Origin of the sequence: Rhizobium sp. 2MFCol3.1, assembly GCF_000377565.1 — a bacterium.
In the GTDB taxonomy this organism is placed as follows: Bacteria; Pseudomonadota; Alphaproteobacteria; order Rhizobiales; family Rhizobiaceae; genus Rhizobium.
On record NZ_KB898362.1, the window covers coordinates 1 to 111,806 of the forward strand.

A 111,806-nucleotide genomic window follows, 5' to 3' on the forward strand; every position below is an offset into this window, starting at 1 on the left:
AAAAACTGACCCCGCTGGGTCGAATTACCGGCTTGTGCGTCCTCGCATTCGCCGCAGCGTCCATGGTTGCCATGGCGTCGGACGTGAAGCTGGACCTGTCCATGCGGATCGCGCGCCACGGAGACCACGCCGAGGTTGCACTTGCGGCCTAGGTGCCTGTCGTCGCGGCTCTGCCGTGCGCAGTGGATGGGTGCCAGTCAACGGTCGGGACAGTATGTAAGGGGACCCGAGCGGAGAACGAATGAACACGCTAATTCGGGAAGTACGGTCCGAACAGAACATTTTTTCGGCTTGGCGTCATGTCAAGCGGAGCGCTCTCTCGTCTCAAAACGACGAGATCCGTGGGGCTGCATCCGAATTTGAGCATGCTCACCAACGACACCTACGCCGTATTATCGATCAGCTTCGACAGGATCGCTTTAGCTTTGATCCAGTTACCGGCGTCCTGAAAGATGCTCGCAAGCGCATAGCATTAGGAAAAGATCCCCGCCCAATTGCAATTGCGACATTGAAGAATCGAGTGGTGCAAAGAGCAATTCTACAGATCTTGCAGCCGCGCGTGGCAATCGATCCACAGAGCCAAGATACGCGATATGAGATGCGGCGAGATGAACGCCTTGGCAGAATAAATGACGTTAACCGATCTCGTTTTGGCGTTGGTGGACTAATCTACCCTTATGGTGGGGTCGAACCGGCAGTCAAACTTATCCGCAACGCCATCGATTCTGGTGGGAAGTATTATTATCAGTCCGACATAAAGGCGTTCTTTACGAAGATACCGACAAGGCAGGTTGTCGACTTCGTTCGCCTTGAAACGAAGGATGATCAGTTAGCCGACCTTTTTGCGATGGGGCTTGCAATCAATCTATCAAACGGAGACGAACTAAAAAAATATGCCGATCTATTCCCAAAGAATGGAATTGGAGTCGCGCAGGGTTCGTCTCTCTCGGCATTCTCTGGTAACGTCCTCCTGTACGAGATGGACCACGAGTTAAACCGAATGGGGGTTACCGCGACCCGTTACATCGACGACATCCTGATCGTGGCAAAAAATGAGGCAGAGCTTGATGCCGCAATTGACTACGCCGAAAGGACTTTAAGATCCTTTGGATTTGGTCTTTACGCCCCTGATAAAGGCAGCGACAAAGCAGCTAGAGGCGAGAGCAGCAACGCTATTAATTTTCTTGGATGCACAATTCAACCTAAACGGTGTGTTCCAAGTGCAGGGTCTATCGCTCGGCTCAAAGAGACAATAACCACATCACTTTCAGATTCGAAATCCGCGATAAGAGCAACGCTTAAATCCGGAAAGCCTTTGAATTCAAAGAATTCGCGAACTAGCACGTTAGATTCGATTGGCAAAAGAATATATGGCTGGCAGAAGGCATTTTCTTTCTGCACTAACGACCAGCCGTTCAAGCAGCTTGACGAGTTCGTCAGCAAACAAATTTTGGACTACGAAGCCTCAATAGCTCGAATGCTTAACGCGGGCGATCAAGGCACTCGAATGAAGGCTCTCGGCATTCCGTCCACCCACGCGATGTTTGTGGCAGGACAGCGAACCGGCAGGTCCAAGCAAGATGCGTCTAAATAACCACAGAGTTTGAAGGTCGCTTCTGCAACCTGGCTTCGTTTAACGCTAGGCATACGACAAATATAAAAATTTTCCCCACCCTCCCCACCCATGCCATCATCGCCTCACCCCACCACGGATACACCGGCAGGCGTGCCGGCGAGGTGGGGTCGGCGCTGGGTGTTTGAGGAGGACGCAAGCTCTCTCATCCGGGGTTCGCAGAAAATGGTCTCCCTCCGGTGACGGCGGGTTCCGTCGCTAGACGGCCCCGAGTTGAGCCCGGACGTGCCTGTGAGGCACACATGGTCTCGTCGCGAAGTTGGGCGAGAAGGCAGAGAGACCGGAGTTGCGTTCATAAACCGCCGAACGGGGTGCTGGAAGGCACCATATTTTTTACTCTATCGAGGTGATTTCCAGCGCCCCGTCCGAGTGAAGCCTGAACCAGCAAACCACGGGTGAAACCAGCCGCGTGACGGCATCGCCGCGCGCCGGAGCCGAAGAGGACCGCAATGCCGCAGCACCCTCATGATAATTCCGGCAAGGACCTTAAGGACCGCCTCGGTCTCGAGTTGATCGTTGCGCTGGCGGCGAGGACATCGGAGATGCTGTCCATGCCGGTCTTAACCTGCCCGATCAACCGCTGCCGCCGCGCTCGCGCCTGCCAGCGCATCGCCGTCAAGGGAAGCAAGCTCGCCTGCGTCCATACGCTGCCCTCGGAATACACACCCTGCTTCACCGACTATCTCGGCTGGGCCGGGATGGCCTGCGCCGATGCTCGCGATGGAGAGCACGGCGCGATGTTCCGGCTCCTTGACCTCCTGCCGCCGGACCTGCGCGGCCATACGGTGTCGGTCGTCCGTGATTGCCTTGCCGGCGACGCCCGGGCGCTCGCCTGCCTTGATGAGACACTTACCCTTATCGCCGAGAAAGCGCCACCGGTCTTCGAGCACCCGCAGGAGGAAGCGCAGGCCACACCCTGATGCGATCGCGATCGCCACCGCCCCCCGGCGCCCCCAGCGCCCCCAGCGCCCCGCCCTGCCCGCCGACATCGCGTTAAACTTGCGTCAACGCCCGCGTGGCATATCTCTCCAGGCGGCAGGTAGGAGACTTTTATGGCATTCGTCGGCTTCAAGAACACCCACAATCACACGATCTACGTCAATCCGGCCCAGGTGCTCTATGTCTCGACCTATGAGGAAGACGTGACGATCATCGCCTACGCCGCCGCCGATGCCGCCGGCAAGCCTGCCCTCTCCTATGTCCGTGGCAGTGCCGACATGGTGCAGCACAAGCTCAGCGCCGGCGCGGCCCGCTGATCGCACTCGCGCCTACCGGGAATTATGCTCGCGTTTAGCGGGCAGTCGCCCAACGGTTGGGCATTCGCACGGATTGGGGATGTGAACGTGCCGTTTCGGTACGCATTCCCGGAATGGGTCAGCGATACCGGCTCAGCGTTACCAATCGTCAAGTGTTTGAATCTTTGGCCATTCCCGCTTTGGAGCGGCTGGTGTCAGAATAATGTCGCTTGCATTTTGCTCCGTTTACTGGCACCAATTGTGTACTCGGGCATTTGCATGCCGGTGACTGGACTGATGTGGCTGAGCCCTTCTTTGAGGGGCGGCGTGGGGGGACCTTCACGCGCGTAGACGTTCTTTCCCCGTTCGTGAACTACTCGACTGACCCTTCGCGTTCTGAGTTAAGATGAGGGAGCGCGAAAGTGAAAGCCGTCCATTTCCTCTCGGGGGGATGGATACCAGACAGACTACAGGGAAAAGGACCTATCCCAATGGCCACCAAAGGCGTCGTAAAATTCTTCAACCAGGACAAGGGTTTTGGTTTCATCACTCCTGATGGCGGTGCGAAGGACGTATTCGTTCACATCTCCGCTCTCCAGGCTTCCGGCATCCAGTCGCTCCGCGAAGGCCAGCAGGTTACCTTCGACACCGAGCCGGATCGCATGGGCAAAGGCCCGAAGGCCGTCAACATCTCGGCCAACTAATACTGGTTTCTGCCTCGGCAGGACTGCGAACGGCGCTCCGCAAGGGCGCCGTTTTCGTTTTCCGGCTTGCTGGCGCCGGGTGGCTCGATCGAGTGCCGATGAGATGGCAGCGTGCGATAGGGGAGTGATAGCTTAAATGCGCCTCCCCCATTGATCGCAATGGACGAACCCGGCATAGCTGCATTATGAATGACGACAATTTCCGCTAAGGCCCCCGCAATGGTAAACTACATCGAAGCCTCCTCCGCGCCATCCAAGAATACCGGCGCCATCAGGCTCTACGGCGCCGATGCCTTTGCTGGCATGCGCAAGGCGTGCCAGGTCACCGCCCGGTGTCTTGATGCGCTTGATGATATCGTCAAGCCGGGTGTGACGACCGATGCGATCGATCGCTTCGTCTTCGATTTCGGGCTTGAGAATGGTGCCGTTCCGGCGACGCTCAATTACCGCGGCTATACGAAATCCACCTGCACCTCGATCAACCATGTCGTGTGCCACGGCATCCCGGATGCCAAGCCGCTGCGCGAGGGCGATATCGTCAATATCGACGTCACCTATGTGGTCGATGGCTGGCATGGCGATTCCAGCCGCATGTATACGGTCGGCACGGTCAAGCGCGCCGCCGAGCGGCTGCTCGAGGTGACCTATGAATCGCTGATGCGCGGGATCGCCGCCGTGCGCCCCGGTGCCCGCACCGGCGCCATCGGCGAGGCGATCCAGACCTATGCCGAGGCCGAGCGCTGCTCCGTCGTGCGCGACTTCTGCGGCCATGGGGTCGGCGCGCTGTTTCACGACAGCCCGAATATCCTGCATTACGGCCGCGCCAGCGAAGGGCCGGAGCTGCGCGAGGGCATGATCTTCACGATCGAGCCGATGATCAATCTCGGCCGCCCGCATGTGAAGGTGCTCGCCGATGGCTGGACGGCCGTCACCCGCGACCGGTCGCTGTCGGCGCAATACGAGCACACGGTCGGCGTCACCGCCGATGGCTGCGAGATCTTCACGCTGTCGCCCGGCGGGCTCGACCGCCCGGGCCTGCCACCCCTCACAAAATGAGCCGCTGATGGCAAAAGGACCGGTTCCCCATTCCGAAGACCTGGAGCTGCCTTTCGCGGCGGATGAGGACGATGGCATGGACGAGCGGTCCTTCTTCGCCGAACAGGCCGGCAAGCCCGCCGCGCTCCGGCCCTCGCCTGCCAAGGAAGAACACTACCACGGCCACCGCGAGCGGCTGCGCCAGCGCTTCCGCGATCATGGCGATACCGCGCTTGCCGATTACGAGATGCTGGAGCTGATGCTGTTCCGGCTGATCCCGCGGCGCGATACGAAGCCGATCGCCAAGGCGCTGCTGGAGCGCTTCGGCTCGCTCGCCGCCGTCTTCGGCGCACCGATCGCGCTGCTGCAGGAGGTGAAGGGTGTCGGCGAAGCGGTGGCGCTGGACCTGAAGCTGATCTCGACCATCGCCCACCGGACGCTGAAGAGCGAGCTGCGCGGCAAGCAGGTGCTGTCGTCGTGGTCCTCGGTGATCGAATACTGCCACGCCGCCATGGCGCATGAGACCCGCGAGCAGTTCCGGATACTCTTCCTCGACAAGCGCAACGCGCTGATCGCCGACGAAGTCCAGGGGCATGGCACGGTCGATCACACACCGGTCTATCCGCGCGAGGTTGTGCGCCGGGCGCTGGAGCTTTCGGCGACCGCGATCATTCTGGTCCACAACCACCCGTCCGGCGACCCCACACCGTCGCGCGCCGATATCGACATGACCAAGATGATCATCGATACGGCCAAGCCGCTCGGGATCACGGTGCATGACCACATCATCATCGGTAAGGATGGCCATGCCAGCCTCAAGGGGCTGCGGCTGATCTGAAATCGCCGCCGCCGCGATTTTCCCCGCGCAGGACGGATCCGCTATTCTGGAGCGACCTGTTCTTTCTCATCGTCGATGGCCGTCTTTATGACGAACCATCCTGCAGCACCGGCACCGCCGCCCTTATTTCGTCTCGCTCATTCCTAATATTCGGGCGTAAATCAATCTGCAACATTGACCGGATACCTGTGAACGCGCCATTTTGCGTCGCAATATGATTCCAGCTTTTCAACCGGGGCCCGCTTCCATGTTTCAATACGATCTCGTTGTTGTGGGGAGCGGCCCGGCCGGTCGCCGTGGTGCTATTCAGGCTGCCAAGCTCGGCAAGAAGGTGCTCGTCATCGAGCAGGGCAAGCGCGTCGGCGGCGTCTCCGTCCATACCGGCACCATCCCCTCGAAGACGCTGCGCGAGACCGCGCTCAACCTTTCCGGCTGGCGCGAGCGCGGCTTTTACGGCAAGGCCTACCGGGTCAAGCAGGAGATCAGCGCCGAGGACCTGCGCCGCCGCCTGCTGATCACGCTCGATCATGAAGTCGAGGTGCTAGAGCACCAGTTCGCGCGCAACCGCGTGCAGCACCTGCGCGGCAAGGCGAGCTTCATCGACGCCTCGACGCTCGAGATCGTCAAGGACGACGGCGAAGTCATGCGCGTCTCGGCTGCCAGCATCCTGCTTGCCGTCGGCACCAAGCCGTTCCGTCCAGACTATATCCCCTTCGACAACAGAACGGTTCTCGACAGCGACGAGCTTCTCGATATCGAGGAACTGCCGCGCTCCATGGTCGTCATCGGCGCCGGCGTTATCGGCATCGAATATGCCACCATCTTCAGCGCGCTCGATACCGCTGTCACGCTGATCGACCCGAAGTCGACGATGCTCGACTTCATCGACAAGGAAATCGTCGAGGATTTCACCTACCAGCTGCGCGACCGCAACATGAAGATCATGCTCGGCACCAAGGCGGAGAAGGTCACCAAGCTCGATGACGGCAAGGTCGAGCTCATTCTCGACAATGGTCGCCGGCTGGTGACAGACATGGTTCTCTTCGCGGCCGGCCGCATGGGCGCCACCGATGCGCTGAACCTGAAGGCGGCGGGCCTCGAGGCCGACAACCGTGGCCGCCTGAAGGTCAATCCCGAGACGTTCGAGACCTCAGTGCCCGGCATTTACGCGGCGGGCGACGTCGTAGGCTTCCCGAGCCTGGCGTCGACCTCGATGGAACAGGGCCGCATCGCGGCGCGCGTCGCCGTCGGCGCCGTCGCCAAGGAGCCGCCGAAATACTTCCCCTACGGGATCTACGCCGTACCGGAGATTTCGACCTGCGGCCTGACGGAAGAAGAGATGAAGGAACGCGGCATTCCCTATGAATGCGGCATCGCCCGTTTCCGCGAGACCTCGCGCGGCCATATCATGGGCCTCGATACCGGTCTCCTGAAGCTGATCTTCTCGCTCAAGACGCGCCGCCTGCTCGGCGTCCACATCGTCGGCGAAGGCGCGACGGAGCTGGTGCATATCGGCCAGGCCGTGCTCAACCTCAAGGGAACGGTCGAGTATTTCGTCGAGAACACGTTTAACTACCCGACTCTCGCCGAAGCCTACAAGATCGCCGGCCTCGATGCCTGGAACCGGATGGGCGATATCAAGTCGGAATTGTGATCGCGCGGACAAAGCGTCCGACGCTGCAATCACGACACTGATATGACAGCCGAAACAATAGCTTAGACACATAGGATGCGCCCGATCTTGGGCGTGTCGACGTCGCAAAAGCGTCCCTTGTATAATCCGCAGTCTCTGGTAGCGTCGCTGGTGGGGGTTCTCTCTTACCAGTGAGTGAACGTGCGCGAACAATCCGAGACGTCTGACCGGAATTTTCAACTCATCCTCATCAAGCCGTCGCACTATGACGACGATGGCTATGTCATTCGCTGGTGGCGGGCGATGATCCCGTCCAATTCGCTGGCGGCGCTCTATGGAATTGCCGCCGATTGCGCCGAGCGGCGGGTGCTCGGACCCGGTGTCGGCATCGACATCACTGTCATCGACGAGACCAATACGCGGGTGAACACCTCAGCATTGCTGCGGCAGCTGAAAGCCAACGGCAATTTCGGCATGGTCGCGCTGGTCGGCGTGCAATCGAACCAGTATCCGCGCGCGCTCGACATCGCCCGGCCCTTCCGCGATGCCGGAATTCCGGTGGCGATGGGCGGTTTTCATGTGTCGGGATGTCTCTCGATGCTCGACGGCCATGCCGTGGGGCTCGACGAATGCCGCGAGATGGGCATCTCGATGTTCGCGGGCGAAGTCGAGGGGCGGCTGGACAAGGTGCTGCAGGACGCCGCATCGGGTACGCTGGCGCCGCTCTACAATTTCATGAACGACCTGCCGAGCATCGAGGGTGCTGCGGTTCCGTTCCTGCCGAAGGTCAATGTCGCGCAGACGCTGGGCTTGAGCACCAGTTTCGACGCCGGGCGCGGCTGTCCCTACCAGTGTTCCTTCTGCACCATCATCAACGTGCAGGGTCGCAAGTCGCGTTTCCGCACAGCCGATGATGTCGAGAAGCTGGTGCGGATGAACTGGGCGCAGGGCATCCACAAGTTCTTCATCACCGACGACAACTTCGCCCGCAACAAGGATTGGGAAGCGATCTTCGATCGGCTGATTGAGCTGCGTGAAAAGGATGGCATTCCGCTCGGCCTGATGATCCAGGTCGATACGCTCTGCCACAAGATCCCGAATTTCATCGAGAAATCGAAGCGCGCCGGCGTCACCCGCGTGTTCATCGGGCTGGAGAACGTCAACCCCGACAATCTGACGGCGGCGAAGAAGAACCAGAACAAGATCACCGAATACCGCAAGATGCTGCTCGCCTGGAAGGCGCAGGGCATCATGACATTAGCCGGCTACATTCTCGGCTTCCCGGCCGATACGCCAGAGTCGATCCGCCGCGATATCGCGATCATCCAGCACGAGTTGCCGCTCGACGTGATCGAGTTCTTCGTGTTGACCCCGCTGCCCGGCTCGGAAGATCACCAGACGCTGTTCCGCAAGGGCGTGGCGATGGATCCGGATCTCAACATCTACGATGTCGAGCATGTCTGCACCGAGCATCCGAAGATGAGCAAGCAGGAATGGGAGAGCATCTATCAGGAGGCGTGGTCGCTCTACTATTCGCCTGAGCATATGAGGACGCTGCTGCGCCGGGCGGTGGCGACGGGCGTGCCTCTGGCGCGGCTGGTCAAAGTGCTGGTGTCGTTCGCGACTACCGTGCCGCTTGAAAACGTGCATCCGCTGCAGAGCGGGCTATTGCGGTTGAAGCATCCCTCGGAGCGCCGGCCCGACCTGCCGCGCGAGAGCGCGCTGGTCTTCTGGCCGCGCTTCATCGGCGAGACGATCAGCAAGCATCTGAAACTCGGCGGCACGATCGCGCGGCTGGCGGTCACCGCCTTCATGATTTCACGCGACAACAATGCCAGGACCTATATGGACCAGGCATTGACACCTGTTGGTGACCACGAGGACGAGACGCTCGAGCTCTTCACCAAGACGGCGGGCGGACAGGCGGCGGTCTCGCATATCAAGAAGGTCAACGAGCTCACGCATGCGCATCGGGCGGGCTGAGCGCGGGCCTTTTTTCTGAAAGCGCATGCACCCTCACCCGCCCTCATTCCTGTGCTTGTCACAGGAATGAGGGAGGATGCGGCGCCCTGCCCGCGTAAAGCTTGCCCTGAAACATCGCCCAAAATGAAAAACCCCGCACGAGGCGGGGTTCATCAAAATCCAGATTGGCCGGAGATTACTCGGCGCCTTCCTCGGAAGCCTTCTTCTTCGGAGCGGCCTTCTTCTTCGGAGCAGCTTCTTCGCCCTCAGCGGCTTCAGCCTTGGCAGCAGCCTTCTTCTTCGGAGCGGCCTTCTTGGCTTCCTTCTCGGAGCCTTCGCCTTCTTCGTCGGCGAGCAGCTCTTCCTTGGTAACCTTCTTGTCGGTGACGTCGAGTTCGGTCAGCAGATGGTCGATGACCTTCTCTTCGAAGATCGGCGCGCGGATCGAAGCGGCCGCACCCGGCTGGCTGCGGAAGAATTCGAGGATCTGCTTTTCCTGGCCCGGATACTGACGCAGCTGCTCGTAGATGGCGCGCTGCATTTCGTCTTCGCTCACTTCGACGCCGGCCTTTTCGCCGATTTCGGAGAGAACGAGGCCGAGGCGGACGCGGCGCTCAGCGAGCTTCTTGTACTCTTCGCGAGCCTGCTCTTCCGTCGTGTCTTCGTCTTCGAAGGTCTTGCCGGACTGTGCGAGGTCGTTGGCGACCTGGTTCCAGATGCCGTTGTACTCGGCGTCGACGAGCGAAGCCGGGGTCTCGAACTTGTACATTTCGTCGAGCTGGTCGAGGATCTGACGCTTGACCTTCTGGCGGGTCATCGAGCCGTACTGCGATTCGATCTGGCCGCGAACGATTTCCTTCAGGCGGTCAGCCGATTCCAGGCCGAGCTTCTGAGCCAGTTCGTCGTTGATTTCAACGTCGGCCGGAGCAGCAACGTCCTTGACGGTGACGTCGAAGGTGGCTTCAGCGCCAGCGAGGTTCTTGGCCGGGTAGTCAGCCGGGAACGTGACGTTGATGGTCTTTTCGTCGCCAGCCTTGGTGCCGACGAGCTGTTCTTCGAAGCCGGGGATGAAACGGCCCGAGCCGAGAACCAGTTCGGCGCCCTGGTCGGTGCCGCCTTCGAAGGCAACGCCGTCGACCTTGCCGACGTAGTCCATGGTGATGCGGTCGCCGTCTGCGGCCTTGCCCTTCTTGGTCTCGTAGGAACGGGCGCTTTCAGCGACCTTGAGAACCTGCTCGTTGACTTCCTCGTCGGAGATATCAACGACTTCGCGGGTGATCTTGACGCCCTTGACGGACTTCAGTTCGATCGGAGGCAGAACTTCGTAGGAGAGCGTGAACTCGAAATCCTTCTGAGCCGACAGGATCAGTTCTGCTTCGTCCTTGTCTTCCGTCATCGCGATTTCAGGCTGCGTGGCGGACTTTTCGCCGCGCTCGGCGAGAATGGAGGTCGGCTGTTCGCGGACGATCTCGTTGACGAGGTCGGCCATGATGGACTTGCCGTAAACCTTCTTGAGGTGAGCGGCCGGAACCTTGCCCGGACGGAAGCCGTTGATCCGGACCTTGTCCTTCACGTCGGCAAGACGCTCGTTCATCTTGGTTTCCATGTCCTTGGCCGGGATTACGACCTTGATTTCGCGCTTCAGCCCTTCAGCGAGCGTTTCGATAACCTGCATGTCTTCCTACCTTCAATTCGTGGCGGCCGTGCCCAGACGCCGTTCGTTTCGATGAGCACGACGCCGGAAAGTGCCGGGCGTGGCTTGTTCTCAATTCTTCTTCGTTCTGCGTGAGCGGAACGGCGCTTGGCTCCGGGCAATCGAGGGGCACCGTTTTCGGTCCCTCGCCTGCAAGCCAGCTTTGGTGCGGGTAGAGAGACTTGAACTCCCACGCCTTGCGGCACCAGAACCTAAATCTGGCGTGTCTACCAATTTCACCATACCCGCGTTCTCAAAAACCGCATGCATATGCCTGCACATGAGGCCTTCCGGAGCGCGGCGTCTCTATATCACCCGATTTGGAGGAGGCAAAGGAAAAATGAAGGTCAAATGACAGCGATTTTTCCCGCCGCCGCGCGGACTTGCGCCCGCAACCGGCCAAACTCAGTAAAGCGGCTCCTCATAGGCCGGCTTGCCGTCCACCAGCAGGCTTTTGATCTGCGCCATGCCATTGGCGCCAACGCTTGCAGCGATCGACACCTGCCCATCGCGGCGCGCCTCTTCCAGCGCATGTCCGGCACCTTCCGGAACGTAATAGCGCTCTATCCCGTATTCGACGCGGATGGTTTCGGCCTGAGACGTCTCGCCGTAGCTATAGAAGGGCTGGGTGTGGAGCACGGCGGAACCTTCCGCCTGCGGGAGCTTGTCGAAGGATGATTCGGCGATCTGCCAGAAACCACCCTCGCCCGGCTTGATGCGCACCCAGAGGCTGCGCTCGGCGGCCTCCTTCGGCATGGCGCCTGATATCGAGGAGACGGGCACGGAGGAGATGTCGTAGTTCAGTACCACGTAATCGCCGCGCAGGAAGTCGCGCGGATCGACGGGCGCCGTCTTCAACAGAACCTGCGTTCCATTGCGCAAGACGGACGCGCGGCTCTGGACGATATAGCCGAGCACGGCCGTCTGCAGCAACGCTACGGTGACGGCAGCGGTGACGCAGCGGCGCTTCGAATAGCCCTTGAAGGAGAATATGCTCATTGGACCGCCTCCCTGGCCTTGCCGGCAAATCGTCGTTCGAGACGGATGACAATCCAGGCCACGGCGGCGACGAAGAGGCCGGAGCAGAGGAAGAGCCCCGAGGTGCCGAGGATCGAACCAACCGTCACCGAGCCGAGATAGAGAATTTCGACCGCGAAGACGGTGTAGGCCAGATAGCGGACTGCGCCGTTGTCGCGACCCTGCAACGCGATCGCCAGCACGGAGGCGGCGAGTGTCACGATGCCGAGCGGGAGAACCCATTTGCTGGCATCGAGCTCGACATGCAACAGGAACAGGCCGATGACGGCAAGCAGGAAGGAATAGAAGGCAGGTGCGGCACCGGCACCCCTGATCAGCGAGGACAGGCGCGCCACCGGCAGGCTGACCAGCACGAAGACCGCCATGCCGCCGATGACATAGATCAGCGCCAGCCACAGGTCGGAATTCAGCGTGTAGAGCCAGGCGAGCCAGCCAAGCAGCAACAGGTAGGCGAGATGGCGCACGCGGCCGGCGCCAGTGTAGCGCACCAAGGCCACGACGATTGCCGCCATGACGGGTGCTGCCCATGAATCGAGCGTCATCAGGCGCATGTCGGAGCCGCTGAGATAAAGGCCGAAGCTGCCCCAGGAAAGAAAGCCCGCCACGCCCGACACCACGCCCGAGCGGAACAGCACGGCCGACACCACCGCCATGGCGAACCAGAGATACATGACCGTCTGCTCATCGCCCGACAGATGATACATCTGCCCGACCAGCGAGATGGCGCCGCCGAAGGTGAGCGTGCCGATGACGAGCAGCGCGTTGGCGGCGGCGATCTGGCCACGGACGAGAGCTGCGCCGGCGCCGAGATGGACGGACCAGATCAGTGCGAGGATGAAGAACATCCTGACCAGACGCGGTATCGCCTCCCAATTGGACGCGACCACCAGAAGAATGGCGGCGCCGAGCAGGATGGCGGCGAGGATCATCAGCACATTGCCGAGGCTGAAGCTTGCCGGACGCCCATCATATTCCTTGAGCAGGGCCTCGGCGGTCTGCTCGGTGAGCAACCCCTTGCCGACCCACAGCGACAAATCCCTCTCCAGACGTCCGCGATACATGCCCTACCCCGCAAATCGCGCGCAAACAGCCCTCCGGCGCGCCTCATTTTCAACCTTATAGACGCGGTTTGGCGATTGAGGAAACGGCTCCTTGTTATTTCCTTCACAGACCCTTTCGGCACGGACCTTTCGGAGGAGCTGTTAATCGCCCGGCAAGACTTTGCTCTTACGCTACGTCATGCCATGCATATTGCGCATGGAGACGGCTAAGATACTGCATCGCACTCTTACTCAAAACCATTGAGCATGCGCGCAGCCGGGATGTACCCGGACCGGATTACCGGACGCCTTCGGATATGATTTCCGCCGACATGATCGGGATTTGGATCTATCCTCCCCTCCAAACAACCCGATCGACCTGCAACATCCTCCTCCCAGTTGCCGGTCATACGTATGGACGCCCATCGGATTGCGCATCGGGTGGGCGTCTTCGTTTTTATCCTCCGCAGGGCGGCTCATGCGCGCCGACGCCGCTGGATTGCTCATTTTGCCTATTGATTGACCAGAACGTGGCCAAATCGTGCGGTTTACAGCTTGAGAAATGCAGCGCGCGCATATGTGCGTTGAATTCTTGTCTCTGTTAGCTCTTCGCAGTGCAATATATATTCAGCTCATCAAATAGAGGTCAGCGCCGATAGGCGGCAGCTGGCAGACGCAAGCCCTCGGAAAGGGGATCGACATGAACATTTCTCGCTCTTTCAACAACTGGCGCAAGTATCGTCAGACGGTTACCGAACTCGGCCGCATGACCAACCGCGAATTGCACGACCTCGGCATCGACCGCGCCGACATCCAGCGCGTTGCTCGCGACGCCGTTCGCTAATATCTTCGCTGATCTCAGGGCGGTTCGCTTCCTCCCAAGCCGATCGCCTCACCAAGACGCCCGCTGCCACCAGGCAACGGGCGTTTTCTTTTGTCTTAACGTCTCATTAACGCCTGGGTTGCGCCACAGCCCGATACTCCGCCTGCTCAAAAAGTGACAGTTGCGCTTTATCTGTGCATCGTACTGCACAATTGCATGGCAGGAGCCTAATAAATGCACTGCACAATATGACCGGGATCACCTATATCAGCGTCAACCACTGAGACGGCAATCGCGCCGCTCACTGAACTGATCTTGAGGAATTACCCCATGAACCCGATCCGCATTGCAAAGAGCTGGATTAGCTATCGCCGTACCCTGAGCGAACTCGGCAGCCTCTCCAACCAGGCTCTGGCTGACATCGGCGTAAGCCGCTACCAGATCCACAACATCGCTTCGCGCGCTTTCCGCTAATAGCGGAACGCCTGAAGTACCCAAAACGGCGCCTTCACGGCGCCGTTTTCGCGTTTTAAGTTATTGATTTTATTTCCTATTAGTTATTTTTACATAAGCCGTGTCATAATTTTCTTGACCTAATATGGTCGATTTGGTCGCAGTTTGAGACTGATAAGCGGTTTGCTTCCAACTCTCTGGAACCATCTTGGCTCCTACCAGTTATCTCGATGCAAGGTTTGAAATCCACCTTGCCACGGATGCATCGCCCTATGCGATCCGTCAGAAGCCCGGCGTCGGATTAGTCCGCACCGGGCTTTTCCTTTGTCGGCGGCCCGGTCGTACCGCCTCAATATCACGATTGCCTAATACACAACTGCCGAATAAAGTATGCCGCGCACCCGGCCAAAATGCGGGCCGGCGCGCGCAATAGCTCATTACAGCATTCACGGGCATGGCTCGCCCATAGCCGAACTGCATCCCCGATCCCCCAGTGCATCCAAGTGCTTCCGATCAACTTTCCTAAGGACAACGTGATGGCTGACCCCAATGCTAAAACTCGTGCCTGCCCGATCTGCAAGGAAGAGATCAAAGTCGCCGCTACTCGCTGCATTCATTGCCATTCCGAAATCCCTCCAGGCGCCGATGGACGCGCCAGGCCGCCAATGATCATGGGCCGGCGCATTCGTGCGAAGGCGCATACGGCGCCAAAGGCAACTTTCAATGCGGGCCCATCTTCAGCCTGCAACGATCTCGAGATCGATGACGCCGGCGTCTGGGAGTACATCGGTGAGGATGAGGACTACTGCTATTACTGGGGCCCTTCCTGAGACCTAGCGGCGATTGGATCATCGCAGTTCATTGTTCACCTACATCGCCAACGCCCGCAATTTCCCCACCGCGAAGTCCACGAATGCCCTTGTCTTGGCCGAGACGTGGCGGCCCTCGGCATGGACCACGTGGATCGGCAGCGGCGGTTCCTCGTAATCTTCGAGCGTCAGACGCAGCTGGCCCGCGGCGACGTACCGGCTGACTTGATAGGAGAGCGGGCGGGATAGTCCCCAGCCGGTGATCGAGGCGGCGATCGCGGCGTCGACCGTGTTGCAATAGAGGCGCGGATGGAGCGTTGCGGCGGCGCCGTCGGGGGCGAAGTGCCAGTCGAGCGGTGCGGACGAGCCGGTGTTGACGATCGTGGCGTGGTTGGCGAGATCGGCGGGTGTCTTCGGTTCGCCGTGGTGTTCGAAATAGGAGGGCGCGCCGCAGACGACGCGGCGGACGCTGCCTACCTTGATCGCGGTCTGGTCGGAATCCTGCAGGCGGCCGATGCGGATCGCGACGTCGATCCCCTCCTCCACCAGGCTGACGATCCTGTCGAACAGGAGCACACGGCCGGTCACGCCCTTATGGATATCGAGAAACTCGGTCATGACAGGCATGATATGCAGCTGCCCGAACTGCACCGGCGCGGTGATCGTCAGCATGCCTGATGGCGTCGCGTGCGAGCCGCCGGCGGAGGCCTCGGCTTCGTCGATCTCCGCCAGAATGCGTTTGCAATCATCGGCATAGCGTCGGCCGGCTTCGGTCAGGTTGACCGATCGCGTCGACCGCACGAAGAGGCGCGCGCCGGTGGCGTCCTCCAGAAAGGCCACCGCACGGGTGACGGCTGGCGGGCTCATGTGCAGTTGGCGCGCCGCTTCCGCAAAGCTTGCCGTCTCGGAAACCCGCACCAGGACTTTCATGCATTGAAGCCGATCCATATCGCCGCTTTTATTCCATCCAAAGAAACAGTCCCTTTCTCATAATCGAAATTCCATACGAAATCAGGAACAATTATTCTTCCGGGCAATATCAACGGAGACCAGTTCCATGAAGCTCTACTCGCACCCACTTTCGGGTCACGCCCACCGCGCCTTTCTGTTCATCTCGCTTGCCGGGATCGACGCCGAGATTGTCGACATCGATCTTGCAGGTGGCGAGCACAAGAAGCCTGCCTTCCTGGCGCTCAACCCGTTCGGGCAGATCCCTGTGCTCGATGATAACGGGCTGGTGCTTGCGGATTCGAATGCGATCCTGGTCTATCTTGCCAAGAAACATGCACCGGACTGGCTGCCTGAGGATGCCGTGGGCGCAGCTGCCGTGCAGCGCTGGCTTTCGGTGGCTGCGGGCGAAATCGCCTATGGCCCGGCCGCCGCGCGGCTGGTGACGGTGTTCGGCGCAAGCTTCGACACCGAAGAGGTGATCGGACGCGCGCACCGCATTCTGGCGCTGATCGATGCGGAGCTGGCCGGCAAGGCATGGATCGCCGTGGATCGGCCGACGATCGCCGACGTTGCACTCTACAGTTACATCGCCCGCGCGCCGGAGGGGAACGTCGATCGCTTCCGCTACGGCAATGTCAGCGCCTGGCTGAAGCGCATGGAAGCGCTGCCCGGCTTCCGGCCATTCCAGAAGACGGCGATCGGCATTCCCGACGCGGCCTGAGACAGGCCACGCGGCGGCGCCGATCCTCACAAACCCACGAAGGAGAATGTCATGCTTGCATTGAAGCAGACGGAAAAGCCTTCCCCGTGGCATGACGGGGAGATTGCCCTGCAGGAAAAGGCCGGCGTCGCGGCGCGCATGAAGGATGTGGGCGCGCGCGTGCTGCGCGACCACCTGATCGACCAGCACCGCCAGTTCTACCCGCAGCTGCCCTTCATCGTGCTCGGCACGGTGGACGCCGATGGCGACGCCTGGGCGACGCTGCGGGCGAACTATCCTGGTTTCCTCGACAGCCCGGATGTGCACACGCTGAGCGTCAAGCTTGCCCGCGAGCCCGGCGATCCGGCCGATCGGGGGATGGAGGATGGCGACGCGATTGGCATGCTCGGGATCGAGCTGCAGACGCGCCGGCGCAACCGGCTGAACGGCACGATCGCACGCAACGCGGCGGATCGCTTCGATGTCACCGTCGGCCAGTCCTACGGCAACTGCCCGCAATACATCCAGCTGCGCGATTTCGGCTTCAGCCGCGAGCCTGAACTCTCCTCGGCCGTGCCGCCCGTCGTTTCGGAGGAGCTGGATGCGCGGGCGATGGCGCTGATCTCGAAGTCGGACACGTTCTTCGTCGCTTCCTATGCCGATCGTGACGATGGCGAGCGGCAGGTGGATGTTTCGCACCGGGGCGGCAAGCCGGGCTTCGTGCGGATCGGCGAGGATGGGGTTCTGACGATCCCCGACTTCGCCGGCAATCTGTTCTTCAATACGCTCGGCAATATTCTCATCAATGGCCGCGCCGGGCTTGTCTTCGTCGATTTCGACAGCGGAGACCTGCTGCAATTGTCGGGTGATGCCGAAGTCGTTCTGGATTCGCCGGAGATCGCCGCCTTCCAGGGTGCGGAGCGTCTGTGGCGCTTCCGCCCGCGTCGTGTCGTCTACCGGGCGGATGCGCTGCCGCTTCGGTGGAATTCGCGCGCCGACGGGCAATCGCCGAACGCGCTGATGACCGGCGATTGGAAGTCGGCGGCCGGGCGCATCAGCGCCGCCGAGATGGCGAGCCGCTGGCGGCCGTTGCGGGTGGCACGGATCGTCGATGAGAGTGCCGGCATCCGCTCGTTCCACCTGGAGCCTGTCGATGGTGGCGGGCTGATCGCGCATGCGGCCGGGCAATATCTGCCGATACGCGTGACTGTCCCCGGCGAGGATCGGCCGCTGATTAGGACCTATACGCTGTCTGTCGCGCCGTCCGACAACAAGTACCGCATCAGCGTCAAGCGGGAGGGTGTCGTCTCGCGTCACCTACACGACCACATCAGTGTCGGCGATATCATCGAGGCGCGTGCGCCTGGCGGTACGTTCGGCATCGATGCGGCGGAGCCGAGGCCGGCGGTGATGCTGGCGGCAGGCATCGGCATCACACCGCTGCTCGCCATGCTCAGGCATGTCGTCTACGAAGGATTTCGCAAGCGCGGGATGCGGCCGGTGTGGCTGTTCTATTCCGCGCACAGCAAGGGCGAGCGTGCCTTCGACGATGAGATCGGGGCGCTTGTCGCGGCATCCGGCGGGGCGGTCAGGCTGGTCCGGCTGCTTGGTGATGTCTCCGGCGCGGTCGAGGGGCGAGACTATGAGGCGCAGGGGCGGATCGACATGGCGCTGTTGCGCGCCGTGCTGCCGTTCAACGATTACGACTTCTACCTCTGCGGTCCGCCTAGCTTCATGCAGTCAGTCTATGACGGGCTGCGTGGTCTCAACGTCGCGGATAGCAGGATCCATGCCGAAGCGTTCGGCGTTGCATCGGTTGCGCGATCGGGTGAAGTGTCGGCCGAGGCTGCCCCGGTGCAGGCTCGGGCGGCGGCGGATGTGCCGGTGCCTGTCTATTTCACGCAATCGGCCAAGGAAGCGCGGTGGGAGCCTGAGGGCGGCACGCTGCTGGAGCTTGCCGAGGCGCGCGGGTTGCAGCCAGAGTTCAGCTGCCGGCTCGGCAATTGCGGCAGCTGCCGGACCAAGGTGCTGGCGGGCGCGGTTGCCTATACCAGGGAGCCGACGGCCGAGGTTGGCGAGGACGAGGCTTTGATCTGTTGCGCGGTTCCGGCCAAGGGCGAGGCGCGGCTGGAGCTTGATCTCTAGAGAATGGCGGGCGACCGGGGTGCAGCAGGTGCTGCTCAAATATCCGGTTTCCTGCCAATATCCAGTTTGCTGACAATATCCAGTTTGCTGTGATGGCGCGGCGTGATAATCAGCCGCGCATGACCCAGACCTCTTCTTATTCTCCTATCCACGTCGTCGGCGGCGGGCTCGCGGGCTCCGAAGCCGCGTGGCAGATCGCAAACGCCGGCGTCCCCGTCATCCTGCACGAGATGCGCGGCGTGCGCGGCACCGATGCTCACAAAACTGACCATCTGGCTGAGCTCGTCTGTTCCAACTCGTTCCGCTCGGACGATGCGACCGCCAATGCCGTCGGCGTCATCCATGCGGAAATGCGCATGGCGGGATCGCTGATCATGGCCTGCGCCGACAAGCACCAGGTGCCGGCCGGCGGCGCGCTGGCTGTCGATCGCGACGGGTTCTCGGAAGCCGTCACCCGCGCGGTGCACGATCATCCGCTGATTTCAGTGGTGCGCGAGGAGATCACCGGTCTTCCGCCGAAGGAGTGGGATCTGGCGATCGTCGCCACCGGCCCGCTGACGGCGCCGTCGCTTGCGAGCGCCATTCAGGCCGAGACCGGCGCCGATGCGCTCGCCTTCTTCGACGCCATCGCGCCGATCGTCTATCGCGAGAGCATCGACATGGATATCTGCTGGTATCAGTCACGCTACGACAAGGTCGGCCCCGGCGGCACGGGCAAGGACTACATCAACTGCCCGATGGACGAGGCGCAGTACAATGCCTTCGTCGACGCGCTGATCGCCGGCGACACGGTCGGTTTCAAAGAATGGGAAGGCACGCCCTATTTCGACGGCTGCCTGCCGATCGAGATCATGGCCGAACGCGGCCGCGAGACGCTGCGCCATGGGCCGATGAAGCCGATGGGGCTGACGAATGCGCATAACCCGACCGTCAAGGCTTATGCCGTCGTGCAGCTGCGCCAGGACAATGCGCTCGGCACGCTCTACAACATGGTCGGCTTCCAGACGAAGCTGAAATACGGCGCGCAAACCGAGATCCTCAAGATGATCCCGGGCTTGCAGAATGCCGAGTTCGCGCGTCTCGGCGGCCTGCACCGCAACACCTATATCAACTCGCCGACGCTGCTCGACGGTTCGCTGACGCTGAAGTCGCGGCCGGGCCTGCGCTTCGCCGGCCAGATCACCGGCTGCGAAGGTTATGTCGAAAGCGCCAGCGTCGGCCTGCTCGCTGGCCGCTTCGCGGCTGCCGAACGCAAGGGCGAAGCGGTGTCGCTGCCGCCGGCAACGACCGCGCTCGGCTCGCTGCTCGGCCATATCACCGGCGGGCATATCAGCAACGACGAGGAACCGGGCAAGCGCTCGTTCCAGCCGATGAACATCAACTTCGGGCTGTTCCCGGAACTCGAGCCGGGCTCGATCGTCAAGCCGGAGGGCGTGAAGCGTTTCCGCGGCAAGGACAAGACGATCATGAAGCGGCAGCTGATCGCCAAGCGGGCGCTTGCCGATTGCGCGACGTGGCTCGGCGGGACAGTACCGGTGGCAAAGACGGCCTGATCAGGCCGCTCTGTTCACAAGCCAAGACAGGTCAGTGGGTGACCGGCCCATTGGCCTTCTTCCAGGCGTCGATGCCGCCTTCGATGTGGCATGCGGATGCGATGCCGGCGTCGTGCGCGGCCTGGACGGCCATGGCGGAGCGTTCGCCAAAGGCGCAGTAGAAGACCAGGCGCTTGGTGGTGGATACGCCGAGTTCATGCAGAACGCCGCCGGCGCTGATGCTTTCAGCGAGCGCCGGATAGGGAAAGTGCAGCGATGACGGGATGACGCCGTGGCGCTGGCGTTCGCTATCCTCGCGCAGGTCGATCAGCGCGACGTCGGGCCGCCCCATCAGATCGAAGACCTGCCGGACGCTCAATGACCATCCGTGGCTGTCGACGTCGTGATGATCCATGCCGATCTTCATGTTGGCGGGCACCGCCACGTCCATCATCTTGGGGTTGGCGAGCTTCAGATTGTTCATCAGATCGGCATACTCATCGGCCGAGCGCACCTGCAGGCGCGGGTTGAAGGCCTTCTCCTCGCCGATCGTCGAGACGGTGTCGCCCTTGTAGTCGTGGGCGGGGTAGACCAGCGTCGTATCGGGCAGCTTCAGCAGGCGGCCGAAGATGGATTCGAACTGGGCGCGCGGATCGCCGTTCTGGAAATCGGTGCGGCCGGTGCCGCGGATCAGAAGCGTGTCGCCGGTGAAGACACGGTCTGGAAGAACGAAGCTGTAGCTATCGTCGGTATGACCGGGCGTATAGATGACATCAAGCGACAGGCCCTCGATGGTCAGCCTGTCATTGTCGGATAGGCGCATCGAGACGACATCGGCCTTGGTCTGCTCGCCCATGACGGTCGTGCAGTGGGTCTTGTCGCGCAAGGCGCCAAGACCGGTGATGTGATCGGCGTGCAGATGCGTGTCCACGGCCTTGACCAGCTTCAGGTCGAGTTCATGGATAAGCTGCAGGTAGCGATCGACCTTTTCAAGCACAGGATCGATGATCAGCGCCTCCCCGCCCCGCCTGCTTGCCATCAGGTAGGAGTAGGTGCTGGATGCGGGGTCGAAAAGCTGACGGAAGATCATCTTCGCCTCCTGCGTTCTGTCCGATATCGATGTTCCGCGGCCGTACTTAGCCCTTCGGCTGCGGCACGATGCGGATGTAGGACTTGGGCGAGACCCAACCGTCAGGATACTGCTTCTTGGCGTCTTCGTCGGAGACCGAGCCGGCGATGATGACGTCGCCGCCGTTCTGCCAGTTGGCCGGCGTCGCGACCTTGTGCTTGGCGGTCAGCTGCAGAGAATCGATGACACGGATGACTTCGTCGAAGTTGCGGCCGGTCGTCATCGGGTAGACGAGGATGAGCTTGATCTTCTTGTCGGGGCCGATGACGAAGACATTGCGAACCGTCTGGTTGTCGGCCGCAGTGCGGACGGTCGGATCACCCGACACGGCTGCCGGCAGCATGTGGTAAAGCTTGGAGACGTTGAAATCGACGTCGGCGATCATCGGGTAGTTGGGACGCGTGCCTTGCGTTTCCTCGATGTCGTTCATCCAACCGTCGTGGCGATCCAGCGGATCGACGGAGAGGCCGATGATCTTGACGCCGCGGCGGTCGAACTCCGGCTTGATCTTCGCCATGTAGCCGAGCTCGGTGGTGCAGACGGGCGTGAAATCCTTGGGATGCGAAAATAGGACCGCCCAGGAGCTGCCGATCCAATCGTGAAAATTGATCGTGCCTTCGGTAGTCTGCGCTTCGAAATCGGGAGCAATGTCGTTGATCGCAAGCATACTTACCTCCAATAAGTTGTAGGGAAATTCATAGGGCCTCGCGGTGTGCGCGAAAGATGCTCCACTTTGAGGACTAAGGCAATATGACACGAAAGAGGTAGCGCGGTCGGAAAAACGTCAAAAGCCCGGCGCATGGCCGGGCATTGCTCGACTGAAAATTGGAGGCAGTTTACCGGTGGTTCGCGGCGGTCGGATCGGCCAGCGGCAGTTCCCGATCGGGTTCGGCGACGTAGTTGCCGAGAAGCCAGAGGGCCACTTCGGAAGCTTCCTTCGGCGAGGCGAATTCGAAGGTGCCGTTCTGGTGCGGCGTATCGAGGAAGTCGACTGTCAGGCCCTTGCCGCTGTCGGAGCTTTGAACGCGCACCCTGCCCGGCTGGATGACCTGGCAGGAGTAATGGCGCTGCATGCTGCGCATGAAGCCGGCCTTGTTGTCGTGCAGGCGGACGAAGACCACCTGGCCGTTGGCCGTTGCCTGCAGCGAGCGGATCGCTTCTGTCGGGAAGGCGCGGTTGAACTCGATGATGGCAAGGCCGGTATCGTGCAGGCCCTGCTCCTCATGCTTCGCCGACATGCGCACGGCGATGAAGGCCACGATGACGAGCATCACGAAAAGAGTGGCCCAGATCATTATGCTCACGTCACACTCCATTCAAAGCAAGCGATGATGACAGCTATAACGCGCGAGGCTTGCGCGAGTTTGAACGAGCCTCAGATTTTCTTGCGCATCAGCGCCATGGTCATGCCGATCTGGCGGCGCCATTGCGGTTGCTGCGCGGAGCGATCGAACAGCCCTGCCCCCAGCTTCTGCGCCTTCGACAGCACCGGCGCAGCCAGTGATGCGGGCAGGAAGGCGGGGAAGACCGCCTGCGGGATAGTGACCTTGCGCGCCCTCGCGAGGTGGTCGCGGCCAAGCCCGGCGAATGCCTCGATGGCGGCCGAGATGCGCGCCTTGTCTTCGCCAGCGAGGAAGGTGTCACGGTCAAGTCCGGTCGCGGCCAGGATCTCGAGCGGGATGTAGATCTGGCCGCGATGGCGATGAAGCGGCATCAACAGCAGCAATCCCGCGATCGCCTGGGCGACGCCGGCATGGCCTGCGGCTTCGGCCGACTGCGCCGCCTCCTCGGGCGACAGGATCAGGCTTGCGAGTTGGATCAGCGCCGAGGCCGTTTCGCCGGCGTAGCCTTCCAGCGCGCCGCGCGATTCCATCGGATCGTCGTAGAGGTCGAAGATGCGTGCGTCGATCATATCCGACAATGTCTTGCGCGGCAGGCGATGCGCCTCGATCGCGGCCAGCAGCGCGGCAGCCACCGGGTTGGCCTCGGTGGAGCCGTGCGCGGTTCCCTCCAGAAGATCGCGCCAGTATTGCATGCGGACTTCGCCGGGCAGCGGTTCGTGCACGAGATCGCGGATACGGGCGAGTTCGGCGTTGAACGCATAGAGCGCCGCCAGCGCGCCGCGCTTGTCTTCGGGAGACAGCAAGCAGGCGAGATAACGGTCACGATCGCTGTCGCGCAGCATCGCCAGGCAGATGTCCTGGTTCGTCGAGGATTGATCGGCCATGCGTCAGACCGCGATCAGCGCCGCTGCGACGGCGCGCGATTCCATCAGCATGATGTTGAAGGTGCGCACCGCCGCACCCGTGCTCATCGAATCCGAGGAAATGCCGGCGCCCTTCAGCGCGGCTTTCAGGTCCGCCGGGATCGGGCGCATGTCGACGCCGGTGCCGAGCAGCAGGAATTCAATCTCGGACGCTTCGTTCAGGACTCGCTGCAGGTTTTCGATCGACAGCGGCATGGTCGCGTCCATGTTCCAGCCGTGGATGCCCGACGGCAGGCAGAGGATGGAGCCGCGATGCGACATGTCGGCGAAGCGGAAGCCGCCGTTCCCGTAGGTATCGATCGGAGCGCGACCGGGAAAATGCGCTTCGCGTATTTCTATGCCTCTTGCCATATTCTCACACTGCCGGCTTGCCGGGCTGGGCGGCCGGTTCCGGTACTTTCTTGTCGTTATCGTTATCGAGCGCATCCGGGCGGAGCTTGAAGACGATCAGCACCGGTGCAGCAATGTAGATGGAGGAAAACGTGCCGATGGCAACGCCAACAAGCATGATGAAGGCGAAGGAGCGGATGACCTCGCCGCCGAAGATTGCCAGCGCGAGCAGTGCCAGCATGGTGGTGGCGGCGGTCAGCACGGTGCGCGACAGCGTCTGGTTGATCGACGCATCGATCAGGATCGGCAGCGGCATCTTGCGGTAACGCTTCAGGTTTTCGCGCATGCGGTCGTAGACCACGACGGTATCGTTGAGCGAATAGCCGATGATCGTCAGAAGGGCGGCGACGCTGGTCAGGTTGAACTCTATGCCTGTGAGCACGAAGAGCCCGAGGATCAGGATGATGTCGTGCAACGTGGCGACGATGGCGCCGACGGCGAACTGCCATTCGAAGCGCATCCAGATATAGACGAGGATCACGATGAGCGAAGCGAGCACGCCGAGCGAGGCGGCGCGGGTGAGCTCGCCCGATATGGCTGGGCCGACCACTTCGACGCGGCGGAAATCATAGTCGTTGGCGAGCTCGTCGCGCACCAGCGTGACCGCCGATTGTTCGGCATTCTCGCCGCCGCCCTGCGCTTCCAGCTGGATGAGCGCGCCGGCGGGATCGGCCAGCCTGCGGGCAAGGATGTCGCCGATCGGCAGATCGCCAAGGCGGGCGCGGATATCCTCAAGGTCGGCAGGGCCCTGCTTGGCCTTGACCTCGATGATCGAGCCACCGGCGAAATCGATGCCGAGATGCATTCCGACCGCCGCGAAACCCAGCATGGCCGCGACGCAAAGGGCGGCCGATGCGGTGAAGACGTAGCGGCGGATGCCCATGAAGCGGATGTTGGCGCGATCGAAGATGCCGGTGTGGACATCCTTCGGCAGATGCCGCGGATGGCGGCGATGCAGCCAGGTGACGACGATCCAGCGGGTGAGCGTGACGGCCGTGAAGATGGTGGTCAGGATGCCGGCGGCGAGCGTGACGGCAAAGCCGCGCACGGCGTCGTTGCCGAGGAAATAGAGGATGACGGCGGCGATGAAGATGGTGACGTTGGCGTCAAGGATCGTCATGATCGCGCGGGAGAAGCCGTAGTCGATCGCCTCGAAGAACGGCCGGCCGGTTTTTGCTTCGTCGCGGATGCGCTCGTAGATCAGGACATTGGCATCAACCGCCATGCCCATGATGAGGACGATGCCGGCAATGCCCGGCAAGGTGAGCGTCGCGCCGATGAGGCTCATCACCGCGAGGATGAGGATGAGGTTCAAGAGCAGCGACAAAGCGGCGATCAGGCCGAGGCCGCGATAGAAGCCGAACATGAGGCCGATGACCAGGATGGCCGCGACGATGCCGGCGACGAGCCCTGCCCGCGCCGATTCGGCGCCGAGCGCCGGGCTGACCGTGCGCTCCTCGACTGTCGTCAACGTGGCCGGAAGAGCGCCGGCGCGCAGCATGAGGGCGAGATCGCTCGCCCCTTCCTCGGTGTAGCTCACCGGGATCTCGCCCTTGCCGTCGAGGATCGGCGCACTGATCGGGAGCGATGCCATGACCTGATCGTCGAAGATGATGGCGAGGTGGCCGCCGGCGTGCTGCTGCGTCTTCTCCGCCAGGCGCTTGGTGCCTTCGGCGTCGAGCGCGTAGCGGATCGCCACCGTGTCGGCCTGCGCATCCGCGAAGGATTGCACATCGACGACATTGGCGCTGGTGATGAAATCGGTACGGTCCACGAGATAGGGGATCGGCGGATCATCCAGCGAATAGAGAACTTCGGAGCTCGCCGGCCAGCGGCCGTTGACCGCGTCCTGGCCCGACATGGTTTCGTCGAGCATGCGCACGGAGAGCTTGGCGGGTTCGTTGAGGATGTTCTTCAGCCGCTCGGCATCGATGACGCCGAAGACCTGGACATCAAGACGATCGGCGCCCTCGGGCTTGATCGCGAAATCGGGATTGCCGAGGCCGGCAATGCGGCGGCTGACGATATCGACGGACTGGGCCTGCGCGTCTGAAATGGCGGCGTCGATGGCGGCATCCGCGATCTCGATCGTGAGGTCGCCGCTATTGCTCTGCTTGAGCGTGACACCTTGTGCCGAGGTCAGATTTTTCAGCGTGGCGACGGCGGCGTCGATTTGCGCGGGGTCGGTGATCTTGACGGTGACCGTCTGGTCGTTGCCCGTAAGCCCGGTGTAACGGATATTGGCCTGGCGCAAGGAGCGGCTGATCTCGCCGACGGTGGCGACCAGCTTCTGGCGCGCGACATCGGCGCGATCGACCTCGAAGACGACGTGCGTGCCGCCGCGAAGATCGGAGCCCAGCACGACGCGGTGCTTGGACAGCCACGAAGACAGCAGGCCGGATTGGCCAACCGGCAGGAAATTGGGGGCCGCGATCAACACGGCCACCAGCACCACAAACCAGATCAGAAGGGTCTTCCAGCGGGAAAAATGAAGCATTTTCTCTCGACTATGTCAGATCCGGGTGATCCGGTTCGTGGGATATGCGTGATGATTATGCCGCGTCTGCCTTTACGGGCTCGCCCTTGACGCGGATCTCGGTGACGCCGGTGCGGACGATGCGAACGCGCACGCCATCAGCAATTTCGACTTCGATTTCTTTTTCGTCAATCACCTTGGTGACCTTGCCGACGAGACCGCCTGAGGTGACGACCTGGTCGCCGCGACGGATCGCCTTCAGGGCTTCGTCGCGCTTCTTGGCCTGGGCGCGCTGCGGACGGATGAGCAGGAAATACCAGACGACCATCAGCGGCACGAACAGGATGATCATTTCGAAGCCGGAACCGAACGGCGACGCCGCGCTGTCAGTGGCCTGGGCGAATGCCGGGGTGATGAACATGCTAATCTCCTCAAACTTTTCCGGAGGCGGATTGTCGCCTTTTTTCTCGGTGGCCGGACTATAATTATGGTCTTTGCGATTGCAACTGAAACAGCCGAAAACCGTACCGATTCCGCTGCCTCATAACCTTTCCGCTTATAAAACACCATGCTACCCGGCTAGGAAAAGCGATTGGCACACAGCCGCATACGCCCCAAGGAGGAAACGCCATGGCCGAAGACGTCAACAGCATCATTCTCGGCGAACTGCGCCGCCTTGCCGATGCCGTGGAACGGCTCGCCGGACCGCCGCCCGCCATCAACGACTGGAACGCTGCCGATTGCTTCGTCTGGGCCCCTGCGCGCCAGCATCTGCAGCCCGTCCAGCGCCCCAACCGCGTGGCGCTGGCGCTGATCCGCGGCGTCGATCGTGTGCGCGACATCCTGCACGAAAACACGGTGCGCTTCGCCGAGGGCTATGCCGCCAACAACGTTCTCCTGTGGGGCGCGCGGGGCATGGGCAAGTCGTCGCTGGTGAAGGCCGTTCACGAAGATGTCAGACGCGACAGCGGCGTTTCGCTGAAACTCGTCGAGGTTCACCGGGAGGATATCGCCAGCCTGCCGGTGCTGCTCGACCTGTTGAAGGATACGCCGCACCGGGTCATCGTCTTCTGCGACGACCTCTCCTTCGACCATGACGACACGGCCTACAAGTCGCTGAAGGCGGCGCTCGATGGCGGTGTCGAGGGACGGCCTGATAACGTGCTGTTCTATGCGACCTCAAACCGCCGCCACCTGCTACCACGCCACATGATGGAGAATGAGCAGTCGACGGCCATTAACCCGTCGGAGGCAGTCGAGGAGAAGGTGTCGCTGTCGGACCGCTTCGGGCTGTGGCTCGGCTTCCACAAGTGCAGCCAGGACGACTATCTGACGATGATCGACGGCTATGCCGCCCACTTCAAGCTGCCGCTCGACCGGGAGACGCTGCATGCGGAAGCGCTGGAATGGGCAACCACGCGCGGCGCCCGCTCGGGCCGCGTCGCCTGGCAGTATATCCAGGATCTGGCGGGCCGGAAACGGATCGCGCTCGACAGAGCCTGATGGCTGCTTTCACGATCGCCTGAACGACAAAAGCCCGGCGTCTGCCGGGCTTTTGCATTGTCCTCGATACACAATACCTATTCGAGGAAACTCTTGACCTACTCGAGGCCCAACCTACTCGAGGAAAGTCATCGGGTTCACCGGCGTCGCGTCCTTGCGGACTTCGAAGTGAACCTGCGGCTGCTTGACGTTGCCGCTCATACCTGACACCGCGACCGTCTGGCCGCGCTGGATCTTCTGGCCGCGCGTCACGCTCAGCGTGTCGGCATTGCCGTAGACCGTGACGGTGCCGTCGTTGTGGCGAACGAGGATCGTGTTGCCGAGTTCCTTGAGGCCGTTGCCGGCGTAGATGACGACGCCGTTTTCAGCTGCCTTGATGGCCGTGCCCTGCGGAACCGAGATGTCGATACCGTCATTGCGGCTGCCGTTGACGTTGGCGCCGTAGGCGGCGATCACGGCACCACGGACCGGCCAGCGATACTTGCCGATGCCGGTGGCTTCAGGTGCGGCCGAGGCAACTTCCTTCTTGGCAGCGTCGCTGACGCTTTCGGTCGCGACCGGCGCCTTGTAGGTGGCGGGCTGGGCTGCGGCCGTTTCCGGCGCGGATGCTGGCTGTGCGGCGGGCTTGGGCTCCGCCTTCGGCTGGATCGACGCCGTCTTCATGGTGTCGGCGGAGCCGCTGCCGTTCGGGATGTTCAGTTCCTGACCGATGCGGATCGAGCCGGCCGTGAGGTTGTTGGCGGCCTTGATGTCGTCGATGCTGTTGCCGGTCGCCTTGGCGATCTTGGCAAGCGAGTCACCCGACTTGACGACGTAGGTGCCGCCCGCGCCCTTCGGGCCGGCGCCGACGGGCGCCTTGCCGGACTGGTCGGCGCTTGCCATCGACTTGTCACGCGAGGCGTTGGAGCCGTTCGGGATGACCGCGAGGTTCTGTTCCTGGCCACGAGCCGGCTGCGGCGCCTGACCACCCTTGGCGAGATCGTTCGACCACGCGGCGGCCTTGGCGGCGTTGCCGCCGTTGAAGGTCGGGATCAGGATGGTCTGGCCGGGTCTGGCGGCTGCTGCACTCTTCAGGCCGTTGGCGCGCAGGATTTCCTTTTCCGGAACACCGTAGCGGTTGGCGAGGATCGCGACGCTTTCGCCGGGACGCATGGTGACCGAGGGAGCGTTGGTCGAGGACCAGCCAGAGACCTTCGGGGTCGAGCCGGTGACGATGTTGTCGGCGTTGCGCTTCGGCGGAACGATGACCTGGCTGGAATGCTGCGGCGCGTTGGCGGCCGGGAACGGCTGAGCGAGAGCGACCTGCTTTTCGCGAGCGGCCGACATATTGCCGGAAGCCATTGGAGCCTGCGAGACGGCGCCGGGAGCGGCAAGCTCGGAGCGCTGGACGGAGACCGGAGCCGACGCCATGCGAGCGCTCGAGCCGTAGGTCGACTGCTGGCTAGGATAGGGCTGGTTCATCGACTGATTGTTGTTGGCATAATTGGGCTGCATCGCGCCGCCCTGCATGTCCGCCTGCGGCACGGGATCAGCCTGAAGGCCGCTCATGCTCCGCCGAGGAATGGAATTTGTCGTCATCTGGTCCTGACCGGACGAAGAAAACAGACCGCCGAAACGTGTCACATCGGAACTGCAACCTGATGCAGCACTCGCCAGGAGAGCCACGATCAAGGCATTACCGGCAGACTTCCCGAACTTAGGCGAAACGCTGAAACGCATGACACTCGACCCACTGAATAACGCAACCATTTGTGGGTATGATTAAAGCGCGTTAGCATTACCAACCGGTTAAGGCGGAAACATCAGCTTGCGATTTTTGACAAATCGCTAACCATAGCGACGACGCGATCAGAGTTGCGAGGCGACGCGCGGAACAATCGGCAGGTATGGGGAGTTGAATAGCTCCTCGCGCTCGAAGCGGCTGCCGGTCTTGGTCAGGCGCACGAGGCGACATTCGGTCTCGGAGATGATCAGCGGCGCGATCATCGAACCGCCGGAAACCAGCTGATCGGCATAGAAGCGCGGCATGCTCTCGAAGGCGGCGGTAACAAGGATACGGTCGAAGGTGCCCTCGCCCTGCAGGCCGGCACTGCCATCCGCCTGGCGAACGATGATGTTGCGAATGCCGAGCGTCTCGAAACGCTTCTGGGCATTCGAGGTGAGCGTCTTGTACCGGTCGATGGTAAGCACGCGCTCTGCCATGCGAGCGATCACAGCCGTCATGAAACCGCTGCCGGTGCCCACTTCCAGCACACGCTGGCCGGGTTTCACCCTTAGGTGATGCAGGACGCGGACGGCGAAATCGACGCCTTCGAGGAAGGAGCCGCATTCGATGGGGATCGTGCGGCTGGAATAGGCCTGCTCGGTAAACTGCGGCGGCACGAACAATGAGCGCGGCGCCTGCTCGACCGCCGTCAGCAGATCAAGATCGGACACGCCTTCGGCCCGCAGCCTCAAAACGAGTGCCGCAAACTCTTCCTTCTCCACCAGACGTGCCGCCAATGCGATTTACTCCGTACCCGAAAGCGCCCGCGCCACGCGGTCCTGTACGGAATAATCGGTCAGATCCAGTTTCAAAGGCGTTACCGAAATCTTTCTATTCTTGAGCGCGTTGACATCGGTGCCCTCGACGAAGGCGCCGGCGCGCTCGCCGAACTTCAGCCAGTAGTACGGGAAGCCACGACCATCGGCGCGGGCGTCGACCTCAAGATTGAAGGCGAGCTTGCCCTGCGCGGTCACTTCCGTGCCCTCGACTTCGTCAGGCGCGCAGTTCGGGAAGTTGAGATTGAGGAAGGTGCCCTCGGGCAGATCGACCGACATCAGCTTGTTGAGCAGCGCCGGCGCATGCGTCTCGCAGACTTCCCAGGGAAGGATCCGCTGGTCGCCTTCGCGAATGTAAGCCTGGCTCAACGCAAAGGACCGTACGCCCTGCATCGTGCCTTCGATGGCGCCGGCGATCGTGCCCGAATAGGTGACGTCGTCAGCCACGTTCGAACCGGCGTTGACGCCTGACAGCACGAGATCAGGCTTGATCTCCATCACCTGCTTGATGCCCATGATGACGCAATCGGTCGGCGTGCCGCGCAGCGCGAAGTGCTTGTCGGAGATCTTGCGCAGGCGCAGCGGCTCCGACAGGCTCAGCGAATGGGCGAGACCGCTCTGGTCGGTCTCGGGCGCGACGATCCAGACATCGTCGGAGAGAGTGCGCGCAATCCGCTCCAGCGCCGCAAGGCCTTCCGCGTGAATGCCGTCGTCGTTGGTAAGCAGAATGCGCATGGTCTCAAGCCGCCTTTTCGATCTTCGTCAGGCCGCCCATGTAGGGCACCAGCACGTCGGGGATAGTCACCGAGCCATCCTCGTTCAGATAGTTTTCCAGAACCGCGATCAGGCAGCGGCCGACGGCGGTGCCGGAGCCGTTCAGCGTGTGAACGAAGCGGTTGGTCTTGTCTTCCTTGCCGCGATAGCGCGTGTTCATGCGCCGCGCCTGGAAATCGCCGCAGACCGAGCAGGACGAGATTTCGCGGTAGGTGTTCTGACCGGGCAGCCAGACCTCGAGATCGTAGGTCTTGCGCGAGCCGAAGCCCATGTCGCCGGTGCAGAGCGTCAGCGTGCGGAAATGCAGGCCGAGGCGCTTCAGCACTTCCTCGGCGCAAGCCGTCATGCGCTCATGCTCGGCGATCGAGCTTTCGGCGTCGGTGATCGAGACCAGCTCGCACTTCCAGAACTGGTGCTGACGCAGCATGCCGCGGGTGTCGCGGCCGGCGGAGCCTGCTTCCGAGCGGAAGGACGGGGTGAGCGCGGTGAAACGCAGCGGTAGCTTGTCATGCTCGAGGATTTCCTCGCGCACGAGGTTGGTCAGCGTGACCTCTGCGGTTGGGATCATGTAGCGGCCGTCGGTCGTCTTGAAGAGGTCTTCCTCGAACTTCGGCAGGTTGCCGGTGCCGAACAGTGCTTCGGCGCGCACCATCAGCGGCGAGCTCACTTCGGTGTAGCCGTGCTCGCTGGTGTGCAGGTCGATCATGAACTGGCCGAGCGCCCGCTCCAGCCTTGCCAGCGGGCCGGTCAAGACGGTGAAGCGCGAGCCGGAGAGCTTGGCGGCGGTTTCGAAATCCATGTAGCCGAGGGCTTCGCCGATTTCGTAGTGCTCCTTCGGCGTATGGTTCCAACGCGGCTTCTCGCCCGTCACGCGGGTGACGACGTTGCCGGCCTCGTCCTTGCCGACGGGGACGTCGTCATGGGGGACGTTGGGGATGCGCGAGAGGGCGTCGTTCAGCTCTTCGGAGAAGGCGCGATCGTCTTCTTCAGCGGCCGGCAGCAGGACCTTGAGGTCGGCGACCTCGGCCTTCAGCTTCTCGGCCAGCTCGGTGTTCTTCTGCGCCATGGCAGCACCGATCTCCTTGGAGGCGGCGTTGCGGCGGGACAGCATGTCCTGGACCTTCTGAACAGCCGTGCGGCGCTTTTCGTCGAGCGCAATCAGGCTTTCGGACAAGGGCTCGGCACCACGCTTGGCAAGTGCCGCGTCGAGGGCTTCGGGATTCTCACGGATCCATTTGATATCGAGCATCGTCGTTCCAGGTCGTTACAAAAAGGATGACCCGGCCAAAGCCTGACCGGGCCTCGACCGGATATTGGAAAGCGCTCATCGAGGAATTGCGGTGACGCTAGACGTTGTCCGTCTTGGCAACGTCCTGGGACCCTTCAGCCTCGGTGGCCGCATCGCGAGCACGCTGGCGTTCCACGAGTCGCGCCGCGTAGATGGCAATCTCGTAGAGAATGATGGTCGGCAGCGCAAGGCCGATCTGGGACATCGGATCGGGCGGGGTCAGCACCGCCGCGACGATGAAGGCCATGACGATCGCGAACTTGCGCTTCTCGCGCAGCCAGTCGGACGTCAGCAGGCCGACACGGGCGAGCAGCGTGGTGATGACGGGAAGCTGGAAGACCAGGCCGAAGGAGAAGACCAGCGTCATGATGAGGCTGAGATATTCAGAGACCTTCGGAAGGAGCGAGATGGCGACGTCGCCCTCGCCCGGCGCCTGCTGCATGGTCAGGAAGAACCACATGACCATCGGCGTGAAGAAGAAATAGACGAGTGCCGCACCCATCAGGAACAGGATCGGAGAGGCGATCAGGAACGGCAGGAAGGCCGAGCGCTCGTTCTTGTAGAGGCCGGGGGCCACGAACTTGTAGATCTGCGCGGCGATGATCGGGAATGCGATCACGAGACCGCCAAACATCGCGACCTTCACCTGCGTGAAGAAGAATTCCTGCGGCGCCGTGTAGATCAGCTGTGCCTTGGAGACATCGAGATGCGCCCACTGGACCGCCCATTTGTAAGGGAAGACCAGCGCATTGAAGAGATGCTTGGCGAAAATGAAGCAGACAATGAAGGCAGCGAAGAAGGCGCCGATCGACCACATGAGCCGCGTGCGCAGCTCCATCAGGTGCTCGATCAACGGCTGCGGCTTGTCTTCGATATCACCGCTCATGCTTCATCTTTCTTTTTCTTCGCCGCCGGCTTCTTCGGCGCGGCCGTGGCGACAGCTGCCGGCTTTGCGGCGGCCGTCTTCTTTGCGGGAGCAGCCTTGGCTGGTGCAGCACTTGCTGGAGCCGGCGCTGCCTTGACGGCCGCGGGCTTTGCCGCAGCACGCTTCGGCTTTTCGGCCGGCGTCACCGCGACGGCGGCTACAGCGTCCGCCTTGTCGGCGGCCTTGGCGCGGGGCTTGCGAGCGGGCTTTGCCGCGGCAGCCTCGGGCACGGCAGCCGATGCTGCAGGCACCGGCGTCGGCGCCGGCATGACTGCAGGCGTCTCGGTCGGTGCGACCTCGGGCGCCGGCATAAGACCAAGCGGCGCTTCCGTCTTGCTATCGACCGTTGTCGAGCGCTGGAGATCGGCCTTGATCTCGTTGCCCATCTGGCGAAGCGGGTTCATTGCCTCGCGCAGCGTGTTCACCGGGTTAAGCTTTTGCGCGTCATTCAGCGTCTGGCGCACGTCGTCCATATCGGCTTCGCGCAGCGCCTCGTGGAACTGGGCACGAAATTCGCCGGCGACCTTGCGGGCACGCTGCGTCATCTTGCCGAAAGCGCGAAGCATCGGGGGCAGATCCTTGGGACCCACCACGACAATCAATACGACCGCGATGACAAGCAGCTCGGTCCAGCCAATATCGAACATTCAAGGCTCCTGAACGGGAAACGCGGGGGCGGCGCTGCCCGGACTTGGTTACTTCGTTTCGTCGGCCTTGTGATCGACGGTCTTGCCTGTGGTGGTCGTGCTCGAAGCTTCGGGCGCGTCCTCGTCGTTCATGCCCTTCTTGAAGCTCTTGATGCCCTTGGCAACATCGCCCATCAGTTCCGGAATCTTGCCGCGACCGAAGAGCAACAGCACGATGACCAGAACGATCAGCCAGTGCCACATGCTAAAAGAACCCATTACGCTAACTCCTGTTGTGATGCTCTATTGATGTAAGAATACCCGACATCAAATCCAACATCTAATTCCCCGTAGATAGACGCTTAATGTCACGGTATCGACCATCGTGACAAGATAGTCCCCGGTCGAAAAGTCGTGAAGACAATTGTTTTAGCTTCCAGTGGCGAAACAAAGACACGGAGCCGGCTATTCCTCGGACGCACCGCCGGGCGCCAGAAGGCCCAGTTCCTCGAGATCCATCTGCGTGATGGGGTCTTCGTCTTCGGTCAGCTCGTCGTTCATCGACGGCGACGGAATGTTGAAATTGGCCGGGATGCGGCCGGAGAGCAGCCCTGCCCCCTTCAACTCCTCGATACCCGGCAGGTCGCGCAGTTCTTCCAGCCCGAAGTGATCGAGGAAGTCGCGCGTCGTGCCGAGAGTAACAGGACGTCCCGGCGTGCGGCGGCGGCCGCGAAAACGCACCCAACCCGCCTCCATCAGCACATCCAGCGTGCCGCGCGAGGTCTGCACGCCCCGGATATCCTCGATCTCGGCGCGCGTCACCGGCTGGTGATAGGCGATGATGGCGAGAACCTCAAGTGCTGCGCGCGAGAGCTTGCGCACCTCGTTTTCATCGCGGCGGATGACGAAGGAGAGGTCCGCGGCGGTGCGGAACGCCCAGGCATCGTCGACCCTCACCAGATTGACGCCGCGATGGGCGTATTCCTGCTGCAGCCGCAGCATGATGGCGCGCACGTCGAATGCCTTAGGCAGGCGATCGCTGATGAAAGCTTCCGAGACGGGTTGGGCGGAGGCGAAGACCAAGGCCTCGGCGATGCGCGCGGCCTCGCTCTCGTCGTGGATGGTGTCATCCCCGGTGCGTTCGGTGTCGCGCTCGGCGTTGCCATTTTCCAGATCGATGTCTTCCAGATCGCTCACGCCGGCAGCTCCTGTTCCACGACCTGCACCGTGGCATGGTTCGGTCCGCGCCGCATGTAGATCGGCTCGAAGACGCCTTCCTGGCGGATTTCGATCTTGCCTTCACGCGCGAGTTCGAGCGACGCGGCAAAGGCGCTGGCGATCGCCGTCACCCGGTCCTCGGGCGAAACCATGTAGGTCAAGATATGCTGCTCGAGCGCCGTCCAGTCGCCGATCTCGCCGATCAGGCGGGTCAGCAATTCGCGCGCTTCGGTAAGCGACCAGACGGTGCGGCGCGCGATCGTGACCTGCGTCACCGCCTGGCGCTGGCGCAGCGAGGCATAGGCCGTCAGCAGATCGTAGAGGCTGGCGTCGTAGGCGGATTGGTGGCGATCGGGTATATGCTCGGGCGCGCCACGCGCGAGCACGTCGCGGCCGAGGCGATTGCGGTTGACGAGGCTGCCGGCCGCCTCGCGCATCGCTTCCAGGCGCTTCAGGCGGAACGCCAGCGACGCCGCCATTTCCTCGCCCGAGGGGCCGTCATCCTTCACCTGCTGCGGAATGAGCAGGCGCGACTTCAGGTAGGCGAGCCACGCCGCCATGACGAGATAGTCGGCCGCGAGCTCGATGCGGATGCGGCGGGCGCTATCGATAAAGAGCAGATATTGCTCAGCGAGCGCCAGCACGGAAATGCGGGACAGGTCGACCTTCTGCGTGCGTGCGAGATGCAGCAACAGGTCGAGCGGGCCTTCGAAGCCGGCGACATCGATCAACAGCGCCGGATCGGTCGAGGCGCGGTCGGCGCCGCCCTCCTGCCACAGCTTGTCCATCGGCGTTGCCGATGTCTGCGGGCGCTCTTGAGCCTTTGTCGTCGTCGTCACGTCGTCTCGTTCCTTTCGCGATCAGACCGTCGCAAACATCGCATTGAATTCGGCGCGGATCGCGGCCTCGTCAGCGCCATCGGCCGTCGGGAACCCCTGCTCCACGCGCTTGGCGCGCTCGAGCGCTCCACCTTGCAGCAGCGGCACGTTGGCGACGACCTCAAGCATCTCATCCATATGACCGTTGCAATGCAGCACGATATCGCACCCGCCCGCAATGATATTCGCCGCCCGCTCGCCAAGCGTACCGCTCAGCGCGTTCATCGAACTATCATCGGAAAGCAACAGGCCTTTGAAGCCGATATGCTCGCGGATGATGCCGTCGATGACCTTGCGCGAGGTGGTGGCCGGATTATCCGGGTCGATCGCGGTGAAAACGAGATGGCAGGTCATTGCCATCAATTCGTCCTTCATGGCGATGAATGGCGGGAAGTCGTGGGCTTCGAGCTCCTCGCGCGAGACGCGGACGACCGGGAGCTCATGGTGGGAATCGGCAAAGCCGCGGCCGTGGCCGGGCATGTGCTTCATGACCGAGAGAACGCCGCCCGCATTCAAGCCTTCGGATGCGGCGATGCCCATGTCGGTCACGGTCTGCGGGTCCATGCCATAGGCACGGTTGCCAATGACGTTGCTGCTGCCTTCGACGGGAACATCCAGCACGGGCAGGCAATCGACGTTGATGCCGAACTTCGAGAGATCGAAGGCATGCAGGCGCGACATCAGCCAGGCCGCGCGCTTGCCCTTTTCCGGGTTCTCTCGATAGAGGTCGCCGAGCTGCTGTCCGGAGGGATAGTGCGGCAGGATCGGCGGGCGAATGCGCTGGACGCGGCCGCCTTCCTGATCGATCAGCACCGGTGCGTGCCAGCCGACGCTTTCGCGCATCTCGGCCACGAGGTCAGAGATCTGCTGCGGCTCGGAAATATTGCGGCCGAACAGGATGAAGCCCCAGGGGCGCTCGCCCGCGTAGAAGGCCTTCTCTTCGGGCGTCAGGGAAAGGCCGCTACAGCCAAGGATCATCGCTTTTGATTCGGTCATACCCGAATCATAGAGACGCCATCGCGAAATGCGAGCAGCGTCAACTGCCATTCACAAAAAAGAAGGGCACAAAAGAGAGCCCACAAACGAAAAGAGCGGCGGGGGGGGCCCGCCGCTCTCAATCAATTCAGTTTCGAGACTTACTTCGAAATCAGGCAGGAACCACCGGCTGCGCGATACTTTTCGCAGATCGCGGCTGCTTCGTCCTTGGAACCGGCCGTGATGCGCAGGCGATAATAGGTGCCCTTGCCTGCGATGTCGGCCTTGCGGATTTCGTAAGGCATGCCAGCCAGCACGCCGCCGAACTTCTTCGAAAGGCTTGCATAGGACTTCTTGGCTTCGGCTTCAGACGGCAGCGATGCGATCTGGACGCCGTAGCTGCCAGGAGCGGCCGTGGTCGGCTGTGCTTGATTCTGGGCCTGAGCTGCTGCCGGCGGAACCGCCGCGACTTCCTTTGGTGCCTGGGCGGCGGGTGCCGGTGCGGCCGTTGCAGGTGCGAGAGCCGAAGCGCCCGGACGCGATGCCGGGGTCGGCGCGGTGTCGGTCTTGGTGCTGGTTACGGCACGGACCGGCGGGTTGACGCTGTCAGGCGTTGCCGCCGCGGCCTTGGCAAGCACGTTCTCGGAAGTCTGCTTTGCGGTCGGCGTAGCACCTTCGACCGGCGTCGAGCGAATGTCGGCGGACGCCAGCTGTTCGATCGTGGGAGCCGAAGCCGATGCACCACCTGCGGCGATCTTCTGCGTCTGCACCGAGGTGGGCTTCGGCAGCGAGGATGCAGCAGGCTCCGGCGCCGGCTCGTCGCGGGCGACCAGCGTGCCGTCAGGCTTGACGATCATGGTGCGGACCTTGCGCGCCGAGACCGACGGCGAGGCATCCGATGGATTGGTCGCGGCTGTGTCGATCGCGCCGTCGTTCGGCAGCAGACGCGGGTCCTGCGTGTCGCCAACCGGCGTTGCCATGGATGGCATCGGCGCGTCGTTGTCTTCGGGCAGCGTTTCCGGCGTCAGCGTGCGCTGAACGACATCAACCGGCTGCTCGTCGCTTGACACCAGCGACTTCTGCTTCGGGGCTTCGGTGGCGGCGCCACCAACGCTGTCGTAGACAGCCTTGTCCTGGTTCGGAACCGTCTTGCCGCCCGGGTTTTCCGGAACGACCTTGACCGGATCCTTGTCGGCCACGATGACGCGCGGTTCGCCGCTGGCGATACCGAGGCCGCCGTCGCGCGCCAGGAAGGAATAGCCGGCATAAGCGACGCCGCCGAAAATGACGATGGCAGCGGCTGCCGCCAGCATGCGCTTCATCGAGCGGGCGCGGCTCATATCCTCGGCGTCGCTCGCCGACTGGATCTGAACTTCGGACACCGTCTCGCGACGCTGCTGCACGGGCTCATTGACGCTGCGTCGGAAATCTTCCTCCAGCGCGCGTTCGAATTCATCGAAGCTCTGGGCCTGCGGCTGCGACGGCTGCGGACGTGCAGCGGATGCCACGGCGGCGACAGAGGCCTGGGCGCGGGCACGGATGTCCTGAGCCGGCTTTGCGGGTGCTTCGACCGGCTTGGCCGGCGTCAGCAGGTTTGCGATTTCCGAATCGACGTCGAAATCGAAATCCGACATCGCGGGAACGGGCTCGTGCTTTTCGACCGGCGGCAGCGTCGGGACATGCATCTCGACCGCTTCCATCTGATACTCCGCATCGGAGATCATTGACGGATCGAAGGGCAGCTCTTCCGTGGTGTCGACGGCAGGTGCCGGCGCGCGGTAGGACGGTGCTGCGGGCTCCGGCGAACGGTAGACCGGTGCGGCTGCCTGATAAGCGGGCGCCTGGTAGGCCGGTGCCTGATAAGCCTGTGCCGGGGCGGAGGGCTGATAAGGTGCGGGTGCCGGCTGCGCGACAGGCTCCGGCTGGCGGACTGCCGGCTGGTAGGCCACGGGTGCTGCTACAGGCTGAGACTTCGGCTGTTCGACTTCCTCGGCGACAACAGGCTCGACGAAATCGAGGTCGGCGAGCTCAAGTTCGATGCCTTCGAGATCCAGCTCGAAGTCATGGCCGGCAAACGGGTCTTCCGCGTCAGGTGCGGCCTTGGCGGCGACCGGCTGGGGCTCGGGTGCATAGCGAGGCGCTACGGGCGCTACCGCTACAGGAGCTACGGCGACGGGCGGCTCGGGCACATAAGCCGGTGCAGGGATCGGTGCCTGGACGACCGGGGCGACCAGCTGGGCTTCCACGGGCGCAGCTTCGCGAGCGGTAACCGGATACTGCGAAACATCGGCGAGGAGGTCATCGATATCGAAGGCGATGTCGTCGACTTCGGATACGGCTTCCGTCAGCGCGGCATCGGCCTTGACGTCGCCATCCTTGGCGGCAGCAGCCAGATCGAAGGCGCTGTGATCGACGTTAGGTTCGACGATCGGCTCGGCAACGGGCTGTTCGAAAACGACGGCCGGCTCATGACGGTCGATCTCGGCGGGGAAGCTGGCGGCAGCTGGCGCTTCAAAGCGCGGCGCGGCTGGCACAGGCTCGGCGGCGACGACAGGTGCCGGAGCAGCGACAGGCGGTGCGGCCGGCTCTTCGCGGCGAGACGTATGGAAGTTGGCGATCGGCAGGCGGATGCTTGCGGCCGACCACTGCGGCGCCTTGGCGGGCTGCACCGGCGTCGGTGCGGCGCTGATCGAAAGCTCGAGTTCCTCGATCAGATCACGAGCGCCGCCGGAGACAGGCTCGGCGGGACGCGAGACGCTGGCCGCCCAATCGGCAGACGAGAGGATCGCGCGGGCATCGGGCTGTTCGACGACAGGCAAGGCCTCGTCTTCGACCCGTTCCGAGACAACTGGCGCTTCGTAATGAACCGGCTCGGCCTCGTAGCGCGGCGCCTGCTCGTAGTGCTGCGCAGGCTCGTAGTGCTGTGCGGGCTCGTAGTGCGGCTCGGGCTCGTCGTAGGTGACGGGCTCCGGCTCGGCATAGACTACGGGCTCAGGCTGAGCGTAAGCCGTCTCGATCGGATGATCGACGACTGCAGGCGCGGTCGGAGCGTCGTAACGCTCGAACTCGCGCAGCAGTTCGTCTTCGAGATTGAAGGCAGGCTCCTGCCTTGGCGCCGCTTCGACGGTGTTTGCCGCTACACGGGGCTCAAAACCGACGATACGCGCAAGCTCCGCAAGGGGATCGTCGTCAGCAAAGAGGTTCGCATCGTTACGCGTGTCATACGCCCGCTGTTTATCTGCCATACTCATCCACTCGCAAATGCAAAGGTTTCGTGCCAGCGCATTGTGGGTAAATGGTGACGCTACCGCATCTCTTCCGGCGCAGCCGTTCCTGCGATGGCAAGACCCGACTTCAAAACGGACGCAACGGCGTACACCAGCCCTAGTCTGGTAATACTAGACTCTCGGCTCTTATCGTTAATAAATCGTAAGTCTACCTGATCCTTGCCCTTATTCCAATGAGCATGGAAAGAACTGGCAAGATCATAGAGGTAGAATACGACACGATGCGGCTCTTGCGATTGAGCCGCCGCCTCGACCAGCCGAGGGAACTCGGCAACCTTCGCAACCAATTGTAATTCCGCAGGATCCGAGATTCCGGACACGGCGTTCGCGAGGATCTCAGGCGACACGTCGAGATCCGGAAACGCCTCCTTCGCCTGCCTGAAGACAGACATGCAACGGGCGTGCGCGTACTGTACGTAAAAGACCGGATTGTCTTTCGACTGTTCCGTTACTTTGGCGAAATCGAAGTCCAACGGCTCCGAGCTCTTTCTATACAGCATCATGAACCGCACCGAATCGCGGCCGACTTCCTCGACCACATCGCGCAGCGTCACGAAGTCGCCGGAGCGCTTCGACATCTTCACCGGTTCGCCATCGCGGAACAGCTTGACCAGCTGGCACAGCAGAACGGTAAGCTTGGCCTTGCCTTCCGACACACCGCGCGCGACCGCTTCCAAACGCTTGACGTAGCCGCCATGGTCGGCGCCGAGCACATAGATCATCTCGCTGAAGCCGCGATCGAACTTGTTCTTGAAGTAGGCGACGTCGGCGGCGAAATAGGTGTAGGAGCCGTCGGACTTGATCAGCGGGCGGTCCATGTCATCGCCGACCTCGGTCGAGCGGAACAGCGTCTGCTCGCGGTCTTCCCAATCTTCCGGCAACTGGCCCTTCGGCGGCGGCAGCGTGCCCTTGTAGACGTGGCCCTTGAAGGTCAGGTCGTTGATCGCCGTGCGGATGGCGGCAGCGCCATTGGCGTGCAGCGTGCGCTCGGAGAAGAACACGTCGTGATGGACGTTCAACGCTTCCAGATCCTCGCGGATCATCACCATCATCGCATCGATGGTGCGATCCTTGACCAGCGGCATCCACTGATCCTCGGGCATGTTGTGCAGCTTGACGCCGTAGTCACGCGCCAGCGCTTCGCCGACCGGCACGAGATAATCGCCCGGATAGAGGCCTGCCGGGATCTCGCCGATCTTTTCGCCGAGCGCCTCGCGGTAGCGCAGGAAAACGGAGCGCGCCAAGACGTCGATCTGCGAGCCGGCATCGTTGATGTAGTATTCCTTGGTGACGTCGAAGCCGGCGAAGGACAACAGGTTGGCCAGCGCGTCGCCGACGACGGCGCCACGGCAATGGCCGACGTGCATCGGGCCGGTCGGGTTGGCGGAAACGTATTCGACGTTGACCTTGCGCCCCTCACCCATCGTCGAGCGACCGTAGTCGGTGCCAGCAGTGATCATCGAGGCCAAGAGGCGCTGCCAGTAGCCGACGGCGATCCTGACGTTGATGAAGCCAGGGCCCGCGACCGATACTTCGGCTACGTCCGGATCTTCCTTCAACTTTTCGGTGATGATTTCGGCCAGCGCGCGCGGATTGGTGCCGAGCGGCTTGGCAAGCACCATCGCCGCATTGGTCGCGACATCGCCGTGGCTCGCATCACGCGGCGGCTCGACGGCAATGCGTCCGAAATCCAGCTCGGATCGCTTTTCCTTGACCAGATCGATCTGTTCAAGGGCGGTTTTAATCCTGGCTTCGAAATCGGTAAAAAGGTTCATCGCACTCTTCCATGCATAGGCTGTGCCACACGGCATCCGCCCGGCCTTTGCCGAGCGACCGCTGCCTAGCGCAAATCGGGAGTCTGGTCAAACAATCGCCTGTGGGCGCTGATGGCGTAGGTGTCGGTCATGCCGGCGAGATAATCGCCAACATGGCGCGCCTTCGGCGCCTCGGCCAGCCCCGCGATGTGATCCACCCAATAGTGGCTCTGCATCTCCTTCGGGTTGGCCATGTAGGCCGAAAACAGGTCGGTGACGATCTGTGCTGCGCCTGAGCGAATGCGCATGATGTCGGGATGGCGATAGATGCGCTTGAAGAGCATCGCCTTGATCTGCCTGTCCGTCTCGGCCATGCCCTCGGAAAACGTCGCGATCACGCGGCTGGCGTGCCTGACGTCGTCGGCGCTCTCGGGGCGGATTTCCGCCAGGCGCTCCTGGGCGACCGAGATCACGTCCTCGACCATGCGGGTGATCTGGCGGCGCATGATCTCGTGCGTGAAGCGGCTCGGCTCCAGCGTGGGGTAGCGCTCCCTCACCTCGGCCATCAGACCGGCCAGGAACGGGATATCCTCCAGCATGTCGAAGGTGAGATAGCCCGAGCGCAGGCCGTCATCGATATCGTGGGTATTATAGGCGATATCGTCGGCGATCGCGGCCACCTGAGCCTCGAGGCTGGCGAAGGTGTCGAGCTGGAGATCGTGGATCTCGCAGTAGTCGAGGATCGGCTGAGGCACGGGGCCGCGCGTGCCGGTTCCGTCCTTGGTGAGCAGCGGGCCGTTGTGCTTGACCAGGCCTTCCAGGCTTTCCCATGTCAGGTTGATGCCATCGAAATCGGCGTAGCGGCGTTCGAGCTTGGTGACGATGCGCAGCGACTGGGCATTGTGGTCGAAGCCGCCATAGGGCAGCAGCACCTCGTGCAGCGCGTCCTCGCCGGTGTGGCCGAAGGGCGTGTGGCCGAAATCGTGCACGAGGGCGACGCCTTCCGCCAGGTCCTCGTCGAGTTTCAGCGCCCTTGCGAGCGCGCGGGCGATCTGGGCGACCTCGATCGTGTGCGTGAGGCGCGTGCGATAGTGATCGCCATCCTGGGCGATGAAGACCTGGGTCTTGTGCTTGAGACGCCGGAAAGCCGTCGTGTGGACGATGCGGTCGCGGTCTCGCTGAAAGTCCGAGCGCGTCGGGCTGGAATTCTCGGGATAGAGCCGCCCACGCGTCGTCCACGGGTCAGCCGCGTAGATTGCCCTGTCGCTGTTACCGAAGCCTAATGCACGTCTGTCGATCGTCATTCTTCACCGTCACTCGCCATGTCCAGGCTCACGCCCATTGACGCCGCCATATGCTCTTCATACCTATAGAGAGCATAAACGGCAAAGAGACGACGTATCGCCCACTTTGCCGCGGGCCGCGCTTTCGTGATATAAGGCCCGATCGCATTGAAAAACAGCCGTTTATATTGATGGCTGGACCACTATTCTCTCCGGATCTTGACCCCGGCAGGAGCAGACATGACCGAAGCAAGTGTAACCCTTTCCGACGCGGCTGCGAAGCGAATCGCCACCATCGTCGGCAGCGACCCCGGCAAGAGCGCGCTGCGCGTCTCAGTCGAAGGTGGCGGCTGTTCGGGTTTTTCCTACAAGTTCGACCTGACCGACGGCATCCAGGATGACGACGTGGTCGTCCAGAAGAACGACGCGAAGGTGCTGATCGACAGCATGTCGCTGATCTACATGGCGGGCTCCGAGATCGATTTCGTCGATAACCTGCTCGGCCAGTCCTTCCAGATCAAGAACCCGAACGCGGTTGCCAGCTGCGGATGCGGCACCAGCTTCTCGATCTGACCGCCCTCCTCCGCTATCCACACCGAACCGGCCGAAGATTGTCTTCCGGCCGGTTTAACGTCTTGTCGCTTGTCTCAAGACCACGCTAGAAGAAGACGTCAAAGCGGAACGGGACAAAAGAATGAAGATCGCGACCTGGAACATCAACGGCGTCAAGGCGCGCATCGACAACCTCACGCAATGGCTGAAGGATTCGAACCCCGATATCGCCTGCCTGCAGGAGATCAAGACGGTCGACGAGGGATTTCCGCGGCTGGAGATCGAGGCGCTCGGCTATCATGTGGAGACGCATGGGCAGAAGGGCTTCAACGGCGTCGCCATTCTCTCCAAGACCAAGCCGGACGAAGTCACGCGCGGACTGCCGGGCGATCCGCTCGACGAGCAGGCGCGTTTTCTGGAAGCGGTGTTCTCCATTCCCGGCAATCGCGTCGCCCGCGTCTGCTGCCTCTATCTGCCGAACGGCAACCCCGTCGAGACCGAGAAATACAGCTACAAGCTCGCCTGGATGGAGCGGCTGCGTGCATTCGCGGCCGAGCGGCTAGCTTACGAGGAAATCCTCATCCTTGCCGGCGACTATAACGTCATCCCCGAGCCGCATGATTGCTTCGACCCGAAGGTCTGGGAGAATGACGCGCTGTTTCTGCCGCAGACGCGCGAGGCGTTTCGCAGGCTGGAGAGCCTGGGGCTGACCGATGCGGTGCGTGCGACGACGGATGCGGTGCCGGCGTATACGTTCTGGGATTATCAGGCCGGCGCATGGCCGAAGAACAACGGCATTCGCATCGATCATCTGATGCTGTCGCCGGAGGCCGCCGACCGGATGACCTCGACGGCGATCGAAAAACATGTGCGTGCCTGGGAGAAGCCTTCCGACCACGTGCCTGTGGTCGCCTATTTCGATTTCGCGGCCTAAGGGCTAGGCGGCGCCAATCGAGGCCGGATCTCGGCGATCCGGTCTTACATCGCTCAGTCGGTGTTGCTGCTGGCGATCTTGTGAGAGAGGGCGATCGCGTTGCGGCGGTCGCTTTCGCTGGCAACCGAGAAGGCCTGCTCCTGAAGCGATTCCATCCAGTTGCAATCCTTCGGCTTGCAGCGATCGAGTGCCGCCGTCATCAGCGCCAGGCCGTTGGCCGACTGACCTTCCTGGAACAGGATATTGCCGAAGACCGACATGGCGCCCGGGTGACCGGCCTTGCGGGCCTGGTTCAGCCACTTCTTGGCCTGCTGCGTGCTGGTGGCGCCACCATCGCCGGCAAGCATCATCTGCGCCAGCTGGAACTGGGCTTCGGGGACGCCGAAGGTGGAGGCAACCTGGAAGTAAATCTGGCGCGCCTGAGTGAGATCTGTCTTCACGGGGCTGCCTGGAATGCCGTGCTTGTAATAGCCGGCGAGCGACAGCAGCGCGTTGACGAAAAAGCCGGTATCCTCGGAGCCGGGCTCGACGCCCTGCTGGGCGATCTCGCTGTAGATCTTGAAGGCTTCGAAATCATCCTGCGCGACGCCGTCGCCATCGGCATACATGTTGGCAAGCGCCCAGCGCGAGCCGGTGTGGCCCTTTTCGGCCGCGTATTTGTAGGCTTCGACAGCCTCTTCCTTCTGGCCGTTCTTGTAGGCCTTGAAACCGAACTTGAAGAGATCGAAAGGACCGGATTCCTTGTTGACGCCCGACTTGATGTCGAACGCGCTTGCCGGACAACTCATCGCCGCGCAGCAGGCGACGGAGAGCCCCATAAGCATCAATCTGAAAGGTCTGAACTCGAACGTCAGCATTTCACTCGATTTCTTTCGTTTCCACCCATACGCGCCATCTCGAACATCCCGCCCGTTCGGCCCGCAGATAAAGTCCCTTCGGCGAGCGATCCCGCGGTGGGTTCCAAGACCCGCTTGCCCGCGTCGCATCCAGCCTTCGGCTCCCCAGAGAGAGCCATCATTCTCTTCGCACCGACCGCATCCACCCGCTTCCCGGCGCGAACTGACGGCGATGCCTTCAACCTCATTTCAGCGAGCCCGCCGAGCGGCATTTCGCCTTCAGAAATGTCGTAGTCACCAATTGTGACAAAACGCGAGACGTCGTTACCGAAAGCCAGTTCGGAAAGCGGCAACACCGTCGAACGTGAGGAAACTGAAAGGCTTGAGAAGGCTGCGATAGAACGGCGCTTTGCGGCTGAAACACCCTGTAAAACAGGCGAAACAAGCGAAGCGGCGGCAACTGCGCCACACCTCATGTCCGTCTTTTTCACACTCACCGAAAAACGACCCATCTTACTCTTTTACGCGCACCCTATGCCTGTCATTCCCTCGCCCGAGATTACCGCTGCGCCTAGTTTGTGGCGGGAAATGGACAATTCGTGATGGAGCCCATCATACGCCAACACTCAAAAAAAACTGTTGCTGAATCGTCACAAAATGACACGTGACGAGAGCATGCTTAATGGCGCCCAGACAAAGAAAAGCCCGACAGTTTGCCGGGCTTTCACTTGCACTGATCTTGGTAGGTCAGAACTTGACCTTGATGCTGGTGGAGATGGCCGCCACGAGATCGTTGCCGAAGTCGTAGGAGACGTCGTTGCCGTAGGTGACACCACCTTCGGTCAGAACGCCCGACGAACCGCTCGTCAGGACACCAACCGCGCCGGCAAGCCGCCACTCGATGTTTTCGGTCGGGCTGTAGGCTGCGCCGACGCCAAGCGTCCAACTATCCGTCTGCGCACCGTAACCATGGCTCGTGCCACGATCCCAGGTGACGCTAACCGCCCCGCTCCACTGATCGTTGAACTTGTGGCCAATACCGCCTGTAACCGTCCAGCCGTCCTGGTAAAGCAGGTCGAGCGAAGTCAGCTGGTTCTTCGCCGTGCAGCTCGTTCCGCGTGTTGCGACGGGGCAAAGAGCGATCGACTGCAGAACGCTCCAGTTCGTCCACTTGACGGAGCCGAAAGCCAGCCAGTCCGGCGCGATGCCGCTCTGGAGCTTCAATTCCAGCGAATCCGGAGCTTCCGCTTCACCATAGACGTTGGTGACGACGCCAAATGGTGCGGCGTTGAGTGGAGCGATCGGCGCACGGACCTGCGTGAGATCGACGGTGCCGCTGAGGCTGTCGTACTTGACGCGGCTGTTGTACATGAGGCTGGCACGCAACGCGTACTCAGGAATCTCGAAGGCAACGCCCGCTCTCCAACCCCAGCCGCTGTCCTCGAGATCCAGACGGCCGACGCCGTTGCCGGTGCCGAGCAGTGATGGAACCGTGCTGACTAGGCGCTCCTTGAAGCCTTCGACTTCCTGATAGAAGGTGCCGCCGATGATACGGAACTCGCCCGGACCAGCGTCGAACTTGTAAGAGCAGGTCGCACCATAATTGTGCGTGGTGATCTTGGTTTCGATGTTGTTGTTTGCACCGGCCCAGTTCGCACCCGGATTGGTGTGCGCTCCGAAGGGCTCGGAATAATCAAGCAAACAGTCGACAGCATCGCCGAAGCCGCCCTTCAGGCCTACGTACGGAATTGCGTAATTTTCCGTATCATCGGCAGTGTTCGGCCGGTTGTTCAGATTGCCGCCGCCCGGGTATGCCGAGGTAGCTGTATCCCTTACATTCTTCAGCTTGCGCTGCGGCATGACATAGATCACGCCCGACTGGACGGAGAACTGTGATGCATCGAACAACTGATCGATATTATAGCCGCCGCGATCCAGACCGCCCGCGAGGGCAGGCTGGGTGAGCGCCGAAATCATAACAAGCGGCAGGGCTGCCGCCAGAACCTTACGAGATGCCAAGGTGTCTCCCCCACTGAGGCAATTGCGATGGTGGGACTGTGACGGCGAGAGGTTAAAATGGCAACTTCGTGACCGGGCGCGATTGAAAAGTGAGCTAATGGATGCTTTACGTAAAAAATTGACGAGCACGTCAAAATTTCCTCATTTTAGAAAATGTATCTCAAAAAATCCTGGAATCGATCAGGTGATAGGGTGATCGTTCTATACGAGCACAGATATGTTACCTTCTGACAACAGTTTGATTTTTAGCAAAAACTTCGTGGAAAAGCTGAAAAATGGCGTGCCGCCGGCCAAGTTGTGGCGGCGGAAGGCCCGATTACGGTTAATTTTTCGAAAAAAGCGCCCGATTCTTCATCGGGCGCCTTGGAATGAAATACTATTGAAAGTTGATTTTACGAAGCTTCATCTACACGCGAGAGCGCGATCTTGAGGCTCGCGAGTTGAACAGTCAGCTCTTCCAGACGTTCCCGTTCGGCCGCGACAACCTCCGGATTGGCGTTGGCGACGAACTTCTCGTTGGAGAGCTTGCCGTTGATTCTGGCCATTTCGGCCTCGGTCTTAGCGATCGCCTTTTCAAGGCGGGCCTTCTCGGCACCGAGATCGATCAGCGCGCCGAGCGGCAGGCAGACCGTCGCTTCGCCGGCCACGATCTGGGCAGCACCCTTCGGCGCCTGCTCGGCCAGCGAAATGCCGTCGACACGCGCGAGGCGCTTGATCGCCGCATCGTGGCGCGACAGCCGGTCACGCGTCAGGCTGTTGGCGTTGACGAAGACGAGCGGGGCTACGGCCGACGGCGGTACGTTCATTTCGGAGCGAACCGAGCGGATGTCGGAGACGAGGTCGATCAGCCAGTTGATCTCGTCGGCTGCCGCGTCGTCGGCGTAGGACGGCGACGGCCATTCGGCGTGGCAGACCAGGCCATCACGCTCACGGCCCTCGCCTGCCGTATGCGCCCAAAGCTCTTCGGTCATGAAGGGCATGAAGGGATGCAGCAGCTTGTAGATCTCTTCGAGCACGTAGGCGACGCAGGACTGCGCCTCCTTCTTGGCGCCCTCGTTCGTGCCGCCGAAGATCGGCTTCAGCAGTTCGAGATACCAATCGCAGACCTGGTTCCAGACGAAGCGATAGAGCACGCCGGCGGCATCGTTGAAGCGATAGGCTTCGATCGCCTCGGTAAGATCGCGTTCGGTGCGGGACAGTTCCGTCAGGATCCAGCGGTTGACCGTGAGCTCGGCGGCCTCGGGAATGAAATGCGGGTCGTTGACGACGCCGTTCATCTCGGCGAAGCGTGTGGCGTTCCACAGCTTGGTGCCGAAGTTGCGGTAGCCGGCGATGCGGGCCGGATCGAGCTTCACGTCGCGGCCCTGGGCCGCCATGATCGCCAGCGTGAAGCGCAGCGCGTCGGCGCCGTACTCGTCGATCAGTTCCAGCGGATCGATGACGTTGCCCTTGGACTTCGACATCTTCTGGCCGTTCTTGTCGCGAACCAGCGCGTGAATATAGACAGTGTGGAATGGCTCGACCGGAACGCCGTCCTCGTCCTTCATGAAATGCAGACCCATCTGCATCATGCGGACAACCCAGAACGGGATGATATCGAAGCCGGTGACGAGCACGTTGGTTGGATAGTAGCGCGCAAGCTCGGGGGTCTTTTCCGGCCAGCCGAGGGTCGAGAACGGCCAGAGAGCGGACGAGAACCAGGTGTCGAGCACGTCTTCGTCGCGCGTCAGGATTTCGCCCGGCTGGAAGTTCTCGAGTTTCTCCTCGACCCAAGCCTTCCACGGTCCCTCATGGGCGATGTAGTGCTGGATGGCAGCCTGCAGCGCCTCTTCCTCGGTCTTCTCGACGAAGACCTGGCCATCGGGACCGTACCAGGCGGGAATCTGGTGACCCCACCACAGCTGGCGCGAGATGCACCAAGGCTGGATGTTTTCCATCCACTGGAAATAGGTGTTCTCCCAGTTCTTCGGCACGAAATTGGTGCGGCCTTCGCGGACCGACGCGATCGCCGGCTGGGCCAGCGTCTTGTTGTCGACCCACCATTGGTCGGTCAGGCGCGGCTCGATCGGCACACCGCCGCGGTCGCCATGCGGAACCACATGCTTGTGCGGCTCGATCTTGTCGAGCAGGCCGGCCTCTTCGAAAATCTCGACGATGATCTTGCGGGCGGTGAAACGGTCCTGGCCCTCCAGACGGTCCCAGGCGCCATGCAGGGCGGCCGGATGATCGAGACCTTCGAGGAAGTCCTCGTTCTCCTTGATCGAGATCGAGGCATCAATGTTCATGACGTTGATGGCGCGCAAACCGGCGCGCTTGCCGACCTCGAAGTCGTTGAAGTCGTGCGCAGGCGTGATCTTGACGGCGCCGGTGCCGGCGGTCGGATCGGCGTAATCATCCGCGACGATCGGGATCTTGCGGCCGACGATCGGCAAGATGACATGCTTGCCGACGATCGACTTGTAGCGCTCGTCTTCAGGGTTCACCGCGATGCCGGTATCGCCGAGCATCGTTTCCGGACGGGTGGTTGCGACGACGATGTAGTCGCGCGTCTCGAATTCCGTCGGCTTGCCTTCCTCGTCGAAAGCGATCGGGTACTGGTAGGTGACGCCCGCTTCCAGCGGATAGCGGAAGTGCCAGAGATTGCCCTTGACCTCCAGCTGCTCGACTTCCATGTCCGAGATCGCGGTCAGCAGCTTCGGGTCCCAGTTGACGAGACGCTTGTCCTTATAGATCAGGCCTTCCTTGTAGAGGCTGACGAAGACTTCGAGGACGGCTTCCGAGAGACCCTCGTCCATGGTGAAGCGCTCGCGCGACCAGTCACAGGAAGCGCCGAGGCGCTTCAACTGATTGAAGATCAGGCCACCCGACTCGTTCTTCCACTCCCAGACCTTCTCGATGAAGGCTTCGCGGCCCATGTCGCGGCGGCCCGGAAGCTGCTGTTCCATCAGCTTGCGCTCGACGACCATCTGCGTGGCGATGCCGGCATGGTCCATGCCCGGCTGCCATAGCACGTCCTTGCCGCGCATGCGCTCGAAGCGGACCATGATGTCCTGCAACGTGTTGTTCAGCGCGTGGCCCATGTGCAGCGAACCCGTCACATTCGGCGGCGGGATCACGATGGTGAAGCTTTCGGCGCCCGGCTTGGCGTTCGCGCCCGCGCGGAAAGCGTCCGCCTCGTCCCATTTCGCGGCGATCTTCGGTTCAACGGCTGCGGAATCGTAGGTCTTTTCGAGCATTTTTGGACCAAATCTGGAGGTTTTCTGGATGCGGGTTGTAAATAGGATGCCCGCCAGCAAGTCAATAAAAAAGCCGCCCCGGGGACCGGAGCGGCTCTTTGTAAAAAGCGACGGATCCGATCAGCGGCGCGGGCCGCGCGCCACGCGCTCGATCTCTTCGCGCACAAGGCGCTCGACCAGGGTCGGCAGGTTGTCGTCGAGCCAGTCGCGCAGCATCGGGCGCAGCATGTCTTCGGCGATCTCGTCCAGCGAGCGGCGCTCGGCACCATCGATGGCGGCGGCCAGTTCCTCGAAGGAGCGGGCGATCTGCAGGCCGGCATCCTGCGACAGCAGCGACTGTTGGGCTTCTTCCATCAGGCTCGGCAGAAGACGATCCGACAGCGGTGCGGAGACCGGTTCGGCGTAGAGCGGTTGTGTTGCGACCGGCGCGGCGGACATCGGCGTAGCGGACATGGGCGAAGCAGCCATGGGCGGAGCGATGGCGACCTGCTCCTGAACCGGCGCTGCCGCGGGCTGAACGGTTTCGGCCTCGACTGCCACCGGCTGCTGAGACGGCATTTCGAACGCCATCGCGGCCGGCTCGTCAGCCAGCACGGGCTCGGGCGCGCGCTGCGGCGCGGGAGCAGCCTGCTGCATCACCGGGTGCTCCTCGACTGCCTGCTGCTGTGGCTGCGCTTCCATGACGGGAGCCGGTGCGACGGGCGCCGGCTGCTGGCGGAACTCGAGAGGCGGTTCGCGCTGCGGCTGCAGCGTGTTGCGCTCAGAGGCGGCGCGAACGCGGGCGGCGACATCCGCGAGCGACATGGCGGCGCGCGGCGCTTCCTGAGCCGGTGCAGAGCCGGCCGAGTTGGCGGCGACGAAGCGCGGATCGGTCTGCTGCGGTGCGGGATCGGGGAATTCCACGCCGGCATAGGCCTGATCAACAGTCAGATGAATGTCGGAGCCGTGATCGTCTTCATCATCACCGTAAACAGGCGGCAGCGATGAGGAGAGTGCCCTGCCCGCGCCCGGCTCATTGCTTTCGATGATCTGGCGGATCGACGCCAGGATTTCTTCCATGGACGGTTCACGCGCTACGCTTGGCTGAGCCATATCTATCCCCGTTACTCTCAAACAACGACCGGATTGCGAGGTGTCGGCATCCGAATCACCCAGACTGTAGGATAGCCGATCGGGGAAAAAAATCATCGCGAATCAAATGACTGCCGCTTTGCACAGTTTTCTGGAAGGTCAACCGCCTTGCACAGTGTTGACCTCAAACAGAAACGGGCGCCAGTGGCGCCCGCATCTTCAAAAACCGCGCTATTCGTTGCTTAGAACACGAATTCGCGTGCCTTGGCGAAGCCCGGCAGCGGCTTCACGGAAGCGTTGAAGAAGACGTTTTCGGAGACCGCGCCGCGCTCGCTGACGAACACAGTCGCACGCGCCGAGCCGCCATATCCCTTGATGGTGACAAGGCGACCACCTTCACGCAGCTGCGAGAAGAGCGAAGCCGGAACTTCTTCCACCGCGCCGTTTACGAAGATCAGGTCATAAGGCGCGCCCTTGGCGCTACCGGCTTCGAGCGATCCCGTTACGACGGAGACGTTGGCGTAATCGGCGAGGTTTGCCGTTGCCTCGGCGGCAAGCGCTTCGTCTTCTTCGAGAGCGACAACCGAACCGGCGAGCTTGGAGAAGAGTGCGGAGACATAACCCGTGCCACAGCCGACATCGAGAACGACGTCATCCTTGGTCACGGCTGCAAGCTGCAGCAGCTTGGCGAGCGGCGACGGCTGCATCAGGAAACGAGCCGGCTTGCCCGCCTGCGCCGGACAGATTTCGACGTCGGTATCGATATAGGAGATCGCCTTGGACTTTTCCGGCACGAAAGCCTCACGCGGCACGGCAAGGAAAGCGGCCTGAACAGAGTGAGAGGTGACATCCGTGGTGCGGATCTGGTTGTCGACCATGTTGGCGCGTGCCGTCTCGAAATTCATAGTGTCCTCTCGCCCAATGAAAAGCGCTTATTGCTCACCCGTGTCTTAATCGCAGGGCAACCGGCTTTCAAGGCTTCCTGAGCGACTGCAGCAAGAATTCGGACGGTGTGGCCATTCGCCTAGGACCTTCAGAAAAATCCATGGTGACGTTCATAAGATTGTGATAATATTGCAACCGGAGGAATAAGGAGGAGAAGATCATGTCAGTCATAGCTGAATATTTCTCGCTGTTCGACTTTTTCATCGTCGCCGCGCTGATCGCGATCATGTGCTGCGGCTTGCTCGGAAAAGAGACAGGCTGAGTTTCGGACATCGTCTCCCGCAACCAACACGTTCAGGTGATCGTCAGCTTAATTAGCGATGACTTTAACCAATAAGAACGATGGCCAGCGGGGTGTCATGTCGAAATCAGCTCTTTTGGGTGGCCTCTTTATCGGAGGCCTGTTCGCGATCGTCGTGATGATACCGCTTGTGCATGCGAGCGTGCCCGGTGTCGCGACCAATGGTGTGTCGCCGCTCGTTTCGTTGCGTGGGAACTGAATAGAGACCGCGACGGCCTTGGTGCTGCCATTAAAGCGGCTTTCGGCCGGCGATATCCGTGGCGAATTTTGGCGCCTGAAATCTCCCAGGTTTTTGAACAACCCTCTTGCGCTTGTTTTCTATTCATTCTAAATGCCGCCCACGCTTTCGAAAGTAAGCGTCGTGAGGCCTCGTGGCGGAGTGGTGACGCAGAGGACTGCAAATCCTTGTACCCCGGTTCAATTCCGGGCGAGGCCTCCAAATTTCTCACCGACAGATGATGTGTTTATACGTGGCGCGTTAGCAGTACGCGGCCCGTGCGTGCCCGCATATCGAAACTCGTGAATCTCCCCGCATTAAAAAACCTGACCGCCATTCAGCGATCAGGTTCATCAGTATCTATTCCAATCTTGGCGTTGGCTCGATCACGGACCTACGCACTGACGGCGGGGCCCGTAGTTGGGCTGGTAGGTATTGTCCGACGCACGATAGGAGCGATAGCGGCTGTAGCAATAGTCGACATGCGAATCGCCGGAGCGATAGCGCGGCTGTGCCGCGAGCGCGCCGCCGATAATGGCGCCTGCTGCCAGGCCACCGATGATCGCGCCGGTGTTGTCGCTATGGCGGCGATAGTAGCGGTCGTCGTAGCGATTGTAGTCGCGGCGATAGTAATCGCGACCACGGTCGCTATAGCGATAGCGATCCCTATTGCCATTGCAGTTGCGATACGGGCCGCATCGGTCCCAGTTGTGGCGATTCACATCCGCAGGGTTAGCCCCGAGAATGGAGTCGTACTGCTTACCCCTGACGTCGAAAGCGCTGGCAGGCGATATACCTCCCAGCGATGTCATCAGTGCCACGGCGATAATGGCCAATTTCTTCATTTCAGACCTCACAATCCACAGAGATGCTTCATCGTTGTCCCATGGCGGGATAACGCGCATTTCGGCAACTCGTTCCAATCACTTGGTTTTGCTCAGCATTCGCCAGTGAATGCGGCGATTTCGTGTGGGTTAACCCTGCGCCCCGAATGCCCCTCTGGCACTTTCATTGGTTCGGTCGCTGCTTTATGACACTTTTATGACAATACCCTTTCATGGATGGATACTATGCTGAGCTGGTTTCGGAAACTCATGCCACGCGAAGACCGGTTCTTCGATCTCTTCGCGCAGCACGCGAAAACAGTCGTGGGTGCGGCCGAAGCGCTGAACGAACTGCTTTCCGGAAACGACACCGAGAAGCACTGCGCCCGCATCGTCACGCTTGAGAACGAGGCCGACGATATCACCCGCGATGTCCTGCTCGCCGTTCGCCGCAGCTTCATCACGCCGTTCGACCGCGTCGACATCAAGGACCTCATCCAGTCGATGGATGACGCCATCGACATGATGCACAAGACGGTCAAGACCATCCGCCTGTTCGAGCAGAAGAGCTTCGATCCCGTGATGCAGGAGATGGGCAAGACGATCGTCGAGGCCGCCCATATGATCGCGGAGGCCATTCCGCTTCTCGACCGAATCAACGCCAACGCCCCTCGCCTGACGGCGATCGCGGAAGCTGTGACGCGGATCGAGGGACGGTCGGACGAGCTGCACGATCAGGGGCTGAAAGACCTCTTCCACAAGCACGGCGCCACCAACCCGATGGCCTACATCATCGGCAGCGAGATCTACGGCGAGCTCGAAAAGGTCGTCGACCGCTTCGAGGACGTCGCCAACGAGATCAGCGGCATCGTGATCGAGAACGTCTGATGGATGCCACCCTTGCCTTCCCGCTGCTTGCCGGGCTGATCGCGGTTGCGCTGTTCTTCGACTTTCTGAACGGGCTGCATGATGCGGCGAACTCGATCGCGACGATCGTCTCGACGCGCGTTCTGAGGCCGCAGTTCGCCGTCGCCTGGGCGGCCTTCTTCAATTTCATCGCCTTCCTGTTCTTCGGACTGCATGTCGCCGAGACGCTGGGGACCGGCATCATCGATCCGGCCATCGTCTCGCCCATGGTGATTTTCGCGGCGCTGATGGGCGCGATCATCTGGAATATCGTCACCTGGGTGTTCGGCATCCCCTCAAGTTCGTCGCACGCGCTCGTCGGCGGGCTGGTTGGTGCGGGGCTCGCCAAGGTCGGTTTCAGCTCGATCGTCTGGAGCGGTCTCTTGAAGACAGCCGGCGCGATCCTCATGTCGCCGATGATCGGCTTCCTTTTGGCGCTATTTCTCGTGCTCATCGTCTCATGGCTCTTCGTGCGGCAGACACCTTTCGCGGTCGACCGCACCTTCCGCATCATGCAGTTCGTCTCGGCGTCGCTCTATTCGCTCGGACACGGCGGCAATGATGCGCAGAAGACCATGGGGATCATCGCCATCCTGCTTTATTCGCAGGGCTATCTCGGCGGCAGCTTCCATGTGCCGCTGTGGGTGGTGCTCTCCTGCCAGTCGGCAATGGCGCTCGGCACGCTGTTCGGCGGCTGGCGCATTGTGCACACGATGGGATCGAAGATCACGCGGCTGAACCCGATGCAGGGCTTTTGCGCGGAGACCGGCGGCGCGCTGACGCTGTTCGGCGCCACATGGCTCGGGATCCCCGTCTCGACCACACACACGATCACCGGCGCGATCATCGGCGTCGGTGCGGCGCGGCGGGTGTCTGCAGTGCGCTGGGGCCTTGCGGGCAATATCGTCGTCGCCTGGGTGGTGACGCTGCCGGCCGCCGCATTGATCGCCGCCGCCTTCTACTGGATCGCCGGCCTTTTCGCCTGAGCGATTAATATCAGGAGGCGGAATTCCGCCTCCTGTGCCACCAAACCGAAAATCGTCGTCTCATTCGCCGCGCAACATGCAGGTCGTGCGACAGCACCAGCACGCCGAGCGGAATCATCCAGAAGCCGAGAATCGGAAGAAAGCCGAGACATCCGCCAAAAATCAGCAGTCCGCCGATCAAAAGCCTTGCTATGCGCGACTTCGGCAACGGAATGCGGGTCGGCCCCATAACGATGTGGCCGGTGGTGTGATCGATGCCAAAGCGTTTGGCGGTGTTTTTTGGGGTCTCGGTCATCCACAGCATGTGGGGATAACCTGAATGATTGCAAGGAGATGTCATTTTTTTGAAAAAACCGCTTGGCAAATCGAGCAAGCATTTGTATTAGCCCACTCACACCGCGGCGAGCGGTGATCCCTGGTAGCTCAGCGGTAGAGCATTCGACTGTTAATCGACAGGTCGCCGGTTCGAATCCGGCCCGGGGAGCCAGTTTCTAAAAGGCCTGCATTGAAAAATGCAGGCCTTTTTCTTTTCCGAAATCAAAACGATAGGTTTCGCGCCGAGCTTCTCTCGGCGGCGGTGCGATTGTTTCATCCCCGTGGGCGATCTAGCCACGGGGATAAAGACGAAGCGGCGATATCAATAGCCGCAGGAGCGTCCTTCGTTCGGCCTGAAGCCATCGGAGCAGGCGCGGTTCATGGAATCGCCTGGCACATAGCCGGATGCGGACCCCGCGGATGTCGGGTAGCCCGCGCATCCTGTCGTGAGCGCCGAAAGGCCGATCAGCGTGATCGCGGCCACGACGTTTGAAATTCGCTTCATATGGACCTCTCCTCGAAACTGTCTCTGCTATTAAGCTAGCGCACATCCACCAAACGCCACGTAAATTTCTTAGGTCACGCTAGGCGAACGCTCGTCGTGGCTGGGCACCCTACCCTTGCAGCGTGTCGACCTTGCGAAGATCCGGGAACAGCCGGGTCCAAAGGAGCACCACGACAATGGTTCCGACCCCGCCGATGACGCCGGCGGCGACGGGACCCATCATGCCGGCCAGCATGCCCGATTCAAATTCGCCGAGCTGGTTCGAGGTGCCGATGAAGAGCGAGTTGACGGCGTTCACACGTCCGCGCATCGAATCCGGGGTCAGAAGCTGAACCAGCGAGCTGCGCACCACGACGCTGACCGTATCGGCAGCGCCCACCACCAGCAGCGCGGCGATCGAGAGCGCGATGTTGGTCGATACGGCAAAGACGATCGTCGCGACGCCGAACACAGCCACGGCGGTCAACATCTTCGCTCCGACCTTGCTGGTCAGCGAGCGTCTTGCCAGAACGATCGACATGGAGAGAGCGCCGACGGCCGGGGCCGCGCGCAGCATGCCGAGGCCCCAGGGGCCGGCATGCAGGATATCGCTGGCGAACATCGGCAGAAGTGCAGTGGCGCCGCCCAGCAGAACGGCGAAGAGGTCGAGCGAGATGGTGCCGAGCATCACCGGCTTGCTCTTGATGAAGGAGACGCCGGCAAAGACCGAAGCGAGCGTGACCGGTTCGCGCTTGCTCGGCGTCCATTCCATGCGGATCGAAATGACGTTGACGCTTGCAACGGTAAACAGGACAGCGGCCACGGCGAAAGGAGCGACGGCATCGACGCCATAAAGCAGGCCACCCAGCGACGGTCCGACGATCAGCGCCGTCTGCATCATCGAGGTCGATGTCGCCACAGCGCGCTGCAGCAGCGAGGGCGGCATGATGCTGGGGAGAAGTGCCGCCATCGTCGGGCGCTCGAAGGCGACGGTCGCGCCCATGATCGTCACCGCCGTCAGGATGCCCGCCGGCGTCAGCCAGTTCTGCCAGGTGGCGACGGCAAGTGCTGCCGACACGGTGGCGAGGATCAGCTGGCAGACGAGGCCGATACGCCTTCGGTCGAAGCGATCGGCGACGTGGCCGACCACGAAGGTCAACACCACCATCGGCAGGAACTGGCAGAGCCCAACCATGGCCAACGCGAAGGCGCTATGGGTCTGATCGTAGATCATCCAGCCCATGGCGATGGCGACGCACTGAAAGGAGAGAGAGGAAAAGACGCGGGAAGCCGCGAAATTGAGATAGCCGGGATGGCGCAGAACGCTATCCTGGTGAACTGCTGATGCATCCATGAGAAAACTGTCCGGAGCGCTGCCGACAGCGCGCCTCTGAGGGTTATTGCTGCAACCGTTTCCGCCCGGACCGGCGTGCTTGTCAATGGCAGCGGGGCCGCTTTCCGTTCGGCTCTGCTAAAACACGTGATCGTGACCGCCGGCGGTGCTTGCCGCGGCGGTCATGCGATCAGGGATCGTTATCTTTTCTTCTTTGTCGAACGGACTTTGACCGGTGCCGGCGGCGGGATCAGTTCGGCGTCGGCGTAGCAGTAGCCGGCGACCCAGCCGTCGCTGGCGAAGAGCTTGGAATCGCCCTCCGCGTGCCACTGGCAAGTCAGCGAGTTGGCGTCCCATGCGGTAACAGTCACATCGTAGACGCCCTTGCCGGCGAAAGTGGTTTTCGGATTGCCAGTCAGACGCCAGCCCTCGGCCGGCTGCATCGTCCATGACACCCTCTGGCCCTTGCGGGCTTTCTGCTTGATGCCGAATTCGGGGGTCTGGCAGCGGTTGGTGGCGGGATCGCAGTTCATTTTCGCCGTCGACATCTGCGTCGGCGTATTTGTGACCACCGTCTGGCAACTGCTGAGCGTAAACGCCACGAGTGTCATGGCCAAGGCAACTTCATACCACATATCCGGCCTCCCATCCGTCACATGCTATCGATGGGGACCACATTACAGCATTACGACAACTGTCGCGCTTCACCGTTCGGGTGATACCGGCACATACGTTTACATCGAACGGCAATGGCGATCAGCCAAGCGAGGTGTGCGATGTGTGGTCGGCTACGTATCGCCTTGGCGCCTTCGCCTTCTCCCTGAGATTGTCGAAAAGCGCATAGCCGCCGGTCCAGCGACCGAAGCCGCTTGCGATATTGATGTGGCCAGCCAGACCGATGTTTCTAAGCTCGGTCTTCCACAGACGCGCATAAAGCGTCAGTCGGTCGAGCTCCATGTAATGGTCGTTAAGGCTGCCAACGGTGATGCTGGGAAACGGCAACGCCCGTGTCGGCATCGGCCCGAAGCGGATGGCGGCATCCGGGTGTCGCTGTTCCGTGGGGCGCAGGTCGCAGGGGGCGACGAGGAGCGCGCCCTTGATGCGGCGCGCCGATGGCCGGTCGGCGAACTTCGCCGTTAGCAGGCAGCCGAGGCTATGGGCGACGATATAGGCCTCGCCGTGCTCGAGCAGCACCTCTTCGAGCCGGTCGGCCCAGCGATCGACCAAGGGATCGTCCCAGTCGTCCTGCTCCACCAGAACGCTATCGGGGTGATCTCGGAGCCAGTATCGCTGCCAGTGGCCCTCGCCGGACCCGTAGAGGCCGGGGATGATCAGTGTCGCGGTCATCGCTCCCTCCTAAAAATCGGAATAGCGCGGGCTGTGCATGAGCGCAGAGATTTCGTCCGTCATCTGCATGATGCGCTCGCGCAGATCGGCACCCGTGCCGTCCTCGACATCCTCGCTGCCGAAACAATATCGCGCCTCGTGCAGCTCGAGCCTCGCTTCCAGCTGGTCGCGGATGGTGCAAAGGCGATCGAAATGCCGGATGATACTCATCGTCGTCTCTCCTGTGCGGCTGCGTTTTTCGGGCCGCCATCTGATGAGAGCAGTATTCTCTATCTTTTTAGTGGATTAAAGGAATGAGCATCCCTGCATGCGCGAACAAGGGGAAAAATCGGCATGCCGATCTCGCCTGAGGGCGACGATCGACCCGCCAGGCGACCCGCGACGCGCGCAACCTCCGATGCTGTCGGATAATTTACCGATGTGCCGCGTTAAATCTTTATTCAGGCTGAAACTTTTGATCCACACTCCCCGTAGCTTCGTAACAGAAGCAACACAGAAACAAGGGGATCACATTCATTGTCCGACGATGCCGCAAAGCCGCTTATCCTCTGGTTTCGCAAGGATCTTCGCCTCGACGACAATCATGCGCTGCATGCTGCCTGCCGCACCGGACGCCCGATCATTCCCCTCTACATCCGTGAGCCCTCCTCTTCCGGCACCGGGCCCTTGGGCGGCGCGCAAGAGTGGTGGCTGCATCATTCGCTCGTGTCGCTCACGGCATCGATCGAAGCGCTTGGCGGCTCGCTCAATCTTGTGAGCGGCGATGCGCTCGATGTGCTCGTCGACCTGATCAAGAAGACCGGCGCGGACACCGTCATGTGGAACCGCCGCTACGATCCGCCCGGAATCGCAATCGACACGCGCATCAAGCGGGAGCTCGAGCAGCAGGGCCTGGATGCGCAGAGCTTCGCCGGCCAGCTGCTGCATGAGCCGTCGCGGCTGAAGACGGGTGGTGGGACGCCCTACCGCGTCTATACGCCGTTCTGGCGGGCACTCGAAGGCGGCGGCGAGCCGCCCCATCCTGTTGATGCGCCCAAGAAGGCACACTTTGCAGCACCACTGCCAGCAAGCGAGAAATTGCCGTCCTGGAGGCTTCTGCCGACCAAGCCGGACTGGGCCAAGGATTTCGCCGAGGTCTGGACTGCCGGAGAAGAGGCGGCGCGCGAGCGGCTTGCGGATTTTCTCGATCAGAGCCTCGAAGGCTACAAGGCCGACCGTGACTTTCCGGCCAAGCAGTCGACCTCGATGATGTCCCCCTATCTGGCGCTCGGCGTGATATCGCCTGCGCGCATATGGGAGGAGACGCGCGGCCTTGACGTGCCGTCGGACGATCTCGTTCATTTCCGCAAGGAGCTCGCCTGGCGCGAATTCTCCTACCATTTGCTGTTTCACTTTCCGAAGCTGCCATACGCCAATTGGAACGACCGTTTCGATGGGTTCGAATGGAGCAACAGCACCGCGCATTTCCGCGCTTGGACCAAGGGCATGACCGGCTATCCGATCGTCGACGCCGGCATGCGTCAGCTCTGGAAGCACGGCTTCATGCACAACCGGGTGCGGATGATCGTCGCCTCGTTCCTGATCAAGGATCTGATGATCGACTGGCGTCGCGGCGAAGCCTGGTTTCGCGACACGCTTGTCGATGCCGACCCGGCAAGCAATGCGGCGAGCTGGCAATGGGTGGCGGGCTGCGGGGCGGATGCCGCCCCCTTCTTCCGTATCTTCAATCCGGTGCTGCAGGGCGAGAAGTTCGATCGCGATGGCGCTTATGTCCGCGAGTTCGTTCCCGAGCTTGCGGCGCTCGACAGCAAATACATCCACAAGCCATTCGCGGCACCTCAAAGTGTGCTCGACAAGGCGGATATCAAGCTTGGCGAAACCTATCCCAAGCCGATCGTCGACCACGCGACCGCCCGCGACCGGGCGTTGAAAGCCTACAACGCCGTAAAGGACGCAGCATGAACGCCCATTTTCACCACCCGCACAGTCGCTTGAAGATCGCGGTCATCGGCTCCGGCGTCTCCGGGGCATCGGCGGCATGGGCGCTCAATCCGCTGCATGACGTAACGCTCTATGAGAAGGAAACGCGCGCCGGCGGCCACACTGCCACCGTTGATGTCGATTACGATGGGGTGCACATTCCCGTCGATACCGGCTTCATCGTCTACAACGAGCCGAACTACCCGAAACTGACCGCGCTGTTTGCGCGGCTCGGCGTCGCCACCCATGCCAGCGACATGAGCTTTTCGCTGTCGCTCGACCATGGCAAGCTGGAGTGGAGCGGCAGCGGCCTGTCTTCGATCTTCGCGCAGAAACGCAATCTGGTGCGCCCGTCCTTCCTCTTGATGATCCGCGAGATCCTGCGCTTCAACAAGACCTGCCTCATCGACCGCGCCGCCGGCCACCTCGCCGCGCGATCGATCGGCGACTATCTCGACTGGCGCGGCTTCTCGCCGGGGTTCACCAACAATTATCTGGTGCCGATGGCAGCTGCGATCTGGTCGACGCCGGCGGCGAAGATGATGCAGTTTCCGGCCGAGCATTTCGTCAACTTCTTCGACAATCACCGCCTGATCTATTCCAGGCAGCACCAGTGGCGCACGGTGACCGGCGGAAGCCGCAACTATCTCGAAAAACTGCTTGAGCCTCTGGGCGACCGGTTGAAGCTCGGGCTCGGCGTGCGCGCCGTGATCAGGACCGAGACCGGCGTCACCATCGTTGATGACCGCGGCGAGGAGCGCCGCTTCGACAAGGTGATCCTTGCCGCGCATAGCGATCAGACGCGGCGCATGCTCGTCGATGCGACCGAGCAGGAAAAACGGCTGCTGGCGGCGGTTCCCTATCAGCCGAACAGGGTGGTGCTCCACCGCGATCCGATGCTGATGCCGCAGCGCCGGAAGGTCTGGGCGTCCTGGAACTACCTTCGTTCCAGCTCGGCTAACGGTAACGCCGATGTCGCCGTCACCTACTGGATGAACAAGCTGCAGGCGATCGACGATCGCTTCCCGTTGTTCGTGACGCTCAACCCCGATCGCGAGCCCGACCCGCGCAAGGTCTTCGCGGAGTTCAGCTACGAGCATCCGCAGTTCTCCGCCGACAGCGTTCAGGCGCAGCGCGCGCTTATGGATATACAGGGGCGCAATGGCTGCTACTTCGCCGGCGCCTGGACGGGCTATGGGTTCCATGAGGACGGGTTGAGTTCTGGCCTTGCAGCCGCCAAGGCGCTCGGCGCGGCGCTGCCGTGGAGCACGCTCAAGACTGATAACGTCGAACCGGAGCTGGACGCCGTCGCATGACGCAGCAACGCGAAGGACGAGGCGTGAGCATGCGCGACAACGGGCCGCCGCCCGAAGCCGCGGCATCGCTCTATGTCGGCGACGTCATGCACCAGCGCATGAAACCCTTCGGCCACCGCTTTCGTTATCGCGTGTTCTCGATGGCAATCGATCTCGACCGGCTTGATGAGGCGGATCGTTTGTCCGCGCTGTTTTCCGTGAACAAGCGCAATGCCGTGTCGTTCCATGAGAGCGATCATGGCGGCCGGATGGGCGCCAGGGCGCATGCCGACGAACTGTTGGCGCAGGCGGGCTTGCGTGCCCAGCGCATCGTGCTGGTCTGCTACCCCCGCATCCTCGGCTACGTCTTCAACCCGCTTTCGGTCTACCATGCCTATGACAAGCATGATCAGCTGATGGCGATGATCTACGAGGTTCGCAACACGTTCGGCGAACGGCACACATACGTCTGCCCTGTCGGCTCAGGCGAGGTCAGCGACACCGGCGTTCGACAGAGCTGCGACAAGATCTTTCACGTCTCGCCGTTCATCGAGATGGGCATGCGATACAATTTCCGCATGCTGCCGCCCGGCAAGGAGATCCGCTGGCGGATTTTGGAAACCGACGCCGATGGACCACTGCTTGCGGCGACCTTCTCGGGACGACAGGTAGGGCTCACGACGAAGAATCTGGCGTGGCTGACGGCTGCCGTTCCGTTTCTGCCGATCAAGATCGTCGGCGGGATTCATTGGGAGGCGCTGAAGTTGTGGCTGAAAGGCGCGAAATACATCGCAAAGCCTGCACCACCCGCCCCCGTCAGCGTCGTCGCGCCGCTCGAGACGGCGGAGGCAGCGGAATGACAAAAGCGCGCTCAGATAGATGCGTCGATTGCGCGCAACATATGATTGGAAATTTGTTTGGATTTTCGAAATTTTACGATAGCGTTCAAAGCAATCGCCGGGGGGCGGAGATTTTCAGCGCATCGTCGTCCTGAACCGGCCAAATCTTGCCGGAGGAGAAAACCATGAGTGATGCTAGCGACTTGACCGATTCTCAACGCAACGCGATCCAGCTGACGCAGCAGAATATCGGACAGGTTTCGAAGGGACTGCCGCTGCGCGCCAAGCTGGCGCTGAGGGCATTGCTTCGCATGCAGCATGGCTCGCTGACGATCGCGTTTCCCGATGGTCGCGTGGTGCGGGTGACCGGCAGCACGCTCGGGCAGCACGCCGAGATTCACCTGAAGAACTGGAACATCTGCTACCGGGCGCTTTCCAACGGCACGATCGGCGTGGCCGAGAGCTACATGGATGGCGATTGGGACAGCCCCGATATCGCAGCGTTCCTTGAGCTTTTCATCGTCAACGACGAGGCGATCCAGGATTATGCCAACGGCAAGCGTGGCCTGCCCCGTCTCGTCGAGCGCATCCGCCACTGGATGAATACGAACACCCGAAAGGGCTCGAAGCGGAACATCTCGGCGCATTACGATCTCGGCAACGACTTCTACAAGCAGTGGCTCGATCCGACGATGACCTATTCGTCGGCGCTTTACTCCACCGGCGCCAACGACCTGCAGTCGGCTCAGAACGCCAAGTACCGGGCTCTCGCCGAGGCAACCGGGATCAAGCCTGGAGACCACGTGCTCGAGATCGGCTGCGGATGGGGCGGGTTCGCCGAGTTTGCCGCCAGCGAGCTGAATTGTCGGGTCACGGGTCTCACGATCAGCCGCGAGCAGTTGGCCTTCGCCGAGGAGCGTATCCGCAAGGCAGGGCTCAGCGACAAGGTCGATTTCCGCTTTCAGGACTATCGCGACGAGACAGGCGTCTACGACAAGATCGTTTCGATCGAGATGTTCGAGGCTGTCGGCGAGAAATATTGGCCCGCCTATTTCTCCAAGCTCGAGCAGTGCCTGAAGCCCGGCGGCAAGGCCGGTCTGCAGATCATAACGATTCGGCCCGAGTCCTTCGAACAGTACAGAAGCAATCCAGACTTCATCCAGAAGTACGTTTTTCCTGGCGGCATGCTACCGACCCGCGAACATTTGGCCGAACTTGGGCGAAAAGTGAATTTGTCACTGGTGCGGGACTTCGGTTTTGGGTTAGACTACGCACGTACTCTGGCCGAATGGCGAGAGCGTTTTTGGTCCGTTTGGGAACGAGTTCGCCCACTGGGCTTCGACGAGCGCTTCAAGCGGCTCTGGGAGTTCTATTTATTTTATTGTGAAGCAGGTTTCCGCGCCCGAAACATAGACGTCCGCCAGGTCGTCTTTTCGCGGAGCTGACGAGAGCGGGTGGCGGGACCAGACAGTCGACCTCCTGTCCCGGTCGCCATCCGCCTCGTCTATATCCTCATCAACCTCCTGATCGCTTGTCGGCAATGACGCCTGAGCTATTCCGCAGGGCTTGGCGTCACCGGGCGGCGACCATCGGCGCGTGGGCGCTCCTGCCAGCCGGTCGCGCGATTCACCAGCCAGAAGTACAGGCTGTAGGGCAACAGGTTGAGAGCCTTCAGCGTGTAGGTGAAGCGCTTCGGGAAGGTGATCTCGAAATTCTTCGACTTCAGGCCCGCATAAATCTCGGCCGCCGCCTCGTCGACCGGGACCAGAGACGGCATCGGGAATTCGTTCTTGCGGGTGGCGGGCGTGTCGACGAAACCAGGATTGATGAGCTGGATGCGGATGCCCATCTTGTCGAGGTCGAATTTCAGGCTCTCGGCCATGTTGATCAGGGCAGCCTTGGTGGCGCCATAGGCAGCGCCCGTGGGCAGGCCACCATAACCTGTGACCGAGGAGACGATGGCGATCTGCCCCTGCCCCTTGTGCTTCATGTGACGCACGGCAGGCACGAGGCAATTGACTACGCCCTGCAGATTGACGGCGAAGCTCTGCTCGAAATCCTCGCGGCGCAGTTCTTCCGCATGCACGGGCAAATAGACCCCCGCATTGAAGACAGCGAGCGCCAGCGCGCCATGCTCGTATTCGATCGATGCGAGCACATGCTCCATGTCTTCGGGATTGGTAACGTCGCCATCCAGCACGATGATGCTGCCCGCAAGACCGTTGGCTTCCGATTGCAGTTCGGCAAGCTTTTCGTGGTCTCGGGCGGTCACGGCGACCTTGTAGCCTTCGGTTGCCAATTTCAGCGCCAGTGCCCGGCCGATGCCGGAGCTTGCGCCTGAGATCCAGGCAATTCCATGTTCGGGGCGGGCTACAAAATCGTTCATGGCGCGACTCCTTAGGTTGTATCGAAGAACGTCGAAACGCGCCCGGAAGTTCCTCTCAACCTCACGGGATAATGGCTCTATCACGCTATTGTGGCTGCTTTCAGCCGATCAGGTCGCCAATCAGCTGGCGGAAGGACCCGGTCAGTTTGATGGGGGCATCAAGAACGGAAAATGCAATGCAGGGACGATCTTTTTCGGCCACCGGGCGGTGGTCGATCGTCTCGTCGGCAACGGAGATGTCGCCGGGGCCGAAGCGGCCGCGATTGTCGTTGAAGGCGCCGTCAAGGATGAGCGTCAGCTCCATGCCCTTGTGGGTATGCGCCGGCATGGCGCGGCCGGGCTTGATCCACATGACGCTGACTTCGCAGCCGTCGATATCGACCGAATATTCCTTGAAACCGGGGAGCTTGGTCTTCCACGGCACCGTATCGACATCGAAGCCGACGAGGCGGCGCAGCGCGCGCGGGAAGATGCTTGGTTTGTCAGTCGCGATGAATGGCTTGGGCTCGACCGGCGCGGCGGATGCGAAGATCCGCGCCAATCTAGCATCGCGGTCATCGAGACTTGCTTCGGAGGTTTGCTCAAGTTCTTGGCCGGCCAGAAACTCAAGGTCCTGCACCAGCATCCGACGATCCGGCTTCATTTCCAGATGCGATTCGACAAGAACGCGCGCCGGTTCCGGAAGGGAACCCGCGACATAATACGCCATCAATGCATCGACCGTGTCGATATGCTCGTGAACCATGATGGTTTCGGTCGTTTCCGCTTTCAGTGATTGCTTTGTCATCGTCCATACGATGAATGTCAATCTCCGGATCACATAGCGACCCGGATCAGCACGTCGCGAACCAATCTGGGACGGGAAGTCTAATTTTACCGTGTTGGTTGGAGGCGAGGAATAGGATTTCTTGCCAACCCAGCCTTGTGAAGGGAAAAGACCGTTCCTAAACTAAGTGTTTCAAAGAGGCAGATTCCATGACCGTTCATCCTTCCGTCCTAGAAGCCATTGGCAACACTCCCCTGATCAAGCTCAAGGGAGCGTCGGAGGCGACCGGTTGCACCATTCTCGGCAAGGCGGAATTCCTCAACCCAGGACAGTCGGTCAAGGATCGCGCGGCGCTCTACATCATTCGCGACGCCGAGAAGAAGGGCCTGCTGCGGCCGGGCGGCGTGATTGTGGAAGGGACCGCCGGTAACACTGGCATCGGCCTGACGCTTGTCGCCAAGGCGCTTGGCTACCGCACCGTGATCGTCATTCCCGAGACTCAGAGCCAGGAAAAGAAGGACGCGCTGAAGCTGCTTGGCGCCGAACTCGTCGAAGTGCCGGCCGTGCCCTACAAGAACCCGAACAACTACGTGAAGGTTTCCGGACGGCTCGCCGAGCAGCTTGCCAAGACCGAGCCGAATGGCGCCATCTGGGCCAACCAGTTCGACAACGTCGCCAACCGGCAGGCGCATATCGAGACCACGGCGAAGGAAATCTGGGCGGATACTTCAGGCAAGGTCGACGGCTTCATTTGCTCCGTCGGTTCGGGCGGCACGCTCGCCGGCACCGCGATGGGCCTCAAGAGCTTCAACAAGGACATCAAGATCGGCATCGCCGACCCGGATGGCGCTGCACTCTACGAATTCTACAAGAACGGCGAGCTGAAGTCCGCGGGCTCCTCGATCACCGAGGGCATCGGCCAGGGCCGCATCACCGCCAATCTGGAAGGTTTTACGCCTGATTTCGCCTATAGCATCTCGGATGCGGAAGCCCTGCCCTATGTCTTCGACCTCGTCGAGCATGAGGGGCTTTGCCTCGGCGGCTCGTCGGCGATCAACATCGCGGGCGCGGTTCGGCTTGCCAAGGATCTCGGCCCCGGCCACACGGTCGTGACCATTCTGTGCGACTACGGCAACCGCTACCAGTCGAAGCTCTTCAATCCCGATTTCCTGACATCGAAGTCGCTGCCGCTGCCGGCATGGCTGACCTCGCCTGTCGACATCAAGATCCCATACGAACCCGCAGCGTGAGGCCCAATGCCCGTTAATGCCCTCTATCGTGACGACTTTTATCTCTCGACCTGCGAGGCCGTCGTCACCGCCATTCACGAAGACGGGGGCATCGAGCTCGATCAGACGTGCCTTTACGCAACCTCCGGCGGACAGCCGGGCGATACCGGCTTTCTTGAGCGCGCTGACGGCAGCAAGATCACGCTTGGACAGACCAAGCATGGCGCCGCCAAGGACATCATCATCCATGTTCCGGTCGAGGGGCAGGCAAGCCCCGAGGTCGGCGAGAAGGTGGTGCTGCATGTCGACTGGGAGCGCCGCCACAAGCTGATGCGCATGCACACGGCCTGCCACCTGCTTTCCGTCGTCTGCTCCTATCCGATTACCGGAGCGGCCGTCGGCGAGGAGGAGAGCCGGGTCGATTTCGACATGACCGACACGATCGACAAGGATGAGGTGACGGCCAAGCTGATAGCGCTGGTCGAGCAGGACCATCCGGTTTACCTGCAGTGGATTACCGACGAGGAACTGGCGGCCAATCCCGGGATCGTCAAATCGAAGAACGTGCGCCCGCCGATGGGGCTCGGTCGCGTCAGCCTCGTCTGCATCGGCGAGAACTCGGCGATTGACAGCCAGCCCTGCGGCGGCACACATGTTGCGACAACACGAGAAGTCGGACAGATTCACATCGCCAAGATCGAGAAGAAGGGCAAGGAAAACCGCCGCTTCCGTATCCGTTTCGGCGCTCCTGGCGACGACGCATAAGCATTGATTGGAGAGAGCAGCATGAGCGAGACCACGAGCCGCTTCGTCGTTTCGGCCGATTGGGTCGAAAAGCAGCTGGGGACTTCAGGTTTCAAGGTGGTGGACGCCTCCTGGTATCTGCCGGCCCACAAGCGCGCCGCCAAGGACGAGTATGTGGCGGGCCACCTTCCCGGCGCTGTGTTCTTCGATCAGGACGTGATCGCCGATCATTCGACCGGCCTGCCGCATTCGCTCCCCTCGCCGGAGTTTTTCGCCGCGGAAGTCGGCAAGCTCGGCATTTCAGAGACGGACACGATCGTCGTCTATGACGGCATGGGCTTCTTCTCCGCGCCGCGCGTCTGGTGGATGCTGCGAACCATGGGCGCCAAGGATGTCTACGTTCTGGATGGTGGCCTCGATGGCTGGAAGGCCGAAGGACGCGCTCTGGAGACAGAGACAGCCAGTCCGGCGCCAGCGATTTTCACGCCGAAGTTCCGGGCCGACAAGGTTATCCCCTTCGAGACCATGCGCGAGATCGTCGATGATGGTTCGGCGCAGATCGCCGATGCTCGCGGCGCGGGCCGCTTTACCGGCGAGGAAGCAGAGCCGCGCGCCGGCATGCGCTCGGGTCACATGCCGGGCGCCCGCAGCCTGCCGGCAACCTCGCTCTCGGCCAACGGCCGATTCAAGGATGTCGCCACGCTGAAGTCGATGATATCAGATGCGGGCATCGATCTCTCCAAGCCTGTCGTGACGAGCTGCGGCTCGGGCGTGACCGCCGCCGTGATCATGCTGGCGCTCGAAAGCGTTGGGCATGACGACAACGCGCTTTACGACGGCTCCTGGAGCGAGTGGGGCAGCCGTGAGGACACGCCTATCGTTACCGGCCCCGCAGAAGCGATCAAAGCTTGACCATGGCAAAAGCTCCCTCCTCGCTGAAGGCCCATGTGACCCGCCTCGAAATGACGGCGGCGCCGAAGACGAGCCTGCCGGTGCCGGTCAATATCCAGACCGCCATCATGCGCGCGCCGGAAATTCCGCTGCCGTTCTACCGCTATCTCTACCGCCAGGTCGGTGCGCGATGGCAGTGGGTGGATCGCCTGAGGATGAGCGACGAGGAACTGGCCACCACGCTCTACGACAAGCGCAACACGATCTGCGTGCTCTATGTGAACGGTGCGCCGGCCGGGTTCTACGAGTATCTGACGGTTGACGAGGATATGATCGAGCTCAGCCATTTCGGGCTGATGGAGCATGCGCTGGGTCTCGGGATCGGCAAGTGGTTCCTGCTGCAGGCGCTCTATGCGATCTGGACGCAGAACCCTTTGCGCGTGACGACCACGACCAACAATCTCGACCATCCCCGGGCGTTGCAGCTCTACCAGATGTTCGGCTTTTCTCCTGTCTCGACGGGCACCGCGATCGTGCGGCCGCTCAGCGACAAGGAGTTGCTGGAGCTGGCGAAGAGAGGCTAGCCGGCGCGTTTCGGCTGTTTCTTCTGGCGACGGTATAGAGGCGCAAGGATCGGGTGGTTTCCACTCGGGTTCAAGCGCATTCAAGGCAAGCTCGAAAAGGAGACTTGCCATGACTGCCCTATCTTTCACCGCGATGCCCACTACCGACGCCGACACGATCTGGAACGGCGGGAACGATGCCTATGATCACCCGCCGGAGACAATGGTTTCCGATGGCCCGGGACACCCCTGCCGCCACTGCCTGAAGAACATAGATGCAGGCGACGCGCTTTACGTCTTCGCCTACCGCCCCTTCCCTGAGATGCAGCCTTATGCGGAGACGGGACCGGTGTTCCTGCATCAGGAGCGCTGCGAACGCTATGCCGCCGAGGAAGTGCTGCCGCCCGTCCTGACCACCAGCCCCAACTTCATCCTGCGCGGCTACGGCCCCAACAACCGCATCGTCTACGGCACCGGCGCGGTGACCGAGGTCGCCGATATCCCTGCCTATGCGGCAGAGCTTCTGCGCAAGCCCGAGGTCGCCTATGTGCATGTGCGCTCCGCGCGCAACAATTGCTATCAGTGCCGGATCTACGGCTAAATCACGGAAAAAAGCCGGTTGCGGAAAGTGCAACCGGCTTCAGTTCACGTAGCGCGATGGACTTTACGCTACGTTGAGCACGGCTTCCGCAGCGTAAGGCTCGTAGCCCAGCGCCTCGGCAACGGCTTTATTGGTGACCCGTCCCTTGTGGACGTTGAGACCGTTTCTGAGATGCCTGTCTTCCGCGATGGCGCGCAGGCCGCGATCGGCGAGCGCCAGGCCATGGACCAGCGTGGCGTTGTTCAGCGCATGCGCCGAAGTGACCGGAACCGCGCCCGGCATGTTGGCGACGCAGTAGTGCACGACGCCGTCGACCTCATAGGTCGGGTCCGAATGGGTCGTCGCGTGCGATGTCTCGAAGCAGCCGCCCTGGTCGATGGCGACATCGACGATGACCGAGCCCTTCTTCATGCCCGAGAGCATTTCGCGGGTGACGAGCTTGGGCGCGGCGGCACCGGGGATCAGAACCGCGCCGATGACGAGATCGGCGGAGAAGACTTCGTCCTCGAGAGCCTGGATGCTGGAATAGCGCGTATGGATGCGGCCGGAGAAGAGGTCATCGAGCTGGCGCAGGCGCGGCAGCGACTTGTCGAGAATGGTAACGTCGGCACCGAGGCCGGCGGCCATGCGCGCCGCATGCAGGCCGACCACGCCACCGCCGATGATGGTGACCTTGGCCGGCAGCACGCCGGGCACGCCACCCAACAAAATGCCGAGGCCGCCATTGGCCTTCTGCAGCGCTGTCGCACCGGCCTGGATCGAAAGACGACCGGCAACTTCGGACATCGGCGCCAGGAGCGGCAGGCCGCCACGGTCATCGGTCACCGTCTCGTAGGCTACGCCGGTGACGCCTGACGACAGCAGGCCCTTGGTCTGCTCGGGATCCGGCGCAAGATGCAAATAGGTGTAGAGGATCTGGCCGTCGCGCAGCTGCGCCCATTCGGACGGTTGCGGTTCCTTGACCTTCACGATCATGTCGCACTTTTCGAAGATGTCCTTGGCGGATGACGCGATCTTCGCGCCCGCGGCGGCATAGGCCGCATCATCGGCGCCGATGCCGGAGCCCGCTTTCGTCTCGATCCAGACCTCGTGGCCATGCGCGAAATATTCGCGAACGGCTGCAGGCGTCAGGCCGACGCGATATTCGTGATTCTTGATTTCCTTCAGACAACCTACGCGCATCGGGGCGCTCCTCCTCGTTTGTTTTTTCAGCCTCGTCGAGCGAAGCGTTCACAAGGCGAATCCAATCACCGCGTGCACGAAATGTCCTTGCAAAGAGGATTTGCATGCATGGCATTTTTCGAAGAAAGATGCGTTTCGGACGCAATAATCGAAAGTTCTTCGAATGTCGGAACTCGATGCCATCGATCATGCCATTTTGAAAGCGCTACAATCGAACGCGCGGATCACCAACGCCGATCTTGCCGCCAAGGTGGGGCTGTCCGCATCGGCCTGTTCCAGGCGGCTCGATATCCTCGACCGCAGCGGCGTCATCGTTGGTTATCACGCGCATGTCTCGCCGAAAGCGCTCGACTACAAGATGATCGCCATCGTGCACATTTCGCTTTCCGGCCAGTTCGCCAAGACGCTGTCGGAATTCGAGACCGCCGTAAAGCGCTGTCCCAATGTGCTCGTCTGCTACCTGATGTCGGGCGAATATGACTATATTCTGCGCGTGGCCGCCCGCGATCTGGAGGACTACGAGCGCATCCATCGCGACTGGCTCTCGGCCCTGCCTCATGTCGTCAAGATCAACTCCAGCTTTGCCTTGCGCGAGGTGATGGACCGGCCCAATGTAGGCTTGTGACGGAGGAGCGGAATCACTTGCCTGCACGGGTGTTTCCGGAATACGGCCGAGGCCGGTGTGTTAAGAAGACGCCATGAGATCGAAGACCCGGGGCTATATTTTCGTTCTTCTGGCGATCACCATCTTTTCCATTCAGGACGGCATCTCGAAACATCTGGGCGGCGCTTACCCGCCCGTCTTCGTCACGATGATCCGCTATTGGGCCTTTGGCCTCTTCACCATCCTTCTGGCCGCGAAGATGCGCGGCGGGATTGTCGCCACGGCGCGCACGAAACGGCCGGTTCTGCAGGTGATCCGCGGGCTGCTTCTCGCCGCCCAGGTGGTTGTCGTGATCAGCTGCTTCGCGGTGATCGGGCTCGCGCACTCGCAGGCCATCTTCTCGGCGACGCCGATCCTGATTGCGCTGCTGGCCATGCCGCTGCTCGGCGAGCGGGTGGGCTGGCGGCGGTGGACGGCGATCGGCGCGGGTTTGGTCGGCGTGCTTCTGATCCTCAAGCCCGACAGTGGCTTCTTCGACGTCACGCTGCTGCTGGCGGTCCTCTCCTGCTTCCTCTTTGCTTTCTACGTCATCGCCACCCGACTGGTCAGCCGCGACGATTCGTCGATGACCAGCTTCTTTTATACCGGTGTCGTCGGCGCCATCGCGATGACGCTCGTCGGGCCGTTCTACTGGACATGGATGGCGCCGACGGACTGGGTGTGGATGGCGCTCGTCTGCATGACCAGCATATCGAGCCACTATTTCCTGATCCGCGCCTACGACATGCTCGATGCCGCAGCCGTACAGCCGCTGACCTATCTTCAGCTCGTCTACGCCTCGATCATCGGGGTGACGATCTATGGAGAGACGCTGAGCCTGAACACGATCGTCGGCTCCGTCATCGTCGTCGCCTCCGGCATTTTCACGATCTGGCGCGAGCATGTCGTCGGCCGCCGGGAAGCAACGCGGGAGTAAAAACCGATCGTGCAATTTTAGCGAATTGTATAAATTCATTTCAATCTACGCGACGTATGCTGTCTCCAGTTCAATTTGGGAGACGCGTCATGCACAATCTCAACATTATTACCCGCAAGGCCGAACGCAAGTCGTGCCGGATCTTCGGCAAGGTTCGTTACCTGACGAAGGAAGTCGATGCGCGCATTCTGAACATGTCCATCTCGGGCATTGCTCTTGAAGTCCGCTCACCGCTGCATGCCGCCTCCGGCAGCCGCGTGCAGATCCTCGCCGACGATCTCGGCGTTCTCCACGGCGTCATCCGCTGGAGCCACAATGGCCGCGTCGGCGTCCAGTTCGACCCGAACTCCAACGCCCGCGCGCAGGTGGCTTCGTACTTCCGGTTCTTCCACAAGGACGTGAAGCCGGTTCTGGCGCGGTAGACGGCGTCCGACACGCAGAAAGCGAAAAGCGATATTCCCCTGTCATTTACAGGGTTTACTCCTTCGAAAATCACCCTACTCTTGCCGCCGGGCGGGTGTCGCGTGATGTTTCGAAGGAGTTTTCATGTCTTCCAATCTTGATCTTTCATCCATGAGCCGTCGTTCCCTTCTCACCGGCATCGCCGCCACATCAGCACTCGTTCTGCTGCATCCATTCACCGCGCGTGCCGCCGCCAACCAGGCGCATCTCAGGCTGATGGAAACGACGGATATTCACGTCAACGTTTTCCCTTACGACTATTACGCCGACAAGCCGAACGACACGATGGGATTGGCGCGCACCGCGACGATCATCGACACGATCCGTGCTGAGGCGGCGAACTCGCTGCTGATCGACAATGGCGACGTTCTGCAGGGCAACCCGATGGGCGACTACATGGCCTATCAGCGCGGCTTGAAGGATGGCGACGTCCATCCTGTCATCAAGGCGATGAACACGCTCGGCTACACCGTTGGCACGCTCGGGAATCATGAGTTCAATTACGGGCTCGACTTCATGTTCAAGGTGCTTGGTGGCGCGAACTTCCCGTTCGTCTGCGCCAACCTGACCAAGGGCCAGCTCGCTTCCGATCCGAAAAACGACGAGCTGTTCTTCAAGCCCTACATCATCGTCGAAAAGATGATCAAGGACGGGGCCGGCAATGAGAGCCCGGTGAAGATCGGCTTCATCGGCTTCGTCCCGCCGCAGATCATGCTCTGGGATATCAAGAACCTCGAGGGCAAGGCGCAGACGCGCGATATCGTCGAGGCCGCCAAGGCCTGGGTGCCCGCGATGAAGGAAGCGGGCGCGGATATCGTGATCGCGCTCTCGCATTCGGGCATCGATGGCAGTGCGCCTACCGACAAGATGGAGAACGCATCGCTGCATCTGGCCGCCGTCGACGGGATCGACGCGATCTTTACCGGTCACCAGCACCTCGTCTTCCCCGGCCCGAAGACCTGGGACGGCATTCAGAATGCCGATCCGGTCAAAGGAACGCTGCATGGCAAGCCCGCCGTCATGGCCGGCTTCTGGGGCTCGCATCTCGGGCTGATCGATCTGCTGCTCGAAAAGGACGGCAAGAGCTGGAAGATTGTCGACTTCACCTGCGAGGCGCGGCCGATCTATCACCGCGACGACAAGAAGAAGGTCGTGGCCGATGTCGCCGACAAGAAGGAAGTCGTCGAGGCAGCAAAGGCGGAGCACGAGGCGACGCTCGCCTATGTCCGCACTCCCGTCGGCAAGACGTCGGCGCCGCTTTACTCCTACTTCGCGCTGGTCGCCGACGATCCGTCCGTGCAGATCGTCAGCCAGGCGCAGACCTGGTACATCAAGCAGATGCTCGCCGACACCGAATACAAGGACCTGCCGGTGCTTTCGGCGGCAGCTCCCTTCAAGTCAGGCGGTCGTGGCGGCGCCGATTATTATACGGATGTTCCGGCCGGCGATCTCGCCATCAAGAATATCGCCGACCTCTATCTCTATCCCAACACCGTCCAGGCCGTCGTCATCACCGGTGAGCAGGTGAAGAACTGGCTGGAAATGTCTGCGGGGATGTTCAACGAGATCAAGGAAGGCACGAAGGACGCCGAGCTTTTGAACGCCGATTTCCCTTCCTACAACTTCGACGTGATCGACGGCGTCACCTACCAGATCGATCTGGCGCAGCCGCGCAAATACGACAATGACGGCAACGCGATCAACGCCGGTTCCAGCCGCATCCAGAACCTTGCGTTTGACGGCAAGCCGATCGATCCCAGCCAAAAATTCGTGGTCGTGACCAACAACTACCGCGCCGGCGGTGGCGGCAAGTTCCCCGAGATCGCGGCCGACAAGGTCGTGTTCCAGGCGCCTGATACGAACCGCGACGTGATCGTGCGCTATGTGCACGAGCAGGGAACGATCAATCCGGCTGCCGACGGCAACTGGACGTTCAAGCCGGTGACGGGCGCGACCGCGACGTTCCAGAGCGGGCCGAAGGCAAAGCAGTTCATCGCCGACGTCAAGGGCGCGAAGATCGAGGATGCCGGCGAAGGCACGGATGGTTTCGCCAAGTTCCGGCTGGCTCTCTGAAGAAAATGGTCGGCGAGGCCGAGTGCCTCGCCTACTCAGCCGCGAGCGGCAGATCGGGAGCCTTGATCTCGTTCAGCGCCGCGGTGAAATCGGCGTGGTTCGGGCAGAACGACAGCTTCGAATGGAAGGCTTCGATCAGCCATGTGGCGGCGGGGCCCGGCGGGTTGGCGATACGCCGTATCGCATAGATCGGATATTCGCCCTGTTCGTAGGCCGGCAGGTCGAGATGGACGAGCGTGCCGTTGGCCAGATCCTCGCGGATAATCGACGCCGGCAGGCCGCCCCACCCCAGGCCGCCGCGGATCAGCGCGTGCTTGGTGGCAATGTCGCTGACGCGCCACGTCTTGTAGGACAGCACGTTGAAATCACGCCCCTTGGTCAGCCCCGAGGCGTCGGTAACGACGAGCTGTACCTCCTCGCGAACATCGCTAAGCGTCAGAGGCCTGTCGATATTGGCCAGCGGATGGGAACGCGCGGCGACCGGGATCATGAATGAATGGCCGATCTTTTCGACGGCGATCGAATCGTCCTGCTTCAGCAACGCTCCGCCGATGCCGATCGTGGCCTTGCCAGACAAGACCGACTCCATGACCATGCCGAGCTCGCCGGCGCTGAGATTGAGCGCGACTGAGGGAAAGCGATCGCGGAATTCACGCAGCACGGTGACGACCGCCTGCGACGGAACCATGACGCTGATCGCCACATCGACCTCGGCCTCCAGCCCTTCCTTCAGGCTCTTCACCCTCGCGCGCATCACCTGCAGGTCGGTCATCAACCGACGGGCATCCTCAAGCATGGCCTTGCCGGCCTCGGTAAGCTTCGGCTGACGGGCGCCGGAGCGTTCGAACAGCTGCATTTCCAGCTGCGCTTCGAGATTGGCGATGGTGTAGCTGACCACCGACTGGGCACGATTGAGCACGCGCGAGGCGGCCGAGAAGCTGCCGGTTTCAGCAACGGTCAGGAAAACCTGCAGCTGGTCCAGTGTCGGGTTGGGCAACATTACATCCATCCAATCGATCGATAGTCTTGATCGACATTATCACAGTTTTTTCGATAGGCCGCTAGACCTATTTCTTCACTCGAAGACGCGGTTCGACCTTCCCCCGATCGCGCCGCAAACGCAAAGACCAAAGGATTATCAATCATGTCGTCCATTTTGCTTCTGACCTCCAGCCCGCGCGCTGAGTCGCTTTCGACCGATATCGCCGTAGACCTCGCTGGCAAGCTCCAGTCGCAGAAGGCCGGCAGCGTCGTCGTTCGCCGCGACCTCGCCGCGAACCCGCTGGCCCATATCAACGACCTCTTCACCGGCGCGATCCGCAAGCCGGCGGACGCCCGCACGGCCGAGGAAAACGAAGCCGCGAAGATCTCCGACGAGCTGGTCAACGAGCTGCTCGCAGCAGACACGATCGTCATCGGCACCGGCCTCATCAACTTCAACATCTACTCGTCGCTGAAGAGCTGGATCGACAACGTCGCCCGCGCCGGCCTGACCTTCAAGTACACCGAAAACGGCCCGGTTGGCCTTGCCACCGGCAAGAAGGTCTACGTCGTTCTCGCCTCCGGCGGTGTCTACTCGCAGGGTCCGGCCGCCGGCATGAACCATGCCGTGCCTTATCTGAAGACCGTTCTCGGCTTCATGGGCATCACCGACGTCGAGACCATCTATGTCGAAGGCCTGGCCTTTGGTCCTGAAGCAGCAGAGAAGGCTGTCGGCGCTGCCAAGGCACGCGCTGAAGAGCTCGCGCTCGCTGCCTAATTTAAAGGGCAATCAATTCAGGAAGACGGTCGGCTTGCCGGCCGTCTTTCTGTTTGTGGAGGCTTACTGTTAGCCGGCGACTGTGAGGCCATGGACGCCGGTCTGACCGAAGACGCAGTTTCGGCCGTTCTTCTTGGCGCAATAAAGCCGCTCGTCGGCTGCCGACAGTATCGCGGTGAAGGCATCGCCATCTTCGGTGGCTGTCGCGACGCCGATGCTGATCGTTACCGGCTTGCCATCGGGCGTGGCGACGCTGCTCTCGATCGTCCAGCGCAACCTCTCGGCAAGACGCAGGCCCTCGGCGTGATCGGTCAACGGGCAGATCGCCACGAACTCCTCGCCGCCGAAGCGGAACACCCGGTCGCCGGCGCGCAGGATCGAGCCCAGGCGCGCAGAGATCGCGCGCAGGACGTCGTCGCCCTGCAAGTGGCCGAACACGTCGTTGACGTTCTTGAAGTGATCAGCGTCAAGGATCATCACCGTTGCGGATTGTCCCTGGCGCAGCGATTCGCGGATCATGACCGGCGCTTCGAGCTCCATTCGCGTGCGGTCGTAGAGTCCGGTCAGGACGTCGCGGCCCGTGCGGCTCAAGAGATCGTTGTAGCGCTCGCGGAAGGTCAGGTCGCTGAAGATATCGCCGATCGGGCGCGCGCTCGATGTTGTCACGGCGCGGCCGATCCATTTCTCGTAGATCGCGAAGAGGACGGTGTAGATGCAGACGGCAAACATCTTCGCCTTCCACCCACCCCAGAAGGCGGCAAGCGGGACGCCGACCGAATAGTGCAGCGCGCCGAAGAAGGCGATCTGGTCGAAGGTCAAAAGCACGAAGCCGCAGATCATGAAGCGGACCACGGGCCGTTGCCTGAAATAGCGGCCGAGCCGCTCGTAGAGCAGGATGATGCCGATGGCGTCGAGATAGAGGATGGCCGTGCCCCAGAGCATCAGCCAGCCCATTTCCTTCAGGAACTCGTCACTTGGAACGTTGCCGGACGAAAGCTCCAGCGGCGCGTGCCATTGCACGATCCAGGCGATCGCTACCGTCAGAATATTGCCGATGAAGAGCCCATAGATCGGCTGGCGGACGACGGCGGCGTCCTCCTGAAGATAGAGCATCAGGATCATCATCAACTTGCCGGTGAAGAACACCGACGATCCCGGCGAGACGATCCCGAACGGCAATTCGACATAGAAGACCGCAGCGAGGTAGGTCTCCATGAAATGCATGACACCGAGTGCCGTCAGGAATATGCCGAGACCGATGCGGGCGCGAAAATGCAGCAGCGTCACCATCAGCGCGAAGTAGCCGACGGCCTCGACGACGAAGAGGATGAGATTGACGTTTGCGATCAACGCCGCGACCTCCCGCCAATATTGCCATGCCACGGCACCTCGACCACTTTGTCGGCGGTATCGGCAGCGGATGTGCGGCGGGCATTCTGAGGCACTGGATATTCCTGCGATGTCTGCTGAGCGCAGCATCGCCGCAATGTTTTAAAATAGCATGAGGGAATGGCGGCGCGAGCGCTCAACACGCAACGGCGCGCCAGCCTTCCATGATCAGACCTGACGAACCTTGGCTCCGTCGCTGAACAGGGATGCTCCGTTCTGATCGATGATCTGCTGCGCCTTGCGCACGGTGCATTCGATCGCATCATCCGTCGACGAAAACATGTCGGCGCGGATGAAATTGCGCACCAGAACCTCGTCGCCAACGGTCTTCTCGATGCGGCCGGCCAGACGATACTGGCCGCCTTCCTTCATCGGCTCAGCGTAAATCGTGCAATCGGCATAGGGCTGCGGATCGGAAGCGGCGCTCGAAGACGCAGCGCCCGGCTGCTTCGCGCCGCCCGAGAACATGGAGAAAATGCTGGAAAAAATCGAAGCCATGATACGCCTTTGTCGTGAGGGCGGATGCCATCAAGGTTAAATAGGGCCGTTGCCGTGAAAGTTAAATGATGAGGTTCGCGAGGATCTCGTTTTCGGTGATGTCCTCGAAACTGATACCCGATGCCTCGAATTTCGCGAAGAGCGCCGCGAAGTTTTCCGGCGCCTTGGTTTCGATGCCGATCAGGACGGAGCCGAAGTTGCGGGCGGTCTTCTTCAGATATTCGAAGCGGGCGATATCGTCATCGGGGCCGAGCAGATTGAGGAAGTCGCGGAGCGCGCCGGGGCGCTGCGGCAGCCGGAGAATGAAATATTTCTTCAGGCCCGCGTAGCGCATGGCCCTTTCCTTCACATCCGGAAGCCGCTCGAAATCGAAATTGCCTCCGGAAACGATCGCAACCACCGTCTTGCCGCGGATTGCTTCGGGATCCATCGTGGCGATTGCCGTCAGCGACAAGGCGCCGGCCGGTTCCAGCACCACGCCCTCGACGTTCAGCATCTCGTTGATGGTCACGCAGATGGCGTTCTCCGGCATCAGCATCACCTGATTGCTCGGGAAATGCTTCAGCGCCGCGAAATTCAGGTCGCCGATGCGGGCAACGGCGGCGCCATCGACAAAGTTGTCGACCTTGGAGAGCGTCACGACCTCACCGGCCTCGATGCTGCGCTTCAGGCTCGGCGCGCCCTGCGGTTCGACGAAGAAAAAGCCCGTGCTCGGCACCGTGTCCTTGAGATAACCGCTGATGCCGGCCGCCAGACCGCCGCCGCCGACAGGCATGACGACGAGATCGGGCACCGTGCCCTCGGGCAGCTGCTGCATGATCTCGGAGGCCACGGTCGACTGGCCTTCGATGATATCTTCATGATCGAAGGGCGGCACCATGACGCCGTCGATCATCTCGACGTGGTCGCGGGCTGCCTTGTAGCACTGGTCGAAGAAGTCACCGGTCAGCTTGATGGTGATGAATTCGCCGCCGAAGATGCGGGTCTTGTCGATCTTCTGCTGCGGTGTCGTGACCGGCATGAAGACGACGCCGGGAACGCCGAAGTGGCGGCAAACGAATGCAAAGCCCTGCGCATGATTGCCGGCCGACGCGCAGACGAAGGTCTTGCCCGAGGCGCCTTCCTCGATGCGCTTGCGGAAGAAATTGAAGGCGCCACGGATCTTGTAGGAACGGACGGGCGACAGATCCTCACGTTTCAGCCAGATATCCGCGCCGTAGCGAGCGGACAAATGCTCGTTGAGTTGCAGCGGCGTTGCCGGAAATAGGCTGCGCAGAGCCTCCTCGGCAGCTTCGACATTCTGTCTGGTCACGGTCTCAATCCCTTGTTATTGCGCCCCACGCTATGCCATAGGCAGACCCTCGAAAGAAGCCCATTTTCAACCACAACGGTTCGGTCGCGCCCAGTGACGCGCGTATTGGGAAAAGGACCGGCGTGTCGCGCACCGCGCCACGGAGATAACGCAATCGTGCAGTTAAACCGCCCGGTGACATCAATATTGTGAGTTTTATGACAGCAGACAAATTTTCGAAGCCGGTCGCCTGGCTCCTCCTCGCCGCCATCATTTTCGTAACCGTCTCGCCGATCGGCCTTCGTCCTCATACGATTACATCAGTCAACATCGACCGGGCGCTCGCCTATCTGGTGGTCGGCCTCGCCTTCGCTTTGGCTTATCCCAGGCACTGGCTCATGGTCGGTGCTCTTCTCGTCATCGGCGCCGTCGGGATTGAATTTCTGCAATATCTCTCGCCTACCCGGCACGCGCGGATACACGATGCCGCCGTGAAAGCCGTCGGGGCTTGCGTCGGTGTTTTGATCGGAATGCTCGTGAACCGTCTTCGCCGGCAATATTCAGCGCGAGCCAAAGTTCAGGACGGGCAAGAGAAAGCTGGTGCGGGCGGCGGGGGTCGAACCCGCACAGCCGAGGCCGAGGGATTTTAAGTCCCTTGCGTCTACCAGTTTCGCCACGCCCGCAATAGCCATCTCAATCAACGACTGCAGCGATTCAGTCAAGTGCGTCCGGCATTGCGATTCAGTAGATGTGATGCGATTCGGTCACGGTCGCACAACATATTACAGAGTCATTAACAAGCGTCTTTTTTGCAATGTTAGAATGTGATTGTATGCCTGTGTCAGTAAAGCCACGGCTTCTGGGCGTGTATTTGTAAAGCTTGTCTTGTTTGGGAGTAAGACGATGGTTTACGATTGGAATGGCGCCAGAACACGGCGCCTGAGACTGTTTAGAACAGGCACGGCATTCTTGATCGCACTGGCGGTATTTGGGGTACCGCTGTTCGTTTATACGGCAAAATTCCACGGATTTTACGGCTAGACGACCGCGGCAATCAGCAGCAGCGACTTCGATATTATGACGGCGTTTCGACGCCACACATGAAAAGGCGCGGCCCGAGGCCGCGCCTTCACTGTTTTACGCGTTTGTGGCTCAGGCGAGCTTTGCTGCAAGCTTGGCGACATGCGCGCCCTGGAACTTCGCGGCTTCGAGCTCAACCGTCGAAGGCTGGCGCGAACCGTCGCCATCGGTAATCGTGGATGCACCGTAAGGCGAGCCGCCCTTGATCTCGTCAACGCCCATCTGGCCCTGGAAGGCATAGGGAAGACCGGCGACTACCATGCCCTGGTGCAGGAAGGTCGGGATGAAGCCGAGGATGGTGGATTCCTGGCCGCCGTGCTGCGTGGCGGACGAGGTGAAGACCGAGCCGACCTTGCCGACCAGCTTGCCGGCAAACCACAGGCCACCCGTCTGGTCCCAGAAGTTGCGCATCTGCGACGCAACCGTGCCGAAACGGGTGCCGGCGCCGACGATGATCGCATCGTATTCAGCGAGCTCGTCCACGGTGGCGATTGGCGCCTGCTGATCAAGCTTGAAGTGCGACGACTTCGCGACTTCTTCCGGGACCAGCTCCGGTACGCGCTTGACGGTCACGTCGGCGCCTGCTGATTTCGCGCCTTCGGCAACAGCGTATGCCATCGTCTCGATGTGGCCGTACGACGAATAGTAGAGAACCAGAACCTTAGCCATCTTGGAAGTTTCCTCTTTCTGGGTTGCGGCGGGTGCTGCGCTCGGTGCACCGACCAAAATCCGTTTGATGAATTCGCGTATCATAAAGAATGCCTCGCAACGCATCGTGCGTCTGGCAAATAGCTAGCGCATGCACCTGGTGACGGCCAGCCACGCCGCGAGAGACGGACTGTTCAATCTTATCGCACGTTTTGTCTTGCGTTCACATTTCCGTATTGGTGGGCACGGGCTTCCCGTCCGCTCTATTTGGTATAAGCTCGACACCAAAGACTGAATGAAGACAGAGACCTAACATGACCCAACAGATTGTGACCGCAGCCATTCTGGCAATCGGCGACGAGCTTTTATCCGGCCGCACCAAGGACAAGAACATCGGCCATCTCGCCGATATGCTGCTGCTTGCAGGCATCGACCTCAAGGAAGTCCGCATCGTCGCTGACGAGGAAGACGCGATCGTCGAGGCGCTGAACGCGCTGCGGACGAAATACGATTACGTCTTCACCTCGGGCGGCATCGGCCCGACCCATGACGACATCACGGCCGACGCCGTCTCCAAGGCCTTCGGCGTTGCCTGCCATCATGACGAGAAGGCGATGGCGCTGCTCGGCGAAATGTACAAGCGCCGCGAGATGGAGTTCACCGAGGCTCGCCAGCGGATGGCACGCATGCCTGTCGGCGCGATGCACATTCCCAACCCCGTTTCCACGGCGCCCGGTTTCAATATCGGCAACGTCTATGTCATGGCCGGCGTGCCACAGGTGTTTCAGGCGATGGTCGACGCGGTGATCCCGACGCTTCGGACAGGAGCGCCGGTGCTGTCGCTGGCGATCTCGTACCCTTATGGCGAAGGCGATATCGGCACGCCGCTCGCCGCGATCCAGAAGGCGCATCCGGAAACCAGCATCGGCTCCTATCCGCGCTATGTCGGCCAGAAATTCTCGACCGAGATCGTCGTTCGCGGTCGCTCGCAGGCGGTGATCGATGCAGCCGGCGCGGATGTCGCGGCGATGATCGAAGGCATCCGTCGCGAGCGGACTGTCCTGGAAAACCCATCAGCGGAGGCCTAATTTCTTTCTAGAGCCGGACTGCGGGACTTGATCTCGGTCAAGGAAACAAATGCCGGCCAAGCGCATTGCTTCTCTTACGGACTTTTTCATCCGAGCAAGGAGATACCCATGTCTTACAAAACCATTCTTGCGATTCTCGATACTTCAGACAATTGCACCGCAGTCGCCGATCTCGCCTTCGCGCTGGCTGCGGAACACGGCGCCCATGTGATCGGGCTTCATGCGGAAACGATCGCCGTCGTGCCACTCGTGGCGCCGATGGAGATCCCGGATCCCGTCGCCGTGCAGGCGCTGCAGGACATGGCGCACAGCGAAAGGGTCAAGATCGAGACGATCGTTCGCCGCAAGGCGGAAGTGGAAGGCGTGTCGTTCGAGTGGCGCAGCTTCGCCTCCTCGACCGGCTACGGCTCGGCGCCGTTGATCGAGAGCGCGCGCAGCGCCGATCTCTTGATCGCCTCGCAGGCCGATCCGGCACGGCCGTCGGACAGTCACGTCGATGTCGATAACTTCCTGCTCGAAAGCGGGCGGCCGGTTCTGATGATCCCCTTCATCATTCGCCAGCCGAAGCCGATCAAGCGCGTGCTCGTCGCCTGGAACGGTTCGAAGGAGGCGGCACGCGCCACATTCGACGCCCTGCCCTTCCTGAAGGCTGCCGACGAGGTTGAGATCTTCTCCGTCGATCCGGTCGACAACGCGCTGCAATCGGCGGCAGTCGCGGGTGCGGAAATCGCCGCGACACTTGCCCGCCACGGCGTCAACGTCACCCTTGCGACGGCGACGACCACGGACAAGAGCACATCGGCCGTTATCGAGAACCGGCTGTCCGACAGCAGTATCGATCTGTTGGTGATGGGCGCCTACACGCATTCGAGGCTCTGGCAGATGATCTTCGGCGGCACGACGAAGACGCTGCTGCACTCCATGACGGCGATGACGCTGCTTTCGCGTTAGCGGGGCCGTGATCAGCGGGGGCTTGCGTTTTGCAGCCAAATTCCGCTAATTGCCACGACCGACGACGAGTTCCGGCTTCGGTCCTTCCATCGCGCAGTCTCGGCTGCGCGATTTGCGTTTGACCCGAGTGAACGGAAGAGCGTCCGGCCGCCGGCAAACGGCGTGTCATCATTCATGCCTCGGAGCGAGCCCATGTCCCTTCCCGATAAAGCCTTTCCCGTTTCCTGGGATCAATTTCACCGCGACGCACGCGCGCTGGCCTGGCGTCTTGCCGGCCTCAACCGCGAGTTCAAGGCGATCGTCTGCATCACCCGCGGTGGCCTCGTGCCGGCCGCCATCATTTCGCGAGAGCTGAACATCCGCCTGATCGAAACGGTTTGCGTCGCTTCCTACCACGACTACGTGAACCAGGGCGAAATGATGCTCCTCAAGGGGATCGCGGCCGAACTGCTGGAAGATGGTGGCGAAAGCGTGCTCGTGGTCGACGATCTGACGGACACCGGCAAGACGGCGTCGGAAGTCCGCACGCTGCTTCCGAAGGCGCACTTCGCCTGCGTCTACGCAAAACCACAGGGTGTGCCTGTCATCGACACCTTCGTCACGGAGGTGAGCCAGGACACCTGGATCTACTTCCCGTGGGATATGGGTTTCACCTATCAGGAACCGATCTCCAAGGGCAGCAAGGGCTGATTTTCCAGGCTCTTGGCAGACATTGACGGAAGCAACTTTAAATTGCTCCAATCTTTGTTTACTAACATCACCAAATTCGCTGTCCGCCCCTCGCCGTCCGCCGTATGATCATATGGCATCAGGCGGCAAGGGCGCGGCAGGGTGTTTGGGTAGAGGGCGGTCGCTAGCGCGACACTGGAACGACGATGCAGCGTTGGCGGTTTATCGGCTTGATCGCGGCCTTCGGGCTGTGTTTGAACGTGCATCCGCGCGCAGTCTCAGCCGAACCCGCCTATATCTCCGTCGTGCGCGAGTATGTGGATACGCTCGTCAAGCCGATGATCAACAAGCCGAACGTTCTGGCCGCGATCAAGACGCAGAACAGGAAGTTCGGCGATATCAGCCCGATGGATATCCAGGTGCTAGACAACAGCTACCGCTCGGAGATCAAGAGCGGGCAATGGCAGATGGTCACCCGCCTCCTCAACAATCCGGTCTCGCGATACTTCAAAGCCAAGCAGGATGATTCGCAAGGAACGATTGTGGAAATATTCGTGACCGACCGGAACGGACTGAATGTCGCACAGAGCGTGCCCACCAACGACTACTGGCAGGGCGACGAAAACAAGTTCCTGAAGACCTTCGCCAGAGACTCCGACGAGGTCTTCATCGATCGCGCCAGCCGCGATGATGCCACGCAATTGCTGGAAACGCAGGCAAGTTTCACCGTTCGCGACGAGCGTGGAGAGGCGATTGGAAGCGCTACCGTGACCATCGCCATCGACGCACTTTAGCGCCTTGTTCGGCCTTGCGAATCACAAGGCTCATTTGCGCTCGAAAAGCCACCGCCAAATGACAAAATATGGCAAAATTAATCCAGCTTTGGCATTTCTCTTGCGCATCCCGTAGCAAGCCATTGAAATTCTTGCCCAACTGGTTTTTCCCCAGTCTCCACAGGCCACTCCACAATATCTTGTGGTGAACACTTCGTTAAGAACAAGCCCTTGACGGAATCGCCTGTTTTCAACTTAATGAACTTCGATGTTGCGGCGGCAGCTGAACCGGACATGACGAGGCCGGTTCTCACCAGAAATCGAGCATTGAATCAGGGCGTTGATCCATGAGGGGTGAGCCGCCATGAGTATGTTCTGCGCGATTTTTGCCGCCTGAAAAAGCGACATCCGGGGCTGGCGGAAAAAGGCTGTTAATACTATATTTAGTGATTGCAGCCACCATCACCACAAGATACAGGATAACCCATCTCCGGATGACACTCCTGTGACGATACGGAAACGAGAACTGGCTGCGCTCCTTACGGCGCCGCCGGAGGTGGAAACTTGCGCCTTGGTCAACGCGGACGGGGCGCGCGAGCTAGAGGTTAAGGCAAATGCGCATAGAACGCCGATTTACGAAGGCAGATCAGGGCGCTTACGCGGCTATCGAATTCCGCAAGGCAACCAGCGAGATCAAGAATCCTGACGGGTCGATCGTATTCCGCCTCGAGAACATCGATGTTCCCGCGCAGTTTTCGCAGGTCGCGGCCGACATTCTGGCGCAGAAGTATTTCCGCAAGGCCGGCGTCCCTGCCCGCCTCAAGAAGGTCGAGGAAAACGACGTTCCTTCCTTCCTGTGGCGCTCGGTTGCCGATGAGGCCGCTCTGAAGGAACTCCCGAAGGATCAGCAGTACGGTTCTGAAACCGATGCGCGCCAGGTCTTCGACCGTCTGGCCGGCACCTGGACCTACTGGGGCTGGAAGGGTGGCTATTTCTCTTCCGAAGAAGACGCGGCTGCCTTCCGCGACGAACTCGCCTACATGCTCGCGACACAGCGCGTCGCCCCGAACTCGCCGCAGTGGTTCAACACCGGCATGCACTGGGCCTACGGCATCGACGGCCCCGGCCAGGGCCACTTCTATGTGGACCCCTTCACCGGCAAGCTGACGAAGTCGAAGTCTGCCTATGAGCATCCGCAGCCGCACGCCTGCTTCATCCAGTCCGTCGAAGACGATCTGGTCAACGAAGGCGGCATCATGGACCTGTGGGTTCGCGAAGCCCGCCTCTTCAAGTACGGCTCCGGCACCGGCTCCAACTTCTCGTATCTGCGCGGCGAAGGCGAACGCCTTTCCGGCGGCGGCCGTTCCTCCGGCCTGATGAGCTTCCTGAAGATCGGCGACCGCGCTGCCGGCGCCATCAAGTCTGGCGGCACGACGCGTCGCGCGGCCAAGATGGTCGTGGTCGATATCGACCATCCGGATATCGAGGAATACATCAACTGGAAGGTCAAGGAAGAGCAGAAGGTTGCTGCCCTCGTGACCGGCTCCAAGATCGTCAATCGCCACCTGAAGGCGATCATGAAGGCCTGCGTCAATTGCGACGGCGACAATGACGATTGCTACGACCCGAACAAGAACCCTGCCCTGAAGCGCGAAGTGCGCGCTGCCAAGAAGGACCAGGTTCCTGAGAACTATATCGGCCGCGTCATCCAGTTCGCTCGCCAGGGCTACAAGGACCTCGAGTTCAAGACCTACGACACCGACTGGGATTCGGAAGCCTACCTCACGGTTTCGGGCCAGAACTCCAACAACTCGGTCTCCATCAAGGACGACTTCCTGCGCGCAGTCGAAAACGACGGCGACTGGAACCTGACCGCCCGCAAAGACGGCAAGGTCATGAAGACGCTGAAGGCACGCGACCTGTGGGAATCGATCTCCTACGCCGCATGGGCATCGGCCGATCCGGGCCTGCACTTCAACACGACGATGAACGACTGGCACACCAGCCCGGCTGCCGGCCCGATCCGCGCGTCGAACCCGTGCTCGGAATACATGTTCCTCGACGACACGGCCTGCAACCTTGCTTCGCTGAACCTCATCCAGTTCAAGGATGCGGCCACCAAGCGCATCAACATCGCTGATTACGAACACGCCGTTCGCCTTTGGACGGTCGTGCTTGAAGTCTCCGTGATGATGGCACAGTTCCCGTCGAAGCAGATCGCCGAGCGCTCTTACGAATACCGCACGATCGGCCTCGGCTACGCCAACATCGGCGGCCTGCTGATGTCTTCGGGCATCCCCTATGACAGCGACGAAGCCCGCGCCATTGCAGGCTCGCTGACCGCCATCATGACCGGCATCTCCTACGCCACTTCGGCCGAGATCTCGTCTGAACTCGGACCTTTCCCGATGTTCAAGCCGAACCGCGAAGCCATGCTGCGGGTCATCCGCAACCACCGCCGCGCCGCTTACGGCGAGACGTCGGGCTATGAAGGCCTATCGATCAACCCGGTCGCGCTCATCCACTCCGAGAACCCGGACCAGGATCTGGCGGCTCACGCCAAGAGCGCCTGGGACAAGGCTCTTGAGCTCGGCGAAAAGCACGGCTACCGCAACGCCCAGGCAACCGTCATCGCGCCGACAGGCACGATCGGCCTCGTCATGGATTGCGACACGACCGGTATCGAGCCTGACTTCGCGCTGGTGAAATTCAAGAAGCTCGCCGGCGGCGGCTACTTCAAGATCATCAACCGCGCCGTTCCGGAAGCTCTGCGCACGCTCGGCTACTCCGAGAGCCAGATCGCCGAGATCGAAGCTTACGCTGTCGGCCACGGCAACCTGAACCAGGCGCCGGCAATCAACCCCGGCTCGCTGAAGGCCAAGGGCTTCACCGACGAGAAGATCGAAGCGCTGAACGGCGCGCTGAAGTCGGCCTTCGACATCAAGTTCGTCTTCAACCAGTGGACGCTCGGCACTGACTTCCTGAAGACGACGCTGAAGGTCTCCGACGAACAGCTCGGCGACATGGGCTTCAACCTGCTCGAGCACATCGGCTTCTCGAAGAAGGACATCGAGGCTGCCAACGTTCACGTCTGCGGCGCGATGACGCTCGAAGGCGCACCGTTCCTGAAGAACGAGCACCTCGCCGTCTTCGATTGCGCCAATCCTTGCGGCAAGATCGGCAAGCGTTACCTCTCGGTCGACAGCCACATCCGCATGATGGCTGCCGCCCAGCCGTTCATCTCGGGTGCGATCTCCAAGACGATCAACATGCCGAACGACGCGACGGTCGAGGATTGCAAGAGCGCCTACATGCTCTCCTGGAAGCTCGGCCTGAAGGCAAACGCTCTCTACCGCGACGGCTCCAAGCTGTCGCAGCCGCTGAACGCCTCGCTGATCGAAGACGAAAGCGATGAGGATGCACTGGACGATCTGCTGCAGCAGCCGGTCGCCGCCCAGGCCGTCACCATCACCGAAAAGATCATCGAGCGTGTGGTCGAGCGCGTGACCCGCGAACGCGAAAAGCTGCCGAACCGCCGCCAGGGCTACACCCAGAAGGCTGCCGTCGGCGGACACAAGGTGTACCTGCGCACCGGCGAATTCGGTGACGGTCGTCTCGGCGAAATCTTCATCGACATGCACAAGGAAGGTGCCGCCTTCCGTGCGATGATGAACAACTTCGCCATCGCCATCTCGCTGGGTCTGCAGTACGGCGTGCCGCTCGAAGAATATGTGGAGGCCTTCACCTTCACCAAGTTCGAACCAGCCGGCATGGTCATCGGCAACGACGCGATCAAGAACGCCACGTCGATCCTCGACTACGTGTTCCGCGAACTCGCCGTCTCCTACCTCGGCCGCCACGATCTGGCGCATGTCGATACGTCGGACTTCTCGAACACGGCACTCGGCAAGGGCATCCAGGAAGGCAAGACGAACCTCGTCTCGACCGGCTGGACCCGCGGCTACAAGCCGACGATCGTTTCGAACAGCGAACGCCAGGCTGCCGGCGAGCCCAAGGGCTCGGCAACGGCCTCCCCTGCCCGCGCCTCTTCCGGTGCAACGGTAACGTCCTTCGCTGGCGCTGCCGCCCGCAAGATCGAGCCGACGACCGCCATCTCGACCTCCGAAATCGTCGCCTTCAAGCGCGACTACGAAGAGCGCGCCAAGGAATTGGCCGAAGAGATCGCCGAGGAAGTGCTGGAAGAAGTCACGACCGAGAACCAGCAGCAGGCAACGGCGCTCTTCTCCGACAAGGCCGCGGCTGACGCCGCATCGGCCAAGACGGAAGCCAAGAAGATCGAATCCGAGCGCCGCGCCCGGTCGATCATGCAGGGCTACACCGGCAACATTTGCTCGGAGTGCCAGAACTTCACGATGGTGCGCAACGGCACCTGCGAGAAGTGCGACACTTGCGGCGCGACCAGCGGCTGCAGCTGATCGACTTAGAGACCGCTAATTTAAAAGGCCGTCCGCTTGTCCAAGCGGGCGGCCTTTTCCGTTGTAGGCATGGCGCAAAATCAATGCGCATCCACGCCCGTCGTGTGCAGCCTGTTCCTCACATGGTGGACGCCATCGACGGAGGACGCGGCGAGTTCGACCTTGCGAGCGATCCCGATGGTCTCGACGGAGCCTTCGACCGTGACGACATGGCCGTCTGCGTGGACCTCGATGCTGTCGATGTCGACTTCGGGAACGTTCTCGATGTTTTCGGTGACCCGCGCTTCGAGATCGTCGCTGTCATCGCGGTCGATCGTGTCAGCGCGGAGCGAATCCTTCAGGCGGTTTTCGTTGCCATCACGGTCTATGCCGTCGAGGCGGAAGCCTGGATTGTCGCTGCTGTCGAAATTGGCCGGCGTTTCGCCATGGGCTCGATTTTCAGGCGCTGCGGACGCGGCGTCCGGTGTATCCGCATAGGGCCAGCCGTCGTCGATATTGCGCTCTTCGAAGTCGCGATAGTCCTCGCTGCGCGACAGCGGCTTCTTTCCATCATCGTTGATTGGCATCGATCTTCTCCTTCAGCGTGTTTTCAAACAACGCCCAAGGGGCCAGATGGTTCGCCACTTATGCCTGGCATTACGTCACCGATGCAACTGGCTGAAGCCCGAACTTTACCTCACGGTTGCAGCCGGTTCGTGGAAACGAACGAAGGAATGGCCTAGCCCTGTTTCGCCAAAGCAAAGGGAGAGAGACATGGCGACTTGTAAGGCAAGCAACGGCGATACGTGGGAGATCTACCAAACCAATGGTCAGTGGCGCTGGCGACGCACGGCATCCAACGGGCGTATCGTCGGTTCATCGGCGGAAGCCTATCATAATCGCAACGACTGCATCGCCAACGCCCAGCGCAACGGCATGACCTGCAATCCGGCCTAGCCGGCTTGGCTGTCGCAGAATTCGATGAGGGAAGGTGCGCGGCGATCACATCAGGGCCGCGCGCTTCGCTTGTTATCGAGCAGCCTTCGGCTCGGCGGACGCTGCGGCGGCAGACAACGGCACGTCATCGGCCACTTCCTGCGCGACGGCGGAGAGGTCGAGATTGCCCCAGATGGATTTTTCCTTGCTGCGATCGGTACGGCGGGAAGTCTTGATTTCAACAACGAACGGCTTCGATTGAGCGCGCATGTGATTCCTACTGAAAAGCGTTGAACGAATCCATCAACGCAGTGAGCCTATGAAGCGTTCCCTTGCCGCGCAAGCGCATTCGGCGTCGCATCCCCTGACCTCGGCCGCCATATACAGCTTCAAGTCAGCCACGGGCAAAATTCACGCCCATGACGCGAGCCGATGAGGGCGCCGCTACCGTTTTCGCACCCTGAGGGGCAGCCATGCAAAATTGTTTCAGGAAAATCCTTGAAGGAACAATCAATGTCGACTAGGTAGCACGTCGCCGAACGTAATGGCGTCCCAGCTCAGGCTTCGACGGCGTTCAATCGGCCACCTTTTCCTACTCGTGTAGAGGCACCGGCGGCGGCCCCAGGTCGCTTTTCGATCGTTTGATCGGCAGCCGGTTTGCAAACAAAATATCAGCGTGCGGATGGCACCTGGACAGCGGAACGGCCGATCAACATCGCTCGCTTCGACGGCTAGGGAGTCGCTGACGCCAAGGAATGAAAAAGACTGCGAATGACCATTAAAGAGCGTTTTCTGAAACAGCAGCATGCCTGGATGATCGGCGCATGCTACTCCCGCAAACACCCCGATTTTCATCGCTACGGCGGCGTCGATGTCGCCGTTTCGCCCCGCTGGAAAGAGTGTCTCGACACGTTCATGAACGACATGATCGACACCCTGCCCCGCAGCCTGTCCGAGCGCCGTTTGGCGCTGCGCAATCCGCGCCGGCCATTCGAACCCGGCAATGTCGAGTGGATTTTCGTCAGCAAGCATCGCGGTCTTCGCGCGCCTGACGGCACCCGGCCCGAGCTGCCCGAGGCGCGCCTGCGCCGCGCCTGATCCGTTTCAAGCGACTGATTATCGCCGGCTGGCGGGGTTTTCTTGCCCTTCCAGCCGGCGAATTTGTTTTGGGCGTCTGCTAACGCCTGCCGCGCAGGCTCTTGGTCAGCACGATCAGAATGAGGCCGACGGCAACCGCAAGCGCACCCCAATAGATCCAGGGCGTCTGGTCGATCATGAAGCTTTCCGCCGGATACGGAAAATAGCCGCTGCCCTGCCCCATCCAGATCAGACCGGCCAGGATCAACAGGCCTTCAAGGCCATAGACAAGCTTCACCATCACATCTTCCTCCACGGCGCACTGTTCATGCTAGGACGCGAGCCTCACGATTTCGGGAAATCGGCGCCGAGGCTGGTATCCTTCCATTCCTCGATCAGCGCCAGGCGCTCCTTCAGCTTGGCCGTGACCGCGCCATAGCCGAATTCGCCAAGCACCAAGTGGCGCGGAGCATTCTCGACTTCGGTGATCTTGATGATCGCCTCGCCGGCGCGCACGGGATCTCCCGGCTGCTGGCCGCTGTATCCGGCCGTCTGGCGCATGCGGGCGGCAGCGGTTTCCGCGTAATCGGCGATCTTGCTTTCGGTCTGTCGCAGCGAACGGCCGGCCCAATCGGTGCGGAACGGGCCGGGCTCGACGCAGGTGACTTTGATGCCGAGCGGCGCGCCTTCGGCGGCAAGCGCGTCCGACATGCCCTCGACCGCGTGCTTGCTCGCCGCATAGTAACCGGATGCCGGGAAGCCGATGAAGCCGGCCACAGAGGTGATGTTGATCACATGACCCCGCCTGCGCGTCCGCATGCCGGGCAGAACGGCGCGGGTCATGGAGAAGAGGCCGAAGACATTGGCTTCGAACTGATCGCGGATCTCGCTATCGCTGCCTTCCTCGATCGTCGACTGATAGCCATAGCCGGCATTGTTGACGAGGACGTCGATCCGTCCGAAGCGCTCCTCGGCGGCCTTAACGGCGGCGGTGATCTGGGAAGCATCGGTCACGTCGAGATCGACGGCAAGCGCGTTGTCCTCATGGCCGGTCACGAGATCGGCGACGCGAGACTTGTCACGCGCGCTGACAACAGTCGGCCAACCACGGGCGATGGTAAGTTTCGCCAGTTCGCGGCCGAAGCCTGTCGAGCAACCGGTGATGAACCAGACGGGATTTTTGTCTTGAGACATGGTGTTTTCCTGAAATTTTCGTCTGAAATTGAAAGCGCCCTCGGATGTATTCGGGGGCGTCTTGGGGGCACCTCCTGATCTAGGGTCGTTCAACTGGTTTTTCTAGAATTGGCGGGGCGTTGTGGCCAATAGACGCAAAAAGGCCGCGCGCTCGCAGGAGCACGCGGCCGGATCGAACCAAGTTTTGTTTTCGGCTTACTGCAGCGTGCGCGGCGGCAGGCCCGGCACCATGGTCGCGCCCTGCTGGACAGGAGCGACGCCGGCACCCGCGCCATCGAGGCCCGTGGCGACAACCGAGACGCGGAACTTGCCATCCAGATTGCGGTCGAAGATCGCGCCGACGACGATGTCGGCATCGTCCTGCACTTCGTCGCGGATGCGGCTTGCGGCTTCATCGACTTCGAACAGCGTCATGTCGGAGCCACCGGAGATCGAGATCAGCACGCCCTTGGCGCCGCGCATCGAGATGTCGTCGAGCAACGGATTGGCGATCGCGGCTTCCGCCGCCTTCATCGCGCGCTCTTCGCCCGAGGCTTCGCCGGTGCCCATCATGGCGCGGCCCATGCCGCGCATGACCGACTTCACGTCGGCGAAATCGAGGTTGATGAGGCCTTCCTTGACGATCAGGTCGGTGATGCAGCCGACGCCGGCAAACAGCACGCGGTCAGCAGTCATGAAGGCGTCGGCGAAGGTGGTCTTCGCGTCGGCGATGCGGAACAGGTTCTGGTTCGGGATGACGATCACGGTATCGGCTGCCTGGCGCAGCGCTTCGATGCCGGCGTCGGCCGTCTTCATGCGGCGGTTGCCTTCGAAGGTGAAGGGCTTGGTGACGACGCCGACGGTCAGGATACCGGCATTGCGGGCCGCCTGTGCGATCACGGGTGCAGCACCCGTGCCGGTGCCGCCGCCCATGCCGGCGGTGACGAAGCACATGTGCGAGCCGGCCAGGTGATCCATGATCTCGTCGATCGATTCTTCAGCGGCGGCGCGGCCGATCTCGGGCAGCGAGCCGGCGCCGAGGCCTTCGGTCACATGCGCACCGAGCTGGATGCGGCGCGAGGCCTTGGAGGTCGCGAGCACCTGCGCATCAGTGTTTGCGGCAATGAATTCAACGCCTTCGAGGCTTTCGGCGATCATGTTGTTGATGGCGTTTCCGCCGCCACCACCAACGCCGATCACCGAAATTCTGGGCCGCATCTCGGAAATCCCGGGCTTGGCGTTCGTCATCGCAATCTCCTTCGTGCGCATTCTTCCGTGGGCTCCACCGCTTTATCGGGACCCGAATCGCGCATCAGCCTATGGGCGCAAGAAGGCAGAGGCGGGGCGAAAGAACAAGATGCAGGCTTTTCTAAAATTTATCCGGAACCTTTTTTGAGGTTGGCGCATTAGGTCGATTCAAGCCAGCTAAAATGGCTAGTCAAAAAGAAAGCCCGCCTGCCCAAAAAGAGAGGAGTACCGCGCAGATGCCTATGCTCGCTTCCAGCCAGTCGATAGCCCCTCCGAAAGACCATGTCGTGACCGCTCAGGAAGCGCTTGAGCCGCTCTTCCTGCAGATCGAGGCCGAGGCCGAGTTGCGGATGATTTCCGCTGCTCTGAAGGCCGGCTGGTCGGCAGAGGACGCGGTGAGCGCGATCGACGAATTGCGTCGCAGCGAATTGCTGCCGGGCGATCGCTGAATACCAAAAAATCATTCGCCTTCGAGGCCGGATAGCCTATCTCTACCGCTTTCAAGTGATTGCGGAGATAGGATTTCATGACCATCAAGACCATATGCATTTTTGGTGCCGGCGCGCTGGGCGGGATGATCGCCACCAAGATCGCGGCGTCGCTTGGAAGCGACGTCACGGTGTCGGTCATCGCGCGCGGCGCGCATCTCGATGCCATCCGCCGCAAGGGTCTGACGCTGCATGAAGCGGGTTCCGGGACGCCTCTCAATGTGAAGGTTGTGGCCACGGACAATCCGGCCGATCTTCCGCCGCAGGATCTGGTCATCACCGGTCTCAAGGGTCATCAGCTGAGCGCCGCAGCCGAGGGCATGGCGAAGCTGTTGAAGGACGACACGCGCGTCTTGATGATCCTCAACGGCATTCCGTGGTGGTACTTCCACCGCGACGACCATCCTGAATTCGCTGAACTGCAATTCGAGGAGCTTGATGAAGGCGGTGCGCTCTGGAGACTTGTCGGCCCGCACCGGGTCATCGGTTGCGTCGCGCATCAGGGTGCGGAGGTCAGCCAGCCTGGCCATGTCAGGCTCAGCAACAAGGGCCGCTTCATCCTGGGTGAGCCGTCGGGCGAAATCACGTCTGATCTCGAGGCCATCCAGGCTCTGCTGCAGAAGGCCGATCTCAACATCACGCTGTCGCCGGAGATCCGCAACGACATCTGGAGCAAGCTGATGGGCAATGCGTCGTTCAATCCGATCAGCGCGCTGACGCGTTCCACCATGTCCGACCTCATGGCCGACGTCGCCGTCAGCGACCAGATCGGCAAGGTGATGAAGGAGGTCAAGGCGGTTGGCGAGGCGCTCGGGGCCAATGTGGGCATGTCGGTCGAGGAGCGCCTTGAGCAGGCCAGCCAGATCGGCCCTGTCCGCACATCGATGCTGCAGGACCTGCTTGCCGGGAAAGCGCTGGAGATCACGCCGCTGGTCGGCATGGTCGTGGTTCTCGGCAGGCTCGCCTCGGTGCCGACGCCGGTTTCGGAAACTCTGCTGGCGATGGTCTCCCAGCTTGATCGCGAGAACTGCAAGCCGGCCTGAATGGTCGGCCTCCCCTTCACAATGCGCTTTCAAGGCGCTCAGAAAATGAGTCCGCAAACGCCTGCAGCGCCTTGAAATCCTCTAGCTTTACTTGAGCCACGCCGCCATGCGATCCACGGCCTCGGCGATCTCTGCCTCGGAGCCGGCGTAGGACATGCGCATGGCGCGGTGTCCTTCCAGCGGATCGAAATCGAGACCCGGTGTGGCCGCGACATCGATCTCGGCCAGCATCCGCTTGGCAAACTCCATGCTGTCATTAGTGAAGCGCGTCACGTCGACATAGGCGTAAAAAGCTCCATCCATCGGCGAGGCGATCGAAAGGCCCATTTCCGGGAGACGCCGCATCAGGAAGTCCCGATTGGCGGCATAGCTTGCCTTGTAGACGTCGAGCTCGGCGGACGCGCCAAGCGCAGCAGTGGCGGCGATCTGCGACAGTTCCGGTGCCGAGATATAGAGGCTTTGAGCGACCCGCTCGATCGGGCGCACGAGGCGATCTGGCAGCACCATCCAGCCGATGCGCCAGCCGGTCATGCAATAATATTTCGAGAACGAATTGATGACGATGGCTTCGTCGGTCAGCTCCAGTGCGCTCGTCTCCTCACCCGCGAAGGTGAGCCCGTGATAGATCTCGTCGGAAATGAAGGCGATCGAATTGGCCGAACAGTATTCCGCCAATTCGGCGAGCGCCTTGCGGCCCGTCACGGTGCCGGTGGGGTTTGCCGGGCTTGCGAGGAGAACGCCCTTCAGCCGGATGCCGCTTTCCTTCTGGGCTGCCTCGATGCTTTCGGGCGTCAGCGTGAAATGCGTTTCGGCGGTGACGGGCACTTCGATGACCCGCAGGCCTAGCGCGCCGAGAATATTGCGGTATGCGGGATAGCCGGGCCTGGCGATCGCCACCGCATCACCGGCATCGAAGAGCGCCAGGAATGCGAGATTGAAGCCGGCAGACGACCCTGTCGTGATCGCGATGCGGGCGGGATCGATGTCCAGCCCGTGCCGGTCGCGGTAATGCGTTGCGAGAGCGTCCTTCAGACGCAGAATGCCAAGCGCATCGGTGTAGCCGATCCTGCCATCATCGAGGGCTGCCCTTGCCGCATCAAGTGCCGCGCGAGGTGCCGGATGCGAGGGTTGGCCGACGGCCATGGAAATCACCGGACGGCCGCTCGCGCGCCGCCGCGTCGCTTCCGCCAGAACATCCATTGCGTGAAACGGCTCAACGGCACTGCGTTTGGAAATGGAAAACAAGGGTTCTTCTCTTTCGGCTCGATTTGCGGCCCGACAAATGCCGCATTAGTGAGATCTTCACAATCCCGCGACCAGATTACGAACGCGAGAATTCCTGTTTCAATAGGCGGGGATGCGCCGTATTTTTGCTGCTTCGCATTGCGTTCCGATCATCGGACTGTGATACCCGAAGCAACGAACGACCGACATCACCTGCAAAGACGAGGATATCATGGCCATTCTCCCGAAAATCTTCACGGCGCTCGCGCTGACCGCCTCCGTTGCCTCCGCCCATCCGGCTGCTGCACTCGACGATGCGCAGAAGAAGGAGTTCGGCGAATTCATCAAGCAGTATCTGATTGAGAACCCGGAGATCATGCTCGACGTGCAGGACGCCCTGCAGAAAAAGCAGGAGACCGCGCGCCTCGTGAAGGCCAATGCGACGATCTCGGAAAACAAGGCGACGATCTTCGATTCCAAATACGACATGACGATCGGCAACCCGAAGGGCGACGTCACGATCGTCGAGTTCTTCGACTATAATTGCGGTTACTGCCGCCACGCGCTGACCGACATGCAGACCATGCTGAAGAAGGACCCGAACGTCCGCTTCGTGCTCAAGGAATTCCCGATCCTCGGACCGGAATCGGTTGCCGCCCACAAGGTGTCCGATGCCTTCCGCAAGATCGCTCCGGAGAAGTACAGCAAGTTCCACGTCGCGCTTCTCGGCAGCGATGGGCGCGCCGACGAGGCCAGCGCCATCGAAGCGGCTCAGTCTCTCGGTGTCAGCGAAAAGCAGATCCGGGCGGAGATGGCCAAGAGCCCGAGCGACGCTTCCGTGCAGGAGACCTACTCACTGGCGCAGAACCTCGGCATAACGGGCACGCCGTCCTATGTGATCGGCAACGAGCTGGTGCAGGGCGCGGTCGGCTATGACGATCTCGAGACCAAGGTCAAGAACATGCGGACCTGCGGCAAGACCAGCTGCTGAACCGGCCCCATCAAATTGCCAAAATCCCGGTGCTGCAGCCATGTGGACAAAATGGCGCGATTCCTGATGCCTTGCCCAAAGGGCTTTCATTAAGCCTTTGGTGAGTCTATAGGTTGCCCTCGCACATTTGACGGAACACTCGATGACGCAAACCATTTTCGTCCTGAACGGGCCAAACCTGAACATGCTCGGCAAAAGAGAGCCCGGCATTTACGGCGGCAAGACGCTTCAGGACATCGAGGCGGACTGCAAGTCGGCCGGGCGAGAGCTTGGCATCGATATCGATTTCCGTCAAAGCAACCATGAAGGTCAGCTCGTCGACTGGCTGCATGAAGCCGGCGACAAGGCTATCGGCGTTGCGATCAACGCCGGCGCCTACACGCACACCTCGGTTGCGCTACATGATGCGATCCGCGCCATTTCCATTCCCGTTGTAGAGCTCCATATCTCCAACGTGCATGCGCGGGAAGAATTTCGCCACAAGTCGATGATCGCGCCCGCTGCAAAGGGTGTCATCGCCGGCTTCGGACCATATAGCTACATTCTGGCGCTCCATGCGCTAAAGAACGTCACCGCATAAAAAGACAGGGCAAAACTCATGGCTGAAAAAAAGAACGGTATCGACCAGGCACTGATCCGCGATCTCGCGAACATCCTCAACGACACGGATCTGACCGAGATTGAAGTCGAGCAGGACGATCTGCGCATCCGCGTTTCGCGCGCCGGCAACACCCAGTATGTCCAGGCGCCGATGGCTGCCCCTGCTTACGCCGCCGCTCCGGCAGCGATTGCAGCTCCGGCTGCTGGCGCAGCGCCTGCCGCTTCCGCCGCACCGGCCCGCAACCCGGCCAACACGGTTTCCGCTCCTATGGTCGGCACCGCCTACATGGCACCGGCTCCGGGCGCGCGCGCATTCATCGAAGTTGGCGCGACGGTCAAGGAAGGCCAGACGCTGCTCATCATCGAAGCGATGAAGACGATGAACCAGATCCCTGCCCCGAAGTCGGGCAAGGTCGTTGAAATTCTTGTCGAGGACGGCAGCCCCGTCGAATACGGCCAAGCTCTCGTGGTCGTCGAATAAGGCGGACGTCATGGTCTCGAAAATCCTCATCGCCAACCGCGGAGAAATTGCCCTTCGCGTGCTTCGTGCCTGCAAGGAGCTCGGTATTCCCTGCGTCGTCGTTCACTCGACCGCCGATGCCGACGCCATGCATGTGCGCCTGGCCGACGAAAGCGTCTGCATCGGCCCGCCGCCGTCGCGCGACAGCTATCTGAACATTCATCAGATCGTTGCTGCCTGCGAAATCACCGGCGCCGACGCAGTGCACCCCGGCTACGGCTTCCTGTCGGAGAACGCCAAGTTCGCCGAGATCCTCGAAGCGCACGGCATCACCTTCATCGGCCCGACCGCGGAACACATCCGCATCATGGGCGACAAGATCACCGCCAAGACGACGGCGCAGGAACTCGGCATCCCGGTCGTTCCCGGCTCCGACGGCGAAGTGAAGACCGAGGAAGAGGCCATCAAGACGGCCGCCGAAATCGGTTACCCTGTGCTGATCAAGGCGACTGCCGGTGGTGGCGGACGCGGCATGAAGGTCGCCAAGAGCGCTGACGACGTGATAGAGGCCTGGTCGACGGCCCGTACCGAAGCGGCTGCCGCTTTCGGCAACGAAGCCGTCTACATGGAAAAGTACCTCGGCAAGCCGCGGCACATCGAAATCCAGGTGTTCGGTGACGGCGAAGGCAACGCCATCCATCTCGGTGAACGCGACTGCTCGCTGCAGCGCCGCCACCAGAAGGTCTGGGAAGAAGCCAACTCGCCTGCCCTCAACGTCGAACAGCGCATGAAGATCGGCCAGGTCTGCGCCGACGCCATGAAGAAGCTGAAGTACCGCGGCGCCGGCACGATCGAGTTCCTCTACGAAAACGGCGAGTTCTATTTCATCGAAATGAACACCCGTCTTCAGGTCGAGCATCCGATCACCGAAGCGATCACCGGCATCGACCTGGTGCACGAACAGATCCGCGTCGCCTCCGGCGGCGGTCTGTCGGTCACCCAGGATGAGATCCACTTCCATGGCCATGCCATCGAATGCCGCATCAACGCCGAGGACGCGCGCACCTTCGTGCCCTCGCCCGGCACGATCACGCATTTCCATGCACCTGGCGGTCTCGGCGTGCGCATCGATTCGGGTGTCTATCAGGGCTACAAGATCCCGCCCTACTACGACAGCCTGATCGGCAAGCTCATCGTGCACGGCCGCACCCGCGTCGAATGCATGATGCGTCTGCGTCGTGCGCTTGACGAGTTCGTGGTCGACGGCATCAAGACGACGCTGCCGCTCTTCCAGGATCTGGTCGACAACCAGGACATCGCCAACGGCGATTACGACATCCACTGGCTGGAAAACTATCTGGCCAGCAAGCCGGCTTAACCGCAATGGCAGGGTCGCGCAGGAAATCTCCAGGCATCACACCGGAAATTCTCCTGCGCGCCTATTCCATCGGCCTCTTCCCGATGGCAGAATCAGCTGACGACCCCGAGATCTTCTGGGTCGAGCCCGATCTTCGCGGCGTTCTGCCGCTCAATGATTTCCACGTCTCCAAAAGCCTCGCCAAGACCATCCGGCGCAAACCGTTCGAGATCCGCTTCGATCATGACTTCAAGGCCGTGATCGCGGCATGCGCGGAGGAGACGTCAGGTCGTCCGAGCACCTGGATCAACCAGACGATCAGGTCGCTCTACGCATCGCTCTTTCGCATGGGGCATGCCCATACCGTCGAGGCCTGGGATGGCGACCAGCTTGTCGGCGGTCTTTACGGCGTGTCTCTGGGTGCCGCCTTCTTCGGCGAGAGCATGTTCTCGCGGCGCACGGACGCCTCGAAGATCTGCCTCGTGTATCTGGTGGAGCGGCTGAAGGAGAACGGTTTCGTGTTGCTCGACACCCAGTTCACCACCGAGCACCTGAAGACCTTCGGCGCGATCGACGTACCAAAGGACGAGTACGAGCACATGCTCGCCAAGGCTATGGCTTCGCCGCATCTGTCTTTTGCACAATAAAATACACGTTCACGTTGACGTTACCCCCAAGTCGCCTATTGTCGCGCCTTTAACGGGAGTATTGTTCATGAAGTTGAAGATTGCCGCACTGACGTCCCTCTTCGTCCTGGCAGCAACGCTGGCTCAGGCGAAACCATATCAGGAGATGTTTCCGGGTGCGGATCGTTTCGGAGATGCCGACAAGGCTATCCTGGAAAAGATCGACTTTCAGCAAGGCGCGATCAAGATACCCGGCGCGAACGCCACCCTCAATATTCCCAAGGAATTCTACTATCTCAGCCCGGCCGACGCACGCCGCGTGATCGTCGACATCTGGGGCAATCCGCCACAAGCGGGCGAAGGAACGATGGGGATGGTGTTCCCCGCCAAATACGCTCCCGTTGAGGGCGGGTCATGGGGCTCTGTCGTCGAATACAGTGCTGACGGCTACGTCTCCGACGTGGACGCCGCATCCACCGACTACGACGAACTGCTGCGCAACATCAAGGAATCGATCGCGGAATCCAATCCGGAACGCGAGAAGCAAGGGTTCGAGAAGATCACGCTCGTGGGCTGGGCCTCACCCCCGCATTATGACCAATCCGCGCATGCGCTGCATTGGGCGCGCGATCTCATCTTCGGTGACGACATGAGTCAGCCGCACACGCTGAACTATTCCGTGCGCGTCTTTGGGCGCGAAGGCGTGTTCATGTTCAACTTCGTCGCGGGAATGGACCAACTGAATGAAATTCAGTCCGCCGTCCCCAACGTCCTGACCATGGTCAAATTCGACAGCGGCAAGACCTACAAGGACTATGAAAGCGGAGACAAGCTGGCGGCCTACGGCATGGCCGGCATGATCGCAGCCGGGGCGGGCGCGAAAGTCGCCGCCAAAGTCGGACTGCTCGCAATGGCGGCCGTATTCTTCAAGAAGGCCGGCGTGCTTGTTTTTGTCGCGGGAGCAGCGCTATTGCGGGCCTTCAAGGGACTATTCTCCCGCAAGAAGCCCTCGGCGTAACGCTAGAGGTTAGTTCGTCTTGGCGTCGGGCGCAGGCACGTCCGACGTCGCCTTGCAGTCCTTCAGCCAGACGTCATAGATCGGGTGCTCGACGGCGTTGAGGCCGGGGCTGTCGGCGAACATCCAGCCGGTGAAGATGCGGCGGATCTTGCGATCCAGCGTGATCTCGTCGACTTCGACAAAACCGTCGATCTTCTGCACTTCGCTCTGGTCGCGCGAATAGCAGGCCTTCGGCGTCACCTGCAGCGCGCCGAATTGGACCGTTTCGTTCACATAGACGTCGAAGGTGGTGATGCGGCCGGTGATCTTGTCCAGGCCGGAAAAGACGGCCACAGGATTGTCGATGCGGGCGGCGAAGACCGACTGCGGCAGGAAGGACGAGCCAAGCGCCAGGGCAATGCCGGCGGCACGCAGGACGGGGTTCCGCGTGAGAAGCTTCATATCTTTCCGTCTCCACCGCATTTCAAAAATAGAAGGCCGCAGTGTCTGCGGCCATTCTGCGGGTATAGGTCAATTGTGGCCAAAAACCGGGCCGGACTGGCTGCGATCAGCTGCCGGGCGTCCATGCGTCGTAGTCACCGGTGACGCGCGGACGTTCGCCGGCAACGGCGAGCGAACCCGGCGGGCGGTAAGCCTGCGGCGAACCGGTCGGGTTGGCGCGGTGTCCCTTCTGCCATTCCTTGGCGACATAGGTCTCCTTGGACGGCGGTACGTCGGTGCGGTAGTGCATCCAGCCGTGCCAGCCTGGCGGGATGGCGGAAGCGTCCGCGTAGCCCTTGTAGATCACCCAACGGCGCGGAAGGCCGAAGGAGGTGGTGCCGCCTTCGTAATAGACGTTGCCCAATTCATCTTCGCCGACGCGCTTGCCGAAACGCCAGGTCGCGAAGCGGGTGCCGATCGTCTGACCGTTCCACCAGGTGAAGATTTGCAGGAGGAGAGTTTTCATGTCTTTTCCTTGTGCCTGCCTTGGGAGCAAGCGGGACCAGAATTCGATCCTTCGCTTATGCCGCCAGCAGCGCCTGTTGTCCAGTGATTCCGAAGGCAAAAGGGTTCATTTCAGCGCCATCTTGAAGCCGAGATGCGAGGGCTCGAAACCAAGCCGCTCATAGAAGCGATGGGCATCCTTGCGCTTGGTATTGGAGATGAGCTGCACGCGCGGCAAGCCACGCGCCCTCGCCGTTTCGATGCAGAACTCGATCATCCGGGCGCCGATGCCCTGGCCGCGCATGTCACTGCGCGTTTGCACGGCCTCGATGATCATGAAGGACGTTCCGCGCCCGGTGAGCGTCGTGGTGATGGCAGTCTGAAAGGTGCCGACGACTTCGCCGGCCAGTTCGGCGACGAACAGTGTCTGATCGGGAGAGGCCGCGATGGTCTCGAAGGCGCGTTGGTAGTCCGGCAGCGCGTCTTCGGATTGGGTGTCGCCGTGCCCACCGATATCATCGGCAGCGAACATGGCGATCAATGCCTTCAGATCGTCCAGGCGGGCTTCGCGAATAGTGATCTCTTTGGCCATGGGATACGTTTCAATAGCTGGCGAGCGGTTTTTCGAGGATCAGCGCCGGAATGCCGGATTGGCCGGGGCCGTTGTTCTCGCTCTGGCCGACATCGGCAAAACCGAGCCGGTGGTAGAAGCTGATCGCGGCCTCGTTGCGCGGCTCGACCTCGAGCCGCATGATCTCGGCTGCCGGAAAGCAGGTTTCGAGCTCGGCGAAGATATCTCGGCCGATACCCTCGCGCTGCAGCGAGGGGCGAACGTAAAGCAGATGCAGCATGACCGTCTTGGTCATCTCGCCGGACATCGCGGCATAGCCGACGCCGCCGATTTCCTTGCCGTCGTCGGCCACCAGGAATTCGGCGTTCTTGTTTGCCATGCGCGTCTTCAGCGCCGCGGGCGAGAAGAGCGTAGAGACCAATTCATCAACCTTCGGGGCGCCGAGCAGCGCGTCGTAGGTCGCATGGAAGGTTTCGACCAGGAGAGCGCGAACCTTGTCGAGATCGCGCTCGCTGGCGGTGCGGACGAAGTAGACCATTTTCTTCCTTCCGGCATCGGCTATCCGAAAACCGCTTCACACTTTTCGGCGATGTCGGATGACCTATTCCTCGACGATGCCGAGCTTGGCCTTGACCAGAGCCTGGACGGCCTGCGGGTTGGCCTTGCCGCCGGTCGACTTCATCACCTGGCCGACGAACCAGCCGGCGAGAGCGGGCTTGGCCTGCGCCTTGGCGACCTGATCCGGGTTGGCAGCGATGATCTCGTCCACTGCCTTTTCGATGGCGCCGGTGTCGGTGACCTGCTTCATGCCGCGGCTTTCGACGATCTCGGCCGGGTCGCCGCCTTCGGTCAGAACGATTTCGAACACGTCCTTGGCGATCTTGCCGGAGATGGTCTCGGCCTTGATGAGGTCGATGATCGAACCGAGCTGAGCGGCGGAAACCGGAGTCGATTCAATATCCTTGCCGAGTTTGTTCAAGGCACCCAGGAGGTCGTTGATGACCCAGTTGGCCGCCATCTTGCCATCGCGGCCCTCGGCAACGGCCTCGAAGTAATCGGCGATCGCCTTTTCCGACACGAGCACGGAGGCGTCGTAGATGGAGAGACCGAGTTCGCGCACGAAGCGCTCCTTCTTGTCGTCAGGCAGTTCCGGCAGGTCGGCCGCGAGGTTCGCGACATAGGCGTCGTCGAATTCGAGCGGCAGCAAGTCGGGGTCAGGGAAGTAGCGATAGTCGTGCGCGTCTTCCTTGGAGCGCATCGAGCGCGTCTCGCCCTTGCCGGCGTCGAACAGGCGAGTTTCCTGGTCGATCACGCCGCCATCCTCGAGGATGGCGATCTGGCGGCGGGCTTCGTATTCGATCGCCTGGCCGATGAAGCGGATGGAGTTGACGTTCTTGATCTCGCAGCGCGTGCCGAAGCCTTCGCCCGGGCGGCGCACGGAGACGTTGACGTCGGCGCGCATGGAGCCTTCGTCCATGTTGCCGTCGCAAGTGCCGAGGTAGCGCACGATCGAACGCAGCTTGGTCATATAGGCCTTCGCCTCATCCGACGAGCGCATGTCCGGCTTGGAGACGATTTCCATCAGGGCGACGCCCGAACGGTTGAGGTCGACATAGGACATGGTGGCGTGCTGGTCGTGCAGCGACTTGCCGGCGTCCTGTTCCAGGTGCAGACGCTCGATGCCGATCTCGATATCCTCGAAATGGCCCTGACGATCCGGGCCCAGCGAGATCACGATCTGGCCCTCGCCGACGATCGGATCCTTGAACTGCGAGATCTGATAGCCCTGCGGCAGGTCGGGATAGAAGTAGTTCTTGCGGTCGAAGATCGAACGCTTGTTGATCTGCGCCTTCAGGCCGAGACCGGTGCGGACCGCCTGGGCGACACATTCCTCGTTGATGACAGGCAGCATGCCGGGCATGGCCGCATCGACGAGCGAGACGTTGGAATTCTGCGGCTTGCCGAATTCGGTCGAGGCGCCGGAGAACAGCTTCGAATTGGACAGCACCTGCGCATGGACTTCCATGCCGATGATGACTTCCCAATCGCCAGTGGCGCCGGGAATGAAGCGTTTCGGATCAGGCGTGCGAACGTCGACAAGGGTCATGGAAATGCTCTTTTGAGGCTATCTTATTCAACTGGTGAGGTAACGGAAATGACCTTCCGGTGCAAGGCTTTCGGCATGGTCTCGGCCATTGCGGGCCGGACAGCCGGCATTTTTCGGTTGTTAACGGGCCGCCGCTAAACTTCGCCGATGCTTCTCACCGATCTCGCCAAAATCATCGGACTGTTCACAGCCTGGAACGGGCTGGTGTTCGCGATCTACTTCGTCGACAAGCAGGCGGCGCGCTATGGCCAGTGGCGCATCAGCGAAAAGACGCTTCTGACGCTTGCCTTCCTTGCCGGCAGCCCTGGTGCGGTGAGCGCTCAGCAGCTGCTGCGCCACAAAACCCGCAAGGAGCCGTTTCGCTCGGAGCTTATGGCGATCTGCGGCTTTCATCTGCTTGCCGTGGTCGCGCTGATCTCCGGCATCGCGGCCAAGATACTTGGGCCGATCTAGAAAGCGCCGTACGGCCCCTCGCCCTGTGACGAGACCGGCTTCGATAGGCCGACCGAGGGGACGTCCCTGTCGAGCTTGGGATTGTAGGCGACCGACAGCCAGTGAATGGCGTATCCGTTCTTCTTGAAGAAGGTGATCGCCTCGTTGTTTTCGGCGTGGGTCTGCATCATCACGCTATCGAGCCCCTGCTCCGCCACTTCCTTCTCGATCGACTGCAGCAGAGCCGAGCCAAGGCCATGACCGGTGAAAGACGGATCGATCCAGAAGTCCGAAATCGTCTCGTCTAGATTTTCGCGCGCGGCCCATCCGGCCGTGTGGCCGTTCCATTCGATGACGGTGATGGTGAGCCAGCGGGTCTCGGCGAAATTCATGAAGGCGCTGCGGGCAGCCGACGCCATCGCATCCGCCTCGCCGATCGGCGCCATGGCCTTCTGCCAGGCGCGCAACCCGATCTCGCTCAAAACCTCGGCTTCGCCCTCATGGGCATTGCGAATAGTGATCAATCACAACCTCCGAAACACCGAGGAAAGTAAACCACCGAATCAGGCCATCTCAAAGCCTTCCGTAACGTCAGGCAAGCCTTTCCCCGCATTGCAGCAGACGGAGCTTGCCTGACGCCGGACTTGACGCCAACAGGGCCGAAGCCTATCAAATCCTCATGTTGAGCTCGCAATCAGAGACCCGGTAAAGGCCCTGCCCGCAAGTTTTCTTGCGCGCACGGGCCCGACGAGAACGAAGCCCTGACGTCCCATCCGGACGCCAGATCGTTTTTGTGCGCCTTAAACGGCGCGAGACCGGATCAACATCTCCATGGATATTTCACGCGCGGAACAGCGCATCCTGCACTTGCTGGCCCAAGGCGGCCGCATCGAAATCGAACGCGACGACAACAAGAAGATCGAGGCCGTCAACTGCCTCACCCGCGACGGCTGGCTCTACCCCGGCTTCGACCTCGAGCTCTTTCGAAAGCTCAAGCGGCTGAAGGCGATCAGGTCGCAGACCGGGCAGCCATACCGGATCACCGAACGCGGGCTGCAGCTGGTGCGCTCGCAACTGGACAACCGATGACAGGAAAACGGCGCCGCTCAGGTGGCGCCGTTTTCACTTAATCAGCAATACTTGGCGCATCGCCGCCCATTCATCACCAAAGGCACCTGTCGCAACCGGCTGGCCCGCCAGCCGATACCAGTAACCGGCATTCCAAATATCGCCTTCGATGCGGTGGCAGAGCGCGTGCCCCCAATCGAAAGGCTGTTCGCCTTCGTGGGCCTGGCAGATGTCATGCACGGCCTTCCATTCGGCTCCCATCACGAAATCCGCGGCGGCCAAGCGGTCGAAAGCCTCGATGAGCGCTGCAATCTGCGATGCCATAAGCCTACTCCTGTTCGTGGATGTTAAGGCAGCGCCTTCTCCATATGAACCTTTTCGAGATCGATCCCCATGCTCTTGGAAAACTCGATCCCGCGCCACACGATAGCAAAACCACAGCGTTCATACAGCCGGATCGCACCGGTGTTGCTGGCATGGGTATCGATGCGCGCCAATGGATAGCCGTCTGCCGAGATGAGGTTGAGGATGTGGAGGACGAGCGTTTTGCCAACACCCCTGCTCTGATGACCCGGATGCACCCAAAGGTCGGACACGTAATCGCGCGCACCGTCCCGCGCTGCCCAACCGGCGACTACGCCATCGATTTCGGCAACGTGCACGTCGCCCGATGTGCTCTCTGCGAAGATCGAGAATTCGTGCCGGACGCGTTCGGAAATCTCCACGGCGAGATCGCTGCCTTTAAAGGCGTCGCTGGATTTCCAGGCCGCAAAACCGACTTCGCCGACCAGCATGTGGTCGGCGATCGTCATGTCTCTGATGCTTAGTCCGCTTACCACCACTTGGCGGGGGTGAAGCGGCCGGCGGCTTGTTCGATGACGTGGGCCGTCTTGAAGAGGGTTTCTTCCTCGAACGGCTTGCCGATCAGCTGCAGGCCGAGCGGCAGGCCCTTGTGGTCGAGGCCGGCGGGGACCGCGATGCCGGGAAGGCCGGCCATGTTGACGGTGACGGTGAAGATGTCGTTGAGGTACATCTTGACCGGATCGGATGCCAGGTCCTCGTCGGCGATGCCGAAGGCGGACGATGGGGTCGCTGGCGTCAGGATGGCGTCAACGCCGGCGTGGAAGGCGAGGTCAAAGTCGCGCTTGATCAGCGTGCGGACCTTCTGCGCCTGGATGTAGTAGGCGTCGTAGTAACCTGCCGAAAGAACGTATGTGCCGATCATGATGCGGCGCTTGACTTCGTGGCCGAAGCCGGCGGCGCGGGTCTTCTCGTACATGTCGGCAATGTCCTTGCCGTCGACGCGCAGGCCGTAGCGCACGCCGTCGTAGCGGGCGAGGTTCGAAGAGGCTTCAGCCGGTGCGACAATGTAATAGGCCGGCAGCGCGTACTTGGTGTGCGGCAGCGAGATATTGACGATCTCGGCGCCGGCATCCTTGAGCCAGGCGATGCCCTGCTGCCAGAGCGTTTCGATCTCTTCCGGCATGCCGGCGACGCGGTATTCGTTTGGAATGCCGATCTTCATGCCCTTCAGCGACTGGCCAAGCACGGCTTCGTAATCCGGAACCGGCAGATCGACCGAGGTCGTGTCCTTGGCGTCGACCGAGGCCATCGACTTCAACAGGATCGCGGCGTCGCGGACGTCGCGGGCGATCGGGCCGGCCTGGTCGAGCGACGAGGCGAAGGCGACCGTGCCCCAGCGCGAGCAACGACCGTAAGTCGGCTTGATGCCGACGGTGCCCGTGAAGGCGGCGGGCTGGCGGATCGAGCCGCCGGTGTCGGTTGCGGTGGCGCCGGCGCAAAGATGGGCTGCAACGGCAGCGGCCGAGCCGCCTGAGGAACCGCCGGGAACCAGCTGCTGGTTCGAGCCTGCGGCGCGCCAGGGGTTGATGACCGCACCATAATGCGAGGTCTCGTTGGAGGAGCCCATGGCGAACTCGTCCATGTTCAGCTTGCCGAGCATGACGGCGCCGTCGTCCCACAGGTTCTGCGTGACGGTCGATTCGTAATGCGGCTTGAAGCCGTCGAGGATGTGGCTGCAGGCCTGGGTGTGGATGCCTTCGGTGGCGAAGAGGTCCTTGATGCCGAGCGGAATGCCTTCGAGCTCGCCGCCCTTGCCGCTGGCAAGACGGGCGTCGGAGGCTTCGGCCATCTGCAGCGCCTTCTCGGGCGTCACCTTGATATAGGCGTTGAGCTTGTCGTTGGCCGCCTCGATCGCCGAGATATAGGCCTCGGTGAGTTCGGTTGCTTTGATTTCCTTGGCGCGCAGCTTGGTGCGGGCTTCGGCAATGGTCAGGCTGGTGAGTTCGCTCATGATGGTTCGCTTCAAATCTTGAATGGCAACGAGGTCGGAAAGCGGCGAAAAGCCTTATTCGACGACTTTGGGCACCAGGAAGAAATTCTGATCGGTAACAGGCGCGTTGGAAACGATATCGGCGGCCTTGTTGCCGTCGGTGACGTCGTCGGTGCGCTTCTTCATCAGCATCGGCGTGACCGAGGTCATCGCCTCGACGCCTTCGACATTGACTTCGGAGAGCTGCTCGACGAAGCCCAGGATCCCATTCAACTCGCCGACCATGCGGTTTGCCTCATCTTCGGAGACGGCAATACGGGCAAGGCGCGCAACGCGCTTAACGGTGGCTAGGTCGACGGACATCATATTCTCCGGATGGGATTTTCCCACCCGCTATAAAGGCCATGCCCGCTGTGTGCAACGGGCATGGCCTTTCGTTCATTCAGATTTCCGCCCTTTCAAGTCGGGGCGGAGCGCCAATGCGTCAGAGAACGACGCTCTCGCTCGGCTTGATCGCCTTCACTTCGGTCTTCGATCCTTCCATGCCGGCGACGAATTTTTCAGGCGTCTGGTCGATGATCGGGAAAGTGCCGTAGTGGCAGGGGATGGCGGTCTTGAAGTTGAAGTAGCGCTGGCAGGCGAGTGCCGCGACGGCGCCGCCCATGGTGAAGCGGTCGCCGACTGGGACGAGGCCGATATCGGGCTGGTGCAACTCGTTGATCAGCGCCATGTCGGAGAAGATGTCGGTGTCGCCCATGGCAAAGATCGAGGCTTCGTCATCGAAATGCAGCATCAGGCCGTTGGCACTGCCGAGCGCGTGGGAGACGCCGTCCTCGGTGATCTGTGCGGAGGAGTGCAGCGCGTTGGTGAAGGTGGCGGAGAAGCCGCCGAGCGGAACCGTGCCGCCGGTGTTGCCCATCTCGATCTTCGAGACGCCCTTGGTGCCAAGCCAGGAAGCGAGATCGGCGTTGGCGAGGACGACGGCGCCGGTTTCCTTGGCGATCGCGACGGTATCACCAACGTGGTCGCCGTGGCCGTGGGTGAGCAGGATATGGGTGACGCCAGCGGTGACGTCCTTGATGTCCTGGCCAGCGAACGAGCCGTTATGCGTCAGGAAGGGGTCGAGGAGAATGGTTGCCTTCGCGGTCTCGATGCGGAATGCCGCATGGCCTAGC

Annotated in this window: 111 protein-coding genes, 4 tRNA genes and 2 pseudogenes (1 of these 117 running past the window's edge); 53 read left to right on the forward strand and 64 right to left on the reverse strand. The window is 61.3% G+C overall.

The window, feature by feature from the left end; translation table 11 throughout:
* Positions 1 to 241: 241 nt before the first annotated feature.
* The 8 genes from D460_RS0118410 to D460_RS0118445 all read left to right on the forward strand — a co-directional run bounded on the left by D460_RS0118410 (position 242) and on the right by D460_RS0118445 (position 9,061).
* Positions 242 to 1,594 (forward strand): reverse transcriptase domain-containing protein, encoded by a 1,353-nt coding sequence (locus D460_RS0118410; RefSeq protein WP_018900051.1) that lies wholly within the window; start codon positions 242 to 244, stop codon positions 1,592 to 1,594.
* A gap of 488 nt (positions 1,595 to 2,082) precedes the next feature.
* Positions 2,083 to 2,553, forward strand: a complete 471-nt coding sequence (locus tag D460_RS0118415; protein ID WP_018900052.1) for a hypothetical protein — start codon at positions 2,083 to 2,085, stop codon at positions 2,551 to 2,553.
* 132 nt (positions 2,554 to 2,685) lie between these two features.
* Entirely contained in the window at positions 2,686 to 2,889 is a 204-nt protein-coding gene (locus D460_RS0118420) for a hypothetical protein (RefSeq protein ID WP_018900053.1), read from the forward strand.
* Between the two features lie 470 nt (positions 2,890 to 3,359).
* On the forward strand, positions 3,360 to 3,572 hold the full coding sequence (locus D460_RS0118425; protein ID WP_018900054.1) for a cold-shock protein: 213 nt from the start codon (positions 3,360 to 3,362) through the stop codon (positions 3,570 to 3,572).
* Between the two features lie 219 nt (positions 3,573 to 3,791).
* Positions 3,792 to 4,628: a type I methionyl aminopeptidase gene (map, locus tag D460_RS0118430; RefSeq protein ID WP_018900055.1), complete on the forward strand. Its 837-nt coding sequence runs from the start codon at positions 3,792 to 3,794 to the stop codon at positions 4,626 to 4,628.
* A gap of 7 nt (positions 4,629 to 4,635) precedes the next feature.
* On the forward strand, positions 4,636 to 5,445 hold the full coding sequence (radC, locus tag D460_RS0118435; protein ID WP_018900056.1) for a DNA repair protein RadC: 810 nt from the start codon (positions 4,636 to 4,638) through the stop codon (positions 5,443 to 5,445).
* A 247-nt stretch (positions 5,446 to 5,692) separates the two neighbouring features.
* Positions 5,693 to 7,099, forward strand: coding sequence for a Si-specific NAD(P)(+) transhydrogenase (sthA, locus tag D460_RS0118440; protein ID WP_018900057.1), 1,407 nt, complete (start codon positions 5,693 to 5,695; stop codon positions 7,097 to 7,099).
* A gap of 180 nt (positions 7,100 to 7,279) precedes the next feature.
* Entirely contained in the window at positions 7,280 to 9,061 is a 1,782-nt protein-coding gene (locus tag D460_RS0118445; RefSeq protein ID WP_018900058.1) for a radical SAM protein, read from the forward strand.
* 175 nt (positions 9,062 to 9,236) lie between these two features.
* On the opposite strand, the gene tig is transcribed toward D460_RS0118445, so the two are convergent.
* The 4 genes from tig to D460_RS0118465 all read right to left on the reverse strand — a co-directional run bounded on the left by tig (position 9,237) and on the right by D460_RS0118465 (position 12,832).
* Positions 9,237 to 10,715, reverse strand: coding sequence for a trigger factor (gene tig / locus D460_RS0118450; protein ID WP_018900059.1), 1,479 nt, complete (start codon positions 10,713 to 10,715; stop codon positions 9,237 to 9,239).
* 182 nt (positions 10,716 to 10,897) lie between these two features.
* Positions 10,898 to 10,982 (reverse strand) — tRNA-Leu (locus D460_RS0118455).
* A 156-nt stretch (positions 10,983 to 11,138) separates the two neighbouring features.
* Entirely contained in the window at positions 11,139 to 11,732 is a 594-nt protein-coding gene (locus tag D460_RS0118460; protein ID WP_018900060.1) for a GDYXXLXY domain-containing protein, read from the reverse strand.
* Positions 11,729 to 12,832: a DUF2157 domain-containing protein gene (locus D460_RS0118465; protein WP_026283289.1), complete on the reverse strand. Its 1,104-nt coding sequence runs from the start codon at positions 12,830 to 12,832 to the stop codon at positions 11,729 to 11,731. The genes D460_RS0118460 and D460_RS0118465 overlap by 4 nt, the downstream gene beginning before the upstream one ends.
* Positions 12,833 to 13,511: 679 nt before the next feature.
* On the opposite strand from D460_RS0118465, the gene D460_RS35210 reads away from it, so the two are divergent.
* The 3 genes from D460_RS35210 to D460_RS36010 all read left to right on the forward strand — a co-directional run bounded on the left by D460_RS35210 (position 13,512) and on the right by D460_RS36010 (position 14,917).
* Complete coding sequence (locus D460_RS35210; protein WP_018900062.1) at positions 13,512 to 13,655, forward strand: DUF1127 domain-containing protein; 144 nt, start codon at positions 13,512 to 13,514, stop codon at positions 13,653 to 13,655.
* A 309-nt stretch (positions 13,656 to 13,964) separates the two neighbouring features.
* Entirely contained in the window at positions 13,965 to 14,108 is a 144-nt protein-coding gene (locus tag D460_RS35215) for a DUF1127 domain-containing protein (protein ID WP_018900063.1), read from the forward strand.
* 515 nt (positions 14,109 to 14,623) lie between these two features.
* Positions 14,624 to 14,917 carry a hypothetical protein gene (locus D460_RS36010; RefSeq protein ID WP_155947784.1) on the forward strand — a complete coding sequence of 98 codons (294 nt, stop codon included), beginning with the start codon at positions 14,624 to 14,626 and terminating at the stop codon, positions 14,915 to 14,917.
* A 39-nt stretch (positions 14,918 to 14,956) separates the two neighbouring features.
* Here D460_RS36010 and D460_RS0118485 read toward each other — a convergent pair whose 3' ends face one another.
* The gene (locus D460_RS0118485; RefSeq protein ID WP_026283290.1) at positions 14,957 to 15,844 is read right to left on the reverse strand and encodes a LysR family transcriptional regulator; all 888 of its coding nucleotides are present in this window, start codon (positions 15,842 to 15,844) and stop codon (positions 14,957 to 14,959) included.
* Between the two features lie 109 nt (positions 15,845 to 15,953).
* Here D460_RS0118485 and D460_RS0118490 point away from each other — a divergent pair, with 109 nt between their 5' ends.
* The 3 genes from D460_RS0118490 (at position 15,954) to trmFO (ending at position 20,245) form a co-directional block, all read left to right on the forward strand.
* A complete protein-coding gene (locus D460_RS0118490; protein WP_018900066.1) occupies positions 15,954 to 16,568 on the forward strand; it encodes a glutathione S-transferase in 615 nt (204 codons plus the stop codon).
* A 51-nt stretch (positions 16,569 to 16,619) separates the two neighbouring features.
* Positions 16,620 to 18,692 carry a pyridoxamine 5'-phosphate oxidase family protein gene (locus D460_RS0118495; protein ID WP_018900067.1) on the forward strand — a complete coding sequence of 691 codons (2,073 nt, stop codon included), beginning with the start codon at positions 16,620 to 16,622 and terminating at the stop codon, positions 18,690 to 18,692.
* 119 nt (positions 18,693 to 18,811) lie between these two features.
* Positions 18,812 to 20,245, forward strand: coding sequence for a methylenetetrahydrofolate--tRNA-(uracil(54)-C(5))-methyltransferase (FADH(2)-oxidizing) TrmFO (gene trmFO / locus D460_RS0118500; RefSeq protein WP_018900068.1), 1,434 nt, complete (start codon positions 18,812 to 18,814; stop codon positions 20,243 to 20,245).
* Between the two features lie 31 nt (positions 20,246 to 20,276).
* Here the strand turns inward: trmFO and D460_RS0118505 are convergent, their stop codons facing one another.
* The 7 genes from D460_RS0118505 to yajC all read right to left on the reverse strand — a co-directional run bounded on the left by D460_RS0118505 (position 20,277) and on the right by yajC (position 26,906).
* Entirely contained in the window at positions 20,277 to 21,314 is a 1,038-nt protein-coding gene (locus D460_RS0118505; RefSeq protein WP_018900069.1) for an MBL fold metallo-hydrolase, read from the reverse strand.
* 46 nt (positions 21,315 to 21,360) lie between these two features.
* On the reverse strand, positions 21,361 to 22,020 hold the full coding sequence (locus D460_RS0118510; RefSeq protein ID WP_018900070.1) for a peroxiredoxin: 660 nt from the start codon (positions 22,018 to 22,020) through the stop codon (positions 21,361 to 21,363).
* 169 nt (positions 22,021 to 22,189) lie between these two features.
* On the reverse strand, positions 22,190 to 22,657 hold the full coding sequence (locus D460_RS0118515) for a hypothetical protein (RefSeq protein WP_026283291.1): 468 nt from the start codon (positions 22,655 to 22,657) through the stop codon (positions 22,190 to 22,192).
* A 71-nt stretch (positions 22,658 to 22,728) separates the two neighbouring features.
* Positions 22,729 to 23,580 carry a phytoene/squalene synthase family protein gene (locus D460_RS0118520; protein WP_018900072.1) on the reverse strand — a complete coding sequence of 284 codons (852 nt, stop codon included), beginning with the start codon at positions 23,578 to 23,580 and terminating at the stop codon, positions 22,729 to 22,731.
* A 3-nt stretch (positions 23,581 to 23,583) separates the two neighbouring features.
* Positions 23,584 to 23,970: an Mth938-like domain-containing protein gene (locus D460_RS0118525; protein WP_018900073.1), complete on the reverse strand. Its 387-nt coding sequence runs from the start codon at positions 23,968 to 23,970 to the stop codon at positions 23,584 to 23,586.
* A 4-nt stretch (positions 23,971 to 23,974) separates the two neighbouring features.
* Positions 23,975 to 26,506, reverse strand: coding sequence for a protein translocase subunit SecDF (secDF, locus tag D460_RS0118530; RefSeq protein WP_018900074.1), 2,532 nt, complete (start codon positions 26,504 to 26,506; stop codon positions 23,975 to 23,977).
* 55 nt (positions 26,507 to 26,561) lie between these two features.
* The gene (gene yajC / locus D460_RS0118535) at positions 26,562 to 26,906 is read right to left on the reverse strand and encodes a preprotein translocase subunit YajC (RefSeq protein ID WP_018900075.1); all 345 of its coding nucleotides are present in this window, start codon (positions 26,904 to 26,906) and stop codon (positions 26,562 to 26,564) included.
* A gap of 209 nt (positions 26,907 to 27,115) precedes the next feature.
* On the opposite strand from yajC, the gene D460_RS0118540 reads away from it, so the two are divergent.
* Complete coding sequence (locus D460_RS0118540; RefSeq protein ID WP_018900076.1) at positions 27,116 to 27,988, forward strand: ATP-binding protein; 873 nt, start codon at positions 27,116 to 27,118, stop codon at positions 27,986 to 27,988.
* 114 nt (positions 27,989 to 28,102) lie between these two features.
* Here D460_RS0118540 and D460_RS0118545 read toward each other — a convergent pair whose 3' ends face one another.
* From D460_RS0118545 to D460_RS0118605, 13 genes and pseudogenes are all read right to left on the reverse strand, one after another.
* A complete protein-coding gene (locus D460_RS0118545) occupies positions 28,103 to 29,707 on the reverse strand; it encodes a peptidoglycan DD-metalloendopeptidase family protein (RefSeq protein WP_026283292.1) in 1,605 nt (534 codons plus the stop codon).
* A 129-nt stretch (positions 29,708 to 29,836) separates the two neighbouring features.
* Positions 29,837 to 30,490 (reverse strand): protein-L-isoaspartate(D-aspartate) O-methyltransferase, encoded by a 654-nt coding sequence (locus D460_RS0118550; RefSeq protein WP_018900078.1) that lies wholly within the window; start codon positions 30,488 to 30,490, stop codon positions 29,837 to 29,839.
* Positions 30,491 to 30,496: 6 nt separating this feature from the next.
* Entirely contained in the window at positions 30,497 to 31,264 is a 768-nt protein-coding gene (surE, locus tag D460_RS0118555; protein ID WP_018900079.1) for a 5'/3'-nucleotidase SurE, read from the reverse strand.
* Between the two features lie 4 nt (positions 31,265 to 31,268).
* On the reverse strand, positions 31,269 to 32,552 hold the full coding sequence (gene serS / locus D460_RS0118560) for a serine--tRNA ligase (RefSeq protein WP_018900080.1): 1,284 nt from the start codon (positions 32,550 to 32,552) through the stop codon (positions 31,269 to 31,271).
* A gap of 97 nt (positions 32,553 to 32,649) precedes the next feature.
* Complete coding sequence (tatC, locus tag D460_RS0118565; RefSeq protein WP_018900081.1) at positions 32,650 to 33,477, reverse strand: twin-arginine translocase subunit TatC; 828 nt, start codon at positions 33,475 to 33,477, stop codon at positions 32,650 to 32,652.
* A 131-nt stretch (positions 33,478 to 33,608) separates the two neighbouring features.
* A pseudogene (gene tatB, locus D460_RS0118570) lies at positions 33,609 to 34,163 on the reverse strand (Sec-independent protein translocase protein TatB); the annotation flags it as partial.
* Between the two features lie 48 nt (positions 34,164 to 34,211).
* Positions 34,212 to 34,421, reverse strand: coding sequence for a twin-arginine translocase TatA/TatE family subunit (locus tag D460_RS0118575; protein WP_026283293.1), 210 nt, complete (start codon positions 34,419 to 34,421; stop codon positions 34,212 to 34,214).
* A 186-nt stretch (positions 34,422 to 34,607) separates the two neighbouring features.
* Positions 34,608 to 35,315: an SMC-Scp complex subunit ScpB gene (gene scpB / locus D460_RS0118580; protein ID WP_196809346.1), complete on the reverse strand. Its 708-nt coding sequence runs from the start codon at positions 35,313 to 35,315 to the stop codon at positions 34,608 to 34,610.
* A gap of 20 nt (positions 35,316 to 35,335) precedes the next feature.
* On the reverse strand, positions 35,336 to 36,148 hold the full coding sequence (locus D460_RS0118585; RefSeq protein WP_018900085.1) for a ScpA family protein: 813 nt from the start codon (positions 36,146 to 36,148) through the stop codon (positions 35,336 to 35,338).
* A gap of 72 nt (positions 36,149 to 36,220) precedes the next feature.
* Positions 36,221 to 37,234: a beta-N-acetylhexosaminidase gene (gene nagZ, locus D460_RS0118590; protein WP_018900086.1), complete on the reverse strand. Its 1,014-nt coding sequence runs from the start codon at positions 37,232 to 37,234 to the stop codon at positions 36,221 to 36,223.
* Between the two features lie 140 nt (positions 37,235 to 37,374).
* A complete protein-coding gene (locus D460_RS0118595; protein ID WP_018900087.1) occupies positions 37,375 to 40,458 on the reverse strand; it encodes an SPOR domain-containing protein in 3,084 nt (1,027 codons plus the stop codon).
* 59 nt (positions 40,459 to 40,517) lie between these two features.
* Positions 40,518 to 42,275 (reverse strand): arginine--tRNA ligase, encoded by a 1,758-nt coding sequence (gene argS / locus D460_RS0118600; RefSeq protein WP_018900088.1) that lies wholly within the window; start codon positions 42,273 to 42,275, stop codon positions 40,518 to 40,520.
* A gap of 65 nt (positions 42,276 to 42,340) precedes the next feature.
* On the reverse strand, positions 42,341 to 43,558 hold the full coding sequence (locus tag D460_RS0118605; protein ID WP_018900089.1) for a deoxyguanosinetriphosphate triphosphohydrolase: 1,218 nt from the start codon (positions 43,556 to 43,558) through the stop codon (positions 42,341 to 42,343).
* A 219-nt stretch (positions 43,559 to 43,777) separates the two neighbouring features.
* Here D460_RS0118605 and erpA point away from each other — a divergent pair, with 219 nt between their 5' ends.
* Positions 43,778 to 44,110 (forward strand): iron-sulfur cluster insertion protein ErpA, encoded by a 333-nt coding sequence (gene erpA, locus D460_RS0118610; RefSeq protein ID WP_018900090.1) that lies wholly within the window; start codon positions 43,778 to 43,780, stop codon positions 44,108 to 44,110.
* 121 nt (positions 44,111 to 44,231) lie between these two features.
* Positions 44,232 to 45,023 (forward strand): exodeoxyribonuclease III, encoded by a 792-nt coding sequence (gene xth, locus D460_RS0118615; RefSeq protein WP_018900091.1) that lies wholly within the window; start codon positions 44,232 to 44,234, stop codon positions 45,021 to 45,023.
* A 53-nt stretch (positions 45,024 to 45,076) separates the two neighbouring features.
* Here xth and exoR read toward each other — a convergent pair whose 3' ends face one another.
* From exoR to D460_RS0118645, 6 genes are all read right to left on the reverse strand, one after another.
* On the reverse strand, positions 45,077 to 45,880 hold the full coding sequence (gene exoR / locus D460_RS0118620; RefSeq protein WP_018900092.1) for an exopolysaccharide production regulator ExoR: 804 nt from the start codon (positions 45,878 to 45,880) through the stop codon (positions 45,077 to 45,079).
* Positions 45,874 to 46,371, reverse strand: a complete 498-nt coding sequence (locus D460_RS36015; protein ID WP_155947785.1) for a hypothetical protein — start codon at positions 46,369 to 46,371, stop codon at positions 45,874 to 45,876. Before D460_RS36015 ends, exoR begins: the two co-directional genes overlap by 7 nt.
* A 235-nt stretch (positions 46,372 to 46,606) precedes the next feature.
* Positions 46,607 to 47,836, reverse strand: coding sequence for an OmpP1/FadL family transporter (locus D460_RS0118630; RefSeq protein ID WP_155947787.1), 1,230 nt, complete (start codon positions 47,834 to 47,836; stop codon positions 46,607 to 46,609).
* Between the two features lie 434 nt (positions 47,837 to 48,270).
* Positions 48,271 to 51,114: a valine--tRNA ligase gene (locus D460_RS0118635; RefSeq protein ID WP_018900095.1), complete on the reverse strand. Its 2,844-nt coding sequence runs from the start codon at positions 51,112 to 51,114 to the stop codon at positions 48,271 to 48,273.
* Positions 51,115 to 51,234: 120 nt separating this feature from the next.
* The gene (locus tag D460_RS0118640; RefSeq protein ID WP_026283295.1) at positions 51,235 to 52,206 is read right to left on the reverse strand and encodes a DUF2497 domain-containing protein; all 972 of its coding nucleotides are present in this window, start codon (positions 52,204 to 52,206) and stop codon (positions 51,235 to 51,237) included.
* Between the two features lie 221 nt (positions 52,207 to 52,427).
* Complete coding sequence (locus D460_RS0118645) at positions 52,428 to 53,090, reverse strand: protein-L-isoaspartate O-methyltransferase (protein WP_018900097.1); 663 nt, start codon at positions 53,088 to 53,090, stop codon at positions 52,428 to 52,430.
* A gap of 706 nt (positions 53,091 to 53,796) precedes the next feature.
* On the opposite strand from D460_RS0118645, the gene D460_RS0118660 reads away from it, so the two are divergent.
* Positions 53,797 to 53,870, forward strand: a tRNA-Cys gene (locus D460_RS0118660).
* Between the two features lie 164 nt (positions 53,871 to 54,034).
* Here the strand turns inward: D460_RS0118660 and D460_RS0118665 are convergent.
* Positions 54,035 to 54,493: a BA14K family protein gene (locus D460_RS0118665; RefSeq protein WP_018900101.1), complete on the reverse strand. Its 459-nt coding sequence runs from the start codon at positions 54,491 to 54,493 to the stop codon at positions 54,035 to 54,037.
* A gap of 225 nt (positions 54,494 to 54,718) precedes the next feature.
* Here D460_RS0118665 and D460_RS0118670 point away from each other — a divergent pair, with 225 nt between their 5' ends.
* Positions 54,719 to 55,360: a DUF47 family protein gene (locus D460_RS0118670; protein WP_026283297.1), complete on the forward strand. Its 642-nt coding sequence runs from the start codon at positions 54,719 to 54,721 to the stop codon at positions 55,358 to 55,360.
* Positions 55,360 to 56,364, forward strand: coding sequence for an inorganic phosphate transporter (locus D460_RS0118675; protein WP_018900103.1), 1,005 nt, complete (start codon positions 55,360 to 55,362; stop codon positions 56,362 to 56,364). Before D460_RS0118670 ends, D460_RS0118675 begins: the two co-directional genes overlap by 1 nt.
* Positions 56,365 to 56,374: 10 nt before the next feature.
* Here D460_RS0118675 and D460_RS0118680 read toward each other — a convergent pair whose 3' ends face one another.
* Positions 56,375 to 56,659, reverse strand: a complete 285-nt coding sequence (locus tag D460_RS0118680; RefSeq protein ID WP_026283298.1) for a hypothetical protein — start codon at positions 56,657 to 56,659, stop codon at positions 56,375 to 56,377.
* A 117-nt stretch (positions 56,660 to 56,776) separates the two neighbouring features.
* Here D460_RS0118680 and D460_RS0118685 point away from each other — a divergent pair.
* Positions 56,777 to 56,851, forward strand: a tRNA-Asn gene (locus D460_RS0118685).
* Between the two features lie 150 nt (positions 56,852 to 57,001).
* Here D460_RS0118685 and D460_RS0118690 read toward each other — a convergent pair.
* The 5 genes from D460_RS0118690 to D460_RS0118710 all read right to left on the reverse strand — a co-directional run bounded on the left by D460_RS0118690 (position 57,002) and on the right by D460_RS0118710 (position 60,053).
* Positions 57,002 to 57,184, reverse strand: a complete 183-nt coding sequence (locus tag D460_RS0118690; RefSeq protein ID WP_018900105.1) for a hypothetical protein — start codon at positions 57,182 to 57,184, stop codon at positions 57,002 to 57,004.
* Positions 57,185 to 57,293: 109 nt separating this feature from the next.
* Entirely contained in the window at positions 57,294 to 58,517 is a 1,224-nt protein-coding gene (locus D460_RS0118695) for an MFS transporter (protein ID WP_018900106.1), read from the reverse strand.
* 179 nt (positions 58,518 to 58,696) lie between these two features.
* Entirely contained in the window at positions 58,697 to 59,131 is a 435-nt protein-coding gene (locus tag D460_RS0118700) for a hypothetical protein (protein WP_018900107.1), read from the reverse strand.
* Positions 59,132 to 59,252: 121 nt separating this feature from the next.
* Positions 59,253 to 59,843 (reverse strand): alpha/beta hydrolase, encoded by a 591-nt coding sequence (locus D460_RS0118705; protein ID WP_018900108.1) that lies wholly within the window; start codon positions 59,841 to 59,843, stop codon positions 59,253 to 59,255.
* A 9-nt stretch (positions 59,844 to 59,852) separates the two neighbouring features.
* Positions 59,853 to 60,053, reverse strand: coding sequence for a hypothetical protein (locus D460_RS0118710; protein ID WP_018900109.1), 201 nt, complete (start codon positions 60,051 to 60,053; stop codon positions 59,853 to 59,855).
* 306 nt (positions 60,054 to 60,359) lie between these two features.
* Between D460_RS0118710 and D460_RS0118715 the strand changes: the two genes are divergently transcribed.
* The 4 genes from D460_RS0118715 to D460_RS0118730 all read left to right on the forward strand — a co-directional run bounded on the left by D460_RS0118715 (position 60,360) and on the right by D460_RS0118730 (position 65,402).
* The gene (locus tag D460_RS0118715) at positions 60,360 to 61,805 is read left to right on the forward strand and encodes a deoxyribodipyrimidine photo-lyase (RefSeq protein WP_018900110.1); all 1,446 of its coding nucleotides are present in this window, start codon (positions 60,360 to 60,362) and stop codon (positions 61,803 to 61,805) included.
* A complete protein-coding gene (locus D460_RS0118720; protein ID WP_018900111.1) occupies positions 61,802 to 63,139 on the forward strand; it encodes an NAD/FAD-binding protein in 1,338 nt (445 codons plus the stop codon). The genes D460_RS0118715 and D460_RS0118720 overlap by 4 nt, the downstream gene beginning before the upstream one ends.
* The gene (locus D460_RS0118725) at positions 63,136 to 63,978 is read left to right on the forward strand and encodes a DUF1365 domain-containing protein (protein ID WP_026283299.1); all 843 of its coding nucleotides are present in this window, start codon (positions 63,136 to 63,138) and stop codon (positions 63,976 to 63,978) included. The genes D460_RS0118720 and D460_RS0118725 overlap by 4 nt, the downstream gene beginning before the upstream one ends.
* A gap of 164 nt (positions 63,979 to 64,142) precedes the next feature.
* Positions 64,143 to 65,402 carry a cyclopropane-fatty-acyl-phospholipid synthase family protein gene (locus tag D460_RS0118730; protein ID WP_018900113.1) on the forward strand — a complete coding sequence of 420 codons (1,260 nt, stop codon included), beginning with the start codon at positions 64,143 to 64,145 and terminating at the stop codon, positions 65,400 to 65,402.
* Positions 65,403 to 65,509: 107 nt separating this feature from the next.
* Here D460_RS0118730 and D460_RS0118735 read toward each other — a convergent pair whose 3' ends face one another.
* A complete protein-coding gene (locus tag D460_RS0118735; protein WP_018900114.1) occupies positions 65,510 to 66,343 on the reverse strand; it encodes an SDR family NAD(P)-dependent oxidoreductase in 834 nt (277 codons plus the stop codon).
* A 100-nt stretch (positions 66,344 to 66,443) separates the two neighbouring features.
* Positions 66,444 to 67,088 carry a ChrR family anti-sigma-E factor gene (locus tag D460_RS0118740; protein ID WP_026283300.1) on the reverse strand — a complete coding sequence of 215 codons (645 nt, stop codon included), beginning with the start codon at positions 67,086 to 67,088 and terminating at the stop codon, positions 66,444 to 66,446.
* A 230-nt stretch (positions 67,089 to 67,318) separates the two neighbouring features.
* Here D460_RS0118740 and D460_RS0118745 point away from each other — a divergent pair, with 230 nt between their 5' ends.
* The 5 genes from D460_RS0118745 to D460_RS0118765 all read left to right on the forward strand — a co-directional run bounded on the left by D460_RS0118745 (position 67,319) and on the right by D460_RS0118765 (position 71,137).
* Positions 67,319 to 68,359, forward strand: coding sequence for a cysteine synthase A (locus D460_RS0118745; protein WP_018900116.1), 1,041 nt, complete (start codon positions 67,319 to 67,321; stop codon positions 68,357 to 68,359).
* Between the two features lie 6 nt (positions 68,360 to 68,365).
* On the forward strand, positions 68,366 to 69,103 hold the full coding sequence (locus tag D460_RS0118750) for an alanyl-tRNA editing protein (protein WP_018900117.1): 738 nt from the start codon (positions 68,366 to 68,368) through the stop codon (positions 69,101 to 69,103).
* Between the two features lie 21 nt (positions 69,104 to 69,124).
* Positions 69,125 to 69,994 carry a 3-mercaptopyruvate sulfurtransferase gene (gene sseA, locus D460_RS0118755; protein ID WP_018900118.1) on the forward strand — a complete coding sequence of 290 codons (870 nt, stop codon included), beginning with the start codon at positions 69,125 to 69,127 and terminating at the stop codon, positions 69,992 to 69,994.
* Between the two features lie 2 nt (positions 69,995 to 69,996).
* Positions 69,997 to 70,557 (forward strand): GNAT family N-acetyltransferase, encoded by a 561-nt coding sequence (locus D460_RS0118760; RefSeq protein WP_018900119.1) that lies wholly within the window; start codon positions 69,997 to 69,999, stop codon positions 70,555 to 70,557.
* 109 nt (positions 70,558 to 70,666) lie between these two features.
* The gene (locus D460_RS0118765) at positions 70,667 to 71,137 is read left to right on the forward strand and encodes a DUF1203 domain-containing protein (protein ID WP_018900120.1); all 471 of its coding nucleotides are present in this window, start codon (positions 70,667 to 70,669) and stop codon (positions 71,135 to 71,137) included.
* Between the two features lie 63 nt (positions 71,138 to 71,200).
* On the opposite strand, the gene ald is transcribed toward D460_RS0118765, so the two are convergent.
* Positions 71,201 to 72,319 carry an alanine dehydrogenase gene (gene ald, locus D460_RS0118770; RefSeq protein WP_018900121.1) on the reverse strand — a complete coding sequence of 373 codons (1,119 nt, stop codon included), beginning with the start codon at positions 72,317 to 72,319 and terminating at the stop codon, positions 71,201 to 71,203.
* Positions 72,320 to 72,482: 163 nt separating this feature from the next.
* On the opposite strand from ald, the gene D460_RS0118775 reads away from it, so the two are divergent.
* The 4 genes from D460_RS0118775 (at position 72,483) to D460_RS0118790 (ending at position 76,434) form a co-directional block, all read left to right on the forward strand.
* The gene (locus D460_RS0118775) at positions 72,483 to 72,944 is read left to right on the forward strand and encodes an Lrp/AsnC family transcriptional regulator (protein WP_018900122.1); all 462 of its coding nucleotides are present in this window, start codon (positions 72,483 to 72,485) and stop codon (positions 72,942 to 72,944) included.
* Positions 72,945 to 73,017: 73 nt separating this feature from the next.
* Complete coding sequence (locus D460_RS0118780) at positions 73,018 to 73,899, forward strand: DMT family transporter (protein ID WP_018900123.1); 882 nt, start codon at positions 73,018 to 73,020, stop codon at positions 73,897 to 73,899.
* An 89-nt stretch (positions 73,900 to 73,988) separates the two neighbouring features.
* Positions 73,989 to 74,321, forward strand: a complete 333-nt coding sequence (locus tag D460_RS0118785) for a PilZ domain-containing protein (protein ID WP_018900124.1) — start codon at positions 73,989 to 73,991, stop codon at positions 74,319 to 74,321.
* A 124-nt stretch (positions 74,322 to 74,445) separates the two neighbouring features.
* Positions 74,446 to 76,434, forward strand: a complete 1,989-nt coding sequence (locus tag D460_RS0118790) for a bifunctional 2',3'-cyclic-nucleotide 2'-phosphodiesterase/3'-nucleotidase (RefSeq protein ID WP_018900125.1) — start codon at positions 74,446 to 74,448, stop codon at positions 76,432 to 76,434.
* 31 nt (positions 76,435 to 76,465) lie between these two features.
* Here D460_RS0118790 and D460_RS0118795 read toward each other — a convergent pair whose 3' ends face one another.
* The gene (locus D460_RS0118795) at positions 76,466 to 77,434 is read right to left on the reverse strand and encodes a LysR family transcriptional regulator (RefSeq protein WP_018900126.1); all 969 of its coding nucleotides are present in this window, start codon (positions 77,432 to 77,434) and stop codon (positions 76,466 to 76,468) included.
* A 144-nt stretch (positions 77,435 to 77,578) separates the two neighbouring features.
* On the opposite strand from D460_RS0118795, the gene D460_RS0118800 reads away from it, so the two are divergent.
* On the forward strand, positions 77,579 to 78,193 hold the full coding sequence (locus D460_RS0118800) for an FMN-dependent NADH-azoreductase (RefSeq protein WP_018900127.1): 615 nt from the start codon (positions 77,579 to 77,581) through the stop codon (positions 78,191 to 78,193).
* A 69-nt stretch (positions 78,194 to 78,262) separates the two neighbouring features.
* Here the strand turns inward: D460_RS0118800 and D460_RS0118805 are convergent, their stop codons facing one another.
* From D460_RS0118805 to ilvA, 3 genes are all read right to left on the reverse strand, one after another.
* Positions 78,263 to 79,543, reverse strand: coding sequence for a GGDEF domain-containing protein (locus D460_RS0118805; protein ID WP_018900128.1), 1,281 nt, complete (start codon positions 79,541 to 79,543; stop codon positions 78,263 to 78,265).
* A gap of 207 nt (positions 79,544 to 79,750) precedes the next feature.
* Complete coding sequence (locus D460_RS0118810) at positions 79,751 to 80,080, reverse strand: HlyU family transcriptional regulator (RefSeq protein WP_018900129.1); 330 nt, start codon at positions 80,078 to 80,080, stop codon at positions 79,751 to 79,753.
* A 61-nt stretch (positions 80,081 to 80,141) separates the two neighbouring features.
* Positions 80,142 to 81,392, reverse strand: a complete 1,251-nt coding sequence (ilvA, locus tag D460_RS0118815; protein ID WP_018900130.1) for a threonine ammonia-lyase — start codon at positions 81,390 to 81,392, stop codon at positions 80,142 to 80,144.
* Between the two features lie 197 nt (positions 81,393 to 81,589).
* On the opposite strand from ilvA, the pseudogene D460_RS34555 reads away from it, so the two are divergent.
* Positions 81,590 to 81,922: pseudogene (locus D460_RS34555) on the forward strand (VanZ family protein); the annotation flags it as partial.
* Positions 81,923 to 81,969: 47 nt separating this feature from the next.
* On the opposite strand, the gene D460_RS0118825 reads toward D460_RS34555, so the two are convergent.
* Both D460_RS0118825 and wrbA read right to left on the reverse strand, forming a co-directional pair.
* Positions 81,970 to 82,054 (reverse strand) — tRNA-Leu (locus D460_RS0118825).
* 469 nt (positions 82,055 to 82,523) lie between these two features.
* Entirely contained in the window at positions 82,524 to 83,120 is a 597-nt protein-coding gene (gene wrbA, locus D460_RS0118830; RefSeq protein ID WP_018900131.1) for an NAD(P)H:quinone oxidoreductase type IV, read from the reverse strand.
* A 293-nt stretch (positions 83,121 to 83,413) separates the two neighbouring features.
* Here wrbA and D460_RS0118835 point away from each other — a divergent pair, with 293 nt between their 5' ends.
* The 5 genes from D460_RS0118835 (at position 83,414) to D460_RS0118855 (ending at position 91,016) form a co-directional block, all read left to right on the forward strand.
* The gene (locus D460_RS0118835) at positions 83,414 to 84,187 is read left to right on the forward strand and encodes a competence/damage-inducible protein A (protein WP_018900132.1); all 774 of its coding nucleotides are present in this window, start codon (positions 83,414 to 83,416) and stop codon (positions 84,185 to 84,187) included.
* Between the two features lie 108 nt (positions 84,188 to 84,295).
* A complete protein-coding gene (locus D460_RS0118840) occupies positions 84,296 to 85,138 on the forward strand; it encodes a universal stress protein (RefSeq protein WP_018900133.1) in 843 nt (280 codons plus the stop codon).
* Between the two features lie 192 nt (positions 85,139 to 85,330).
* Entirely contained in the window at positions 85,331 to 85,828 is a 498-nt protein-coding gene (gene gpt, locus D460_RS0118845) for a xanthine phosphoribosyltransferase (protein WP_018900134.1), read from the forward strand.
* Positions 85,829 to 86,013: 185 nt separating this feature from the next.
* Positions 86,014 to 86,601 carry a hypothetical protein gene (locus D460_RS0118850; RefSeq protein WP_018900135.1) on the forward strand — a complete coding sequence of 196 codons (588 nt, stop codon included), beginning with the start codon at positions 86,014 to 86,016 and terminating at the stop codon, positions 86,599 to 86,601.
* Between the two features lie 593 nt (positions 86,602 to 87,194).
* Positions 87,195 to 91,016, forward strand: coding sequence for a vitamin B12-dependent ribonucleotide reductase (locus tag D460_RS0118855; protein ID WP_018900136.1), 3,822 nt, complete (start codon positions 87,195 to 87,197; stop codon positions 91,014 to 91,016).
* Positions 91,017 to 91,096: 80 nt separating this feature from the next.
* On the opposite strand, the gene D460_RS0118860 is transcribed toward D460_RS0118855, so the two are convergent.
* On the reverse strand, positions 91,097 to 91,582 hold the full coding sequence (locus tag D460_RS0118860) for a BON domain-containing protein (RefSeq protein WP_018900137.1): 486 nt from the start codon (positions 91,580 to 91,582) through the stop codon (positions 91,097 to 91,099).
* Between the two features lie 187 nt (positions 91,583 to 91,769).
* Here D460_RS0118860 and D460_RS0118865 point away from each other — a divergent pair, with 187 nt between their 5' ends.
* Positions 91,770 to 91,952 carry a DUF1508 domain-containing protein gene (locus tag D460_RS0118865; RefSeq protein WP_018900138.1) on the forward strand — a complete coding sequence of 61 codons (183 nt, stop codon included), beginning with the start codon at positions 91,770 to 91,772 and terminating at the stop codon, positions 91,950 to 91,952.
* 72 nt (positions 91,953 to 92,024) lie between these two features.
* On the opposite strand, the gene D460_RS36435 is transcribed toward D460_RS0118865, so the two are convergent.
* Entirely contained in the window at positions 92,025 to 92,201 is a 177-nt protein-coding gene (locus D460_RS36435) for a hypothetical protein (protein WP_018900139.1), read from the reverse strand.
* A 501-nt stretch (positions 92,202 to 92,702) separates the two neighbouring features.
* Here D460_RS36435 and D460_RS0118875 point away from each other — a divergent pair.
* Positions 92,703 to 93,029 (forward strand): hypothetical protein, encoded by a 327-nt coding sequence (locus D460_RS0118875; protein ID WP_018900140.1) that lies wholly within the window; start codon positions 92,703 to 92,705, stop codon positions 93,027 to 93,029.
* A 79-nt stretch (positions 93,030 to 93,108) separates the two neighbouring features.
* Here D460_RS0118875 and D460_RS0118880 read toward each other — a convergent pair whose 3' ends face one another.
* From D460_RS0118880 to ftsZ, 3 genes are all read right to left on the reverse strand, one after another.
* Positions 93,109 to 93,309 carry a hypothetical protein gene (locus tag D460_RS0118880; protein WP_018900141.1) on the reverse strand — a complete coding sequence of 67 codons (201 nt, stop codon included), beginning with the start codon at positions 93,307 to 93,309 and terminating at the stop codon, positions 93,109 to 93,111.
* Between the two features lie 44 nt (positions 93,310 to 93,353).
* Positions 93,354 to 94,202, reverse strand: a complete 849-nt coding sequence (locus D460_RS0118885) for an oxidoreductase (protein WP_018900142.1) — start codon at positions 94,200 to 94,202, stop codon at positions 93,354 to 93,356.
* Positions 94,203 to 94,397: 195 nt separating this feature from the next.
* Positions 94,398 to 95,429: a cell division protein FtsZ gene (gene ftsZ / locus D460_RS33255; RefSeq protein ID WP_051110811.1), complete on the reverse strand. Its 1,032-nt coding sequence runs from the start codon at positions 95,427 to 95,429 to the stop codon at positions 94,398 to 94,400.
* A 236-nt stretch (positions 95,430 to 95,665) separates the two neighbouring features.
* Here ftsZ and D460_RS0118895 point away from each other — a divergent pair, with 236 nt between their 5' ends.
* Entirely contained in the window at positions 95,666 to 95,878 is a 213-nt protein-coding gene (locus tag D460_RS0118895) for a hypothetical protein (RefSeq protein WP_026283302.1), read from the forward strand.
* A 77-nt stretch (positions 95,879 to 95,955) separates the two neighbouring features.
* Positions 95,956 to 96,960, forward strand: coding sequence for a 2-dehydropantoate 2-reductase (locus D460_RS0118900; protein ID WP_018900145.1), 1,005 nt, complete (start codon positions 95,956 to 95,958; stop codon positions 96,958 to 96,960).
* Positions 96,961 to 97,047: 87 nt separating this feature from the next.
* On the opposite strand, the gene D460_RS0118905 is transcribed toward D460_RS0118900, so the two are convergent.
* Complete coding sequence (locus D460_RS0118905; protein WP_026283303.1) at positions 97,048 to 98,205, reverse strand: aminotransferase class I/II-fold pyridoxal phosphate-dependent enzyme; 1,158 nt, start codon at positions 98,203 to 98,205, stop codon at positions 97,048 to 97,050.
* Between the two features lie 211 nt (positions 98,206 to 98,416).
* On the opposite strand from D460_RS0118905, the gene D460_RS0118910 reads away from it, so the two are divergent.
* The 6 genes from D460_RS0118910 to D460_RS0118935 all read left to right on the forward strand — a co-directional run bounded on the left by D460_RS0118910 (position 98,417) and on the right by D460_RS0118935 (position 103,236).
* Positions 98,417 to 99,175 carry a DsbA family protein gene (locus tag D460_RS0118910; protein WP_018900147.1) on the forward strand — a complete coding sequence of 253 codons (759 nt, stop codon included), beginning with the start codon at positions 98,417 to 98,419 and terminating at the stop codon, positions 99,173 to 99,175.
* A 142-nt stretch (positions 99,176 to 99,317) separates the two neighbouring features.
* On the forward strand, positions 99,318 to 99,755 hold the full coding sequence (aroQ, locus tag D460_RS0118915) for a type II 3-dehydroquinate dehydratase (protein WP_018900148.1): 438 nt from the start codon (positions 99,318 to 99,320) through the stop codon (positions 99,753 to 99,755).
* An 18-nt stretch (positions 99,756 to 99,773) separates the two neighbouring features.
* The gene (accB, locus tag D460_RS0118920) at positions 99,774 to 100,256 is read left to right on the forward strand and encodes an acetyl-CoA carboxylase biotin carboxyl carrier protein (protein ID WP_018900149.1); all 483 of its coding nucleotides are present in this window, start codon (positions 99,774 to 99,776) and stop codon (positions 100,254 to 100,256) included.
* A 10-nt stretch (positions 100,257 to 100,266) separates the two neighbouring features.
* On the forward strand, positions 100,267 to 101,613 hold the full coding sequence (gene accC, locus D460_RS0118925; protein WP_018900150.1) for an acetyl-CoA carboxylase biotin carboxylase subunit: 1,347 nt from the start codon (positions 100,267 to 100,269) through the stop codon (positions 101,611 to 101,613).
* Positions 101,614 to 101,618: 5 nt separating this feature from the next.
* Positions 101,619 to 102,239, forward strand: coding sequence for a leucyl/phenylalanyl-tRNA--protein transferase (gene aat / locus D460_RS0118930; protein WP_018900151.1), 621 nt, complete (start codon positions 101,619 to 101,621; stop codon positions 102,237 to 102,239).
* A gap of 67 nt (positions 102,240 to 102,306) precedes the next feature.
* Positions 102,307 to 103,236 carry a DUF2167 domain-containing protein gene (locus D460_RS0118935; RefSeq protein ID WP_018900152.1) on the forward strand — a complete coding sequence of 310 codons (930 nt, stop codon included), beginning with the start codon at positions 102,307 to 102,309 and terminating at the stop codon, positions 103,234 to 103,236.
* Positions 103,237 to 103,245: 9 nt separating this feature from the next.
* Here the strand turns inward: D460_RS0118935 and D460_RS0118940 are convergent, their stop codons facing one another.
* The 5 genes from D460_RS0118940 to gatB all read right to left on the reverse strand — a co-directional run bounded on the left by D460_RS0118940 (position 103,246) and on the right by gatB (position 106,838).
* Positions 103,246 to 103,677, reverse strand: a complete 432-nt coding sequence (locus tag D460_RS0118940; RefSeq protein WP_018900153.1) for a DUF2155 domain-containing protein — start codon at positions 103,675 to 103,677, stop codon at positions 103,246 to 103,248.
* A gap of 106 nt (positions 103,678 to 103,783) precedes the next feature.
* Complete coding sequence (locus D460_RS0118945; protein ID WP_018900154.1) at positions 103,784 to 104,182, reverse strand: NADH:ubiquinone oxidoreductase subunit NDUFA12; 399 nt, start codon at positions 104,180 to 104,182, stop codon at positions 103,784 to 103,786.
* 105 nt (positions 104,183 to 104,287) lie between these two features.
* On the reverse strand, positions 104,288 to 104,752 hold the full coding sequence (locus tag D460_RS0118950; RefSeq protein ID WP_018900155.1) for a GNAT family N-acetyltransferase: 465 nt from the start codon (positions 104,750 to 104,752) through the stop codon (positions 104,288 to 104,290).
* A gap of 10 nt (positions 104,753 to 104,762) precedes the next feature.
* On the reverse strand, positions 104,763 to 105,269 hold the full coding sequence (locus D460_RS0118955; RefSeq protein WP_018900156.1) for a GNAT family N-acetyltransferase: 507 nt from the start codon (positions 105,267 to 105,269) through the stop codon (positions 104,763 to 104,765).
* A 63-nt stretch (positions 105,270 to 105,332) separates the two neighbouring features.
* Positions 105,333 to 106,838 (reverse strand): Asp-tRNA(Asn)/Glu-tRNA(Gln) amidotransferase subunit GatB, encoded by a 1,506-nt coding sequence (gene gatB / locus D460_RS0118960; RefSeq protein WP_018900157.1) that lies wholly within the window; start codon positions 106,836 to 106,838, stop codon positions 105,333 to 105,335.
* A gap of 147 nt (positions 106,839 to 106,985) precedes the next feature.
* On the opposite strand from gatB, the gene D460_RS0118965 reads away from it, so the two are divergent.
* Entirely contained in the window at positions 106,986 to 107,291 is a 306-nt protein-coding gene (locus tag D460_RS0118965) for a DUF1294 domain-containing protein (RefSeq protein WP_018900158.1), read from the forward strand.
* Here D460_RS0118965 and D460_RS0118970 read toward each other — a convergent pair.
* Positions 107,288 to 107,794 carry a GNAT family N-acetyltransferase gene (locus tag D460_RS0118970; protein WP_018900159.1) on the reverse strand — a complete coding sequence of 169 codons (507 nt, stop codon included), beginning with the start codon at positions 107,792 to 107,794 and terminating at the stop codon, positions 107,288 to 107,290. The two genes, D460_RS0118965 and D460_RS0118970, sit on opposite strands and share 4 nt — an antisense overlap.
* Positions 107,795 to 108,101: 307 nt before the next feature.
* On the opposite strand from D460_RS0118970, the gene D460_RS0118975 reads away from it, so the two are divergent.
* Positions 108,102 to 108,359 (forward strand): YjhX family toxin, encoded by a 258-nt coding sequence (locus D460_RS0118975; protein ID WP_018900160.1) that lies wholly within the window; start codon positions 108,102 to 108,104, stop codon positions 108,357 to 108,359.
* Between the two features lie 33 nt (positions 108,360 to 108,392).
* On the opposite strand, the gene D460_RS0118980 is transcribed toward D460_RS0118975, so the two are convergent.
* The 5 genes from D460_RS0118980 to D460_RS0119000 form a co-directional block, all read right to left on the reverse strand.
* Positions 108,393 to 108,662, reverse strand: coding sequence for a hypothetical protein (locus tag D460_RS0118980; RefSeq protein ID WP_018900161.1), 270 nt, complete (start codon positions 108,660 to 108,662; stop codon positions 108,393 to 108,395).
* 23 nt (positions 108,663 to 108,685) lie between these two features.
* Complete coding sequence (locus D460_RS0118985; RefSeq protein ID WP_018900162.1) at positions 108,686 to 109,150, reverse strand: GNAT family N-acetyltransferase; 465 nt, start codon at positions 109,148 to 109,150, stop codon at positions 108,686 to 108,688.
* Between the two features lie 20 nt (positions 109,151 to 109,170).
* On the reverse strand, positions 109,171 to 110,652 hold the full coding sequence (gene gatA, locus D460_RS0118990; RefSeq protein ID WP_018900163.1) for an Asp-tRNA(Asn)/Glu-tRNA(Gln) amidotransferase subunit GatA: 1,482 nt from the start codon (positions 110,650 to 110,652) through the stop codon (positions 109,171 to 109,173).
* A 54-nt stretch (positions 110,653 to 110,706) separates the two neighbouring features.
* Positions 110,707 to 110,994 (reverse strand): Asp-tRNA(Asn)/Glu-tRNA(Gln) amidotransferase subunit GatC, encoded by a 288-nt coding sequence (gene gatC / locus D460_RS0118995; protein WP_018900164.1) that lies wholly within the window; start codon positions 110,992 to 110,994, stop codon positions 110,707 to 110,709.
* Between the two features lie 121 nt (positions 110,995 to 111,115).
* Positions 111,116 to 111,806, reverse strand: the 3' portion of a protein-coding gene (locus D460_RS0119000; RefSeq protein ID WP_018900165.1) for a metal-dependent hydrolase. 14 nt of this gene lie beyond the right edge of the window; the window shows 691 of its 705 coding nt (coding positions 15-705); its start codon lies beyond the right edge, outside the window; the stop codon is at positions 111,116 to 111,118.

Bases quoted from the DNA above. Each gene is read 5' to 3' on its own strand.
- D460_RS0118410 (WP_018900051.1), top strand. From the start codon at position 242: ATGAACACGCTAATTCGGGAAGTACGGTCCGAACAGAACATTTTTTCG.
- D460_RS0118415 (WP_018900052.1), top strand. From the start codon at position 2,083: ATGCCGCAGCACCCTCATGATAATTCCGGCAAGGACCTTAAGGACCGC.
- D460_RS0118420 (WP_018900053.1), top strand. From the start codon at position 2,686: ATGGCATTCGTCGGCTTCAAGAACACCCACAATCACACGATCTACGTC.
- D460_RS0118425 (WP_018900054.1), top strand. From the start codon at position 3,360: ATGGCCACCAAAGGCGTCGTAAAATTCTTCAACCAGGACAAGGGTTTT.
- map (WP_018900055.1), top strand. From the start codon at position 3,792: ATGGTAAACTACATCGAAGCCTCCTCCGCGCCATCCAAGAATACCGGC.
- radC (WP_018900056.1), top strand. From the start codon at position 4,636: ATGGCAAAAGGACCGGTTCCCCATTCCGAAGACCTGGAGCTGCCTTTC.
- sthA (WP_018900057.1), top strand. From the start codon at position 5,693: ATGTTTCAATACGATCTCGTTGTTGTGGGGAGCGGCCCGGCCGGTCGC.
- tig (WP_018900059.1), bottom strand. From the start codon at position 10,715: ATGCAGGTTATCGAAACGCTCGCTGAAGGGCTGAAGCGCGAAATCAAG.
- D460_RS0118460 (WP_018900060.1), bottom strand. From the start codon at position 11,732: ATGAGCATATTCTCCTTCAAGGGCTATTCGAAGCGCCGCTGCGTCACC.
- D460_RS0118465 (WP_026283289.1), bottom strand. From the start codon at position 12,832: ATGTATCGCGGACGTCTGGAGAGGGATTTGTCGCTGTGGGTCGGCAAG.
- D460_RS35210 (WP_018900062.1), top strand. From the start codon at position 13,512: ATGAACATTTCTCGCTCTTTCAACAACTGGCGCAAGTATCGTCAGACG.
- D460_RS35215 (WP_018900063.1), top strand. From the start codon at position 13,965: ATGAACCCGATCCGCATTGCAAAGAGCTGGATTAGCTATCGCCGTACC.
- D460_RS36010 (WP_155947784.1), top strand. From the start codon at position 14,624: ATGGCTGACCCCAATGCTAAAACTCGTGCCTGCCCGATCTGCAAGGAA.
- D460_RS0118485 (WP_026283290.1), bottom strand. From the start codon at position 15,844: ATGGATCGGCTTCAATGCATGAAAGTCCTGGTGCGGGTTTCCGAGACG.
- D460_RS0118490 (WP_018900066.1), top strand. From the start codon at position 15,954: ATGAAGCTCTACTCGCACCCACTTTCGGGTCACGCCCACCGCGCCTTT.
- D460_RS0118495 (WP_018900067.1), top strand. From the start codon at position 16,620: ATGCTTGCATTGAAGCAGACGGAAAAGCCTTCCCCGTGGCATGACGGG.
- trmFO (WP_018900068.1), top strand. From the start codon at position 18,812: ATGACCCAGACCTCTTCTTATTCTCCTATCCACGTCGTCGGCGGCGGG.
- D460_RS0118505 (WP_018900069.1), bottom strand. From the start codon at position 21,314: ATGATCTTCCGTCAGCTTTTCGACCCCGCATCCAGCACCTACTCCTAC.
- D460_RS0118510 (WP_018900070.1), bottom strand. From the start codon at position 22,020: ATGCTTGCGATCAACGACATTGCTCCCGATTTCGAAGCGCAGACTACC.
- D460_RS0118520 (WP_018900072.1), bottom strand. From the start codon at position 23,580: ATGGCCGATCAATCCTCGACGAACCAGGACATCTGCCTGGCGATGCTG.
- D460_RS0118525 (WP_018900073.1), bottom strand. From the start codon at position 23,970: ATGGCAAGAGGCATAGAAATACGCGAAGCGCATTTTCCCGGTCGCGCT.
- secDF (WP_018900074.1), bottom strand. From the start codon at position 26,506: ATGCTTCATTTTTCCCGCTGGAAGACCCTTCTGATCTGGTTTGTGGTG.
- yajC (WP_018900075.1), bottom strand. From the start codon at position 26,906: ATGTTCATCACCCCGGCATTCGCCCAGGCCACTGACAGCGCGGCGTCG.
- D460_RS0118540 (WP_018900076.1), top strand. From the start codon at position 27,116: ATGGCCGAAGACGTCAACAGCATCATTCTCGGCGAACTGCGCCGCCTT.
- D460_RS0118545 (WP_026283292.1), bottom strand. From the start codon at position 29,707: ATGCGTTTCAGCGTTTCGCCTAAGTTCGGGAAGTCTGCCGGTAATGCC.
- surE (WP_018900079.1), bottom strand. From the start codon at position 31,264: ATGCGCATTCTGCTTACCAACGACGACGGCATTCACGCGGAAGGCCTT.
- serS (WP_018900080.1), bottom strand. From the start codon at position 32,552: ATGCTCGATATCAAATGGATCCGTGAGAATCCCGAAGCCCTCGACGCG.
- tatC (WP_018900081.1), bottom strand. From the start codon at position 33,477: ATGAGCGGTGATATCGAAGACAAGCCGCAGCCGTTGATCGAGCACCTG.
- D460_RS0118575 (WP_026283293.1), bottom strand. From the start codon at position 34,421: ATGGGTTCTTTTAGCATGTGGCACTGGCTGATCGTTCTGGTCATCGTG.
- D460_RS0118585 (WP_018900085.1), bottom strand. From the start codon at position 36,148: ATGGACAAGCTGTGGCAGGAGGGCGGCGCCGACCGCGCCTCGACCGAT.
- nagZ (WP_018900086.1), bottom strand. From the start codon at position 37,234: ATGACCGAATCAAAAGCGATGATCCTTGGCTGTAGCGGCCTTTCCCTG.
- D460_RS0118595 (WP_018900087.1), bottom strand. From the start codon at position 40,458: ATGGCAGATAAACAGCGGGCGTATGACACGCGTAACGATGCGAACCTC.
- argS (WP_018900088.1), bottom strand. From the start codon at position 42,275: ATGAACCTTTTTACCGATTTCGAAGCCAGGATTAAAACCGCCCTTGAA.
- D460_RS0118605 (WP_018900089.1), bottom strand. From the start codon at position 43,558: ATGACGATCGACAGACGTGCATTAGGCTTCGGTAACAGCGACAGGGCA.
- erpA (WP_018900090.1), top strand. From the start codon at position 43,778: ATGACCGAAGCAAGTGTAACCCTTTCCGACGCGGCTGCGAAGCGAATC.
- xth (WP_018900091.1), top strand. From the start codon at position 44,232: ATGAAGATCGCGACCTGGAACATCAACGGCGTCAAGGCGCGCATCGAC.
- exoR (WP_018900092.1), bottom strand. From the start codon at position 45,880: ATGCTGACGTTCGAGTTCAGACCTTTCAGATTGATGCTTATGGGGCTC.
- D460_RS36015 (WP_155947785.1), bottom strand. From the start codon at position 46,371: ATGGGTCGTTTTTCGGTGAGTGTGAAAAAGACGGACATGAGGTGTGGC.
- D460_RS0118630 (WP_155947787.1), bottom strand. From the start codon at position 47,836: ATGATTTCGGCGCTCACCCAGCCTGCCCTCGCGGGCGGTCTGGATCGC.
- D460_RS0118635 (WP_018900095.1), bottom strand. From the start codon at position 51,114: ATGCTCGAAAAGACCTACGATTCCGCAGCCGTTGAACCGAAGATCGCC.
- D460_RS0118640 (WP_026283295.1), bottom strand. From the start codon at position 52,206: ATGGCTCAGCCAAGCGTAGCGCGTGAACCGTCCATGGAAGAAATCCTG.
- D460_RS0118645 (WP_018900097.1), bottom strand. From the start codon at position 53,090: ATGAATTTCGAGACGGCACGCGCCAACATGGTCGACAACCAGATCCGC.
- D460_RS0118665 (WP_018900101.1), bottom strand. From the start codon at position 54,493: ATGAAGAAATTGGCCATTATCGCCGTGGCACTGATGACATCGCTGGGA.
- D460_RS0118670 (WP_026283297.1), top strand. From the start codon at position 54,719: ATGCTGAGCTGGTTTCGGAAACTCATGCCACGCGAAGACCGGTTCTTC.
- D460_RS0118675 (WP_018900103.1), top strand. From the start codon at position 55,360: ATGGATGCCACCCTTGCCTTCCCGCTGCTTGCCGGGCTGATCGCGGTT.
- D460_RS0118680 (WP_026283298.1), bottom strand. From the start codon at position 56,659: ATGACCGAGACCCCAAAAAACACCGCCAAACGCTTTGGCATCGATCAC.
- D460_RS0118690 (WP_018900105.1), bottom strand. From the start codon at position 57,184: ATGAAGCGAATTTCAAACGTCGTGGCCGCGATCACGCTGATCGGCCTT.
- D460_RS0118695 (WP_018900106.1), bottom strand. From the start codon at position 58,517: ATGGATGCATCAGCAGTTCACCAGGATAGCGTTCTGCGCCATCCCGGC.
- D460_RS0118700 (WP_018900107.1), bottom strand. From the start codon at position 59,131: ATGTGGTATGAAGTTGCCTTGGCCATGACACTCGTGGCGTTTACGCTC.
- D460_RS0118705 (WP_018900108.1), bottom strand. From the start codon at position 59,843: ATGACCGCGACACTGATCATCCCCGGCCTCTACGGGTCCGGCGAGGGC.
- D460_RS0118710 (WP_018900109.1), bottom strand. From the start codon at position 60,053: ATGAGTATCATCCGGCATTTCGATCGCCTTTGCACCATCCGCGACCAG.
- D460_RS0118720 (WP_018900111.1), top strand. From the start codon at position 61,802: ATGAACGCCCATTTTCACCACCCGCACAGTCGCTTGAAGATCGCGGTC.
- D460_RS0118725 (WP_026283299.1), top strand. From the start codon at position 63,136: ATGACGCAGCAACGCGAAGGACGAGGCGTGAGCATGCGCGACAACGGG.
- D460_RS0118730 (WP_018900113.1), top strand. From the start codon at position 64,143: ATGAGTGATGCTAGCGACTTGACCGATTCTCAACGCAACGCGATCCAG.
- D460_RS0118735 (WP_018900114.1), bottom strand. From the start codon at position 66,343: ATGAACGATTTTGTAGCCCGCCCCGAACATGGAATTGCCTGGATCTCA.
- D460_RS0118740 (WP_026283300.1), bottom strand. From the start codon at position 67,088: ATGGTTCACGAGCATATCGACACGGTCGATGCATTGATGGCGTATTAT.
- D460_RS0118745 (WP_018900116.1), top strand. From the start codon at position 67,319: ATGACCGTTCATCCTTCCGTCCTAGAAGCCATTGGCAACACTCCCCTG.
- D460_RS0118750 (WP_018900117.1), top strand. From the start codon at position 68,366: ATGCCCGTTAATGCCCTCTATCGTGACGACTTTTATCTCTCGACCTGC.
- sseA (WP_018900118.1), top strand. From the start codon at position 69,125: ATGAGCGAGACCACGAGCCGCTTCGTCGTTTCGGCCGATTGGGTCGAA.
- D460_RS0118760 (WP_018900119.1), top strand. From the start codon at position 69,997: ATGGCAAAAGCTCCCTCCTCGCTGAAGGCCCATGTGACCCGCCTCGAA.
- D460_RS0118765 (WP_018900120.1), top strand. From the start codon at position 70,667: ATGACTGCCCTATCTTTCACCGCGATGCCCACTACCGACGCCGACACG.
- ald (WP_018900121.1), bottom strand. From the start codon at position 72,319: ATGCGCGTAGGTTGTCTGAAGGAAATCAAGAATCACGAATATCGCGTC.
- D460_RS0118775 (WP_018900122.1), top strand. From the start codon at position 72,483: ATGTCGGAACTCGATGCCATCGATCATGCCATTTTGAAAGCGCTACAA.
- D460_RS0118780 (WP_018900123.1), top strand. From the start codon at position 73,018: ATGAGATCGAAGACCCGGGGCTATATTTTCGTTCTTCTGGCGATCACC.
- D460_RS0118785 (WP_018900124.1), top strand. From the start codon at position 73,989: ATGCACAATCTCAACATTATTACCCGCAAGGCCGAACGCAAGTCGTGC.
- D460_RS0118790 (WP_018900125.1), top strand. From the start codon at position 74,446: ATGTCTTCCAATCTTGATCTTTCATCCATGAGCCGTCGTTCCCTTCTC.
- D460_RS0118795 (WP_018900126.1), bottom strand. From the start codon at position 77,434: ATGTTGCCCAACCCGACACTGGACCAGCTGCAGGTTTTCCTGACCGTT.
- D460_RS0118800 (WP_018900127.1), top strand. From the start codon at position 77,579: ATGTCGTCCATTTTGCTTCTGACCTCCAGCCCGCGCGCTGAGTCGCTT.
- D460_RS0118810 (WP_018900129.1), bottom strand. From the start codon at position 80,080: ATGGCTTCGATTTTTTCCAGCATTTTCTCCATGTTCTCGGGCGGCGCG.
- wrbA (WP_018900131.1), bottom strand. From the start codon at position 83,120: ATGGCTAAGGTTCTGGTTCTCTACTATTCGTCGTACGGCCACATCGAG.
- D460_RS0118835 (WP_018900132.1), top strand. From the start codon at position 83,414: ATGACCCAACAGATTGTGACCGCAGCCATTCTGGCAATCGGCGACGAG.
- D460_RS0118840 (WP_018900133.1), top strand. From the start codon at position 84,296: ATGTCTTACAAAACCATTCTTGCGATTCTCGATACTTCAGACAATTGC.
- gpt (WP_018900134.1), top strand. From the start codon at position 85,331: ATGTCCCTTCCCGATAAAGCCTTTCCCGTTTCCTGGGATCAATTTCAC.
- D460_RS0118850 (WP_018900135.1), top strand. From the start codon at position 86,014: ATGCAGCGTTGGCGGTTTATCGGCTTGATCGCGGCCTTCGGGCTGTGT.
- D460_RS0118855 (WP_018900136.1), top strand. From the start codon at position 87,195: ATGCGCATAGAACGCCGATTTACGAAGGCAGATCAGGGCGCTTACGCG.
- D460_RS0118860 (WP_018900137.1), bottom strand. From the start codon at position 91,582: ATGCCAATCAACGATGATGGAAAGAAGCCGCTGTCGCGCAGCGAGGAC.
- D460_RS0118865 (WP_018900138.1), top strand. From the start codon at position 91,770: ATGGCGACTTGTAAGGCAAGCAACGGCGATACGTGGGAGATCTACCAA.
- D460_RS36435 (WP_018900139.1), bottom strand. From the start codon at position 92,201: ATGCGCGCTCAATCGAAGCCGTTCGTTGTTGAAATCAAGACTTCCCGC.
- D460_RS0118875 (WP_018900140.1), top strand. From the start codon at position 92,703: ATGACCATTAAAGAGCGTTTTCTGAAACAGCAGCATGCCTGGATGATC.
- D460_RS0118880 (WP_018900141.1), bottom strand. From the start codon at position 93,309: ATGGTGAAGCTTGTCTATGGCCTTGAAGGCCTGTTGATCCTGGCCGGT.
- D460_RS0118885 (WP_018900142.1), bottom strand. From the start codon at position 94,202: ATGTCTCAAGACAAAAATCCCGTCTGGTTCATCACCGGTTGCTCGACA.
- ftsZ (WP_051110811.1), bottom strand. From the start codon at position 95,429: ATGACGAACGCCAAGCCCGGGATTTCCGAGATGCGGCCCAGAATTTCG.
- D460_RS0118895 (WP_026283302.1), top strand. From the start codon at position 95,666: ATGCCTATGCTCGCTTCCAGCCAGTCGATAGCCCCTCCGAAAGACCAT.
- D460_RS0118900 (WP_018900145.1), top strand. From the start codon at position 95,956: ATGACCATCAAGACCATATGCATTTTTGGTGCCGGCGCGCTGGGCGGG.
- D460_RS0118910 (WP_018900147.1), top strand. From the start codon at position 98,417: ATGGCCATTCTCCCGAAAATCTTCACGGCGCTCGCGCTGACCGCCTCC.
- aroQ (WP_018900148.1), top strand. From the start codon at position 99,318: ATGACGCAAACCATTTTCGTCCTGAACGGGCCAAACCTGAACATGCTC.
- accB (WP_018900149.1), top strand. From the start codon at position 99,774: ATGGCTGAAAAAAAGAACGGTATCGACCAGGCACTGATCCGCGATCTC.
- accC (WP_018900150.1), top strand. From the start codon at position 100,267: ATGGTCTCGAAAATCCTCATCGCCAACCGCGGAGAAATTGCCCTTCGC.
- aat (WP_018900151.1), top strand. From the start codon at position 101,619: ATGGCAGGGTCGCGCAGGAAATCTCCAGGCATCACACCGGAAATTCTC.
- D460_RS0118935 (WP_018900152.1), top strand. From the start codon at position 102,307: ATGAAGTTGAAGATTGCCGCACTGACGTCCCTCTTCGTCCTGGCAGCA.
- D460_RS0118940 (WP_018900153.1), bottom strand. From the start codon at position 103,677: ATGAAGCTTCTCACGCGGAACCCCGTCCTGCGTGCCGCCGGCATTGCC.
- D460_RS0118945 (WP_018900154.1), bottom strand. From the start codon at position 104,182: ATGAAAACTCTCCTCCTGCAAATCTTCACCTGGTGGAACGGTCAGACG.
- D460_RS0118950 (WP_018900155.1), bottom strand. From the start codon at position 104,752: ATGGCCAAAGAGATCACTATTCGCGAAGCCCGCCTGGACGATCTGAAG.
- D460_RS0118955 (WP_018900156.1), bottom strand. From the start codon at position 105,269: ATGGTCTACTTCGTCCGCACCGCCAGCGAGCGCGATCTCGACAAGGTT.
- gatB (WP_018900157.1), bottom strand. From the start codon at position 106,838: ATGACCCTTGTCGACGTTCGCACGCCTGATCCGAAACGCTTCATTCCC.
- D460_RS0118965 (WP_018900158.1), top strand. From the start codon at position 106,986: ATGCTTCTCACCGATCTCGCCAAAATCATCGGACTGTTCACAGCCTGG.
- D460_RS0118975 (WP_018900160.1), top strand. From the start codon at position 108,102: ATGGATATTTCACGCGCGGAACAGCGCATCCTGCACTTGCTGGCCCAA.
- D460_RS0118980 (WP_018900161.1), bottom strand. From the start codon at position 108,662: ATGGCATCGCAGATTGCAGCGCTCATCGAGGCTTTCGACCGCTTGGCC.
- D460_RS0118985 (WP_018900162.1), bottom strand. From the start codon at position 109,150: ATGACGATCGCCGACCACATGCTGGTCGGCGAAGTCGGTTTTGCGGCC.
- gatA (WP_018900163.1), bottom strand. From the start codon at position 110,652: ATGAGCGAACTCACCAGCCTGACCATTGCCGAAGCCCGCACCAAGCTG.
- gatC (WP_018900164.1), bottom strand. From the start codon at position 110,994: ATGTCCGTCGACCTAGCCACCGTTAAGCGCGTTGCGCGCCTTGCCCGT.